The organism is Falsiroseomonas sp. E2-1-a4 (assembly GCF_051433165.1).
In the GTDB taxonomy this organism is placed as follows: domain Bacteria; phylum Pseudomonadota; class Alphaproteobacteria; order Acetobacterales; family Acetobacteraceae; genus Falsiroseomonas.
In genome coordinates this window covers 1-109,938 of record NZ_JBHMFS010000007.1, presented here as the reverse complement: position 1 = coordinate 109,938, position 109,938 = coordinate 1, and the positions used below count along the sequence as shown (strand labels likewise).

Here is a 109,938-nt window from a genome sequence, read left to right as displayed (position 1 = left end):
CAGCTGGTCTCCGTCGCCGCAGCGCTGATCCCCTTCCTCGAGAACGACGACGCGAACCGCGCGCTGATGGGCTCCAACATGATGCGCCAGGCGGTGCCGCTGATCCAGGCGGATGCACCGCTGGTCGGCACCGGCATGGAAGCGGCGGTGGCCCGCGACAGCGGCGCGACCATCGTGGCCAAGCGCGACGGCGTGGTGGACAGCATCGACGGTGCGCGCATCGTGGTGCGCGCGACGGGCGACGATGGCACGACGCGCGGCGTCGACATCTATCGGCTGCGCAAGTTCATGCGTTCCAACCAGTCCACATGCATTAACCAGCGTCCGCTGGTGAAGGTGGGCGACCGCTGCAACGCCGGCGACATCATCGCCGACGGCCCGTCGACGGAGTTCGGTGAGCTGGCGCTGGGCCGCAACGCTCTCGTCGCCTTCATGCCGTGGAATGGCTACAACTTCGAAGACAGCATCCTGATCAGCGAGCGCATCGCGCGCGATGACGTCTTCACCTCGATCCATATCGACGAGTTCGAGGTAAACGCCCGCGACACCAAGCTGGGCCAGGAGGAAATCACCCGCGACATTCCCAACGTCGGTGAGGAAGCGCTGCGCAACCTCGACGAGGCGGGCATCGTCTATATCGGGGCCGAAGTGCAGCCGGGCGACATCCTGGTCGGCAAGGTGACGCCGAAGGGCGAAAGCCCGATGACGCCGGAGGAGAAGCTGCTCCGCGCCATCTTCGGCGAGAAGGCCTCCGACGTGCGCGACACGTCGCTGCGGCTGCCGCCGGGCGTGGCCGGCACGATCGTTGATGTCCGCGTGTTCAGCCGCCGCGGCGTCGACAAGGACGAGCGCGCCATGGCGATCGAGCGTTCGGAGATCGAGCGCCTGGCCAAGGACCGTGACGACGAGAAGGCGATCCAGGAGCGCAGCTTCCATTCGCGCCTGCGCGAGCGCCTGATCGGCCGCAAGGCCTCCGGCGGTTTCCGCGGCGTGAAGGCGGGCACCGAGATCAATGACGAGGTGCTGGAGCAGTTCGCCAAGCAGACCTGGCGCCAGATCGGCGTCCAGGATGATGCGGCGATGGCCGAGATCGAGGGCATCAAGCGGGAATTCGACGCAGCCGTCGAGCGTCTGCAGAAACGCTTCGAGAGCAAGGTCGACAAGCTGCAGCGCGGCGATGAGCTGCCGCCCGGCGTGATGAAGATGGTCAAGGTCTTCGTCGCGGTGAAGCGCAAGCTGCAGCCGGGCGACAAGATGGCCGGCCGTCACGGCAACAAGGGCGTCGTCTCCCGCGTGGTTCCGATCGAGGACATGCCGTTCCTGGAAAGCGGCCAGCCGGTGGACCTCGTGCTGAATCCGCTGGGTGTGCCGTCGCGCATGAATGTCGGGCAGATCCTGGAGACCCATCTGGGCTGGGCCTGCGCCAATATCGGCCGCCAGATCGGCGAGCTGGTTGAGGAGTATCGCCGCGGCGGTGCGATGCGCGAGGAACTGATCACCAAGCTGCGCGAGGCCTATCCGGACGAGACGATCAAGGCCGAGATCGATCCGATGGATGACGACCAGCTGATCGAGCTTTGCGAGAACCTGAAGAAGGGCGTCGCCATCGCGACGCCGGTCTTCGACGGTGCGCGCATGGCCGACATCGAGGGCATGCTGACCAAGGCGGGCCTCGACAAGTCCGGCCAGTCCTGGCTGACGGATGGCCGCTCCGGTGAACGCTTCGAGCGCAAGGTCACGGTCGGCTACATCTACATGCTGAAGCTGCACCACCTGGTGGATGACAAGATCCACGCGCGCTCCATCGGCCCGTATTCGCTGGTCACCCAGCAGCCGTTGGGCGGCAAGGCGCAGTTCGGTGGACAGCGCTTCGGCGAAATGGAGGTCTGGGCCCTGGAGGCTTATGGCGCCGCCTATACGCTGCAGGAGATGCTGACGGTGAAGTCGGACGACGTGTCTGGCCGCACCAAGGTCTACGAGGCGATCGTGCGCGACCAGGACAATTTCGAGGCGGGCGTTCCGGAATCCTTCAACGTGCTGGTGAAGGAACTGAAGTCGCTCGGCCTGAATGTCGATCTCGAGAACCGCCCGACCTGATCGGCCGCGTTGACTTCCCCGCGCTGGTTCAGGCTGGCGCGGGTCTCTCCCTTTTCGTGGCGCGAGGCCTTGGGCTGACGCGCCGGACGGAGTGGACCGCATGAACGAACTGATGAAGATCCTCGGCCAGACCGGCCAGGCCATGACCTTCGATCAGATCCGCATCTCGATCGCCTCACCGGAGCAGATCCGCTCCTGGTCCTATGGCGAGATCAAGAAGCCGGAGACGATCAACTACCGTACCTTCAAGCCGGAGCGGGACGGGCTGTTCTGCGCCCGCATCTTCGGACCGATCAAGGACTACGAGTGCCTGTGCGGCAAGTACAAGCGCATGAAGTTCCGCGGCATCATCTGCGAGAAGTGTGGCGTGGAGGTGACGCTGGCCAAGGTGCGCCGTGAGCGCATGGGCCATATCGAGCTCGCCTCCCCGGTCGCGCATATCTGGTTCATGAAGTCTCTGCCTTCGCGCGTCGGCCTGATGGTCGACATGTCGCTGAAGGAGCTGGAGAAGGTCCTGTACTTCGAATCCTATGTGGTTCTGGAGCCGGGCCTGACCGACCTCAAGCTGCATCAGCTGCTGACTGAAGACCAGTTCCAGAACAAGCAGGACGAGTTTGGCGAGGACGCCTTCAGCGTCGGCATCGGCGCGGAAGCGGTGAAGCAGATGCTGGCCGCCATCGACCTGCAGAAGGAAGCCGCCCAGCTTCGCGCCGACCTCAAGGAGACCACCTCCGAGGCAAAGCGCAAGAAGCTGGTGAAGCGCCTGAAGATGCTGGAGAGCTTCGGGGAGGGCGGTGCCCGTCCGGAGTGGATGATCCTCGACGTCGTCCCGGTCATCCCGCCCGAGCTGCGCCCGCTGGTGCCGCTGGATGGTGGCCGCTTCGCGACGTCTGACCTGAACGACCTGTATCGCCGCGTCATCAACCGCAACAACCGCCTGAAGCGGCTGATCGAGCTGCGCGCGCCGGACATCATCGTGCGCAACGAAAAGCGCATGCTGCAGGAGGCTGTCGACGCGCTGTTCGACAATGGCCGCCGCGGCCGCGCCATCACGGGTGCCAACAAGCGCCCGCTGAAGTCGCTGTCCGACATGCTGAAGGGCAAGCAGGGCCGCTTCCGGCAGAACCTGCTCGGCAAGCGCGTCGACTATTCCGGCCGCTCGGTCATCGTGGTGGGCCCGGAGCTGAAGCTGCACCAGTGCGGCCTGCCTAAGAAGATGGCGCTCGAGCTGTTCAAGCCGTTCATCTACTCGAAGCTCGAGAAGTACGGCCACGCCACCACCATCAAGGCCGCGAAGCGGATGGTGGAAAAGGAGCGTCCGGAGGTCTGGGACATCCTCGAGGAGGTGATCCGCGAGCACCCGGTCCTGCTGAACCGCGCGCCGACGCTGCACCGCCTGGGCATCCAGGCCTTCGAGCCGACGCTGGTCGAGGGCAAGGCCATCCAGCTGCACCCGCTGGTCTGCACGGCTTTCAATGCCGACTTCGACGGCGACCAGATGGCGGTGCACGTGCCGCTCTCGCTGGAAGCGCAGCTCGAAGCGCGCGTGCTGATGATGTCCACCAACAACATCCTCAGCCCGGCGAACGGCAAGCCGATCATCGTGCCGTCGCAGGATATCGTGCTGGGCCTCTACTACCTCTCGCTTGAGACGCCCGAGTTCAAGGTGGCGGAGGAGCAGAAGGCCCCGGCCTATGCCTCGATCGGTGAGATCGAGCAGGCGCTGGCTGCCGGCGTGATCAACCTGCACAGCAAGATCCGCGCGCGCCGTAAGGCCGCCGATAAGGACGGCAACATCGTCACCGAGCGTGCGGTGACGACGGCTGGCCGCATGTTCATGGGCGCGCTGCTGCCGCTGCACCCGGCCGTGCCGTTCAGCCTGATCAACCGCCAGCTCACCAAGAAGTCGATCTCCGACGTCATGGACGCCGTGTATCGTCACTGCGGCCAGAAGGAATCGGTGATCTTCGCCGACCGCCTGATGGGCCTCGGCTTCAAGCACGCGGCGATGGCCGGCATCTCCTTCGGCAAGGATGACATGGTCATCCCCGACACGAAGGACGCGATGATCAACGGCACCAAGGATCAGGTGAAGGAGTTCGAGCAGCAGTACCTCGACGGCCTGATCACCGCCGGTGAGCGCTACAACAAGGTCGTCGACGCCTGGTCGCGATGCACCGAGGAAGTGGCGCAGGCGATGATGAAGGAGATCATGAAGCAGGAGATCGGCAAGCCCGCCAACTCCGTGTGGATGATGTCCCACTCCGGTGCGCGTGGCTCGCCGGCGCAGATGCGCCAGCTTGCCGGCATGCGCGGCCTGATGGCCAAGCCCTCGGGTGAGATCATCGAGCAGCCGATCATTTCCAACTTCAAGGAAGGTCTGACCGTGCTGGAGTACTTTAACTCCACCCACGGCGCCCGTAAGGGCCTGGCCGACACCGCCTTGAAGACGGCGAACTCCGGCTATCTAACCCGCCGCCTGGTCGACGTGGCGCAGGACTGCATCATCGTCGAGGATGACTGCGGCACCGAGCGCGGCATCACCGTGCGCGCCGTGATGGATGGTGGCGAGACCGTCTCCTCCCTGTCCGAGCGCATCCTGGGCCGGACGACGCAGGAGAATGTCATCGACCCGGCCGATGGCCAGGTGCTGGTGAAGATCGGCACGCTGGTGGAGGAGCCTGAGGCCGAGCTGATCGAGAAGGCCGGCGTCGAGGCGGTGAAGATCCGCTCCGTGCTGACCTGCGATGCCCGCGTCGGCGTCTGCGGCATGTGCTACGGGCGCGACCTCGCGCGCGGTACGCCGGTCAACACCGGCGAGGCCGTGGGCGTGATCGCGGCGCAGTCGATCGGTGAGCCGGGCACGCAGTTGACGATGCGTACCTTCCACATCGGTGGTGCGGCGCAGCGCGGTGCGGAAACCTCCGCGGTCGAGGCGATTGCCGACGGCACGGTGAAGTTCCTGAACCGCCAGGTCGTCATCAACAGCTCCAACGCCGCCATCGTCATGAGCCGCAACTGCGAAGCGGTGCTGTACGACGTGAACGGGCGCGAGCGCGGCCGCAACCGCGTGCCGTACGGCGCCCGCCTGTTGATGGAGGAGGGTGAGACCGTCACGCGCGGCCAGAAGATCGCCGAGTGGGACCCCTTCACCCTGCCGATCATTACCGAACGCCAGGGCAAGGTCGAGTTCGCCGACATGCTCGAAAACATCACCCTGATGGACCGCACCGACGAGGTGACGGGACTGAGCTTCAAGGAGGTGGTCGAGTATAAGTCCACCGGCCGTGGCGCCGATCTGCGCCCGCGCCTGATCCTGCGCGACGGCCGCGGTGAGGTGGTGAAGCGAGAGAACGGGTCGGAGGCGATTACCTTCCTGCCGCCGGGCTCGATTCTCTCGATCGAGAACGGCAAGGAAGTGGCCGCCGGTGACGTGATTGCCCGCATGCCGCGCGAATCGTCGAAGACCCGCGACATCACCGGCGGTCTGCCGCGGGTGGCGGAGCTGTTCGAGGCGCGTCGTCCGAAGGATGCGGCGATCATCGCCGATGTCGATGGGCGCGTGGAGTTCGGCAAGGACTACAAGGCCAAGCGACGCATCCTGGTGGTGCCGGAGCAGGTGGGCGACGAGCCCTCGACGCCCCGGGAGTACCTGGTGCCGAAGGGCAAGCATGTGTCCGTGCAGGAAGGCGACTACGTGAAGGCCGGCGACCCGTTGGTCGACGGCCCGCGCGTGCCGCACGACATCCTGCGGGTCCTGGGCGTCGAGGCGCTGGCGAACTACTTGGTCAACGAAGTGCAGGACGTGTATCGCCTGCAGGGCGTGAAGATCAACGACAAGCACATCGAAGTCATCGTCCGGCAGATGCTGCAGAAGGTCGAGATCCTGGATCCGGGTGACACGACCTACCTGGTGGGCGAGACGGTTGAGCGAATCGAGTTCGAGATCGAGAACGAGAAGCGCCTGGCTGCCAAGGAACGTCCTGCGCGCGCCGAGCCGGTGCTGCAGGGCATTACCAAGGCGTCGCTGCAGACCACCTCCTTCATCTCCGCCGCCTCCTTCCAGGAGACGACGCGGGTGCTGACGGAGGCGGCGACGGCGGGCAAGGTGGATAACCTGCTGGGCCTGAAGGAAAACGTGATCGTCGGGCGCCTGATCCCGGCCGGCACGGGCTCCGTCATGAACAAGCTGCGCGCCGTGGCGGCGCAGCGCGACCGGGGGCGCCTGCCGGTGGCCCCGACCCCGCTGGCCGGGCCTGCCCGGGCGGCGGAATAGCAGGCGGATGGTGCCCTCGGGCACCACTTCGCTTGACTCAACCAAGGGCGCCGGATATTAGGCGCGACCTTGGTCGGATATGGCGCAGCCTGCGCTGAAACGGCCGGGCTGAATTTTGGTCTTTAGCGACGCGCTTTCGGCACCGCTCCCTTAGGGAGCCTAGGCCGGGGGTCGGACAGGTGCCCGCAGGGAAGTGCCACTTGGCCTTTCACGCGGGTGGTTCTGTTTGCGGCGCAAGAGACAGACGAGACGAGCACGAAGGGGCGTCATGCCGACGATCAACCAGCTCATCGCCCAGGGGCGTGAGCCTATCGCGAAGCGGAACAAGGTTCCGGCCCTGCAGGGCAGCCCGCAGAAGCGGGGCGTCTGCACGCGCGTCTACACGACCACACCGAAGAAGCCGAACTCGGCGCTTCGTAAGGTCGCCAAGGTGCGTCTGACGAATGGCTACGAGGTGGTGAGCTACATCCCCGGCGAGGGCCACAACCTGCAGGAGCACTCCGTGGTGCTGATCCGCGGCGGGCGCGTGAAGGACCTTCCAGGCGTCCGCTACCACATCCTGCGCGGCGTGCTCGACACGCAGGGCATTGCGAAGCGTCGTCAGCGCCGGTCGCTGTACGGCGCCAAGCGTCCGAAGTGAGGAACTGAGAGATGTCGCGCCGCCATAGCGCCACCAAGCGCGAAGTCCTGCCGGACCCCAAGTTCGGTGACCTCGTGCTGTCCCGTTTCATGAACGTGCTGATGTACGACGGCAAGAAGAGCACCGCCGAGGGCATCGTCTATGCCGCGATGGACACGCTGCGTCGTCGTGGCGGCGCGAATGCCGACCCGCTGGGCGTGTTCCACCAGGCGATGGACAATGTGAAGCCGGCCGTTGAGGTCCGCTCGCGTCGTGTCGGTGGTGCGACCTACCAGGTGCCGGTCGAGGTTCGGCCGGAGCGCCGCCAGGCATTGGCGATCCGCTGGCTCATCGACAGCGCCCGCAAGCGCGGCGAGCACACGATGGAAGACCGCCTGTCCGCGGAGCTAATGGATGCCGCGAACAACCGTGGCTCTGCCGTCAAGAAGCGCGAAGACACGCACCGTATGGCCGAAGCCAACAAGGCTTTCAGCCACTATCGCTGGTAAATCTGCGCTTCACGGCGCACCGCTGGTAACGCGATCCGATCTGAGGATTTGACATCATGGCCAAGGCGAAATTTGAGCGGAACAAGCCGCACTGCAACATCGGCACGATCGGGCACGTGGACCACGGCAAGACGTCGCTGACGGCGGCGATCACGAAGATCCTGGCGAAGACGGGCGGCGCGACGTTCACGGCGTATGACCAGATCGACAAGGCGCCGGAGGAGCGGGCTCGTGGCATCACGATCTCGACCGCGCATGTGGAGTATGAGACGGCGAACCGCCACTACGCGCATGTGGATTGCCCGGGCCACGCCGACTACGTGAAGAACATGATCACCGGCGCGGCGCAGATGGACGGCGCGATCCTGGTGGTGTCCGCGGCGGATGGTCCTATGCCGCAGACCCGTGAGCACATCCTGCTGGCGCGCCAGGTTGGCGTGCCGGCGCTGGTGGTGTTCCTGAACAAGGTGGACATGGCCGACCCCGACCTGCTGGAGCTGGTCGAGATGGAAGTGCGGGAGCTGCTGAGCAGCTACCAGTTCCCGGGCGACGACATTCCGATCATCCACGGCTCGGCGCTGATGGCGCTGGAGGACAAGCGTCCGGAGATCGGCGAGCAGGCGGTGCTGAAGCTGATGGAGGCGGTGGACGCCTACATCCCGCAGCCGGTGCGTGCGCTGGACCGTCCGTTCCTGATGCCGGTGGAAGACGTATTCTCGATCTCGGGCCGCGGCACGGTGGTGACGGGTCGCGTGGAGCGGGGCGTGGTGAAGGTTGGCGAGGAAATCGAGATCATCGGCCTGAAGAACACGGTGAAGACCGTGGTGACGGGCGTCGAGATGTTCCGCAAGCTGCTGGATAGCGGGCAGGCGGGCGACAACATCGGCGCGCTGCTGCGCGGCGTGAAGCGTGAGGATGTGGAGCGTGGCCAGGTTCTGGCCGCACCGGGTTCGATCACGCCGCACACCGGCTTCTCGGCCGAGGCGTATATCCTGACGAAGGAGGAAGGCGGCCGCCACACGCCGTTCTTCACGAACTATCGTCCGCAGTTCTACTTCCGCACCACGGACGTGACGGGCATCGTGAAGCTTCCCGAGGGCGTCGAGATGGTGATGCCGGGCGACAACGTGACGATGGACGTGGAACTGATCGCGCCGATCGCGATGGATGAGGGGCTGCGCTTCGCGATCCGCGAAGGCGGCCGCACCGTCGGCGCCGGCGTCGTCGCCAAGATCGTCAAGTAAGCGACGACTGAAGGGATACGGGCCAAAGCGCCATGGACAGCCAGAACATCCGCATTCGCCTGAAGGCGTTCGATCACCGCGTGCTGGATGGCAGCACGCGGGAGATCGTCAACACGGCCAAGCGGACGGGTGCGCGGGTGCGCGGGCCCATCCCGCTGCCGACGCAGATCGAACGTTTCACCGTCAATCGCTCGCCGCACGTCGACAAGAAGTCGCGCGAGCAGTTTGAGATCCGTACGCACCGTCGCCTGCTCGATATCGTCGATCCCACCCCGCAGACCGTGGACGCGCTGATGAAGCTCGACCTCGCCTCCGGCGTGGACGTCGAGATCAAGCTCTGAGCGACGGATAAAGGACCGACATTATGTCCATCACAGGCCGTCAGGTTACGGGCCGTTCCGGGCTGATCGCCCGGAAGCTGGGGATGACCCGGCTTTTCAATGAGGACGGGTCCACCGTCCCTGTTACCGTTCTGCATGTCGACAACGTTCGCGTCATCGCGCAGCGCACGATGGAGAAGGACGGTTACGTCGCCGTTCAGGTCGGCATTGGCATCGCCAAGCCGAAGAACGTGACCAACCCGCAGAAGGGCCACTTCGCGAAGGCCGGCGTCGAAGCGCCGCGCAAGACCGTGGAGTTCCGCGTGGCGGAGGATGCGACGCTGGCGCCTGGTACGAAGCTCGACATCGGGCATTTCGTGACCGGCCAGAAGATCGACGTCACCGGCATCACGCAGGGCAAGGGCTTCGCCGGCGCCATGAAGCGCTGGAACTTCTCGGGCCTCGAGGCGTCGCACGGCGTGTCGGTCAGCCACCGTTCGCATGGTTCGACCGGCAACCGTCAGGATCCGGGCAAGACCTTCAAGAACAAGAAGATGGCCGGCCACATGGGCGTCGAGCGCGTGACCACGCAGAACCTGGTCATTGCCGGGCATGACGCGGAGCGCGGGCTTCTGCTGGTGAAGGGTGCCGTTCCGGGCTCGAAGGGTGGCTACGTGCTGGTGCGCGATGCGGTGAAGCGTGCGCGTCACGCCGATGCGCCGTATCCGGCCGGCGTGGTCGCAGAAGCTGGGGCGCAAGGGTAACAATCATGGCGATCCAGCTTCCTGTCATCAATCTCGACAACGCCTCCGTTGGCCAGGTCGACCTGCCGGAGTCGCTGTTCGGCGTCGCTCCGCGGGCCGACATCATGGCCCGCGTGGTGCATTGGCAGCTCGCCAAGCGCCGCGCCGGGACCCATAAGGTCAAGGGCATGGGCGAAGTGTCCGGCACCACCAAGAAGCCGTACCGGCAGAAGGGCACCGGCAATGCGCGCCAGGGCTCCCTTCGTGCGCCGCAGTACCGCAAGGGTGGCATCGTGCACGGGCCGGTGGTCCGCGACCACGGCTACAACCTGAACAAGAAGGTTCGCCGTCTCGGCCTGATCTGCGCCCTCTCTGCCAAGGTAGCGGCTGGCAAGCTGATCGTGCTGGACACGGCGACCGCCAATGACGAGGCCAAGACCTCGGCCATGGTGGCGCAGCTCAAGAATCTCGGCTGGGACAGCGCGCTAGTCATCGATGCGACGGTGGATGCAGGTTTTGCCCGCGTCACCCGCAACATCCCGAAGATCGATGTGCTGCCGACCGTGGGCGCGAATGTCTATGACATCCTGAACCACGACGTGCTCGCGGTGACGCGGGCCGGGCTCGAGGCTCTGGCCCAGCGGCTGAACGGTGCCGATCTGTCTGGCGCCGAGAAGGAGTCCGAGGCATGAGCGAGACGGCAACCAAGCCGCGCGGCAAGGTCCTGTCCGCGGAGCGCCTGTACCAGGTGATCCTGGCACCGGTGGTGACGGAAAAGGCGACCCGCCTGAACGAGAGCAGCCAGGTCACCTTCAAGGTGACACTGGATGCGACCAAGCCGGAGATACGGCAGGCGGTCGAGAAGCTGTTCAACGTCCAGGTCGAGGCGGTGAACACGCTGGTGATGAAGGGCAAGGCCAAGCGGTTCCGTGGGCGCAAGGGCCAGCGGTCCGATTGGAAGAAGGCGGTGGTCAAGCTGCAGGCCGGCCAGACCATCGACCTCACAACGGGGCTCGCGTAACGCCATGGCATTGAAGAATTTCAACCCGGTCACGGCGTCCCTTCGCGGGACGGTGCTGGTCGATCGTTCGGATCTGTGGAAGGGCAAGCCCGTCAAGGGTTTGACCGAGGGCAAGTCGCATTCCGGCGGCCGCAACAACCACGGCCGCACCACGGTTCGGTTCCGGGGCGGCGGACACAAGCAGTCCTACCGCATCGTCGATTTCAAGCGCCGCAAGTACGATGTTGCGGCGGTGGTCGAGCGGCTGGAGTACGACCCGAACCGCTCCGCCTGGATCGCGCTGCTGAAGTATGCGGATGGCGAACTGGCCTATATCATTGCGCCGCAGCGCCTGAAGGCGGGCGACAGCGTGATCTCGGGCGAGAAGGTCGACATCAAGCCGGGCAATGCAATGCCGCTGGCCAACATCCCGGTCGGCACGATCGTGCATTGCCTGGAGATGAAGCCCGGCGCCGGTGCGAAGATCGCCCGTTCGGCTGGTACGTTCTGCCAGCTGGTCGGCAAGGATGCCGGCTACGCGCAGGTGAAGCTGATGTCCGGTGAGGTTCGCCTGGTGCGAGCCGAGTGCATGGCCGCCATCGGCGCCGTGTCCAACCCGGACAACAGCAACCAGCAGATCGGCAAGGCCGGCCGTACCCGGTGGATGGGCTTCCGGCCGCATGTTCGCGGCGTCGTCATGAACCCGGTCGATCACCCACATGGTGGTGGTGAAGGCCGGACCTCGGGCGGTCGCCACCCGGTTACCCCGTGGGGCAAGCCCACGAAGGGTGCCAAGACCCGTAACAACAAGCGTACGGACCGGCTTATCGTCCGGCGCCGCAACGCGACGAAGGGCTGACGGCAATGTCGCGCAGCGTCTGGAAGGGGCCGTTCGTCGACGGCTACCTGCTCAACAAGGCAGAAGCCTCCCGTGCATCGGGCCGCAGCGAGATCATCAAGATCTGGTCGCGCCGCAGCACGATCCTGCCGCAATTCGTCGGCCTGACCTTCGGTGTCTACAATGGCAAGAAGTTCATCCCGGTGCAGGTGAACGAGAACATGGTGGGCCACAAGTTCGGCGAGTTCTCGCCGACGCGCACCTTCACCGGACACTCGTCCGACAAGAAGGCGAAGCGAGGCTGACATGAGCAAGCCGAAGCACGAGCGCGGGCTCGAAGAAACCGAAGCGCAGGCCGTCACGAAGAACATTCGTGTCAGCCCGCGCAAGCTGAACCTGGTGGCGGGGTTGATCCGCGGCCGCACGGCACAAGATGCCGTTGCGACGCTGACCTTCTCCAAGCGCCGCATCGCGCAGACGGTGAAGAAGACGCTCGAGAGCGCGATCGCCAACGCCGAGAACAACCACAGCCTGGACGTCGACCGCCTGGTCGTCACCAAGGCCGAGGTTGGGCGCGCGGTGGTGATGAAGCGCTTCCATGCGCGGGGCCGTGGCCGGTCCTCGCAGATCGAGAAGTGGTTCAGCCATCTGAAGATCGTTGTGGCGGAACAGACCGTTCCGGCGCCGGCGGCACAGCAGGAGGCCGCGTAACATGGGTCACAAAGTCAATCCGATCGGGCTCCGGCTCGGCATCAACCGCACGTGGGACAGCCGCTGGTACGCGGATAATGGCTACGCGCGGATGCTGCATGAGGATCTGAAGCTGCGGAAGACGCTGCGTGAGCGCCTGAAGGGCGCCGGCGTGTCCCGTGTGGTGATCGAGCGTCCGGCGAAGAAGCCGCGCGTGACCATTCATGCCGCACGCCCGGGCGTGGTGATCGGCAAGAAGGGCGCGGACATCGAGAACCTGCGCAAGGACCTGGCGAAGATGGCCGGGGCCGAGGTCTCGCTGAACATCGTCGAGATCCGCAAGCCGGAAATCGATAGCACGCTGGTGGCCGAGAGCATCGCGCAGCAGCTGGAGCGTCGCGTGGCCTTCCGCCGTGCGATGAAGCGCGCCGTGCAGTCCGCCATGCGCCTCGGCGCCGGCGGCATCCGCATCAACTGCTCCGGCCGTTTGGGCGGGGCGGAGATCGCGCGGATGGAGTGGTACCGGGAAGGCCGTGTGCCGTTGCACACGCTGCGTGCGGATATCGATTTCGGCGTCGCGACCGCGAAGACCACCTACGGCACCTGCGGTGTCAAGGTCTGGATCTTCAAGGGCGAAGTCATGGCACATGATCCGATGGCGCAGGACAAGCGCGCCGCGGAACAAGCGCCTCAGCGCTGAGAGTGATGTACGATGCTGCAGCCTAAGCGCACGACGTTTCGCAAGGCCCATAAGGGCCGCATAAAGGGTATCGCCCGTGGCGGCTTTACCCTGACCTTCGGCGGCTTCGGCCTGAAGGCGCTGGAGCCCGAGCGGGTGACTGCGCGGCAGATCGAGGCGGCGCGGCGCGCGATCACGCGCGCCATGAAGCGCCAGGGGCGGGTGTGGATTCGGATCTTCCCGGATGTCCCCGTCTCGACCAAGCCGGCCGAAGTCCGCATGGGCTCCGGCAAGGGCGCGCCGGAATACTGGGTGGCACGGGTGAAGCCGGGCCGGATCATGTTCGAGCTGGACGGCGTCTCCGGTGAGATTGCCCGCGAGGCGCTCGAGCTGGGTGCGGCGAAGCTGCCGATCAAGACGAAGATCGTGACGCGCCTCGGCGCCACGGCGGAGGCCTGAGATGGCGCAGACAAAGATCGCGGACGTGCGGGCCAAGACCCCGGACGAGCTGCAGGAGATGCTGGTGAACCTTCGGAAGGAGCAGTTCAACCTGCGCTTCCAGCGGGCCACCGGTCAGCTTGAGGCGACGGGTCGCATCAAGGAAGTTCGCCGTGATATCGCGCGGGCGAAGACGATCATGACCGAGCGCGTCCGCGGCTCGGCGCAACAAGCTTAAGGGGTTCGGGCGATGCCGAGGCGCGTCCTCACGGGCCGGGTGGTCAGCGACAAGACCGACAAGACGATTACCGTCTTGGTCGAGCGTCGCGTGATGCATCCGCTCTACAAGAAGTTCATTCGTCGTTCCAAGAAGTACGCAGCGCATGACGCGGCGAACCTCTGCAAGGAAGGCGACCTGGTGTCGATCGAGGAATGCCGCCCGATCAGCAAGAACAAGTCGTGGCTGGTGGTCGCGCGGAATGGTGATGCGGTTGAGCGTCCGGAGGGCTTCGATGCCCCGGTCGTCGTCGCGAAGCCTGCCGCCGATGCGCCTGCTTCGGCCAGCTGAGGCGGACAGGACATGATCCAGGTCGAATCCAACCTCGACGTCGCCGACAACTCCGGCGCGCGCCGCGTCCAGTGCATCAAGGTGCTGGGCGGGTCGAAGCGTCGCACGGCGTCCGTGGGCGACATCATCGTCGTTTCCGTCAAGGAAGCGATTCCCCGCGCCAAGGTGAAGAAGGGCGAGGTGCATCGCGCCGTCATCGTCCGCACGGCTTATCCCGTGCGGCGCATCGATGGCACCGCGATCCGCTTCGACGGCAACGCCGCGGTGTTGATCAACAAGCAGGGTGAGCCGATCGGGACCCGTATCTTCGGACCGGTTGTGCGTGAGCTGCGTGGGCGCAAGTTCATGAAGATCATCTCGCTGGCGCCGGAGGTCCTGTAAGGCCATGGCTGCGAAGATCAAGAAGGGCGACCGGGTCGAGGTTCTCGCCGGTCGCGACAAGGGCAAGAAGGGCGATGTCATTCGCGTCGTGCCCGAGGAAAATCGCGCCTTCGTGCAGGGCGTGAACATGGTGAAGCGCCACACCAAGCCGCAGGGCATGGGCAAGCCGGGTGGCATCGTCGAGAAGGAGGGGCCGATCAACCTCTCCAACCTGGCGCTGCTCGACCCGGTGTCCGGCAAGGCGACGCGGGTTGGCTTCAAGGTGCTCGAGGATGGCCGCAAGGTGCGCGTGGCCAAGCCCTCCGGCGAGGTGATTGACCAATGAGCGCGACCAAGAAGGGCGGCAAGGCTTCGGCCAAGTCCACGCCCCCGAAGAAGAGCAACGCCGCGCCTGCCGCCAAGGGTGGCGAGCAGCGCGTTGCGCCGGCATCCCCGGCCGCGGTTGCGAAGGCGGGTGCGGCGCAGGCCTCGCCGGCCGAGCTGCCGCGCATGCGGCGCCGCTACGAGGATGAGATCCGCAAGGCGCTCTCCGCTGAATTCGGCTACAAGAACCCAATGCAGGTTCCGAAGCTCGAAAAGATCGTGATCAACATGGGCGTCGGCGAAGCCGCCGGCGATTCCAAGAAGTTGGACGCGGCCGTGGCGGACCTGATGGCGATCTCCGGCCAGAAGCCGGTGAAGACCAAGGCGCGCAAGGCGATCGCGGGCTTCAAGATCCGTGAAGGCCAGGCGATCGGCTGTAAGGTCACGCTTCGCAAGGGCCGTATGTTCGAGTTTCTCGACCGTTTGGTGACCATCGCCCTGCCGCGTGTGCGTGACTTCCGTGGTATCCCCGGTAACCGTGGCTTCGACGGTCGTGGCAACTATGCCATGGGCCTGAAGGAGCAGATCGTGTTCCCCGAGATCAACTACGACAAGGTGGACGTGGTGCGCGGCATGGACATCCAGTTCGTGACGACCGCGAAGACCGACAAGGAAGCCAAGGCGCTGCTCAAGGCGTTCGACCTTCCTTTCGCCAACTGATTTGGAAAACCGCCTGGCAGCGCGCCAGGCAGGTTCCGGAGGATTTTAGACGGCATGGCCAAGACCTCGTCTGTCATGAAGAACAAGCGTCGTGAACGGCTCTCGAAGCTGCATGCGCCCAAGCGCGCCGCCCTCAAGGCGGTGGTGATGGATCGCGAAGTGCCGGTCGAGGAACGCTTCGAGGCGACGCTGAAACTGGCGCAGTTGCCCCGCAACGGCGCCAAGGTTCGCGTGCGCCTGCGCTGTGAGCTCACTGGCCGTCCCCGCGGTAACTACCGCAAGTTCAAGCTCAGCCGTAACCAGCTTCGTGATCTCGCCAATAATGGCCAGATTCCGGGGCTGGTTAAGGCCAGCTGGTAAGGAGGGCCGCGAATGTCGCTGTCCGATCCGTTGGGTGACATGCTCACCCGTATCCGTAATGCCCAGCGTGCACGGCAAAGCCGTTGCGTGGCGCCGGCCTCCCGCCTGCGGGAGAATGTGCTCGATGTGCTGAAGCGCGAGGGCTACATCCGCGCTTTCGCCACCGAGCAGCTGCGCCCGGGCATCAGCGTGATCAGCATCGAGCTGAAGTATTCCGAGGGCGAGCCCGCCATCAAGGAAATCGCGCGCGTGTCCAAGCCGGGCCGCCGGGTGTATTCCAAGATTGCGGAGCTGCCGAAGTTCTACTCCGGCCTCGGCATCTCCATCCTCTCCACGCCCAAGGGCGTGATGAGCGACAATGAGGCTCGCGCTGCCAATGTTGGCGGCGAAGTCCTTTGCCGCGTATTCTGACGGGAGGATAGACATGTCTCGCGTCGGTAAATATCCGGTCCCGGTTCCGGCAGGCGTCCAGGTGGCGCTCCAGGACCGCACGATCGTGGCCAAGGGCAAGAATGGCGAGCTTACGCTCGACCTGACGGACGAAGTGGACGTCACCATCGAGGGTGGCGAGGTCGCGGTGGCGCCTCGTGGTTCGGACCGCAAGGCCCGCACCATGTGGGGCACCACCCGCAGCCTGATCCAAAGCATGGTGACGGGCGTCTCCACCGGGTTCACTCGGAACATGGAGATCACTGGCACCGGCTATCGTGCGGCGGTGCAGGGGAAGGAGCTTGTGCTCAACCTCGGCTACAGCCACGACATCCGCTATCCGATCCCGGCGGGGATCAAGATCACCTGCGAGAAGCCGACCTCCATCAAGGTGGAAGGCGCTGACAAGCGCCAGGTTGGCCAGGTGGCCTCTGAGATCCGCGCGTATCGCGGCCCGGAGCCCTACAAGGGCAAGGGCGTGCGCTACGATAACGAGGTGATCCTCCGGAAGGAGGGTAAGAAGAAGTAATGGCCGACAAGAAGCTCGCATTGACCGAGCGCCGCCGCTCGCGGCTGCGCTACCAGCTCAAGATGAAGTCCGGCGGGCGCGTGCGCCTGTCCGTCTTCCGCTCGGGCAAGCACATCTACGCGCAGATCATCGACGACAAGGCCGGCCGCACCGTTGCGGCTGCCTCGTCCATCGAGAAGCCGATGCGCGAAGAGCTGAAGACCGGCGCGGACAAGGGCGCCGCGGCGGCCGTCGGCAAGCTGGTGGCGGAGCGTGCGCTGGCCGCCGGCGTGGTGGAAGTGGTGTTCGACCGTGGGCCGTATCTGTATCACGGCCGCGTCAAGGCACTCGCGGAGGCTGCCCGTGAGGGCGGCCTCTCCTTCTGAGGAGTTCGGGAATGGCACGGGAACCCAGGAGCGGCGAGGGCGGTGGTGGCGGTGGCGAGGGCGGTGATCGCCGTCGTGGTCGCGGTCGTGATCGCAATGAGAACCGGCAGGACCGGCAGGACGGCGATGAGCTGAAGGACAAGCTCGTCACCATCAACCGCGTCGCCAAGGTGGTGAAGGGCGGTCGTCGCTTCAGCTTCGCCGCGCTGGTCGTCGTTGGCGACCAGAAGGGCCGCGTGGGTTGGGGCGCCGGCAAGGCGCGTGAGGTGCCGGAGGCGATCCGCAAGGCGACGGAGCGTGCCAAGCGCACGATGATCCGCGTGCCGATGCGCGAGGGCCGTACGCTGCACCACGACCAGGTGGGCGAATTCGGTGCAGGCCGCGTCATCCTGCGTGCCGCACCGGCCGGTACCGGCATCATCGCCGGCGGCCCGATGCGTGCGGTGTTCGAGACGCTGGGCATGGGCGATGTCGTCGCCAAGTGCACCGGCACGACGAACCCGCATAACATGGTGAAGGCGACCTTCGCCGCGCTCGGCCGCTGCACTAGCCCGCGGGCTGTGGCGGCACGCCGTGGCAAGAAGGTCTCTGACCTGCTCGGTCCGCGCAAGGACGTCGCCGAGGGTGCGGCGCCGGAGGCTGCGAATGTCTGAGAGCAAGAAGACCGTGAAGCTGACCCAGACTGGGTCGCCGATCGGCCGTAAGCCTGGTCAGCGCGAAACGCTGATCGGGCTGGGCCTGAACAAGATCCGCCGGACCAGCGAGCTGGAGGATACCCCCTCCGTGCGCGGCATGATCCGGAAGGTCGCCCACCTGGTGAAGGTGGACGGGGAATAACATGAAGCTCAACGAAATCCGCGACAACGACGGCGCTCGGCCGAAGTTCAAGCGCATTGGCCGCGGTATCGGCTCCGGCAAGGGTAAGACCTCTGGCCGCGGCGTGAAGGGCCAGAAGGCCCGCACCGGCGTGACGCTGAATGGATTCGAGGGCGGTCAGCTCCCGATCTATCGGCGCTTCCCGAAGCGGGGCTTCGTGAACCCGTTCCGCAAGCTCTACGCACCGCTGAACCTTGGCGCGCTGGACAAGGCTATCGCTGACGGTCGTCTGCCGGCCGAGGGTGCGATCGACGAGGCCATGCTGCAGGCTTCCGGCGTGGTGCGTTCCGCGCCGCGCTATGCGGGCGTGCGGCTGCTCGCCACCGGTGAGATCACCCGCGCGGTGACGCTGACCGTGTCCGGCGCCTCCGGCGCCGCGGCTGCGGCGATCGCGGCTGCTGGCGGTACGCTGACCCTGCTGGTCGTGCCCGCCGAGGCCCCGGCCGAAGAAGCCTGAGGTTCGGAAAGCTGTTGTCTCCCTTGCACCGGTGGGTCCTGGGCGGCACTTTAGGATAGCTGCGACGCGGCGTCCCGGGCCTGCCTTCTCGGCGTGGCATGGGGGCGCCGCTTTCGCGAGGAGGGATCGCACATGGCGTCCGCCGCCGAACAGCTTGCGGCCAATCTGAATCTCGGTGTCCTGGCGAAGGCGACCGAGCTGAAGAACCGGCTTTGGTTCACTCTGGGCGCCCTGATCGTGTACCGGATCGGCTCCTACGTCCCGGTGCCGGGCGTTGATGCCAGCGTCATGGCCGAACTGCTTCAGCAGATGGGCGGCGGCATCATGGGCATGTTCGACATGTTCACCGGCGGCTCGCTGGGGCGCATGACGATCTTCGCGCTCAACATCATGCCCTATATTTCCGCCAGCATCATCGTGCAGCTCATGACGGCCGCCATTCCCTCCTGGGAAGCCTTAAAGAAGGAAGGCGAGTCGGGGCGGAAGAAGCTCAACCAGTACACGCGCTACCTTTGCCTGTTCATCGCGATCTTCCAGGCCTACGGCATTGCCATCGGGCTCGAGAGCCTGCGCGGCAGCTTCGGGGCGGCCGTGCTTGATCCGGGCTGGTTCTTCCGTATCTCCTGCGTCATCACGCTCGTCGGCGGCACCATGTTCCTGATGTGGCTGGGTGAGCAGATCACGGCGCGTGGTATCGGCAACGGCATCAGCCTGATCATCTTCGCCGGCATCGTGGCGAACCTGCCCTCGGCGCTTGCCAGCACGCTGGAGCTGGGCCGGACGGGTGCGCTGTCCACCTTCTTCATCATGGCCTTCCTGGTGATCGCGCTATTGGTGATCGCCCTTGTGGTCTTCGTGGAGCGGGCGCAGCGGCGCATTCCGGTGCAGTATCCGAAGCGCCAGGTCGGCAACCGGATGTTCGGCGGTGAGAACACCCACCTGCCTCTGAAGCTGAACACCGCCGGTGTCATGCCGCCGATCTTCGCCTCCTCCCTGCTGTTGCTGCCAGCTACCTTCGCGGCGTTCCGCACGGATCAGACGGAGCAGTCCTGGGTCACCGATGCCGCCAATCTGCTGGCGCATGGGCAGCCGCTTTACATGGCGCTGTACCTGACCCTGATCGTGTTCTTCGCCTTCTTCTACACGGCCGTGGTGTTCAACCCGCAGGATACGGCGGATAATCTGCGCAAGTACGGTGGCTTCGTGCCCGGTATTCGGCCTGGCCTACCGACGGCGCAATATTTCGACCGCGTGCTGACCAGGCTGACCGCGGTGGGCGCCATCTATCTGTCCGTGGTCTGTATCCTGCCGGAGATTCTGATCTCGAATTACGGCGTGCCCTTCTACTTCGGGGGTACCTCGCTGCTCATCATTGTCTCCGTGACCATGGATACGGTTGCGCAGGTGCAGTCCCATCTGTTCGCCCATCAGTATGAGGGGCTCATCAAGAAGGCTCGGCTCGGTGGCCGTGGCACGCAGCCGGGGGGACGTGGGCGATGAGGTTGATTCTGCTGGGGCCTCCGGGCGCCGGCAAAGGCACCCAGGCCAAGCGGCTGGAGGAGCGCTACGGCGTCGTCCAGATCGCGACTGGTGACATGCTGCGGTCTGAGGTGAAATCTGGCTCGGCGATCGGCCGGGAGGCCAAGGCCATCATGGAGCGCGGGGAACTCGTGCCGGACAGCATCCTGATCGGGATGCTGTCGGCCCGGGTGAAGGCGCCTGATGTGGCTCGCGGCTTTATACTGGATGGCTTTCCGCGCACCGTCCCGCAGGCACAGGCGCTGGACGGCATGCTGGCCGACCAGGCCCTGCCGTTGGACCAGGTGATCGAATTGAAGGTGGACGATGCCGCGCTGGTCGACCGGATCGCCGGCCGCTTAACCTGCGCCAAATGCGGCGAGGGCTTCCACGACCGGTTCAAGGCGCCGAAGGTGGCCGGTGTATGCGATGTCTGTGGCAGCACGGATTTCGTCCGGCGCGCCGATGACAGGGCGGAGACGGTAGCGGCGCGACTCGATGCCTATCACCGCCAGACCGCGCCGCTGCTGCCGCATTACGCCGCACAGGGTAAGCTGCAGCAGGTTGATGGCATGGCCGAGATGGACGAGGTGACCCGGCAATTGGCCGCGCTCCTCGACCGCAAGGCCGTATGACTTGACTCCCCCGGCGGGGTCGGTGTAGCACCCGGCCCCTGCGGTCCGAAGGTTCCTTCGGCCGCTCTTCGCCGTTTCATGCCTGATTCGGGCCGGTCAGCGAGATTCGCGGATCGGGTCTGGGGTCGGCGGGGCCCCTGCGGGCCTGGTTATTTGTCGGGCCGCAGGCCCAGTTTTTGGAGCGGGCCATAGGCCCGACGAGGAGAGAGGCACCGTGGCGCGTATCGCCGGCGTGAACATCCCAACCAACAAGCGGGTGCTCATCTCGCTTCGCTACATCTATGGCATCGGTCCGCAGAACGCGAAGGTGATCTGCGAGCAGCTCGGCATCCCCGAGGATCGCCGCGTGAACCAGATGACCGATGATGAGATCCTCCGCGTCCGTGAGCTGATCGACCGGGAATACCGCGTCGAGGGTGACCTGCGGCGTGAAGAGGCGATGAACAAGAAGCGGCTGATGGACATGGCCTGCTACCGCGGCCTGCGTCACCGCAAGGGCCTGCCGGTCCGTGGCCAGCGCACGCATACCAATGCGCGTACCCGCAAGGGCAAGGCGGTGGCGATCGCCGGCAAGAAGAAGGTGACGAAGTAAGATGGCTCGCGAACCCCGCGCCGGCAGCCGCCCCCGCAAGAAGGAACGGAAGAACATTTCTTCCGGCGTGGCGCACGTCCTCGCCTCCTTCAACAACACCGTGGTGACCATCACCGACGCGCAGGGCAATGCCATCGCCTGGTCGTCGGCCGGTAGCCAGGGCTTCAAGGGCAGCCGCAAGAGCACGCCCTACGCCGCCCAGGTTGCCGCCGAGGATGCTGGCAAGAAGGCGCGTGAGCACGGCATGGAGACCCTGGAGATCCAGGTTTCCGGTCCGGGTTCGGGCCGTGAGTCCGCGCTGCGCGCGTTGCAGGCTGTTGGGTTCTACGTCACCGCCATTCGTGACGTGACGCCCATCCCGCATAATGGCTGCCGCCCGCGCAAGCGGCGCCGCGTCTGATTTGGCGCGCGTTGCGGACCGGGGTTGGGCAGGGGAATAGACCGTGATCGAGAAGAATTGGCGTTCGCTGATCGAGACCAAGAAGGACGTCGAGCTCGGCGCTGACCCGACTCGGCTGGCTACCTTGGTGGCGGAGCCGCTGGAGCGCGGCTTCGGCATGACGCTTGGCAATGCTCTGCGCCGCATCCTGCTGTCCTCGCTCCAGGGCGCCGCCGTGACGGCGGTCCGCATTGACGGCGCGCTGCATGAATTCAGCAGCCTTCAGGGCGTGCGGGAAGACGTGACGGACATCGTCCTGAACGTGAAGCAGCTCGCCGTGCGAATGCAGGGCGATGGCCCGAAGCGCCTGCAGCTGACGGCAACGGGTCCGGGCGAGGTGACCGCCGGCCAGATCCAGACCAGTGGCGACATCGAGATCTCGAACCCCGACCTGGTGATCTGCTCGCTCGATGACGGCGCCAAGCTGTCCATGGAGCTGACGGTCGACACCGGCAAGGGCTACGTCCCGGCCAGCGAGAACCGCCCCGAGGATGCGCCGATCGGCCTGATCCCGATCGATGCCATCTACTCCCCGGTGCGCCGCGTGGCCTACCAGGTCCAGCCGACCCGCGTCGGCCAGAAGACCGACTACGACAAGCTGGTTCTGACGGTTGAGACCGATGGCACCGTGACGCCTGAGGATGCGGTGGGCATCGCCGCCCGCATCCTGCAGGAGCAGCTGCAGCTCTTCATCAACTTCGAGGAGCCGCGCCAGCGTGTGGTCGAGGAGATCCGCGACGATCTGCCCTTCAACCGCAACCTTCTGCGTAAGGTCGACGAGCTCGAACTCTCGGTCCGCTCGGCGAACTGCTTGAAAAACGATAACATCGTCTACATCGGCGACCTGGTTCAGAAGACCGAGCAGGAAATGCTCCGCACGCCGAATTTCGGCCGCAAGTCGCTGAACGAGATCAAGGAAGTCCTCGCCTCCATGGGCCTCGGCCTCGGCATCACTGTGCCGGGCTGGCCGCCGGAGAACATCGAAGACCTGGCGAAGAAGCTCGAAGAGCCCTTCTGAGGGCGAATTCGGGCGGGCGGAGGGGCAGTCACGCTCCCCGACTATGAGTGTGAAACTGCGCTGCACAAATACACTGGGCCCCCGCCGAGGCGGGGGTTCAGGTTCTCTAAGGAAACAGGACCATGCGTCACGGCGTATCCGGCCGTAAGCTCGGCGTTACCACCAGCCATCGGCTCGCGATGCTCCGCAGCATGGCGACCGCCCTGCTGAAGCACGAGCAGATTTCCACCACTCTGCCGAAGGCGAAGGAGCTGCGCCCCTATGTCGAGCGCATTATCACGCTCGGCAAGCGCGGCGACCTGCATGCGCGCCGTCAGGCCTATGCACAGATCCGGGACCCGAAGGTGGTGGACAAGCTGTTCTCAACCATCGCGGACCGCTACAAGGCCCGCGCCGGCGGCTACACCCGCGTGCTGAAGGCCGGCGTTCGCTACGGCGATGCGGCCGACATGGCGGTGATCGAGCTGATCGAGCGTGATGTCGCGGCCAAGGGCCTCGACAGCGGCCCGCGTCCTGAGACGGTGCCGAGCGAGGCGGACGAGGCGTAAAGCCTCCTCCTTCCACCGCACTACGAGACAGGGCGCCGCGAGGCGCCCTTTTTCATGTCCGGCGCGCGGCCTTCAATTCCAGACGCGTCAGCCAGAAGCCGGCGCCGATGATGATGGCAACGCCCGCCAGCATGGCCGGCTCCGGCACCTCATCGAAGACCAGCCAGCCGAGCAGGATGGCCCAGAGGATCATGGCGTATTGCCACGGCACCACCACCGGGGCCGGGGCCAGGGCGAGGGATCGTGTGACGGCCAGATGCGCCGCCACTCCAACGACCCCCAGCAGCATCAGCAGCCCGGCATCCAGCCAAGTCACCGGCACCCAGCCGAACGGTGCCAGCACCAGGCCGAGCATCAGCGCCGCACCCATCTGGTAGGTGGCCAGCACGGTGGCGGAGGTGCCGCGCAGCTCCCGCGTCGCCAGCAGATAGCCGGAATAGAGCACGGTGCCGCCGATAGCGACCAACGTCGGCAACAGGCCATTATCCAGCCCCGCGCCCAGCGCCACCACCACGCCGACAAAGCCGAGCACCACGGCGGCGAAGCGCTTCCGCTCCAGGCGTTCGCCCAGCAGCAGGGCGGCGCCGATCGCCACGAAGATCGGCGTGGCCATCCAGAAGGCCATGGTGTCGGCCAGCGGCATCATGGAAACGGCCCAGTAGAAGGCCGTCACCTCCAGCGTGCCGCAGGCCACTCGCACCATCTGCAAGCGGGGGCGGGGCTGGCGCAGCAGGGGTATCGCTCCCTCCCGCGCGATCAGTGGCGCCAGCACCAGCAGCGCTGCGATGCTGCGCAGCACCAGCACCTGTGCCACCGCATAGGTGGCAACCAGCCATTTGCCCAGCACGTCGTTCAACGAGAAGCCGAGCACCGCGACCGACATCAGCAGGATGCCGGCCAGGTTGCGGTTGGCGGTGTGGCTCACTCCGCGCGGATATTCGCGTCCCGCACCAGGGTGGCCATTGCGGCACGGCCCTCGGTGACGAAACGGGCGAAGTCGGCCGGGCGGGTGGCCAGTGGTACGCAGCCGATCTGGATCAGGCGCTGACGGATGGTGGGCACCGCCACTGCTTCGACCAGTGCATCGGACAGCGCCTGCACCACCTCGGGCGGCGTGCTGGCAGGGCCGAACAGCCCGGCCCATTCATTGGACTCGAAGCCCTCGAAGCCGCTTTCCGAAATGGTCGGTACATTCGGACGGCTTTCCACCCGCACCGTCGTCCCCACCGCCAGGAAGCGCGCGCGGTTGCCCTCCACCACCGGCCCGGCCGAGACCAGCGTGGTGAAGACAGCGTCGATGGCGCCGGCGGCCAGGTCCTGCGCCGCGGCCGCGCCGCCGCGGTACGGCACGTGGATCACCTCGATGCCCGCACGCCGGGCGAAGGCCACCAGACCGAGATGGCCGGCGGTGGCGTTGCCCTGGGTGCCGACCGTGATCACGCCCGGCCGCGCCTTAGCCGCCGCGACGAATTCCGCCAGCGTGGTCGCCGGAAAGTCGTTCTTCACCGCAATGGCGGAGGGGAAGGCGACGACCAGGCTGATCGGCGTGAAGGCGGTGGCGTAGTCGAAGGGCAGGCGCGGCAGCAGCGCCGGGTTCACGAGGTGGGAGGAGGCATCCCACAGGAAGCTGTGCCCGTCGGTGGCGCGGGCGATTTCGTTCCCACCGAGGCTGCCGCTGGCGCCGGTGCGGTTCTCCACCACGAAGTTCTGGCCGAGGCGCTGGCCCATATGCGGCGTGATGACCCGCGCCGCGCTGTCCGCCGCGCCGCCTGCGGAAAACGGCACGACAAGGCGGATCGAACGGCTCGGCCAGGCGGATTGCGCCAGGGCCGGCGCGGTCAGGGCCAGCGCGGGCGCGGCGGCGAGCAGGGCGCGGCGGGACAGGGCGGTGTGGGGCAGCATCGGGGCGTCTCCGGTTGTGGTCGGCGGCTCAGATGGATGGGGTGGCGGGGTGGTCAACCCACCTCGATCTTCGCGTCGCGGACGAGCTGGCCCATGATCTCCCGCTGCTGCGCCACATAGCGGGCGAAATCGGCTGGTGTGGTGCCGAGCGGCAGCGCGCCCAGCGTGTCCAGCCGCGCGCGCACGGTCGTATCCTCCAGCGCGTGCTTCGCCGCCTCATACAGCCGCTGCGTCGCGGCGGGCGGCAGGCCGGCGGGGGCATACAGGCCGTTCCACTCATTCAGCTCGTAGCCGGGGAAGCCCTGCTCGGCCACCGTCGGCACGTCGGGCAGCGCCGCGATGCGCTGCGCGGTGCTGACCGCCAGCGGCTTCAGGCGCCCGTCGCGCGCAAGCTGGAGGGAGGAGGACACCGTCCCGAAGACGAAGGTGATGGACCCGCCCAGCAAATCCTGCAGCGCCGGCGTGCCGCCGCGATAGGGCACATGCTGGATGTCCAGCCCCGCCCGGTTCAGGAACAGCGCGGCGGCCAGATGCGCCGCGGTGGCATTGCCGGAGGAGCCGTAGGAGAGGGTGCCCTGCCGCGCCTTCGCCCATTCCACGAATTCCGGCAGCGTGCTGACGGGAATGTCCCGGTTCACCGCCAGGATCTGCGGCAGCACCACCACCTGGCTGATCGGCGTGAAGGCGGTGGCGTAGTCGAAGGACAGGCCGCGCAGCAGGGACGGGTTCACCGTATGCGCCAGCGCATCGATCATGATGGTCTGGCCATCCGGCGCGCTGCGCGCCAGATCCGCCGCGGCGATGGACCCGCCGGCTCCGGCGCGGTTCTCCACGATTACCGGCTGGCCGAGGAAGCTGCCCATCGGCACGGCCAGAAGGCGAGAGGTGGTGTCCACGCCGCCACCGGGCGGGTAGGGGGCGATGAGGCGGATCGGCCGGCTCGGCGCCCATGGCGCGCTGCCCTGCGCGGCGGCAGCGCGGCCCAGGAAGGGGGCGGCGAGCAGGCCGGCGGCCAGGCTGCGGCGGCTGAGAATGGTCATGGCGGAACCTCCGATTGGTTTGGGCGCAACATGCCGTGCCCGCCCCGTTCCCGCCACCCCGCTTCGGGCTAGACTGCGCGCCATGACCGTACCGCCCGACCTGTTCGGCAGCCTTCCCGACTCCGAGGCGCCGGCGCCACCCCCCGGCCCGCGCCCCCTGGCCGATCGCCTGCGTCCGCGACGGCTGAAGGAGGTGGTCGGCCAGGATCACCTGGTGGGGCCAGAAGGCTCCGTGACCGGCATGCTGGCGCGCGGCAGTCTGTCCTCCATCATCCTGTGGGGGCCGCCGGGGGTGGGCAAGACCACCATCGCGCGGCTGCTGGCGGAGGCGGCGGGGCTGTCCTTCGTCGCGCTGTCGGCGGTGTTCTCGGGTGTCGCGGACCTCAAGCGGGCCTTCGACGAAGCCCGCATGCGCCGCCGCAACGGCCGCGGCACGCTGCTGTTCGTGGATGAGATCCACCGCTTCAACCGCGCGCAGCAGGATGGTTTCCTGCCGGTGGTCGAGGACGGCACCGTGACGCTGGTCGGCGCCACCACCGAAAACCCCTCCTTCGCCCTGAACGGCGCGCTGCTGTCGCGCTGCCAGGTGCTGGTGCTGAAGCGGCTGGATGAGGTGGCGCTGGACCATCTGATGGCCCGCGCCGAGGCCGAGGAAGCCCGCCCCTTGCCACTGATGCCCGACGGCCGCGCGGCGCTGGCCGGCATGGCCGATGGCGATGGCCGCTACCTGCTGAACATGGTGGAGCAGTTGTTGGCCCTGCCGCCGGGCGGCGACCTGCTGGATCCCGCCGGCCTGGCGGCACTGCTGGCGAAACGGGCGGCGCTGTACGACAAGGACCGGGAGGAGCACTACAACCTCATCTCCGCGCTGCACAAATCGCTGCGCGGATCGGATCCGGATGCGGCGCTCTACTGGTTCGCACGCATGCTCACGGGCGGCGAGGACCCACGCTTCATCGCCCGCCGCCTGCTGCGCTTCGCTTCCGAGGATGTCGGCATGGCCGATCCCCGGGCCTTGCAGATCGCACTGGCGGGGTGGGAGGCCTATGAACGGCTGGGCTCGCCGGAGGGAGAATTGGCGCTGGCACAGGTCGTGGTTCACCTCGGCACCGCGCCGAAATCCAACGCGCTGTATGCGGGCTTCGGCGCTGCGATGCGCGCGGCGAAGCAGACCGGCAGCCTGATGCCGCCACCCAACATCCTCAACGCGCCGACGAAGCTGATGAAGGAACTCGGCTACGGCGAGGGCTACGAATACGACCACGACGCGGAGGAAGGTTTCTCGGGCGCCGACTACTGGCCGCCGGGGATGCAGAAGCAGCGCTTCTACAGCCCAACCGATCGCGGCGCGGAGGCGGCGGTGGCGGCGCGGATGAAGGAATGGGATTCACTTCGCGCCAGGAAGCGCAAGCGATGATCAAAGCAAACCAACGGGGGGAGAGGGTTGGGTGAGGGGGGCTTCACCAGCCCAGGCGCCGCATCACCGCCCCCCGGGCGGGCGGGACCGCCTTTGACCAACATCCTCCTCGTCGCCCTTGGCGGCGCCATCGGCTCGGTGCTGCGCTACGCCATCGCGCTTCTCACGGTCGCCCAGTTCGGCGTCACCTTCCCCTGGGGCACGCTGGCGGTGAACGTCCTCGGCAGCGCCGCCATCGGCTTGGCCGCCGCGCTCGGCGTGCAGGGGGAGATGCGGCTGCTGCTGGTCACCGGCCTGCTCGGCGGATTCACCACCTTCTCCGCATTCAGCCTGGAGACGGGCTTTCTGTTCGAGCGCAACCCATGGATCGCCGCGGCGTATGTCGCGGCGTCACTGGTGCTGGGCCTCGCCGCCTTCGCGCTGACCTACGGCTTGTTCCGCCGGTAGCTCAGTCATCCGCATCCACCGCATTCGCCATGAAGCGGCGCCGGTGCAGTGCCGCGCTGCCGAACTGGTTCGCCAGCACCATCGCCTTCCGCAGATACAGGCCGACATCGTATTCGTCGGTGTAGCCGATGGCGCCATGCAACTGCACCGCCTCCCGCGTCACCAGCATCGCCGCCTCCGCCGCCCGCACCTTGGCGCGGGAGACGGCGGCGCGCCGTGCGGCGGGCGCCGCGCCGGCATCGAGCGTCGCCGCCGCGGCCTCCACGCTCGCGCGGGTCAGCGTCACCTGGATCTTGAGGTCCACCGCGCGGTGCTGCAGTGCCTGAAAACTGCCGATCGGCTTGCCGAATTGCTGGCGGGTGCGGAGGTAGTCCAGCGTCATGGCGAAGCTGCGCTCCATGACGCCCAGCAGCATCGCCGCAGTCGCCAGCGCGGCTTCGTCCAGCGCCTGTTCCAGCGCGTCGGTCGGCAGCGCGCCGATCCGCGCGCCGCGCGCGGTGACCGTGCCGTAGTGGCCGCCATCCTGCGTCTCGACGAACTCGGGCACGGCCTCCGCCGCATGCAACGCCAGCGCGCCATCCTCGCGCACCGGGAGCAGGAAGTGCGTGGCGCCCGCCGCCATCGGCACGAACAGCCGCACGGCCCCCGCCGTGCCGGGCGCCTCCAGCGTGTCGGCGCGTTCCTGCCAGGCGACCAGCGGAAGCGCCTCGCCGGCCAGCAGCGCGGCCAGCCCCGCGTCGTCGCCACACCCCGCCAGCAGCGCGGCGGAGAGCGCGCCCTGCACCAGCGGTTCCGGCACCAGGCCGCGGCCGAGTTCCTCCGCCAGCGCGCAATACTCCGCCATGCCGAGGCCGGTGCCGCCCTGGTCCTCCGCCACGCGCAGCCCGACCCAGCCCATCTCCGCCATCTGCCGCCACATGGCGGCGTCGAAGCCCGGCCGCGTGAAGCGCAGCGCGCGGATGCGGGTGAGGGCGCCGCCGCGCGGGGCCACGGCGCCGGCGCTGTCGCGGATCATCTCGACCATGCTCATGCGACGATGCCCGCCTGGGCCAGTCTTTCGGCCTCCGCGGCATCCGTGCCGAGCCATTCGCCCAGCACCTCCGCCGTATGCTGCCCGAGCGTCGGCGGCGCACGCGTATAGGCCACCGGCGTGTCGGAGAAGCGCACCGGATTGGCGATGGTCGGCGCGCCATCCGGCGTTGCGGCAAACACCTCCCGATGCCGGATCTGCGGGTCCTCGGCCACGGCCGCGAAGTCGTTGATCGGGCCGGAGGACACGCCGACTGCGTTCAACGCGTCCATCCAGTCCTGCGCCCGCCGCGTCAGGAACGCCTCCTGCAACAACGGCAGCAGCACATCGCGATGCGCCATGCGCTGCGGATTGGTGGCGAAGCGGGGATCAGCCGGCACGTCCAGCACCTGGCAGAGTTGAGAAAACTGCCGGTCATTCCCCACCGCCACCATCAACGGCCGGTCGGCGGTGGAAAACGCCTGCCAGGGCGTGTTGATTTGAGACGCCGTGCCCGCCCGCACCGGCATCCGGCCGGAGACCAGGTGGTTCATCGCGATATGCGAATGCGCCGCCACCTGCGCATCCAGCAGCGCCAGATCGATATGCTGGCCGGTGCCGCTCACCGTATCCCGGTGGTGCAGCGCGGCGAGGATGGCGACGGTCGCATACATCCCCGCATTGATGTCCGACACGCTGTAGCCGACCACGGCCGGCCCCGCGCCGGGTTCGCCATCGGCCACGCCGGTCACGCTCATCAGCCCCGACATTGCCTGGAAAATCGGGTCGTAGCCCGGCAGCGCCGCATAGGGGCCGGATTGGCCGAAACCCGTGATGGAGCAATAGACCAGCTTCGGATTGACCTCCGCCAGCGTGGCGTAATCCAGCCCGTATTTGCGCAGGCCCCCGGTCTTGAAGTTCTCGATGAAGACATCGGCCTTCGCCGCCATGGCGCGCAGCAGCGCCGCGCCCTCCGGCTTGGCGATATCCAGCGCGATGGATCGCTTGTTGCGGTTCATCGACAGGAAGGATGACGTTTCGCCCACCGGCTTGCCATCCGCGCCGGTCCTGCGAAACCCCATGCGCCGCACATCGTCGCCACCGCCCGGCTGCTCGATTTTCACCACCTCCGCGCCGAAATCGCCGAGCATCTGCGCCGCCCAGGGACCGGCGAAGACGCGCGTCATATCCAGCACGCGGATCTTTGGCAGGGCACTCATGCGGGCAACTCCAGCAATGCACGGGACAACACGTTGCGCAGGATTTCGGAGGAGCCGCCGAAGATCGTGGACGGCCGCGCCAGCAGGAACTGCCCCGCCGGATGCAGCGCCGGGCCGGGCATCGGGTGCAGCAGCCCGGCATGTTCGCCCGCCATTTCCAACTGCGCGTCGGTGATGCGCTGGAACAGCTCGGAGGCCACAATCTTCAGGATTGAAACCTCTGCCCCCAGCGTCTCCCCTCGCTTCAGCGCCGCCAGGAACCGCTCGTACAGCGCCTTCAAATCCGCCAGATCCAGCCGGAACCGCGCATATTGGTCGAGGAAGGCCGGGTCCTCCGCCCGCCCCATCGCCTCTGCCAGGCGTTTCAATGCGGCGAGGGCATTGGCGGACAGGCGCGGCGACCCGATGGCGATGCGCTCGAAGCCCAGCAGCGCCTTGGCGTAGGTCCAGCCCTTGTTGACCTCCCCAACCAGCATGTCCTTCGGCACGCGGACAGCGTCGAAGAAGACCTCGCAGAACTCGTCATGCAGGTCGAGGTTCAGGATCGGCCGCACGCTGATGCCCGGGCTATCCATCGGCAGCAGCAGGAAGCTGATTCCCTCCTGCTTCTTCGCCGCCTTGTCGGTGCGGGCGAGCACAAAAATCCAGTTGGCGTCGTTGGCGAAGGTGATCCAGGTCTTCTGGCCGTTCAGCACCCAATGGTCGCCCTGATCCAGCGCCTCCAACCGCAGCGCGGCCAGGTCCGACCCGGCATTGGGCTCGGAATAGCCCTGCGCCCAGATATCCTCGCCGGAGAGGATGCGTGGCAGGAAATGCGCTTTTTGAGCGTCCGAGCCATGCTTGATCAGCAGTGGCCCCAGCATCAGCACGCCCATGTCGCTGATCCGCGGCGCGCCGTGACGCTCCAGCTCCTCGATCAGGATGAGCTGCTTCGCGGCGTCCAGGCCCATGCCGCCATGCTCGACCGGCCAGGCTGGGGCGAGCCAGCCTTGCTCGGACAGCTTCAGGTACCAGGGCTTGTTGTCCCGCCAGTGCAGGCGGCGCTGCGGGTGACGCAGCTCGGGCGGGCAGTTGGCTTCGATCCAGCCGCGGACGTGCGCGCGGAAAGCGACCTCATCCAGCGCATCCAGGCTCTCGCCCATTGTTCCCCCGCTTAGGTCAGTTGAATGACCTTTATCCAGCGCCTGCGCGCCTGTCCATCCCGTGCTATGGCCCGTGCCATGACCGTGCAGTTGAAAAAAGTCGCCGCCGATGAGGGCGACACCCGTCTGGACCGCTGGCTGAAGCGCCATGTGCCGGCGCTCACCCAGGGTGCCGTGCAGAAGATGCTGCGGACCGGCCAGATCCGCGTCGACGGCAAGCGGGCGGAGGCCAACACCCGGCTCGAAGCCGGCCAGGAAATCCGCATCCCGCCCTTCACCGAGAACCCGAACGCCGCGCTGCCGCGCACGCCGAAGCCGGTGGATGAGCGGGATGCCAAGGCGCTGCTGCGCATGATCATCCACAAGGATGCGGAACTGCTGGTGCTGGACAAGCCGCATGGCCTGCCCGTGCAGGGCGGCCCCGGCATCACCAAGCACCTGGATGGCATGCTGGATGCGCTGCAACTGGGTGCCGCCGAACGCCCCCGCCTGGTGCATCGCCTGGACCGCGACACCTCCGGCGTGCTGGTGCTGGCGCGCACCGTGGGCGCGGCCTCCAAGCTCGCCGCCGCCTTCCGGTCCCGCGATGTGGAGAAAACCTATTGGGCCGTGGTCCTCGGCGAGCCCAGCCCGCCCGCCGGCCGCATCAACATGGCCCTGATCCGCCAGGGCGGCCCGCGGGGCGAACGCACCGCGCCGGCCGAACAGGGCGAGGATGGCGTGCACGCCATCACGGATTTCCGCACGCTGGATGCCGTGCGCCGCAAGGCTGCCTGGATCGAGATGAAGCCGCTGACCGGCCGCACCCATCAGCTTCGCGTCCATGCCGCGGAGGCCTTGGGCTGCCCGATCCTGGCCGATGGCAAGTATGGCGGCCAGGCCGCGCATATGGAGGGGCTGCCGGAGCAGCTTCATCTGCACGCCCGCGCGCTGCGCCTGCCGCACCCGACCGGCGGTTTCCTGGAAGTTGCCGCCCCCTTGCCGCAGCACATGAAGGAAACCTTTGCCTTCTTCGGCTTCGAGGTTCCCCGCACGCCAAAACCGCGCCGGGTGAGTTGAAGACCGGCGCTGCCTCTCACTGAGGGTTGGATGGTAGGGTAGGGCATGAGCACTTCCCTGCCCCCCCGTCGCCGGCGCCGCTGGCCCTGGATTCTTCTGGCTTTGGTCATCGGCCTGCCAGCCCTCGCATTCGGCGCCGCGCTGCTTCTGTTGGATGCCGAAGCGCTGCGCCCCCGCCTGGTGGCCGCGGTTGAGCGCGCCACCGGCCGGACCTTCACGGTGGGGGAGATGCGCCTCGCCATCTCCCTGGTGCCGACCGTCGAATTGCGCGACGTCGCCCTCGCCAACGCCGAGGGTGCCAGCCGCCCGAACATGCTGACGGCCAGCCGCGTGCAGGTGCAGGCCGCGCTGCTGCCGCTGCTTTCCCGCGAAATCCGCATCTCCCGCATCGAGCTGGAGGACCCCGATCTGCTGCTGGAGGTGGACGCCCAGGGCCGCGGCAACTGGCAGTTCACCCGCACCCCGAGCGCAGCCACCCCCGCCGCCCCCGCGCCGGAGGAAGCGGTGCGGGAGGCACTGGCACTCGGTATCGACGCGCTGCGCCTGGAGCGCGGCCGTATCGGCTGGCGCGATGCCCGCAGCGGCATGGCCGAGACGGCCGAGATCACCCAGCTCGATGCCACCGCCCCGCTCGGCGGCGGCATGACGGCGGAGGGTGAGGTGGTGCTGCGCGGCCAGGCCGTGGCGGTGCGCGCGGAAACCGGCGGCCTTGCTTCCTTTGGTGGCGCGGAACCCTGGCCGGTGACGGCGACGCTCGGCATCGCCGGCGCCGAGGCGCGGGTGGCTGGCACCCTCACCGGCCAGGCCTGGACCGGCACGGCGGAGGCGCAGGTGCCCGACCTGTCGCGCCTGTCCGCCTTGGTGCAGGGCGCCACGCTGCCGCCGCTGCGCGCCGTGGTCGCTTCCGCCGCCGCATCCGGCACCGGCGGCGCGGTCTCCGAAATTCGCGACCTGAAGCTGGCGGTGGGCGAGTCGGACCTCGCCACGCTGCGTCCGGGCCTGGTCCTGCGCCGCGCCGAATTGGCGGCGCCGGGGCTGGAGGCGCCGATCACCCTGGCGGGGGAAGTGGTGCTGGACGGCCAGGCGCTGCGGCTTTCCGGCACCGCCGGCACGCCCGCGCTGCTGCTGGCCGGCGCCAGCGGCCCGCTGCCGCTGGATCTGCGGGCGGAGGGTGCCGGCATCACCGCCACCGCGGCGGGCCGCATCGCGCAGCCGCGCGAGCTGCGCGGCATCGCCCTGGCCATCACGGCGCAGGCCGCGGACCTCGCGCCCTTCGGGCTGCGCGGGGAGGGTCGCTTTTCCGGGCAGGTCGCGATGCCGGGGCCGGGCATGGCAGGTGGTGTCCGCATTACCGGGCTGAACGCCGCGGTCCCGGCCGCGGAAGTCCGCGGCGACCTGGCGCTGGCCGCCGGCGCGCGGACCGCGCTCAGCGGCACGCTGGCCTTCCCGCGATTGGACCTGGATGCGCTGCTCGCCGCCACGCGCCCGGCCGCGGCGCCTTCCGCCGTGCCTTCCGCCGCGCCGGCTGCGCCCGCCGCACCGGCCGCGGCCCCTGCGGCCGCCGACAACCGGGTGATCCCGGCAACGCCGCTGCCCGTAGCGATGCTGCGCGGCTTCGATGCCGATCTGCGCCTCTCCGCGCCCAGCGTCACCTATGGCGGCCAGGCCTGGCGCCAGGTTTCGGCGCGGCTGGCGCTTGCCGGCGGCAATGCGCGGCTGGCGCCTGTCTCCGTCGAAACCCCGGCCGGGCCGCTGACTCTGGAACTGCAGGCGGATGCGCGGCAGGACCCGCCCCGGCTGCGCGTGGCGGCGCGCTCCCCGGGCCTCGATCTCGCGGCGCTGTCGCGCGCGGCGGGGCGGGACCCGCTGCTGCTAGGCCGGGCGCAGATCGATGCCGATCTCGCCGGCCGCGGCGCCGATCTGCGCGCGGTGGCGGCGACGGCGGCGGGGCATCTGGGCATTGCGCTCGTGGATGGCGCGGTGCCGCGCAGCCTGTTGCGCGCCCTGCCACAGCAGGTGCTGGGTGCGGTGATTCCGGGCGGCGATGGCGATATTCCGCTGCGCTGCTTCGCCCTGCGCGCGCCCGCCGCCGAGGGGCAGTTGCGGCTGGAGACGCTGTATGCGGAAGGCGCGCTCGGCCGGCTCGGCGGCTCCGGCGTCATCGACATGGGGGAGGAGACGCTGGCGGTGCGGCTGCTGACGGATCTGCGCACCGCCCGCATCGCGCTGCGCGCGCCGGTCAATATCGGCGGCCGCTGGAACGCGCCGCGGGTTGGCGTGGAACCGGCGGCGGCCGCCGCGGCCGGCCTCGGCGCCTTCCTCTCGCAGCAGAACACGCCGGACCGGTCCTTGCAGGCGCTGGCGGATATGCTGGGCGGCGCGGCCAATCGCGGCGGAGAGCCGGCGGCGCACGGCAGTTGCGAGCCGGCGCTGGCCGCGGCGCGTGGCGGCGTGGCGGGGCCTGCACCCACCGTGGCCGGCGCGCCGGCGGCACCGGCGCCGCAGGCAGCCCCCGCGGGCGGCGAGGCGCGGCCGAACCCGGCGGATCTGCTGCGCGGTTTGCTCGGGCGCTGACGCTTTGCAAGCCTCGGCTTCGGGCCTAATGCTGAGGCCGGGGAGTTGAAGCATGGACTGGAACCGCGTCCTGGGCGCGCTGCTGGGCGGCGCCGCCCGCCCGCCGCGCCGCCGCATCCGGCGCACCGGCCCGCCGATCGGCGGCGGCGGCAATGCGGCGCTGGCGCGCACCCTGGCGCGGCTGGCGACCGTGGCGATCGAGGCGATGTCGCGCCCCTCCCAGGGTCCGGCGCCGGCGCCGCGCGGCCGCACTGCACCGGCCGGCAAGGCGCCCGCCCGATCGGCGCGGCTGCCCGAATGGACCGCCGCTCCAGCCCCTGCGCCCAGCCCCTACACCTTGCCAGCCGAAGCGCCCGACATGCCCCTTATGGAGGAGGCGGAGGGCCTGTTGCTGATTCGCGCCATGATCGCTGCCGCCAAGGCGGATGGCACGGTGGATGCCGAGGAACGCCGCAGCATCGCGGAGCAGCTTGATTCCGCTGGTCTTTCGGTCACGGAACGGGACTTCATCCTGACCGATTTCGACAAGCCGCTGACCCCGGCGGCGCTGGCCGCGCAGGCCTCGGACCCGATGATGCGGGCGCGGCTTTATGCCGGTGCGGTGGCGGCAATGGGGGACATCTCGCCGCCGGAACGCGCCTGGCTGGATGAACTGGCGCAGGCGCTTGGCCTCGACAGGCAGGCGGCGGCAGCCATTGAAGAAAGGCTTTCGACATGACTGGCATGGATGGGCTGACCCGGGACCAGGTGGCGCTGCGCGACCGCGCGCGCGAGCTGGCGCAGGAAGCCGCCGCCCAGGCGGCGGAGACGGACCGCAGCGGCCAGTATCCCTGGCCGATGGTGCGGAAGATGGCCGAAGCGGGCTTCACCGGCCTGACCGTGCCGCGCGAATGGGGCGGCCCTGGCGGGTCCGTGCTGGATGCCGCGCTGGTGGTGGAGGAATTCTCGAAAGCCTGCGCCGTCTGCGGCCGCATCGCGGTGGAGGCCAATATGGGCGCGGTCGGCGCCATCATGGCCTATGGCACGGATGCCCAGAAGAAGCTGGCCGCCGGCCTAGTGCTGGCTGGCGACAAGCCCGCCATCTGCATCACCGAGCCTGATGCCGGCTCGGCAGCGACGGAAATGACCACCACGGCGGAAAAGCGCGGCGATCGCTGGGTGATCAATGGCCGCAAGACCTGGATCACCGGCGGCGGCGTTTCCCGACTTCACCTGATCTTCGCCCGGGTCATCGAGGATGGGGCCTTCAAGGGCATTGGCGGCTTCCTCGTCGTCAGGGACGAGGCAGGGCGCCCGGAAGGGCTGGTCGTGTCCCGCCGCATCCCCTCCCTCGGCCTGTGCGGCATGCCGGAGGCGGAGCTGGAATTTTCCGAGCTCGAGGTCGCCGATGATATGGTGCTGCGCGCTCCGGGCGGCTGGCAGCGCGGCTTCGGGCGGCTGATCGATGCCTATAACGGCCAGCGTGTCGGCGCCGCGACGGTGGCGCTCGGCCTGGCGGCCGGGGCCTATGAACATGCCGTGGGCCGCGCCAATGCCCGCACCCAGTTCGGCCGCCCGATCGCGGAATTCCAGGGCCTCGGCTGGATGCTGGCCGACATGTCGATCGAGGTGGAGGCCGCCCGCGCCCTGGTCCACCGCGCCGCCCGCAGCGCCGGCCCAGCCGGCTTCCCCGATCGCCTGGCCGCCGCCCAGGCCAAGGTCTTTGCGAGCGAGATGGCGATTCGCGTAACCAATAGCGCGCTGCAGGTCTGGGGCGCCGCCGGCTATTCGAAGGACAACCCGATGGAGCGCTATCTGCGCGATGCGCGGATGTTCGCCATCGCGGGCGGCACCGCGCAGGTGCTGCGGACCCAGGTGGCGGAACAGATCCTGGGCCGCAAGCTGCCGCAGACGCGCGACGGCTTCCTGCGGATAATCGCCGCCGAAGGCGCCGCCGGGAAGCTGGCAGCGGACTGAGGTTGACTCACCCGGCCTCGCCGCCTATCTCGCCCGCCTTCGCAGGACCATGACCATGAAGATCCGCAATAGCCTCAAGACCGCCAAGACGCGGGACAAGAACTGCATTGTGGTGCGGCGCCGTGGCCGTACCTACGTGCTGAACAAGAAGAATCCCCGGCTGAAGGCCCGCCAGGGCTGATTCCGCGGCCCCTGTTTGGGGCCGTACGGGATTTGTCGAGCCGCGCCCCGGGGAAACCCGGGCGCGGCTCGACGCATTTGTGGCGCAACGCTTCCGGTAACGCGCGGCCATCCGCTTGCCGCCCTCGCGCGCCGGGGCCATCTTGAAGGCAAGCAAAGGAAGCGCGCCCCATGATCCCCCTGCCGCCGCCCAAGCCGGAGATCCTGGCCCGCCGCGATGCGATCGTGGCCGAACTCCACGCGCTATTGCCCGCCGATGCGGTGATCCATGAGCCGATCCGCATGCGGCCCTATGAAACCGATGGCCTGACCGCCTACCGCCAGATGCCGCTGGCGGTCGTCCTGCCGGCCACGACGGAGCAGGTGGCCGCAGTGATGCGCTACTGCCACGAACAGGGCATCCGCGTGGTCCCGCGCGGCGCCGGCACCAGCCTCTCCGGTGGCGCGCTGCCGCTGGAGGATGCGGTGGTGATCGGCCTGATGCGGATGAACCGCATCCTGGAAATCGATTTCGACGACCGCCTGGCGGTGGTGGAAGCCGGCGTGACGAACCTCGGCATCACCAAGGCGGTGGAGCATGAGGGCTTCTTCTACGCGCCCGACCCCTCCAGCCAATTGGCCTGCATGATCGGCGGCAACGTCAACATGAACTCCGGCGGCGCGCATTGCCTGAAGTATGGCGTGACGGCGAACAACCTGCTCGGCCTGAAGCTGGTCACGCCGACCGGCGACATCGTGGAAGTCGGCGGCGACCATCTGGACACCGCGGGCTATGACTGGCTCGGCCTGATGACGGGCAGCGAAGGCATGCTCGGCATCGTCACGGAGGTCACCGTCCGCATCCTGCGCGGCCCGGAAGGCGCGCGCGCCATGCTCGCCGCCTTCAAGGAAACGGAAATCGCAGGCCAGGCGGTGGATGCCATCATCGGCTCCGGCATCATCCCCGTCGCGCTGGAATTCATGGACAAGCCCTGCATCCATGCCTGCGAGGCCTTCGCCCATGCCGGCTACCCGCTGGACGCGGAGGCGATGCTGATCATCGAGGTGGAGGGCAGCGTGGCGGAGCAGGACGATCTGCTCGGCCGCATCAAGGAAATCTGCAACCGCTTCGACCCGATCAGCCTGAAGGTCGCGACCTCGGCCGAGGAATCCATCGCCATCTGGAAGGGCCGCAAGGGTGCCTTCGGGGCGGTGGGGCGCATCTCCCCGGATTACCTCTGCATGGACGGCACCATCCCGACCGGGGAACTGCCCTTCGTGCTGAAGCACATCGGCGAGATGAGCGTGCAGTACGGGCTGCAGGTGGCGAATGTGTTCCACGCGGGCGACGGCAACCTCCACCCGCTCATCATGTTCGACGCCAACGACCCGGCCAGCTTCCACAAGGCCGAGGCCTTCGGCGGCGACATCCTGAAGCTGTGCGTCGAGGTCGGCGGCTGCCTGACCGGCGAACACGGCGTCGGCGTGGAAAAGCGCGACCTGATGCATGTGCAGTTCCACCCGCATGAGCTGGACCAGCAGCGCGCCATCAAGACCGCCTTCGACCCGGCCTGGCTGCTGAACCCGCACAAGGTCTTCCCGCTGACCGAACACGCATGCGCGATTTGATTGCACCAGCCGATGAGGCCGGCGTTGTCGCCGCCATCCAGGCCGCCATGGCGGCGCGGGAGCCGCTGTCCATCGAGGGAAATGGCAGCAAGCGCGGCCTGCTGCGACCGGTGCAGGCGGCGCGCGGCCTGACCACGCGGGGCCTGACGGGCATCACCCTCTACAAACCCACCGAACTCGTGCTGTCCGCCCGTGCCGGCACCCCGCTGCCGGAGATCGAGGCGACGCTGGCCGAACGCGGCCAGATGCTGGCGCCGGAGCCGCCTTATACGCGCGGCCTTTTCGGCGTCGCTGAACCCGCAACCATCGGCGGGCTGGTCGCCACCAACCTGTCCGGCCCGCGCCGGATCACGGTGGGATCGGTGCGCGACCATCTGCTGGGCATCCGCTTCGTCAACGGGGCAGGGGAGGTGGTTCGCAGTGGCGGCCGGGTGCTGAAGAACGTCACCGGGCTCGATCTCTGCAAGCTGCTGGCCGGCAGCCACGGCACGCTCGGCGTGCTGACCGAGGTGACGATGAAGGTGCTGCCCGCCGCCGAGGCCAGCGCAACCCTCGCCGTCGCGGTGCCGGACATTGCCGCGGGGGTGAAGGCGCTGTCGGCCGGGCTCACCAGCCCCTTCGGTGTGACCGGCGCGGCGCTGCGGCTTGATCCGCACGGCGCCACCGCCCTGCTGCGGCTGGAAGATTTTGCCCAGTCAGTCGTCTATCGCGGCGGGCGGCTGCGGGAGGATCTGGCGGCCTATGGCGACGTGTCGCTGATCCCGGATTCGACCGAGCTTTGGCGTGGCATCCGCGATGCCGAACCGCTCGGCGCCGACGCGGAAGATGCCATCTGGCGCCTGTCCATCCGCCCCAGCGCCGCCCCCGCCCTGGCCGCCGCGTTGCAGGCCGCCTTCGGGGCCAGGTTGCTGCTGGATTGGGGCGGCGGACTGGTCTGGGTCGCCGGCCCCGCGACCGAGGCGGCGCATGGGGCGGTGATGGCCGCCGCCGCCGCGGTGCGCGGCAGCTTCACCCTGTTCCGCGCCCCCGCCCCGCTGCGCGCTGCCGTTCCCGTCATTCCGCCCGAAGCCCCCGCGCTGGCCGTCATCGCCGCCCGCGTGCAGGCGGCGCTCGACCCCTTGGGCCTGTTCAACCCCGGTCGCATGAGGTCCAGCCCGTGAGTGCTCCGCGTATCGCCATCCTTGGCTTGCATCTGGAGGTCAACGCCTTCTCCCCCGCCACCACGCGGCGCGATTTCCAGCAGCAATCCTGGGCCGAGGGCGAGTCCATCACGCACCAGGCGCGCAGCAAGGTCAGCGGCCTGCCGGCCGAAATCCCTGGCTTCTATGCGCGGATGGATGCGACCGGCGATTGGGAACCGGTGCCGCTGATCATCATCACCGCCCCGCCCGGTGGCACCATGGCGCCCGGCATCTTCCCGGAATTCCTTCAGATCATCCAATCCCGCCTGGCCGAGGCCGGGCGGATCGACGCCGTCTATGTCGCCAGCCATGGCGCCAGCCGCGCGGCGGAGGAGGAAGATACGGACGGCGCCGTGCTGCAATTGCTGCGGGATGTGCTGGGGCCGGATGTGCCGATCGTTGGCACACTGGACCTCCACTGCAACGTCTCCGACCGCCAGATCGAATTGGCGGATCTTCTGATCGCCTATCGCACCAATCCGCATGTGGACATGCGTGATCGCGCCGCCGAGGCCGCCGTTGCGCTGCGCCGCATCCTGGAAACCGGGGAACGGCCAGAGACGCATTTCATCCGGCTGCCGCTGACGCCCCCCACCGTTACCTTGTTGACCGCGGAATCCTCCCCCTATGCGGACGCGATCCGCCAAGGCGTGTTGGCGCGGGAGGAGGACCCGAACCTGCTCGGCGTCTCCGTCACCGGCGGCTTCGTCTATACCGATATCGCCAAATGCGGCCTCTGCGTCTGGGCCTCCGCCCGGCCTGGCCATGTCGGCGCGGCGGTGGATCTGGTGGAGCGGTTGTCCAACGACATCTGGCAGAATCGCGCCAAGCTGTCCCGCACCCTCACGCCCATACCGGATGCGGTGGCGCAGGCCGTGGCGGTGGGGGCGGAGATGGGCGCGCCACGTCTGATCCTGGCCGATGTGGCGGATAATCCGGGCGGCGGTGGTGGCGGCAACACCACGACGCTGCTGGCGGCGCTGCACGAATCCGGTGCGAAGGGCGTGGTCTTCGGCATCCTGGTGGACCCTGTCCTGGCCCAGGCCGCCCACGCCGCCGGCCGCGGCGCGCGGATGGAGGCGGTGGCCAACGCCACCCCCGGCCCCTTTGCCGAGACCTTCCGCGCCATGGCGCATGTCCGCGCCTTGTCCGATGGCGCCGGCGTCGGCCGCCGCGGTGGGCTGGCCGGGCGCGCCTTTTCCATCGGCCCGGCGGCGCTGCTGGAGCTGGAGGGGAGCGGGCTGTTGCTGGCCGTGGGTTCGCTGCGCCGGCAATTGCTGGACCCGGCGATGCTGGAGATTCTCGGCGTGGAGGTGGCGGCGGCACGGACCATCGTGGTGAAGTCGCGCGGCCATTTCCGCGCTGGCTTCGACATCTACGCGACGCCCGATCGCATCCTGGAGGTGGATGCGCCCGGCCTGGTCAGCCCGGTGCAGTCCCGCTTCGACTTCAAGGGCCTGCCGCGCCCGGTCTACCCTCTGGACGCGGAGGCAAGCTGGCGCTGAGGCCCGGCGCACCCTTAATCTTCACGCCAGCCGGGGGACCCACATGCAGACCAGCTTCACCGAGGCGCAGCTCAAGGACCCGGATACGGCTGAAAGCAACCGTATCCTCCGCACCTGCGTCCATTGCGGCTTCTGCACCGCCACCTGCCCGACCTTCTTGCTGCTGGGCGATGAGCTGGATAGCCCGCGCGGCCGCATCTACCTCATCAAGGACATGTTGGAGAATGACCGGCCGGCGACGGAGGAAGTGGTCCGCCATGTGGATCGCTGCCTGTCCTGCCTGTCCTGCATGACCACCTGCCCCTCCGGCGTGCACTACATGCATCTGGTGGATCATGCCCGGCGGCATATCGAGGAAACCTACCAGCGCCCGCCGGCCGAACGCGCCCTGCGCAGGCTGCTCTCGGCGCTGCTGCCCTATCCCGGGCGGTTCCGCCTGGCGCTGATCGGCGCCTCGCTGGGCCGCCACTTCGCCCGCTTCGTGCCGGGGCGTTCCATGGCGTCGCAGCGGCTGCGCGCCATGCTGAAGCTGGCGCCCGCCCATGTGCCCGGGCCGAGCGCGCTGGACCGGCCGGGCGTGCATCGCGCCCAGGGGCCGCGCCGCGGCCGGGTGGCGCTGTTGACCGGCTGCGCACAGCGGGTACTCGCACCCTCCATCAACGACGCCACCATCCGGTTGCTGACCCGGATGGGGCTGGATGTGGTGGTGCGGAAGGACCAGGGCTGCTGCGGCGCGCTGGACCATCACATGGGCCACCACGACCCGGCCATGCGCCTCGCCCGCGCCAATATCGCCGCCTGGACGGCGGAACTGGAAGGGGAGGGGCTGGATGCGGTGGTCATCAACGCCTCCGGCTGCGGTACCACGGTGAAGGATTACGGCTTCATGTTCCGCACGGAGCCGGAGGCCGAAGCCGCCGCCCGCGTCTCGGAGCTGGCGATGGATATCTCCGAGCTGCTGGTGAAATTCGACTATGCGCCGAGCCGGGAAAAGCCGGGCCTGACGGTCGCCTACCATGCCGCCTGTTCGCTCCAGCACGGCCAGAAGATCACCGCCGCGCCGAAGGATCTGCTGAAGCGCGCCGGCTTCACGGTGAAGGAACCGGCGGAGGGGCATATCTGCTGCGGCAGCGCCGGCACCTACAATCTGATGCAGCCGGAAATCGCCGGGCAGTTGCGGGACCGCAAGCTGGCCAATCTGGACCGCACCCGCGCGGACCTGATCGCGGCCGGCAATATCGGCTGCCTGACCCAGCTTTCCGGCGGCGCCATGCCCACCATCCATACGGTCGAATTGCTGGATTGGATGGCGGGCGGGCCGGAACCAGCGGCGATCGGCCGGATCCGCGCGGCGCGCAAGGGGGCCGATTGATGGCACGGCGCCTCCTGCTCCTGCCGCTGGCGCTTCTCGCCTTCGCTGAACCTTCGCAGGCCCAGGCCACGCCCCAGGGCGCCGCGGCGCAGCGGCAGGCGGAGTTGGACCGGCTGTTCGAGGCGCTGCGAACCGCACCGGACCCGGGCGGCGGCCAGATCGTCGAATCGCGCATCCGCGCCCTCTGGGGCCAAGCAGTCTCCCCCGCCGCCGCGCTGCTGCTGCGCCGAGGCCAGCGCAACCTCCAGGCGCAGGAGACGGCGGAGGCGCTGGAGGATTTCGACGCCGCGCTCCTGCTGGAACCGGAATCGGCCGACGCCTGGATGCTGCGCGCCCGCGCCCATGCCAATCTCGGTGACCGCGTGGCCGCCGCGCGCGACCTGCAGCAGGCGCTGCGCCTGGAGCCGCGGCATTTCGGCGCCCTGCTGCAATTCGCCGCGTTGCAGGAGGAAGCCGGCGACCTGCGCGGCGCGCTGCGCAGCCTGGATGCGGCACTGGCGTTGCACCCGCGCCTGCCCGGCGGCGACGCGCGGCGCCGCGACCTGGTGCGGCGGGCGGAAGGCGAGGCGCTGTAGTCTGGCGCAACGGCCGGATGGCGCGGTAGGCCAGCAGCAGCGATCTTGCATGGGACGTTGAGAGACCACGCCAATGCCCGAAGCCCCGCTGCCGATCGATGATCTGCGCTGGCAGGCCGTTCTGGACCGACAGGCAGACCCCGGCTGCGGCGATTTTTGCTACGCCGTGACCACCCAGGGCGTGTTCTGCCGCCCCGGCTGCCCGGCCCGCCCACCGCTGCGCCGCAACACCCGCTTCTTCGCCGATGCCACCGCCGCCGAGGCCGCCGGTTTCCGCGCCTGCAAACGCTGCGACCCGAAGGGCGAACGCGCCCGGATGCAGGCCGAGGGCGTCGCCGCCGCCTGCGCGCTGATTGAGGCGGCGGAGGGCATCCCGAGCCTGGAAGTGCTGGCCGCGCGTGCCGGCTATGCGCGGCACCATTTCCTGCGGCTGTTCCGCGATATCACCGGCGTGACCCCGCGCAGCTACGCGGAAGGGGTGCGCGCCCGTCGCCTTCAGGCGTCCCTCGCGGCTGGGGACCGGGTGGCGGAAGCGGTGGCCGGTGCCGGCTTCGGCAGCGAGAGCCGGGTCTATGAAGACACTGCGCGCCACCTCGGCATGACCCCCGGCGCGGCAAGGCGCGGCGGCGCGGGGGAGGTGATCCGTATCGCCCATGCCGACAGCGCCATGGGCCCGCTTCTGGTCGGCGCCACGGCCGCCGGCATCTGCTTCATCGGCTTCGCCGAACCACCGGAGGCGCTGGAGGGCGACCTGCGCGCCCGATTCCCCAAGGCGCGCATCGAGCCGGCACCGGCGGATCTGGCCGACGCCGTGAGCCGGGTGGCCGGCTTCCTGGCCGAGCCTGCGGCCGTGCTGGCCCTGCCGCTGGACCTGCGCGGCACCGCCTTCCAGCGCCGGGTGTGGGAGGCGCTGACGCGGATACCGCTTGGTGAGACGCGCACCTATTCCGGCCTGGCCGCCGAGATGGGCATGCCGGCCGCGACCCGCGCGGTGGCGCGGGCCTGCGCGCGCAATCCGGTCTCGCTGGCCGTGCCATGCCACCGCGTGGTCGGCGCCAGCGGCGACCTCACCGGCTATCGCTGGGGCGTGCCGCGCAAGGCGGCGCTGCTGGCGGGGGAGAAGCGGGCGCGGGGGCGGTAGCCGCGTGTTACCTCGGGGCTTGGGGCGCCGGGGTGGGGGGTGTCTCGGTCGGGGCAGGCGGCGCCGGGGTGGGCGGGATGACGGCTGGCGGCGCGGCGGGGGTCGCCGCCTCAGGTGCGGCCGGCGCCGGTGCGGCGCCTGCGGCGGCCGGCGATGCCACCCGCGGCACCAGGCGTTCCCGCGCATTGGCCGGCGCGCCGACGATGGTCCATTCGCCATCCAGGCTGCCATCCGCGTTCAGCGTATAGATGCCGATGCCCGGCCGCTGGGTCAGCCCATAGGCCACCGCCACGGTGCGGCCCGAGGCGAAGCCCACCCCCTCCACCGTCTGGTTGCCGATCCGCCAGCGGATCGCGAAGGAGGCGAGCCCCACCGTCCGGATCTGCGCCAGGCCCGTATAGCCCGTGCCGTCCAGATTGGTGCCGGTCACGTCATACAGGCCTTCCTGCTGCGCCTGCGCCGCACAGGGCAGCAAGGCCAGCAGAGGTAGCGCGAGGGCGAGGCGGCGGAAGGTCATCGGGGCTGCTCCGTGGATGGGCGCACCAAAGGCGTCCCTGCATGAGCGCACCAAAGGCGTGACGCGGCCCGAGGTCAACTGCGCCGTTCGGCTACCTCACGATCGCGACGCGCAGCGCATTCGTGGTGCCCGGCGTGCCGAAGGGCACGCCCGCCGTCACCACGACCTCCTCGCCCGGGCTGGCGAAGCCTTCCTGGCTGGCGGCACGGATCGCCTTGGCGACCATATCCGTCATGGAATGCAGTTCCACCGTCAGCATCGGGTGCACGCCCCAGACCACCGACATGCGGCGTGCGGTCTGCAGGCTCGCGGTCAGCCCGATGATCGGGCAGCTCGGCCGTTCACGCGCCACGCGCAGCATGGTGGAGCCGGTGGAGGTGAAGGTGGCGATCGCCTCCGCCTCGATGGTCTGCGCCACCTGGCGGGCGGCGGCGGCAATGGCGCTGGCGGAGTTGCGCTCCGGCGCCGGGCGGTTGCCATCGGTCAGCTTGCGCCACTCCGGGTCCTGCTCCACCCGGGCGATGATGCGATCCATGATGTTCACCGCCTCGAACGGAAACTGCCCGGCGGCGGTCTCTGCCGAGAGCATCACGCAATCCGCGCCGTCGAACACGGCGGTCGCCACATCCTGCGCCTCGGCGCGGGTGGGGGAGGGGGCGGTGATCATGCTCTCCAGCATCTGGGTCGCCACCACCACGGGCTTGCCGAGCAGGCGGCAGGCGCGGACGATCTGCTTCTGGATCAGCGGCACTTCCTCGGGCGGGCATTCCACGCCGAGGTCGCCGCGCGCCACCATGACGCAATCGGCTTCCGCCAGGATCGCATCGAGATTTTCGACCGCCTGCGGCTTTTCCATCTTCACCATGATCCAGGCGCGACCGGCGGCGATGGCCTTGGCCTCGACCACGTCTTCCGCCCGCTGCACGAAGGACAGGCCGATGTATTCCACGCCCTGGGCGAGGACGAAATCGAGGTCGATCCGGTCCTTCGCGGTCAGCGCCGGGATCGGCAGCACCACATCCGGCACGTTGACGCCCTTGCGGTCGGACAGAGCGCCACCGACCAGCACCTGGGTTTCCAGGTGATCCTCCCGCTTATGGGTCACGCGCAGGCGCAGCTTGCCGTCATCCAGCAGCAGGGTGGTGCCGATGCCGGCGGCGGCGATGATCTCGGGGTGCGGCAACTGCACACGCCGGACGTCGCCCGGCGTCGGGGACAGGTCGAGCCGGAAGCTCTGGCCGGTCTGCAACTGCACCCGGCCGGCCTGGAACTGGCCGACCCGCAGCTTCGGACCCTGCACATCGGCCAGGATGCCGATCGGGCGGCCGACCTTTTCCTCCAGCGCGCGGATCGTCGCGATGCGTGCGGCGTGGTCCTCATGCGTGCCGTGGCTGAAATTCAGCCGGAACACATCGGCCCCGGCGCGGAACAGCCGCTCGATCACCTCGGCGGAGGAGGAGGCCGGGCCGAGGGTCGCGATGATCTTGGTGCGGCGGCGGCGGCGCAACGGGGGGCGGCTTGGCATGGGGCGGGCGTATCCTTCGCGGCGGGGCGCTTCCGGCGGTTCCGCCACATCCGGCCGGACCGAATTGGGCGGCACGCCGAGCGCGCGGGCGACTTCGACCACCCGGTCCTCCGGCACGCGGCGCCATTGCGACACGGCGGCGGTGGAGATGCCGAGGGCGGTCGCGATACGGGTGACGGCGCCGCGCTGGGTCAGCAGGGCTTCGAGAGTGGGGTCGCGCATGCAACTAACTTAGGGACAATAAGCCCCTGCTGCCAAGGGGGCGATTTGCCTTAATTAAGTTAAGCATTGAAGTGCCAAGTGGGGCGCGGATACCCCACTGCGGCATTTCCGCCACACCCCCCAGATGAATCTTTTGTCCATGCCACCTTTTCCAGGGAACTCGCGTTGATCCCGCAGGACGCTGCTGCCGGAACATCCACCCCCGGCGCGGATTGGCTCGTCCAGCCAGGAGAATAGGTTATGAATTTCCGGAATGCGCTGCTTGCGACCACCATGCTGCTGCTGCCGCTCGGTGCGGCGCAGGCCCAGCAGGTGAATGGCGTCTACATCGGTGCCGGCGCGGGCCTCAACTGGCTGCAGGATGCGAACATCAACGCAACCGGCGGTCTGGCCGACGAACTGCGCGCCCGCGGCAACACCACCGGCGGCGACGTGTCCTTCGATATGGGCTGGGTCGGTGTGGTCAGCCTGGGCTATGGCTTCGGCAACGGCCTGCGCGCCGAGATCGAGGGCAACTACCGCGAGAACGAGGTCGATACCATCAGCGGCTTCCGCGGTGCCGGCCCGATTCGCGCTTCGGGCACGGCCCGCAGCTACGGCGTGATGGCCAATGCGCTGTATGATTTCGACATCGGCGCCAATTTCGGTGGTGTGTCCTTCATGCCGTATGTCGGCGTCGGCGCCGGCTACATCTGGCGTGAGTTCGACGGCGTTCGCGCCCGCGTGCTGAACGGCGAAGTGAACAGCGATGGCACCGATGGCCGTTTCGCCTACCAGGCGATCGCGGGCGTTTCCATGCCGCTGACGCAGTTTGCTCCGGGCTTGGCGCTGACCGCGGAATACCGCTTCCTCGGCACCATGGAGCATGACATTTCCACCAGCAGCGGCGGCGGCAACTTCAATGTGGCGCGCACCGGCACGAAGTCGGAGAACTACAACCACTCCATCTTGCTCGGCCTGCGCTACGCCTTCGGCCAGACCACCCCGGCCCCGGTCGTGGCCCCGGCGCCCGCGCCGATGCCCGCCGCGGCCCCGGCCCCGGCGCGTACCTACCTCGTGTTCTTCGACTTCGACCGCGCCGACCTGACGGACCGTGCCCGCCAGATCATCGGTGAGGCCGCGACCAACGCGACCGGCCAGGGCGTGACGCGCATCGAAGTGGCCGGCCACGCCGACCGTTCGGGCTCGCCGCAGTACAACCAGCGCCTGTCCGAGCGCCGCGCCGGCGCCGTGGCTTCCGAGCTGGAGCGCCGTGGCATTCAGCGCAACAACATCAGCGTCCAGGCCTTCGGCGAGAGCCGCCCGCTGGTCCCGACCGCCGATGGCGTGCGCGAGCCGCAGAACCGCCGCGTGGAAATCGTCCTGCGCTGAGCAGGGCTTTAACCACGAAACCGGGCCGGGGGAGCAATCCCCCGGCCTTTTCCATGTTCAGGCAATCAGCACCGCGCGCAGATCGTTCACATTGGTCAGCGTCGGCCCGGTCACCAGCAGATCGTCCAGTGCCTGGAACAGCGTGTAGCTGTCATGCCGACCCAGTACCGCGCGCGGGTCCATTCCGGCGGTGCGGGCGCGGGACAGCGTGTCCGGCGCTGCGATGGCGCCGGCATTGTCCTCCGACCCGTCGATGCCGTCCGTATCCCCCATCAACGCCCAGATGCCGGGCGCTGCGGCCAGCGCCACGGCGCAGCCGAGCAGGGATTCGCAGTTGCGCCCGCCCCGCCCGCCACCCTCTGGCCCGATCGTCACCGTGGTCTCCCCGCCCGACAGCAGCAGGCACGGGCCGGGCAAAGGGTGGCCATGGGTGCGGGCGGAGAGTGCGATGCCGGCCAGCACCTTGCCGACTTCCCGCGCCTCGCCCTCCAGCGCATCGCCCAGGATCAGCGGCGTCAGGCCCAGCGTGCGGGCCCTGGCCGCGGCGGCTTCCAGCGCCAGGCGCGGGGTGGCGATGAAGCGGTAATCGATCTCCCCCAGCCGAGGGTCGCCGGGCTTCGGCGTTTCTTCCGCCGCCTTCGCCAGATGCTCCACCACGGCCTCCGGCAGCTTCATCCGATAATGCGCCACCAGCGCGCGCGCCTGTTCGAAGCTGGACGGGTCCGGGACGGTGGGGCCGGAGGCGATGGCCGCCGGGTCATCCCCCGGCACGTCGGAGATCGCCAGCGTCACCACCCGCGCCGGTGCCGCCGCCAGCGCCAGCCGCCCGCCGGAAAAGGCGGACAGGTGGCGACGGATGCAGTTCATCTCGTTGATCGTGGCGCCGGAGGCGAGCAGCGCCCGGTTCACCGCCATCAGATCCTCCAGCGACAGGCCGGGGGCGGGCAGGGTGGTCAGCGCCGAGCCGCCGCCTGAGACCAGGAACAGCACCAGATCCCCTGCCGTCAGCCCCGCCACCGCCTGCAACAGCCGTTGCGCGGCGGCCGCGCCGGCGGCGTCCGGCACTGGATGGGACGCCTCCAGCACCTCGATCCGCTGCGTCGGGTAGCCATGGCCGTAGCGGGTGACGACGAGGCCGGTCAGGGCCTGGTTTGGCCAGGCCGCTTCCACCGCCGCCGCCATCACCGCCGCCGATTTGCCCGCACCCACCACCACCACGCGGCCACCCTCCGGCGGCGCCGGCAGGTGCCGGGCGAGGACGATGCGCGGGTCGGCGCTGGCGACGGCGGCGGCGAAAACATCCTTCAGGGCCGCGCGGGCGGTGTCATCGGTCCAGGCCATCTCGGTCTCCCTCATCCCGCCACTATGGCGAAGCGGTGCGCGATGGGCCATCTAGCGGGCGGATTGCAGGAGAGCCCCCGATGCCCGAGATCGACGCAGCCACCCAGACCGAACTGGAAGCCGCCGCCTTCCGCCGCCTGGTGCAGCATCTGCGCGAACGCAGCGACGTGCAGAACATCGACATGATGAACCTGGCCGGTTTCTGCCGGAATTGCCTGTCCCGCTGGTACCGAGAGGAAGCCGCCACCAAGGGCGTGACCATCACGGACCCGGAGGCGCGGGAGACGATCTACGGCATGCCGCACAAGGATTGGCAGGCGCTGCACCAGAAGGAGGCTACGGCGGAGCAGAAGGCGAAGTTCGCCGAGGCCAATACGGGGCACTAGGGAAGAAGGTCGGGGAGGGAAGCATTCCCTCCCCGAACCCCTCCCTTGCATTTCGGCACTTTTTAGTTCGCGCACCGGCCCAAAATCCCAAAAATAGATGAGGGGCTCGGGGAGAATACTTTCTCCCCGACCTTGCCCGCCCCCGAATTGCGCCACCCCGGACCCGGCGCTATACGCCGCGCTCAACTCGTGCCCGGAGGCCTTCGATGAGTGATTTCGACGCGCAGGAGGCCCAGGCCAGCCGCGACCGCCAGGAGAAGGACCCGGATCCCGAGGTCGGCGGCATTGCCGTAGATCGCCTGCGCTCCATCATCGAGCGGGTGGAGCGGCTGGAGGAGGAGCGCAAGGCGCTCGCAGGCGACATCAAGGACATCTTCTCCGAGGCGAAGTCGGCTGGATTCGATGTGAAGGTGATCAAGCAGATCATCTCGCTGCGGAAGAAAGAACCGGCCGAGGTGGAGGAGCAGGAGACGCTGCTCGACCTTTACCGCCGGGCGCTGGGCATGTAGCCGAAGGCTATCCAGCGAAGGGGCGAGCGCGATGTTCTACGAACCGAAGCACGGCAAGCGAGGCCATGGCCTGCCCTTCGACCCGCTGAAGGCCATCATCGCGCCGCGCCCGATCGGCTGGATTTCCAGCGTGGATGCCAAGGGCCGGCCGAACCTGGCGCCCTACAGCTTCTTCAACCTGGTCAAGGGCGCCCCGCCCATCGTGGTGTTCGGCAGCGAGGGCTTGAAGCACTCCGCCGCCAATGCCTTCGAGACGCGGGAGTTCGTCTTCAACCTGGTGACCCGCCCGTTGTTCGACGCCATGAACGTCTCCTCCGCCGCGCTCGAGGCCGGGGAGAATGAGTTCGAGGCGGCGGGGCTGACCATGGCCGAGTGCCGCTTCGTGAAGGCGCCGCGCGTCGCCGAAAGCCCGGCGAGCTTCGAGTGCAAGGTGCTGCAGGCGATGGAACTGCACGACATCGACGGCAACCCGACCGATGGCTTCATGGTGGTCGGCCAGGTCGTCGGCATCCATCTCGATGAGCGCTACATCATCGATGGCCGCTTCGATGCGGTGGCAGCCCAGACCATCGCCCGCTGCGGCTACCGCGACTACGCCCAGGTGACGGAGATGTTCGAGGCGCTGCGCCCGACCGACGGCGGCGCCTTCACGCCCACCACCAGCGACCGCACGTGAAGACGGCCATCATCACCGCCGCCGGGCGGGGGATCGGCGCGGCCGTCGCCAGGCGGCTTGCGGCGGATGGCTTCCGAGTTGCGGTGATGTCCCCGTCCGGCAATGCGGAAAAGCTGGCCGCGGAGTTGCCGGATGCGCTGGGCGTCACGGGTTCTGTGACGGAGCCCGCCGATCTGGCGCGGCTGGTGGACGGCGCGCTGCAAAAATTCGGACGCATCGACGCGCTGGTGAACAATGCCGGCCACCCGCCCAAGGCGCCGCTGTTCGACCTGACCGATGTGCAGTGGCATGCCGGTTTCGACATGGTGATGCTGTCCGCCATCCGCGCGCTGCGGCTGGTGCTGCCGGGGATGAAGGCGCAGGGCGCGGGCGCGGTGGTGAACCTGTCCTCCTACGCCGCGCTGGAGCCGGAAGCGGATTTCCCGGCCACCACCTTGCGCGCCGCGCTTGGCGCCTGGACCAAGCTGGCGGCGGATGAGCTGGCGCCTTCCGGCATCCGTGTGAACGCCGTGCTGCCGGGCTTCGTGGACAGCCTGCCGGAGAAGGAGTCCCGCCGCGCCCGCATCCCGCTCGGTCGCTACGCGCGGGCCGAGGAGATCGCGGCGGCGGTGGCCTGGCTGGTCTCGGAGCAGGCGTCCTATGTCACCGGGCAGAGCCTGCGCGTGGATGGCGGGCTGACCCGGCACGTCTGACCCGGCGGGTCAGCCGCGCTTTGACAGCCCCTCCACCGCGCCGGCGTGGCGTTCCAGCACAAGGCGGCGCTTTACCTTCATGGTCGGTGTCAACAGGCCGTTCTCCACCGTGAAGGCGTCCACCAACGTGCTGCCGCGAATGCGCTCGATGTTGGAGAGCTTGCCGTTCACCCGCGCGATGGCGGCGGGCACCTGCTCCGCCGCGCCTTCCGTCGGGACCACCAGGGCCACGATGGCGGGGCGGCCTTCGCCGGCCACCACGGCCTGCGCGATCTCCGGCTCCGCCATCAGCAGGCCTTCCAGCTTGGCCGGGCTGACCATGTCGCCGCCGAGGGTCTTGATGAAATCCCGTTTGCGGTCGGTGATGCGGATGTAGCCGTCCGTGATTTCACCCACATCCCCGGTGTGCAGCCAGCCATCCACGACGGCGCGCGCGGTGCTCTCCGGGGCGTTCCAGTAGCCATCCATCACCAGGTCGCCGCGGACGCACAACTCACCATCCTCGGCGATGCGCGCTTCCACCCCCGGCAAGGGCGGGCCGACGGTGGCGCGGCGGTTTTCCCAGGGCGGGTTCACGCTGATGACGGGGCCGGCCTCGGTCTGGCCATAGCCCTGGATCACCGGCAGGCCGAAGGCCAGGAAGAAGCCCGAGAGGTCCGGATCCAGCCGCGCCCCGCCGGAGACCAGCGCCAGCAGCTTGCCGCCAAACCGGTCCCGGATCTTGGCCCCCACCAGCCGGTCCAGCACCGCATGCTGGGCGCGTTCGAACAGCGAAAGCCGGCCGTCCAACCGCTTCAGCCCGAGCGCCAGCGCCCGGCGGAACAGTTTTGCCTTAAGGCCACCATCCTTCTCCACCTGCGCCTCGATGCGGCCGCGCAGCACCTCGAACAGCCGGGGAACGGCGGTGATGACGGTGGGCTGCACCTCCTTCAACTCGGCCGCCAGCCGGTCCGCGCCGCGCGAATACACCACCTCCAACCCCAGCGAGGGCAGCAGGAAGCCGCCCACCGTGTGCTCGTAGCTGTGCGACAGCGGCAGGAAGGAGAGGTAGGGCGTGCCATCCAGGTGCAGGCGATTGGCGATGCGGGCGACGCCCTCGCGATTCGCCAGCATGGCGCGGTGCGGCAGCATCACGCCCTTGGGCAGGCCGCCGGTGCCGCTGGTATAGATCAGGCAGGCCAGCCGCCCGGGCGGAATCTGTTCGACTTCCGCCGCCAGCAGGTCCAGATCGGCCGGGGTGGCCAGCGCCGCGGACCAGTCGAGGCAGCCCGCTGCGCCATCCTCCAAGCAGATCACCCGTTCCAGCACCACGCCAGCCTGCGCCGCGGCCTCCGCCACGCGTTCCGCCAGCCTTGCGGTGGAGACGATGGCGAAGCTGGCGCCGCTGTCCCGCAGGATATGCGCGTGGTCGCCCACCGTGTTGGTGGTGTAGGTCGGCACCGTCACGGCGCCGATCGCCATGATGGCGGTATCGGCGATCGGGAATTCCGGGCGGTTCTCGGAAACCAGAAATACCCGGTCCCCCGGCGCGACGCCCTGGGCCCGCAGGAAGGCGGCGAGGGCGGCGACGCGGCGGCCGAATTCGCCCCAGCTCGTGCTCTGCCAGCCATCCTGCCAATGCCGCAGCATCGGCCTTTCGCGCCAGCCCCGGGCGAGGTCCAGCATCATGTGCGGCAGGCTGGTCCAGACCCGCGTTCCGGCGCTTTCCATTCCCGACGATCTCTTCCCTCGCTTTGCGCATATGGTGCCATGCGCGCGCCGTTCAGGCCAAACGACCTGAACGATACACCGCATTCACCTCACTGGCGCGGTTGGCGCCAGGTGGATCGCCAGCGTTGTCGCCCGTATTCGCCCGGCGCCCGTTGGCCTCGGCCCGGGCCGGGCTATATGCAGGGCGTGAATCAGAACCTCGCCCCCAGCCCCGCTCCCGATCCGGCCCCCAATCCGGCCCGGGCCGTCACCCAGGCCCTGCCGTCGTGGGACCTTTCCGACCTCTACGCATCGCCCACCGATCCGCGGCTCACCGCCGATCTGGACCGGGCGGAGGCGGAGGCGAAGGCCTTCAACGCCGCCCATGCCGGCCGCCTGGCGCAAGGCTCCGGCGACAATCTGGGGCGGGCCATCGCGACCTATGAACGGATCGAGGAAATCCTCGGCCGGGCCATGTCCTATGCCCAGCTCATCTTCTCCGGCGACGCGCAGTCGGCGGAGAATGGCCGCTTCTACCAGACCATCCAGGAACGGGTGACGGCGATCAGCAGCCACCTGCTGTTCCTGACGCTGGAGATCAACCGGCTGGAGGATGCGGCACTGGAGTCCAAGCTGCGGCAATCCGCCGCGCTGGAACGCTGGCGCCCCTGGCTGCGCGACCTGCGCGTGTTCCGCCCGCACCAACTTTCGGATGAGCTGGAAAAGCTGCTGCACGAAAAGGAAGTGACGGGCCGGTCCGCCTGGAACCGCCTGTTCGACGAGACCGTGGCCGGCATGCGTGTGGATGTGGCCGGGGAGGAACTGACTGTCTCCGCCGCGCTGAACAATCTGTCCTCCAGCGACCGCGCCGTTCGCGCCGCGGCCGCGCAGGGTGTGTCGGCGGCCTTCGGAGATCGGGTGCGGCTGTTCTCGCTGATCACCAACACCTTGGCCAAGGACAAGGAGATCATCGATGGCTGGCGCCAGTACCGGCGCCCGACCTCCGCCCGCAACCGCGCCAACATGGTGGAGGATGAGGTGGTGGACGCGCTGGTCTCCGCCGTCTGGTCCAGCCTGCCGCGGCTGTCGCACCGCTACTACGCGATGAAGGCGAAGTGGCTGGGGCTGGAGAAGCTGCAGCACTGGGACCGCAACGCGCCGCTGCCGGACGACACGGACAGCACCATCCCCTGGCCGGAGGCCGTGTCCCGCGTGCGCGCCGCCTATGGCGCCTTCAGCCCGGAACTGGAGCGCGTGGCGGCACCCTTCTTCGAGAAGCCCTGGATCGACGCGGCGCTGCGCCCCGGCAAGGCCAGCGGCGCCTTCGCCCACCCCACCGTGCCCAGCGCCCACCCCTACCTTCTGCTGAATTATCACGGCAAGGCGCGGGATGTGATGACGCTGGCGCATGAACTGGGCCATGGCGTGCATCAGGTGCTGGCCGCCGACCAGGGCTACCTGATGTCCTCCACGCCGCTGACGCTGGCCGAGACCGCCAGCGTGTTCGGGGAGATGCTGACGTTTCGGGCCGTGCTGGATGCCGAAACCGATCCCCGCAAGCGGCGCATGCTGCTGGCGGGCAAGGTGGAGGACATGCTCAACACCGTCGTCCGCCAGATCGCCTTCTACCGCTTCGAGACACTGCTGCATGAGGAGCGCCGCAAGGGCGAACTTTCGCACGAGCGGATCGGCGAGATCTGGATGCAGATCCAGACGGAAAGCCTGGGCCCGGCCTTCGACTTCACGCCCGACTACAGCGTGTACTGGGCCTATATCCCGCATTTCGTGCACACGCCCTTTTATGTGTACGCCTATGCCTTCGGGGATTGCCTGGTGAATGCGCTGTATGGCGTGTTCCGGGAGGGGCATCCGCGGTTCCAGGAAAAGTACCTGGAGATGCTGCGCGCCGGCGGCACCAAGCGGCACCAGGAATTGCTGGCGCCCTTCGGCCTCGACGCCTCCAACTCTGCCTTCTGGAACAAGGGTCTGGACGTGATTTCCGGCTTTATTGACGAACTCGAAAAGGCCTCCTGAACCCATGGCCGATGACCGCAGCGAATCCACCCTGTTTGGCGAGATGCGGCGCATGGTCCGCACCTCCGGCGCCGTCGGCGGCATCGCCGCGCGCGTCGCGGGGCAGCGCTTCCTCGGCATCAAGACCGACAAGGCGGCCCATGCGGAGGATCTGAAACAGATCCTCGGCGGCCTCAAAGGCCCGCTGATGAAGGTGGCGCAGTTCCTCTCCACGGTGCCGGAGGCGCTGCCGGAGGAATACGCGCAGGAACTGGCCACGCTGCAATCCAACGCGCCGCCGATGGGCTGGGCCTTCGTGCGCCGCCGCATGCAAGGCGAGTTGGGCCCCGCCTGGCAATCCCGCTTCACCAGCTTCACCCAGGAAGCCGTGGCCGCGGCCAGCCTCGGCCAGGTGCATCGCGGCACCCTGCCCGATGGGCGGGAGGTGGCCTGCAAGCTGCAATACCCGGACATGCCGAGCATCGTCGAAGCGGATCTGCGCCAGTTGAAGCTGGCGCTGAACCTGTATCGCCGCATGGACAGCACGCTGGACAATGCTGAGGCCTACCAGGAGCTCTCGGCCCGGCTGCGGGAGGAGTTGGATTACGAGCGCGAGGCCAGCCACATGCGGCTGTACGGCGCCATGCTGGCGAACACGCCCGGCGTCACCGTGCCCGTCGCGGTGCCGGAGCTGACCACCAAGCGCCTGCTGACGATGTCCTGGCTGGAAGGCCGCCCGATCCTGCGCCGGCTTGAGAAAGACCCGCCGGAGGAGGAGCGCAACGCCTATGCCCGCGCCCTGTTCCGCGCCTGGTACGTGCCCTTCTACCGCTACGGCGTGATCCACGGCGACCCGCACCTGGGCAACTACCAGGTGCGCGAGGATGCGGAGGTCGGCCACGGCGTGAACCTGCTCGACTTCGGAGTCATCCGCATCTTCCCCGCCAGCTTCGTCACCGGCGTGGTGATGCTGTACGAGGCGGTGCGCGACGATGACCGCGAGAAGGCCGCGCATGCCTATGGCGTGTGGGGTTTCCGCAACCTGTCCAAGGAGACGATGGAGGTCCTGAACCTCTGGGCGCGCTTCCTGTATGAGCCGCTGGTCGAGGACAAGGTGCGCTCCATCACGCCGAGCGACGACCCGAGCTACGGCCGCAAGATCGCCCAGACGGTGCATGAAGGGCTGAAGCGGACGGGTGGGGTGAAGATCCCGCGCGAATTCCCGCTGATGGACCGCGCCGCGATCGGCCTTGGCAGCGTGTTCTTCCGCCTGCGCGCCAAGGCCAATTGGCACCGGCTGTTCATGGAGCTGGTGCACGACCATTCGGAGGAAGCGGTGGCGCAGCGGCAGCGGGATGCGGTGCTTGCCGCCAAGGTGCCGCCCAGCCTGGTAGGCTGAAGCCCTCTCCCCCCGATGGGGGGAGAGGGTGGGTGGGGGGGCGTCGCCCCCCGTCACCTCAGTTCTTATAGACGTCGATGATGGCGGTCAGCAGCGCCACCGCATCCGCCTTGGAACGCTGGAAGGCGTTGCGGCCCATGATGGAGCCGTTGCCGCCCGCGGCATGAATGGCGCGGACTTCGTCCAGGATCGCCTCCGTGCCCTTGGCTTCGCCACCCGAAAACACCACCAGGCGACGGCCGCCGAAGCAGGCATTCACGATGTGCTTGAAGCGCGCGACTGCATCATCCTCGACCGGGTTGGTCTGGTAGGTCTTCTTCGCCGCATCCAGGCTGATGGCGGACGTCGGCGGCTTGACCTTGATGATGTGCGCGCCGGTCAGCGCGGCCATGTGCGCAGCATAGGCGCAGATGTCGAGCGCCGTCTCACCCACCTTGTCCAGCATCGGGCCGCGCGGATAGCTCCACACCACCACGGCGAGGCCGACGGACTTGGCCTCTTCGGCCAGCTCGCGCAGCTCCTCGATCATCTCGAACTGGTATTCGGAGCCGGGGTAGATGGTGAAGCCGATGGCCGAGCAGCCCAGCCGCAGCGCATCGCCGACGCTGGCCGTCACACCCTGGTCCTTGGTCGTGGACAGGCTGTTGCTGCTGTTCATCTTCAGGATGGTCGGGATCGAGCCGGCATAGGTGGACGCACCCACCTCGATCATGCCGAGCGGCGCGGCATAGGCGTTCAGTCCGGCCTCGAGCGCCAGCTCGAACAGGTAGCGCGGGTCATAGGCGGCGGGGTTCGGCGCGAAGCTGCGGGCCGGGCCGTGCTCGAAGCCCTGGTCGACCGGCAGGATCACCATGCGGCCGGTGCCGCCCAGCTTGCCGGCCATCAGGATGCGGGCGAGGTTCGCCTTGGTCCCGGGGTTGTCGCTTTCGTACCAGGACAGGATTTCTTGAACCTTGGGGGTCAGGCGCATGGTGATCTCGTCCTCTTTGGATTGCCGGCGGCGGTAAGGCGCGGTTTACCGCAGGGGCGGCGCGGTGTCATGCTGTCCTGCCAGCCAATCCGCCAGACGCGAACGCCCGGCGGGGCGCCGCAGGTCGATCACATCCAGCTCCAGCGCCGCTGGCCGCGCCGGCAGCAGAACGGCGCCCACCTCCGCCGCCGCGCCGGCCACGGCGGCGAAGGCGGGGCAGGCGTCCTCCAGCACCAGCACCCGGCAGCCGGCACGAAGCGCGGCCAGCGCGTCACCCGCGGCATCCCCGCAGCACAGTGCATCCGGGTAGCCGGGCGCCAGCGCGACCAGCGCCCGCCAGGCGCCGGGGCCGAGGAAGCCGGCGGCGCCAGGCGCCGAGAGCAGCAGCGCGGCACCTGCCGGCACCCATTCCATCACGGCGCGCAACGTCCCGGCTGATCGGATCGTGATGGCCGGCGGCAGGGCCGCCAGCGGCATCGCCACGGCTCCGTGCCGAACCTCGCTCACCGTTGACCCGCCGCGCCGTGCATGCAAAGCGTTGCAGCATGCCGGAACCGGTGGCGACAAGGCGCATGTGGCGCACGCGCTGCCGCTGGGCTGCCAAATGGTTGGGGGTTTCGGGTGTCAGGCACGCAGACGGGGGACCAGATGCGGGACCAGCCGGGGGACCCGACCAGCCGCGCGCTGGCGCGGCTGGAGGAAGCGGTGGACCGCCTGGCCGAGGCTGCGGCACAACCGCGCGAGCCGGCCGTTGCCGGCGACGGTGTGCCCCGCGCCGCGGTGGCGGCCATTGCGGACCGTCTGGACGAGACGATTGCGCGGCTGCGCGCGGCGCTCGGAGAGGATCAGTAGAATGGGTCAGGTCACGGTCCGCGTCGGCGGCTACAGCCACCCGGTGTCCTGCGAGGACGGCCAGGAAGCGCATCTGGTCTCCCTGGCGGCGGAGGTCGATAAGCGGGTGAACTCCATCAAGGCGATGGGCGGCCAGTTCGGCGAAAGCCGCCTGCTGCTGCTCGGCGCCCTGCTGCTGGCGGATGAGGTGCATGACCTCAAGGTCGCCCTCTCCCAGGCCCGCGCCGGCCAGAACATGGCCGTCCCCCAGCCCGACCCGAAGCTGGCGGAGCGCCTGGCGCGCATCGCCGACCGGATCGAGGGCATTGCCCAGACCCTCGACCGACCCTAAGTGGGTGCTGCGGGGCTGCCAGGTTGGTGAGGCACTTAAACCCCCGGGGCCAATGAGCAACCTCCGGGGACTGGCGCTGCTCGGGCCGTGGTCCGAGTACCTGGTTCCCACCTGCACCGCAGGTCTCAGGAGGGTTTTCAAGCCCACGGCCATGGTGGCTCCGCGCTTATTCAGACCCTCAGACGGCGGGCGCGCGCTCCGCGCGCTTGCCTTCGCGCCGTGCACGCGGGCGCCGACCCTGCACTCCCGCTGGCCGCGGGCCGCATCCGCGGCCTCGGCGCGCCGGGCGCGCCGCAGGTTGTTCCCATTCTTGGTGCTTGGCACCCCCGGCACTGTGCGCCGCGCTTCCCCCTCCCCCCTACCTGGGGGGGAGGGTCGGGGTGGTGGGGGGGTGTGCGCCCTTTGGGTAGCCCGCTCCCGATGATGCTCTGCCCCGAACTTCTCGCCGGCCTGAAGGCCGAAGCCCGCAAGCTGGCCCTGGCCCGCCGCGCATCCTGCGAGCCCGCCCTCGGCACCGCGCTCACCGCCCACCTCCTGCGCGACGCCCCACCCCCGCCCGGCGCCATCGTCGCCGGCTTCTGGCCGATGGGCGCCGAGATCGACATCCGCCCGGCGCTGCACGCCCTGCACGCGCGCGGCCACCGCATCGCGCTGCCGGTCACGCCGAAACGCGGCAACCCTCTGCAGTTCCGGCAATGGCAACCCGGCGACACGCTCGCCCGCGGCCCGCTCGGCACCAGCCAGCCGGGGCCGGATTCGCCGCCGCTGACGCCCGACTGGCTGCTGGTGCCGCTGCTGGCTTTCGACCGCGCGGGCCATCGCCTCGGCTATGGCGGCGGCTATTACGACCGGACGCTCGCCAGCCTGCCCGACGCCACCGCCATCGGCGTCGCCTATGCGGCCCAGGAGGTTGACGAAGTGCCCGTGGGCGTGGACGACGCCCCCCTGGCCGCCATCGCTACCGAAGGCGGCGTGATCTTCTGCGGAGCCCCGAAGGTTTGAGAATCCTGTTCCTCGGCGACCTGGTCGGCCGCTCCGGCCGCGATGCCGCCGGCGCTGCCATTCCCATCCTCCGCGAACGCCTGGCGCTCGATCTGGTCGTGGTGAATGCGGAAAACGCCAGCCATGGCTTCGGCCTGGCGCCCGAAATGGCGCGCGCCCTGTTCACCGCCGGCGCGGATGTGCTGACGCTGGGCAACCACGCCTGGGACCGCAAGGAAATATTCTCGTACATCGAGACCGAGCCACGGCTGATCCGGCCACTCAATTACCCGCCTGGCACACCGGGGAAGGGCGCCTTCGTGGCCGTGCTGGCTGATGGGCGGAAGGCGCTGGTGGTGCAGGCCATGGGGCGGTTGTTCATGGATGCGCTGGACGACCCGTTCCGCGGCGTGCAATCCGCCATCGCCTCCCACCGCATGGGTCCGGGCGGCACCGTCCAGGCGATCCTGGTGGATTTCCACGCCGAGGCGTCTTCGGAAAAACTGGCGATGGGCCACAGCTTCGACGGCAGGGTTTCGCTGGTCGTCGGCACCCACACCCACACCCCAACCGCGGACCACCAGATCCTGGTGGGCGGCACCGGCTACATGACGGACGCCGGCATGTGCGGCGACTATGACAGCGTCATCGGCATGCAGAAGGGCGGCGCCGCGCTGCGTTTCTGGAAGAAGGTGCCGGGCGAGAAGCTGGCGCCTGCCGAGGGCGAGGCGACGGTCTGCGGCGTGTTCCTGCAGACCGACGACGCCACCGGGCTCGCCACGCGAATCGAGCCGGTGCGGATGGGTGGCCGGCTCAGCCAGGTGATGCCGGCGGCCTGAGGCCGCCCCCCACCCAACTCTCCCCCACAAGTGGGGGAGGGCTTTGGGGTCACGCCGCCTGGCGGAATCGCGCCAGGCCGCCGGAGCGGAGCATGGTGCTGGGCAGCGTGCGGCCCACCACCTCCTCCGCCAGCCGCCCTGCCTCGACCAGCGCGTCGAGGTCCACGCCGGTGGCGATGCCCGTCTCCTCGCACAGCAGCACCAGCTCCTCCGTCGCGATGTTGCCCGGTGCGCCGGGCTGGCCGGCGAAGGGACAGCCGCCGAGGCCGCCCACCGTGGTGTCGAAGCGCGAGACGCCCAGCCGCAGCCCGGCATGGGCATTGGCGATGCCGAGGCCGCGCGTGTCGTGCAGATGCAGGATGAGGGACAGGTCCGGCCAGCGCGCGCGGACTTCGCCCACCACCCGCTCGATCCGCGCCGGCGTTGCCCAGCCCATGGTGTCCGCCAGTGTCGCCTCGCGCAGCTCCAGCCCGTGCTCGGCGCCGATGGCGAAGGCATCCGCCAGCGCCTCGATCACCTTCGCCGGGGGCACGTCGCCCGAGTAGTTGCAGCCGAAGGCGGCCTGCACGCTGATGCGCGGCACTGCCACGCCCGCTTCCAGATGCGCCGCGACATTCGCGCGCTGCGCCGCCAGGTTCTTCGCCCGGTCGCGGTTGAGGTTCTTCAGGCTGAAGGCTTCGCTGGCGACCACGGTGACCGCGCCCTCCACCTTCAGCCGGTCCTTGAACGCCAGCGCGCGGTTCAGCCCCGCCGCGTTGAACCACAACGCCGTGTAGGTCACGCCCGGCTTCGGCGCGAAGCCGGCCACCACCGCCTCCGCATCCGCCCAGCCCGGCACCAGCTTGGGCGAGACGAAGGAACAGACCTGGATGTGGTGCAGCCCGGTGGCCGAGAGCGCATCCACGAGCGCCACCTTGCGATCGGTCGGGATAGGTCCCGGCTCGATCTGGAAGCCCTCACGCGGGCCTTCCTCGCGGATTTCGACGGTGGTGGGCAGGTCGGTCATGGCGCGTTCTCCCGGTGGCCCAGGATAGACCCCCGCGCGCCCAATGCGGAACCCGCGCAGCCCAGCTTGGGCGGCGCGTAGCGCCGAGCCCAGACCAACCGTGCGGCCGGGACGAGCCCGTGCAGGGCGCGCAGCCAAGCCCCCGGACAGGGCGCCCGGCGCTTGAGGGCCCCAAAAAACAACCTTCCTGGGCCTTTCAGGCCCAGGAAGGCAGGTCGATCCAGGCCAGGTGTCCGCCCTTGCCGGCGCCGCAGTCGAGGAACACGCAGCGCCCGCCGAGCGCCCCATCCACCACGAAGGGCCGACCATCCATGCTGCGCCGGTCATGGCCGCAGACCACGGTGACATCGGCCGGGATCTTGTCCACCCAGTCATGCACCCGGTCCGGAAAGCCATCCTGCCGCATCCGCCCGGTTACCTGGCCGAACAGCGCCCGCGTCACCAGCCCCTGCGCCTTCTGGCTTCCCGCCTCCGGCGGCGGTGCGGAATGCAGCATGCCGGGGTGGTAGCCGCCATGGACGAAGATGCGGCCGCCATCGCGGATCCAGGCCGGCGCGCGGCCGATCTCCTCCACCGCGCGCGCCTTCAGCACATCCCCATCCGGCGCGGCATCGAGCTGCGTCAGGGTGCGCCCCAGCCCTTCCGCCTGGATGCGAAGCTGGGTGCCGGTCAGCGCACGGCGCAGCTTGTGGTCATGGTTGCCGAGCAGGAACAGGCCCTGGCCCCGATCGATCAGCGCGAAGATGCGGCGCAGCACCTCCGGGCTGTCCGGCCCGTGATCGGTCAGGTCGCCGAGCTGGAGCACGAACATGTCCGCCGCCAGCGCGCCCTCGATCGCGTGGATGAAGGCCTCCGCATCGCCATGCACATCGGCCACCACGCGCAGGCCGGCGAAGCCGCGCCACAGATGTTCGGGGCGGGCCATCAGGCGCGCAGCTTCACGAATCCGGCCAAGGCGCGCGCGCGCCCCTCCGCATGGTCGATCACCGGGCGGGGATAGTCGCGGCCGAGCGCCACGCCCGCGGCCGCCAGCACCTCCCGCGGGGCCTCCCAGGGCTGGTGCAGGAAGGCGTTCGGCAGCTTCGCCAGTTCGGGCACGAAGCGGCGCACATAGCGGCCCTCTGGGTCGAATTTCTCGCCCTGCAGGATGGGGTTGAAGACGCGAAAATAAGGCGCCGCATCCGTGCCGCAGCCGGCCACCCATTGCCAGGACGCGCTGTTGGAGGCGAGGTCCGCATCCACCAGCGTGTCCCAGAAGAAGGCCGCGCCATCCTGCCAGGGTTGCAGCAGGTGCTTTACCAGCAGGCTCGCCGTGATCATGCGGACACGGTTGTGCATCCAGCCTGTCTGCCAGAGCTGCCGCATGCCGGCATCCACCACCGGATAGCCGGTGCGCCCCTGCTGCCAGGCGGCCAGCAGCTTCGCATCCGGCTGCCAGGGAAAGGCCGCGAATTCGGACCGCAGTGGCGCCTCCGGCATTTCCGGCCGGTGCCACAGCAGGTGGTAGGCGAATTCGCGCCAGAGGATTTCCTTCAGGAAAGTCTCCGTCCCCGCCGCATCCGCCTTGGCCCCGCGCGCCGCATGCCAGACCTGCCCGGGCGAAACTTCCCCCCAGCGCAGATGCGGTGACAGGCCGGAGGAGCCATCGCGCCCCGGCAGGTTGCGCTGCCGGTCATAGGCGCCGAGGGCCTGCGCGGTGAAGCGGGCGAGCCGCGCCTGGGCGCCGGCCTCGCCGGGCTGCCAGGTCTCGCCGAAGCGCACGGCCCAGTCGGGCTCGCCCGGCACAGGGTAAAGGCCCAACGCCTCCAGCGCCTCGCCCCCCGCTGGATGCGGCACGCCCTGGATCTGGGCGGGCGCTGGGCGCGGGGTCGGTGGGTCGCCAGCCGCCAGCATGGTTTTGGCGAATGGCGTATAGACGGCATAGGGCTTGCCGCTGGCGGCGCCGAAGCCGTGCGGCTCGCGCAGCACCGCGGTGGTGTGCAGGGCCAGGCGGCGGCCCGCATCGGTCAGCGCCTCATGCACCCGCTGGCTTTGCGCCCGCGCCCAGGGTTCGTAGCCGCGGCCGGCATGGATGGTGCGGGCGCCGACGGCGGCCGCCAGCGCCGGCAGCACCATCTCCGCCCGTCCGCGCGCCAGCATCAGGGGCGCGCCACGCGCCGCCAGATCGGCGGCGAGCGCCGCCAGGCTGTGGCGCAGCCACCAGCGAGCGGCACCGCCGGGGCGGTGCGCCCCGGCGGCATCGTCATCCAGCACGAAGACCGGCAGCACCGGGCGGCCACCTTCGGTGGCGGCGATCAGGGCAGGGTGGTCGGCGAGGCGAAGGTCGTGGCGGAACCACAGCAGCGAAGGCTCAGTCATTCCCCCCATGTAGGGCGATTCCGTCGCGAAGGGAGCGGAAAAGGTCGCGGGCGTGGCTGGCGAACCATTGCGCGGCTGCGGCGTTCCAGATGCGACCGCAATGCCCAGGGCTACGCCCCCGATGAGGCCGGGGCTGTGCGGGCCACAGTTGAAGGAATCCCCCATGATCCAGTCCCATATGCCGCGCCGCGGCTTGATGATGATCGGTGGCCTGGCTGCCGCCGGATCGCTCGCCGCGCCTGGCATCCTACGTGCCCAATCCGTGCCGCCGACCGCGACCCTGGCCGACACCATGGCCGGCGATAGCCGCTTCTCGCGCTTCCTGGATCTGATCACCCGCGCCGGGATGGTCGAGGATTTCCGCGCCGCACAGCCGCTGACCGTCTTCGCGCCGACCGATGCCGCCTTCTCCGGCGCCCCGGCCAATTTGCTGAACCAGCTCACCGGCGCCACCACGTCCGGCGGCAGCCAGGAGAGTGTGGACCGCCAGCGCCTGGGCGCGCTGATCAACTACCACATCGTGCCGGGCGCCTTCCGCGCTTCGGAGCTGATGGGCAATGATCGCCGCCTGCGCACGCGCAACGGCGCCGACATCTCCATCACCGGAACGGCCGAATCGGTGCAGATCAGCAACCCGGCACCGGGGCAGCAGATGGCGGGCTTCGGCTCCGCGGGCCTCAATGTGAATGCGAGACCGGCACGTGTGGTCTCGCCGAACATCGTGGCCAGCAACGGCGTGATCCATGCCGTTGACCAGTTGATGTGGCCGTGAACGCCGCAGCCTGATTTGCGGATGTGAAGGCAGCGCGTCGCCCCTCAGGGCGGCGCGTTTGCCGTTTCAAGGGTCGGCGCGGCGCCACGCAGGGGCCCGGTGGGAAAGCTGAACAACCGCTCCGCCCCCAGCAGGAAGGCGCGGCCGCCGCGCGGAAACAGGGCGGCGATGGCGGGGTCGCGCACCTCCAGCCCGCCGGTATAGGCGCCGAAGGCGGGCAGCAGCAGGCGGCGGCCATCGGTCAGGAAGCAGGGGCGCGTCACCGCGCTGCCGCGCACCGGCATGGTGGCCTTGGGGTGGTAGTGGCCCGAGAGCTCGCCTGGCGGCACGCTGCGGCCAGGCTGCGCGATGTGGCGGAAGACGAAGGGGCCGCGACGATATTCTGCGGTCGCGATACCAGGCAGGCCGACCGGCGGTTCCGGGTCGTGGTTGCCGAGCACCCACACCACCTCGACCAGCGCGTTCAGCATTCGCTGCAAGGCGGCGCAGTCCGAGGCGTGCAGCCGGGCGCAGCCATGGCGATCGTGGAAACTGTCGCCGAGCAGCACCAGCCGTTCCGGCCGCCAGCGGCGCAGCACCAGCGCCAGGCGTTCCAGCGTCTCCCGCGTGTCGTAGGGCGGCACGAAGCTGCCCCGTGCGGCGAAGCTGCTGCCCTTCTCCAGATGCAGGTCGGAGACCACCAGAAGCTTTTCCGCGGGCCAGATGGCGACGCCGGCCGGGTCGAGCATCAGGCGCTCGCCCGCGATATGCAGCGGCGCGGCGTTCAACGCGGTGCGCCCAGGTTCTTCGGCGCGGTGCGGATGAAGCGGGCGTTGCGGCGCTTCGGGTCGCGCGGGCGACGCACCCGGTCGCGATCGCCGCGGGCCGGGATGGATTCGGTCACATTGGCCAGGATCTCGTTGAACAAATCGGCGCCGTCCGTCGCTTCCGCCACCAGATCCGCGGCCTCCGCCAGCAGCGCATCCTGCGCCCCGCCGGCGACCCATTCGCGGCCTTCCTCGATCAGCGCCGGCACCGAGAGCGGCGAGGCGCGGTCCAGCACCATGTGCCGGATGCCGCCCACCCGCGCCCGCGCCAGCAGCAGGGAGATGCGGCCGACATCGGTGAGGCCCGCCGAGGCCTCGCGCCGCGTCGCGCGCAGCAGGATGTGGTCCGGCTCGTGCCGGCGCAGCACGTCGTAGATCAGGTCTGCATTCATGGTCATCGCGCGGCCCGACTTCTCCTGCCCCGGGTGGTTCTTCTCGATCAGCCCGGCAATGGTGGCGATGTTGCGGAAGGTGCGACGGAGCATGCTGCTCTCGGCCATCCAGGCTTCCAATTCCTCGCCCAATATGTCCTCCTCGAACAGCCGCTCGATACCCGTCGGCGCGAAGGCGGACCAGCAGGCCAGCACGTAGTCGGTGGCGAGGTAGCCGAGCGGCGCCATGCCGAGGCGTTCCATGCGCTTGGTCACCAGCATGCCGAGCGTCTGGTGCGCCAGCCGCCCCTCGAAGCAATAGGCGACGAGGAACCAGCGATCGCCGCGTGGAAAGGTCTCGACCAGCAGCCCGTCGCGCGGCGGCATGATGGAGCTGTGCTGCTGCAGCCGCAGCCATTCGCGCACCGACTCCGGCAGCGCCGGCCAGGATTTCGGATCATGCAGGATGCCGCGCACGCGGGCGGCGAGATGCGTGGTCAGCGGCATGCGGCTGCCGGCATAGGCGGGCACGCGCGGATCGCCCTCTCCACCGCGGGACACGACGCAGGCCAGCGCATCCAGCCCCTCGAAGCGCAGCATCTGGCCGGCGAAGATGAAGCTGTCGCCAACCGTGAGGGTGGAGACGAACCACTCCTCCACCTCGCCCAGCACCGGCCCGCCGCGAATCCGCACTTTGATCAATGGCGTCTCGACGATGGTGCCGAGGTTCATGCGCAGCTGGCGCGCGGCGGCGGGGCCGCGGATATGGACCAGGCCTTCGGAATCGCGGAACAGGCGGCGAAAGCGGTCGTAGGATTGCAGGGCGTAGCCGCCATCCTCGACGAAGCGCAGCGCATCGTCGAAATCCCGGCGCGTCAGCGTGGCGTAGGGGGAGGCGCGCAGGATTTCGGCGTAGAGATCATCCGGGTGGAAGGGACCGGCTACGGCACATGCCAGGATGTGCTGGCACAGCACGTCGAGGCCGCCATCCCGCGGCGGGTCGCCATCCAGTTCCTCCGCCGCGATGGCCTGGCGGGCGGCGACGCATTCGATGACCTCGAAGCGGTTGGCCGGCACCAGCACGGCCTGGCTCGCCTCGTCCATCCGGTGATTGGCGCGACCGATGCGTTGCAGCAGCCGCGACACACCCTTGGGCGCGCCGACCTGCACCACCTGGTCCACCGCACCCCAGTCGATGCCGAGGTCGAGCGAGGCGGTGGCCACCACCGCGCGCAGCCGCCCCTCCGCCATCGCGGCTTCCACCTTGCGGCGCTGCTCCACCGTCAGCGAGCCGTGATGCAGGCCGATCGGCAGATTGTCGTCGTTCAGCCGCCACAGCGCCTGGAAGCAGAGCTCGGATTGCGCGCGGGTGTTGACGAAGACGATGGTGACGCCGGCGCCGCGGATGCGGCGATAGACCTCCGGCATCGAGGCCAGGCCCATATGCCCGCCCCAGGGCAGCCGGCCTTCCGGCAGCAATATGTCGAGGCTCGGCGCCGCACCGGGCGCGCCCTGCACCAGCGCGACGTCCTCCGCGATGCCGGTGGGGGAGAGGAAGGCGCGCAGCGGCGTGGGGTGCGCGACGGTGGCGGACAGACCGATGCGCCGCACGCTCGGCGCCAGAGTCGCCAGCCGCGCCAGGCCGAGCGAAAGCTGGTCGCCGCGCTTGCTGCCGGCCAGCGCATGGATTTCGTCCACAATGATGGCGTGCAATTCGGAAAACATCTCCGCCGCATCCGGGAGGGTCAGCAGCAGCGCCAGGCTTTCGGGCGTGGTCAGCAGGAAATTGGGCGGGTCGGCGCGCTGACGGGCGCGACGATTGGCGGGGGTGTCGCCGGTGCGGGTCTCGATGCGGATCGGCAGGCCCATCGCCTCGACCGGGGCGGTCAGGTTGCGGGCGATATCCACCGCCAGCGCCTTCAGCGGCGAGATGTAGAGCGTGTGCAGCGACCCCTTACCCGCGGGGCGCGGGTTCTGGTGCAATTCGACCAAGGAGGGCAGGAAGCCCGCCAGCGTCTTGCCGCCGCCGGTCGGCGCCACCAGCAACGCGCTGACCCCGCCTTGCACGGCGCCCAGAAGCGCAAGCTGGTGCGGCCGCGGCGCCCAGCCGCGCGCGGCAAACCAGGCCTGAAAAAGTTCCGGCAATGTTCCCATTCGGCGGGGAATATGCTGGCGGTTCGGCGAAAGGGGAAGGGGGCTTCAGCCCAGCGCCGCGCGCAGTTCCGCCAGCGAGGCGTCGAGGCTGCGCCCGGCGGTATCGATCACCAGCCGCGGCCGGTCCCAGCCTTCATACTCGCGCCGCTGCACCGCATCCCAGTCCGGCGGTACCAGGCCGGGGATATCGATGGCGCGGGTTTCGACGCGGCGGCGATGCTCATCCGCGTCGGAGCAGACCACCTCCACCTCGATAAAGGCCGCGCCCGCCGCATGCGCCGCATCTCGCCAGGCGTTGCGGGTGATCCGCAGCGGGTTGACGCTGTCCGCCACCACCGACAGGCCGAGCGAGAGGTTGGCCCGCGCCACGGCATAGCCCGCCAGGTAGCCGGCCGGACCGTCATCGGCGATGCCGGCATCCCGCAGCGCCTGTTCGATATGGTCGATCCGGATCCAGGTGGCGCCGAGCGCCTGCGCCAGCGCGCGGGAGAGCGTGGATTTGCCGGTGCCCGGCAGGCCGGCAAAGGCGATCAGCCGGCTCACACCTTCTCCAGCGCCTGGTGCGGTTCCGCCGGCAGTTCCACCCGCACCGCATCGCCCGGTGCAAGATCGCCGCCGTCGACCACCACCGCCCTGATCCCCGCCCGCAGCAGCAGCGCCCCGTCCGGCGCGCGCTCCAGCGTCGCCTTCATCAGCCCCTTTTGGAAATCATCGAGCTGGTAACAAGGGTTTCGCAGGCCGGTCACCTCCGCCACCGCGGTCGCGCCCAGATGCAGCCGGGTGCCGCGTGGCAGGGCGAACAGGTCGATCCCCTCCGTCGTCACATTCTCCCCCGTCTCGCCGGGCGTCACGTCGAAACCCTGGGCGCGGAGCAGGTCCAGCCGCTCGGCCGGGATCAGATGAAGCTGGCGCAGATTGGGCTGGTTCGGGTTCGCCCTGACGCGTGAGCGGTGCTTCACCGTGACCCCGCAATGCGCGTCGCCCTGCACGCCGAGGCCGGCCAGCAGCGTGATCCGGCCCTGCACCGGCTTGGAAAATTCATGGCCGGACGCCGCCGCCACCGCCAACACCCGACCCGTCATTCCCGCTCTCCGCCTGATGGGCCGGTTATTGCAGGAATCCGATCCAGCGTCCCGCCAGCAGCGCCCCGAGCCAGGTGGCCAGCGAAAGCGCCGCGGCAATCCGCACGCGTGCCACCACCACCCCGCCCGCCAGCGCCGCGCGCCAGGGCCGCCCGGCGTGCAGCAGCGCCAGGTTGACCAGCGCCAGCGCCAGCAGCCCGAGCTTCACCAGAAAGGCCGGATTCTCCAGATAGGTGGCCGGCCGTGTGCTGAACAAGGCGAGCCCGGTCAGCGCCGCCAGCCCCAGCCCCGTGGCCGCCACCCGCACCAGCGGCGGCGCCAGATGTTCCAGCGCCGCGGTCCGAAAGGCGCCGAGCAGCCGCAGATCCAGCGTCACGATGGCGCCGACCAGCAGCCCAAGCCCCAGCACATGCGCGGCATTGACCAGCAGATACAGCGTGACCGAGCCGCGCAGCGCCACCGCGGGCGCCGACGCCGCAATCAGCTCCAGCACGCGGGGATCAGCCGCCCTGGATGCGCTCCGGGTAGAAGTCGAAGCGCTGGTTGCCGACCGTGACGCGCACCGCCTTCATCCGGCGCTCCGCGCTGTCGCGGGACCGGTTGCCCAGCGCCACGATTTCCTGCCCCGGCCGCACCGAATCCTGCGTGAAGCCGGCGCGCGCGGTTTGGCGCGGGTTGCCGAGTTCCACCGTCCAGCTCTGGCCATTCGCCTCGACGCGGATCGTCGGATGCGGCGGGCCGACATAGACTTCCCGCACCGTGCCGGTCAGCGTGCCCTGGTCACCCTCCGCCCAGGACCAGCCGTGATGCGCCAGCGCGCTGCCGGTGGCGGCAAAACTGCCCAGCAGGCCAAGCGCACCGCGCCGGCCGAGTTTCATGGATGCCACGTCATCCTCCTTGCCAAGACTTGCGGTGAGGTTGGGGCGGACCGGGCGAATTTCGAGCGGCCGCATGATGACATGCGGTTCAACCCGGCAGGCGTGCCGCAACGAAGGCCACCAGGTCGCCGAAATTTGGGCATTGCGCCAATTGCTGCGCATCCACCGCGGCACCGGTCAGGCTCTCGATCTCCACGCTGATCAGCGTGTGGTTCAAGCTGTCCCAGCCCGGCACATCGGCGGCCTCCATTTCCGGTGCCAGCTCGATTTCGCGGTCGCCGATGACCTCGCGCGCGATGGCCTGCAGATCGGCCAGGGTGAAGGCGGGCATGGGGGTCACTCCGGATTGCGGAAGGTTTCGAGATAGCGGCGGCGGTTGGCCTCCCGGCTGATCTTGCCGCTGGTGCTTTTCACCAGCCAGCGATCGGCGACGATCCGCACGTCGCGCGGCTTCACCAGGAAGGTCTCGGTCACCAGGCGGCTGATCGCGGCGCGGCATTCGGCGGCGGGGATGCCGGAGGTTTCGTCGTGCTCGGCGACCACCACCAGTTCCTCGCTGCCGGTCTGGTCGCTTTCCACGCCGAACGCCACCGCGCGGCCCGGGCGCAGGCCGGGGATACCGGCAAGCGCCGCCTCCACATCGCCGGCGAACAGGTTCTTGCCGTTGACGATGATGATTTCCTTCAGCCGCCCGAAGACGAAGACCTGGCCGCGCAGCACCACGCCGAGGTCGCCGGTGCGGAAGACGCCCTCCACCGCCGCCTGGCCCCGATAGCCGGCGAACAGGAAGGGCGCGCGCAGGCCGATTTCGCCATAGCACCCTTCCGGCAGCGCGCGGTCGCCATCGAACACCGCGAGCATCACGCCCGGCAGCACGCGACCGGAAGACAGCACCAGTTTCCGGCCGGGCGGCGCCGTATCGGCCACCCATTCCTCCGGCACCTTTTGGCCCGGTGCCAGGTCGGGCGGCACGGCGAGGCCGATGCGCGCCGCCGGGCTTCCCTGGCTGACGGCGAAGACCGTCTCCGCCATGGCGTAGCAGCCGACGACGGAGCCCGGCCGCACGCCCATATCCGCAAACGCGCCTTCAAAACCCTGCGCATCCACCAGGCGGCAGGGTTCGGAACAGTCGATCCACAGCTTCATGCTGGCGAGCCGCGCCGGCTTCAGCGCGCGCCGCAGCCGGGTGAAGTGGCGGAAGGCGAAGTTGGGCATCCAGGCGATGTCGCAGCCATCCGCCTCGATCATCTCCAGGAACCGCCCCGGCGCGCCGATCCATTCGAAGGGGTCGAGGATGGAGACCGTATCACCGCCCAGCATCGGCAGCAGGAAGCCGGCGATCAGCCCCATGTCGTGATACAGCGGCAGCCAGGAGGCGACGGAAAGCCGCGCCACGCCCACCTCCGCCCGCAGCCCCGGCCAATAGGCGGCGAACTGCCCCGCCAGCATCCGCCCGCTGATCTCGACCGCCTTCTTGATGCCGGTGGTGCCGGATGAGTGCTGCACGAACAGCGGCGCGTCGGTAGCGAGCCGCGCCCGCAGCGCATCCAGCGCCGCCACGGAGTCCCCCGTCGCGGTGGCCGGCGCCAGCCGCACGGCCTGGGCCAGCACCGGGTCGATGCGCCGCACCGTTTCCGCCGTCGCGGCCTCCAGCACGCAGATCGCGTCCGGCGCGATGGCGGCCAGGGCGGCGCGCTGCTGGTCGAAGAAATGCCGCTGGTCCTGCAAGGGGGAGGCCGGCGGGAAGAAGGCGCCGAGCCGGCCCGCGGCGGCGATGCCGAGGAACAGCGCCATCGCCTCCGCCCCCGTCGCGCCGATCACCAGCACCAGCCCGCCGGGCGGGGTATGCGCCTCCACCCAGGCGGCGCGGGCGGTGACGCGCTGCCAGAAGTCGCGGCCGGTCAGTTCCTCGCAGCGCCCCTGGCGCCAATGGCGCAGCACCACCCGATCCAGCAGGTCCGGCGCCAGCACGCCCTTCATGCGGTCAGGCCCCAGCGGGTGAGGCAGGCCAGCAGCGCCTCGGCATAGCCCTGTTCGAAATCGAGCCCGGCTTCGCTGTCGGCCTCATCGTCATTGGCCCAGATGTAGCGCGGATGCGGGTAGGGGGCGGCGACCAGCGCCGTGGCCTCATCGAGCCATTCCAGCCCGGCGGGCCCGCCGCGACGCGGCTGGCTGGTCAGGATCAGGCGGCTGCCCGGCTGGCCGGTGGCCTGGGCCAAGGCCGCCCGCAGCGGGGCGAGGAAGGCGGGCGGGGCCTGCAGCGGCAGGTCGATACGGCTGTCGCCCATCAGGAAGACCAGCCCTGGCAGCCGGCAGGACTCCCGAAATGCGGCGGCACGCAGCGCCAGCGAACGGCGCAGCCCTTCATAGTCCGGGTCCAGCCAGGCCGGGCCTCGATGGTGGTTCCACACCGCGCCGCCATCCTGGCGCATGGCGATGCGCTGGCCCTGCGGCGTGGTGCTTTCGCGCATCAAGGCCGGCTCGGCGTAGCCCGCGAAATCCTGCGCGATGGCGTCCGCCACCGTCGCCGCCTTGTGCAGCGCCAGGCAGAACGGGTTCTGCAGGGCGATGAATTGCGGCGCATCCCGGAAGCCCCAGCGATTCACCAGGGTCCAGGGCAGGCAGTGCAGCCCGAGCGAGACCAGCGTCAACGAACCCTGCCGCCGCGCCCGCAGCCGCAGCCGGAATTCCTGCCGCCGTGCCACCGCCTGCCAGACTGGACGCAACCCCGCATCCGCCGTCGCCCGCCCCCGCAGCCCATCGAGCAACGATTGCAGTAGCGCGGGTTCCAGGCAGGCGCGTTCGCCGAAACGCAGCAGGAACTGCAGATATGGCAGGGACGGGTTCGGGATCGCGCCCAGCTGCAGGATCGCCTGGCGCAGCAGAGCCTGGAAGGCGGCGTGCTCCTCGTCATGGAACAGCCTTCGCAGCCGGCCGCCAAGTGGCGCCTCCCGGGCCGGATCGAAATCCAGCGATGCGGCCTCCGCCGTCATGCCTGCGCTGGGACCGAGAGGCGGTGCAGCACGCCCCAGCGCAGCAGGCTGCGGATCAGGGTCAGCATGTAGCCGTGCTCGAAGGCCTGCCCGGCCGGGCTGTCTGCGGCTTCATCGTCATGCCAGACGTAATCGGTGCCGGGAAACGGGCAGTAGGCGAAGGTTGTGGTGGCATCGACCTGGTGGCTGGCGGCTTCGCGGCGACGCGCGGTCTGGTTGGTGATCAGGATGCGGTTGCCGGCATGGCCCGTGAAACGGGCCAGCGCCGCATCCAGCCGCGGCAGGAAATCCAGCGATTCCTCCGGGTATTCCGCCTGGCAGCCGGCCAGCAGGAACACCGCATCCGGCCGGCGGCAGGCGGCGCGGAACAGATCCGCCTTGGCGGCCAGGTTGGCGCGCAGCGGGGCGGCGTCCTGGCCCAGCCAATAGGGGCCGCGATTATGATTCCAATGCGCGCTGCGATCCTTCCGGACCGCCATGGTGTGGCCACGCGGCGTGGTGACGATCCGGGTGCCCTCCAGCGCGCAATAGCCGGCGAAATCATCCTCCAGCGCCGCGATCATGCCCGGAATGCTGTGGCCGGCAAGCGAGAAGGGGCCGAACAGCGCGGTGAAATCCGCCATCCGCCGCAGGCCCCAACGGCCCGGCAGATGCCAGGGCAGGCAGTTGGTGCCGAGCGAGATCAGGGAAACGCCGCCGCCGAAGCGCGTGGGCAGCGCCTCGCGGTAGGTCTGGCGGCGGCGCGCGGCGCGCCAGGCCAGCATCAGATCCGGCTGCGCCAGGGCCGCGAGGCGGGTGCAATCCAGCGCCGCGGCAATCTCGGCCGGCGGCAGGCAGCAGCGTTCCGCGAAGCGCAGCAGGGTGGCGAGCCATTGCGTGGCATCCGGCGGCGCCCCGGCCCGGCTCAACGCCGCAAGTTGCCGGCGTGTCGCCTGCTGCAGCCCGACGTAATCCTGCAGCTCGAACAGATAGCGCAGTTGCGCGAAGCCGGCCTGCGGGTCCGCCGCGGCATCGATGCCGTCCAGCGCCTGCACGGCGGCGGGCAGGTCGCCCGCTTCGCGAAGCCGCGCCGCCAGGCGGAGGGGGGAGGCGTCCGGAGTTGTCATGCCTGCCGTATGTTCGGGCGAGCGTATCGGCCTCGCCGCCTGGTTCACGCCCCTTTTGGCAGCACCGCTGCGGGGCCGGCCGGGGTCCCGGGGGATCGGATGGCGGATTTGTGCAGCGTAATGCCCATCTCGGCAAGGTCGCGCAGGACGAGCTGGCCTATCCGCTGGACGTCGCGCCGGTTCTCCACCCAGCCATCACGGCCCGGAAGATCATGCAGCCGCATCTGGCGCCACAGGGCCTGGCCGAGCGCGTGGGCCATTTCCACGCTGTCATCCGCCAGGGGCTCCAGAAAATCCGGCACGCCGGGCGCCGCAGTCGCCTCATCCTCCGGCCCACCGAAGCGGGGGGCGGCAAGGCCGGTGGAGAGGTGGCCGCGCAAGGTCTCCGCCGCCTCCGGCCGGACCAGCTGCGCCACTACGTGCAGGTCGCGCCCGCCAAGATCGGCCGCGCTGCCATGGCCGGCATAGGTCACCTCGAAGCCGAAGCGTTCGAGCAGCGGGCGGATCAGGCCGAAGCTGAGATATTCCAGCCGGTCGCTGGCCTGGCCCGGATTGGCATAGGCCGCCGGCAGCTCCGCCATCAGCCGGGCGAAGCCGGCCTCCGTCGTCGCATCCGCCACGCCGAACACCAGCCAGCCGCCCGGCCGCAGCAGCAGCGCGGCATTCAGCCAATAGGCGACCAGGTATTGCAGATCGACATGGATCAGCGCGTCGAGGCTGAACACGGCATCGACCTCCCGCGCCAGATGCTCCCGCTCGAAGGCCACCAGCATGCCGTCCGGGTGCAACGGGTCGATCGGCAGGAAGCCGAGCCGGCCTTCGGCCACCGCCTCCGGCAGCCTTGTCGCCGCGGCCTGCATGATCCGGTCGCTGACATCGAAGACGGTCAGCTTCACGGCCGGGTTGGCGCGCAGCACCTCCGCCGTATAGCGCGCATCGCCCGGGCCGATCTCGATGGCGCGCCGCCAGCTCTCCACCTCCGCCGGCCGCAGCAGCCGGTCGAGTACGGCGCCGGCGGGCGGGCGGCCGGGCCGGGCGGCGATGGCGCGGGGGGCATGGGCATCCCACCACTCGGCGTAGCACCGCGCCGGTTCAGACGGTGCGCCGGCCTGCAGGGCGGGCCGCAGTGCCTCCGCCCGGTCCGGGTCGTGCAGCAGCGCGGACAGGTACAGGTCGCGCGGCGGCCGGCCTTCGTGGTTCGACCACGGCTCCAGCACCTCCACCACGAAGCCGAGGCGGCCGAGCACGGAGCGCACGATCTCGGCCGAGCTCCAGGCAAATCTGTCGCAGGGCCGGCCCTGGAAGCGATGCGTGCGGCGGATGTCGCGCAGGATCTTTTGGAAACCGGCGGGGGTGGTGGGGTCGGCCAGCGTCATCAGCAGCCGCCCGCCGGGGCGCAGCACCAGCGCCGCGTTCAGCCAATGGGTGACCAGCGTGGGCAGCCCGGCCTGCTGCAGGGACTCGATGCCAAACACCGCATCCACCCGCCGGGCCTGGCCAGCCTCGGTGAGGGTGGCGAGCATGGCATCGGGCCGGGCCGGGTCCAGGACCCGCGGCAGCAGGCGCCCCGCGGCGGTCATTTCCGGCAGCCCTGCGGCCGTGGCATCGCGCGCGGCCTCGCTTGGCTCGAAGGCCCAGCAGCGGGAGCCGGGGCTGGCCTGCAGCACGCGCGCGCCGAACCGGCCACCGCCTGCAACCTCGATCACATCGCGCCAGGCGGTGACCCCGGCCGGGGCGAACAGCCGGTCGAAGACGCGCTGGGCATTCGCATCCTGGACCCGATCCGGCATGGCGGGCCGGGTGGGTGGGCGGGCCGGGCTAGCTGTCGTCATCGCGCCTCGCTCAAGCGGGTCCCTCCGGCAGTCCGGCGGTATCGAAAGGGTTGCTTCCCGAATATCCGGCAAAGCCCGACGCTATCAGCGACCTGCCTTCAATGGAAAGGGTTGCGGAGGCGGGCCAATCGGGCGCGCGAGCCGCGAAACCCTTGATTCCCAGGCCCCTGTGCCGAAATCCCGGGAATGCCCCACCCGGAAAGCTGGATGCGCGTGACCCCGCAGGGCCTGTACTGCGTGCCCGGCGATTTCTTCATCGACCCCGGCCGGGGCGTGCCGCGCGCGATCATCACCCATGGCCATGCCGACCACGCCCGCCCGGATCACGACCATGTGCTGGGAAGTGCGGCGACGCTGGCCATCATGCAGGCGCGGATGGGGGAAGGCCGCGCCGGGCGGCAGCGCCAGGTGGCAGCGCCGGGGGAGGTGGTGCGGCACAACGGCGTGGATATCCGGCTGGTCCCAGCTGGCCATGTGCTGGGGTCCTGCCAGGTGGTGCTGGATTGGCAGGGCAGCCGCATCGTCGTCTCCGGCGACTACAAGCGTCGTCGCGACCCGACCTGCGCGCCCTTCGAGCCGGTGCGCTGCGATGTCTTCGTCACCGAGGCGACCTTCGGCCTGCCGGTATTCCGCCACCCGGATGCGGCGGCCGAAGTGGCGCGGCTGCTGGAAAGCCTGCGCCTGTTCCCGGACCGCGCGCATCTCGTCGGCGTCTATGCGCTGGGCAAGGCGCAACGGCTGATCGCGCTGCTGCGGGAGGGCGGCTGGGGCCGCACCATCTATCTGCACGGCGCGCTGCTGAAGCTGTGCGAATTGTATGAGGAGTTCGGCGTGCAACTCGGCCCGCTCGCGCCGGTGCCTGCGCCGGCCAAACGCGGTGGCGGCGGGCTGCTGGCCGGCGAAGTGGTGCTGGCGCCGCCCAGTGCCGAGGCCACCGCCTGGGTGCGCCGCCTGGCGGAGCCGCTGATCTGCGCGGCATCAGGCTGGATGCGGGTGCGCCAGCGGGCCAAGGCGCGGGGCGTCGAACTGCCGCTGATCATCTCCGACCACGCCGATTGGGACGAGTTGCTGGCGACGATCGAGGAGGTGCAGGCGCCGGAGGTCTGGGTCACCCATGGTCGCAACGATGCGCTGGTGCACGCCATGGCGCTGCGCGGCGTGCGCGGCCGCGCGCTGCATCTGCTTGGCCGCGGCGAGGAGGATGAGGACCCGGCGCCGGCCGAGGCGGCGGAGCAGCCGGCGTGACAACTCGCACAAGCTGCGGCGGCCTTCGGCCGCCGAGGCGCCGAACGGCGCCCACCGCATATGCGGCGAGCCGAGGGCGCGGAGCGCCCGCCCGGCGCTTGAGGGGTGAAAAGTGAGCCTGCCCGCTTTTGCTTATCTGCTGGAACGCCTGGCCTTCACGCCCGGCCGCCTGGCGAAGCTGGCCCTGCTGCGGCAGTGGTTCGCGACGCAGCCGGACCCCGATCGCGGCATCGGCCTCGCGGCGCTGACCGGTGACTTGGTGTTTCGCGCCGCCAAGCCCGGCATGGTGCGGGAATTGGTGGCAGGGCGCACGGACCCGGTGCTGTTCGGCCTGTCCTACGATTATGTCGGTGACCTGGCGGAGACGGTGGCGCTGATCTGGCCGCCGCGCCCCGGCGTCAACACGCCGCCGCCTGGCCTGGCCGAGGTGGTGGAGGCGATGGACTCCACGCCGAAATCCGCGCTGCCGGATCTGCTGGCCGGCTGGCTGGATGCGCTGGACGCGAATGGCCGGCTGGCGCTGATCAAGCTGGTCACCGGCGGCTTGCGCGTCGGTGTCTCCGCGCGCTTGGCCAAGACGGCGCTGGCCGAATGGGCGGGGCAGGATGTGGCGGAGGTGGAGGAGGTCTGGCACGGCCTGGCGCCGCCCTATCTCGACCTGTTCGCCTGGCTCACCGGGCAGGGGCCGCGGCCCTCGTCGGAGGATCGCCCGGTGTTCCGCCCGCTGATGCTGGCGCACCCGCTGGAGGAGCCGGATTTCCCCTCCATCGGGCCTGGGACGCATCGCGCCGAGTGGAAGTGGGACGGCATCCGCGTGCAGCTTTCCGCCACCCCCGGTGGCCGCGCGGTCTGGTCGCGCGGGGCGGAGGAGATTTCGGGTGGCTTCCCTGAAATCCTCGCCGCGATGGATTTCCACGCCGTGCTGGACGGCGAATTGCTGGTGATGCGCGAAGGCGAGATCGCACCCTTCGCCGACCTCCAGCAGCGGCTGAATCGCAAGATGGTCAGCCCGAAGATGCAGGCGTCGCATCCCGTCGGCGTGCGGCTGTATGACATGCTGTTCGACGGCGCCGAGGACCTCCGCGCGCTGCCCTTCGATGCCCGCCGCGCCCGGCTGGAAGCCTGGTTCGCCCGCACCCGCCCCGCCCGCATGGACCTGTCCGAGCTGATCCCCTTCGCCAGCATGGCGGAGCTGGAGGCGATCCGCGCCGGCGCCCGCGACGCGGCGATCGAGGGGCTGATGCTGAAGCGCGCGGACAGTGAATACGCCGCCGGGCGCCAGAAGGGGAAATGGTGGAAGTGGAAGCGCGCGCCGCTCGGGGTGGATGCGGTGCTGATGTACGCCCAGCGCGGCCACGGCAAGCGCAGCAGCTTCTATTCCGACTTCACCTTCGGCCTGTGGCGCCCGGATGGGGCCGGGGGGCAGGAGCTGGTGCCGGTGGGCAAGGCCTATTCCGGCTATACCGACCAGGAACTGCTCTGGATCGACCGCTGGATTCGCAACAACACCACCGGCCGCTTCGGCCCGGTGCGGGAGGTGGAGAAGGCGCTGGTGATCGAGGTGATCTTCGACGCGGCCCAGCGGTCCGGCCGGCACAAATCCGGCGTCGCGCTGCGCTTCCCCCGTATCTCCCGGCTGCGGACCGACAAGCCGGCGGTGGAGGCGGACCAGTTGGCGACGCTGGAGGCGATGATCGTGGGGGAGGAAGCGGCGGAGTAGCCGGCGCTACGGCGCAGCGGCGACCGCGGCCAGCCGCGCCAGAGTCTCCGCATCCGCCAAGCCATCAATGCGCGCTGGGCGCCAGCGGCGTTGGAAGGCGCGCAGCAGGACGGGCAGGGACAGGTCAGTGCGGTAGCCGATGCGCCCGAGCAGGGTCAGCGCCTCCGCATCCGGCGCGGCCTCACCCTCCGGCCACAGGCCGACGCCATTGGCGGCGAGGCCTTGCCAGTCGAACAACTCGCCCGGATCTTCCTTCCGATCCGGCGCGATATCCGAATGCGCCACCACATCGCGCGGCGCGATGGCGTGGCGGCCAAGGATGTCCAGGCACAGGTCGCAGACCGCGGCCATCTGCAGGGCAGGGAAGGGGCGGTAGCCGAATTCGTGGCCGGGATTGACGATCTCGATGCCGATGCTGCGGCCGTTCAACAAGTTCCGGCCGCGCCAGTGGGAAACCCCCGCATGCCAGGCGCGCCGATCCTCCGGCACCAGCCGGAACACTGTTCCGTCTTCCTCCACCACATAATGGCTGGAGACGCGGGCGATGGGGTCGCGCAGCCGGGCGATGGCCTCGGCGCCGCTGCGCATCCCGGTGTAGTGCAGCACAAGCGTGTCCACGGGCTCGGGGCGCGCGTCGTGGTTCGGACTGGGCAGGTCGCGGATTCGGATCAAAGCCCGCGCTGCCGCTTGATCCTATCCCAGGCCGCATTGATATCGGCCACCTTGCGGGTCGCGCGGTCCACGAATTCCGCAGGCACGCCGCGGGCGGCCAGGCCGTCCGGGTGGTTTTCCCGCATCAGCTTGCGCCAGGCGAGCCGCACTTCCTCATCCGTCGCACTGGCCGGCAGGCCGAGCACGGCATAGGCATCGATTTCCTCCACCCGGCGCTGCGCTGCGCCGCCCTGGCCGGCCTGGCCGCCCTTGGCGCGGTCCCAGGCCGTGGCATCCAGGCCGAAGCGCTGATGCACGCCCTGCAACACCCGCAGCTCGCCCTTGGTCATCGGGCCATCGGCGCGGGCGATGTAGAACAGCGCGGCCAGCACATCCTCCAGCATCGCGCGGTTGTCGGCGAAGGCCTCGCCCAGCCTTTCGGCGAAAGGCTCCCAGCCGCCGGTGTCGCGGCGGGCCTCGTCGAACATCTGCGCCACTTCGCGCATGTTCTGCGGCGGGATGCGGAACATCGCCTTGAAGGCGTCGATTTCCGCCCGCTGCACCGGCCCATCCGCCTTGGCCAGCTTGGCCGAGAGTACGATGACGGAGATCGCGAATAGCGTTTCTCTGTTGCCCAGCAGGGCCGCGAGGTCCGCCGCCCCGGGGGCCACGCGCCCGCCCGGCCCCTGGTCCGCCGCATGGCCGAGCGCCGCGCCCATCACTGCGCCAAGCGGCCCGCCGGTGACGAAGCCGGCGACCCCGCCCAGCAATTTGCCCCAAATGCTCAAGCGTGCCTCACCCCCGGTCGCGGCTGTCCTAGCATGGGCGGGCGCCGGGCTACAGGGTGCGTGCCGGGTGGAGTTAATCATGCCGCATCGCATTAGGCGGCCTTGCGCGCCGCTTGCCGGGATGTGATCAGCGGTTGAGCGAAGGAGCGTGGCATGAGCGGCTGGCAGTTCTGGATCGATCGCGGCGGCACCTTTACCGATATCGTGGCGCGCGACCCCGCGGGGCAGCTTTCCACCCGCAAGCTGCTGTCGGAGAATCCGGGCCGCTACCGGGATGCGGCGGTGGCCGGCATCCGCGCCTGCCTCGGCCTCGCTGTGGACGCGCCGATCCCGCCCGGCACGATCGAGGCTGTGAAGATGGGCACCACGGTCGCCACCAACGCGCTGCTGGAGCGCAAGGGGGAGCGGGTGCTGCTGCTGGTCAATCGCGGCTTCGCCGATATGACCCGCATCGGCAACCAGGCCCGCCCGCGCCTGTTCGACCTGCATGTGAAACTGCCCGAATTGCTGCAGGAGCATGTCGCCGAGATCGGCGGCCGCATGACCGTGGACGGCACCGAGATCGAGGCGCTGGACGAGGCCGCTGCCCGCGCCGCGCTGGCCGAGGCGCACGCCGCCGGCATCTGCGCGGCGGCCATCGCCTTCATGCATGCCTGGGCCTATCCGGCGCATGAACTGCGCGTCGGCGAATTGGCGCGGGAGGCGGGGTTCACCCAGATCAGCCTGAGCCATGAGGCGAGCCCGCTGCCGCGCATCGTGCCGCGCACGGATACAACGGTGGTGGACGCCTACCTCTCGCCGATCCTGCGCCGGTATGTGGAACAGGTGGCGGGGGAACTGCCGGGCGTGAAGCTGTATTTCATGCAGTCCTCCGGCGGGCTGGCGGAGGCGCGCAGCTTCCAGGGCAAGGATGCCATTCTCTCCGGCCCTGCCGGCGGCATCGTCGGCGCGGCACGCACCGCTTCCATGGCGGGCTTCGAGAAGATCATCGGCTTCGACATGGGCGGCACCAGCACCGATGTCGCGCTCTATGCCGGTGAATTCGAGCGCGCCTTCGAGACGCAGGTGGCCGGCGTGCGGATGCGCGCGCCGATGATGGCGATCAACACGGTCGCCGCCGGTGGTGGCTCGATCCTGAAATTCGATGGCGCTCGCTTTCGCGTCGGCCCGGAAAGCGCGGGCGCGGTGCCCGGCCCGGCCTGCTACCGCCGCGGCGGTCCGCTGACCGTGACGGATGCGAATGTCATGGTCGGCAAGATCCAGCCGGACCAGTTCCCGGCGATCTTCGGGCCGGAGGGCAACCAGAAGCTGGACGCCGCGGTGGTGCGCGAGAAGTTCGCGGCGCTGGCCGCGGAGATCGAGGCTGCCACCGGCCAGACGCAGGACCCGCATGCGGTGGCGGAGGGTTTTCTCCGTGTCGCCGTTGCGAACATGGCCAACGCCATCAAGCAGGTCTCGATCCAGAAGGGCCACGACGTCACTCGCTACGCGCTACAATGTTTTGGCGGTGCAGGTGGGCAGCATGCCTGCCTCGTGGCGGATGAACTCGGCATGGAGACGGTGTTCATCCATCCCTTCGCCGGCGTGCTGTCCGCCTATGGCATGGGCCTCGCCGACCAGAGCGCGATTCGCGAGGCGGCAGTCGAGGCACCGTTGAGCGCCGATACCATGGACGACCTGGCCCAGCGCCTGGATGCGCTGGACCAGGCGGGGCGGGAGGAACTGGTGCGCCAGGGTGCCGCCGCCGCTGCTTTACGCGCCGCCCGCCGCCTGCATCTGCGCTATGCCGGCACCGACAGTTTCCTGCCCGTCCCCTTCGGCACGCATGACCAGGTGCTGGAGGCCTTTACCAACGCGCATCGCCAGCGCTTCGGCTTTGCCACGCCCGAACGGCAGGTGGTGGTGGAAGCCTGCGTCGTTGAAGTGACCTCCCCCGGCGAACAGGTAGAGGAAGCGGCGCTGGCCGAGCGTGCCATGGGCGAATCCCCCCAGCCACTGACCAGCGCGACAGTTTTCGCCGCCGGCGCGGCGCATCAGGCCCCGGTGCTGGACCGCGATTCGCTGCGTGCCGGGGACCGCATCGCCGGCCCCGCGCTGATCCGCGAAGCCATCGCCACCACCGTGATCGAGCCAGGCTGGACCGCGGAAGTCACCGCGCGCAATCACATGATCCTGCGCCGCACCGAACAGCGTGAGGCCGCGCGTGTGGCCGACGCCAGCCGCGTCGATCCGGTGATGCTGGAGCTGTTCAACAACCTGTTCATGTCGATCGCCGAGCAGACCGGCGCGGTACTGCAAAACACCTCCCTCTCCGTGAACATCAAGGAACGTCTCGACTTCTCCTGCGCCATCTTCGACGAGACGGGGCGGCTTGTGGCCAATGCGCCGCATGTGCCGGTGCATCTCGGCGCCATGGGCGAAAGCGTCCGCACCGTCATCCGGTCCCGCGCCGCAACCCTGCGGCCGGGCGATGTCGTGGCGTTGAACAACCCGTTCAACGGCGGCACGCATCTGCCGGATGTCACCGTCATCACGCCGGTCTTCGATGAAGCGGGAAGCGAGATTCTGTTCTTCGTCGGCTCCCGCGGCCATCACGCCGATATCGGCGGCCTCACCCCCGGCTCCACGCCGCCTGGCTCCGCCACGCTGGAGGAAGAAGGCGTTGTCATCGACGACTTCCTGCTGGTGGCCGAGGGGCGGATGCGGGAGGCGGAATTTCGCCAATTGCTGGCTTCCGCAAAATACCCGGCGCGCAGCCCGGATGTGAACGTCGCCGACATCACCGCGCAGGTCGCGGCCAACGAAAAGGGGGTGCAGGAACTGCGCCGCGCCGTGGCCGATTTCGGGCTGGAAACGGTGCGCGCTTATATGCGCCACGTGATGAACAACGCGGAGGAAGCGGTCCGCCGCGTGCTCGACCGCCTGGCCGATGGCGAATTCGAGACCACCATCGATGACGGCACGCCCCTGAAGGTCGCCGTCCGCGTCGACCGCGCCAGCCGCAGCGCCAGCATCGACTTCACCGGTACCGGCCCGCAGCGGCCGGACAATTTCAACGCCCCCGCCGCGGTCTGCCGCGCCGTGGTGCTGTACTGCTTCCGCAGTCTGGTGGGCGAGGAAATCCCGCTGAATGATGGCTGCCTGGTGCCGCTGGAGATCATCGTGCCGGAGGGCAGTTTCCTCTCGCCGCGGCCCGGTGCGGCGGTGGTCGCCGGCAATACGGAGGTCAGCCAGATGACCTGCAACGCCCTGCTCGCCGCGCTCGATGCCTGCGCCTCGGCGCAGGCCACCATGAACAACGTGCTGTTCGGTGATGCGGTTTACCAATACTACGAGACGGTCTGCGGCGGCACTGGCGCCGGCCCGGGCTTCGACGGAACCTCCGCCGTGCAGACGCATATGACCAACACGCGCATGACGGACCCCGAAGTGCTGGAACTGCGCTACCCCGTGCGGCTGGAGGAATTCGCCATCCGTCGCGGCTCGGGCGGCGCCGGGCAATGGGCGGGTGGCGATGGCAGCCGCCGGCGCATCCGCTTCCTGCGGCCGATGGAGGCCGTGATCGTCTCCTCCCGCCGCCGCGTCCCGCCGCATGGTCTGCATGGCGGCGCGTCCGGTGCGCCGGGGCGGCAATGGGTGGAACGCGCCGATGGCTCGCGGGAAGAGATGGCCGGCTGCGACCGCGCCAGCCTGAACCCCGGCGATGTGCTGGGGCTGGAAACACCGGGCGGCGGCGGCTGGGGCAAACCGGCCGCCTGATGACCAGCGGACCGGCCTTGTCATGAAGCGCTTTCTCGCCGCGCTGCTGCTGCTGTTCGGGCTGGTGGTGCTCGGCCTGTGGATCGGGCCGCGCTTCGTGGATTGGGAGCCGTGGCGCGCGCGGCTGGCCGAACTCGCCTCCGCCCAGCTCGGCCGTCCGGTCACGCTGGAAGGCCCGGTGGAACTCACGCTGCTGCCGCAGCCGGTGGTGCGCGCGGGCGGCGTCGCGGTGGGCGAGGCGGGGGAGGAATACAGCTTCACCGCGCGGCTGCTGCGGGTGCGGCTTGATCTCGGCGCGCTGATCGGCGGCCGCCTGTCGCCGCGGGAGATCGCGCTGATCGGCGCGGACCTGACCCTGCCCTGGCCGCCCGGCCCGCTGCTGGCGCTGCGCCCGCCCAGCTGGATCACCCAGCTCGATGCCAATCTGGAGGATGGCCGCGTCCGCGTCGGCGATGCGGTGCTGGAGGGGGTATCCGCCCGGCTGAGCTCCGGCGGCCTCGCGCAGACGCTGGAAATGGCCGGCGCCTTCAGCTGGAATGGCCGCGCCACGCGCTTCAACGCCTCCCTCGGCCGGCCCGGCTGGGACGGCATCGCCACCTTCGAGATGGCGGTGGTGCTGCCGGAAATCCTTGGCAATGCGCGCGGCGTGCTGATCCCCGGCACCGGCTTCGAGGGCCAGGTGGAGGTCAGCGGCCCCGATCTGGCGACCATCCTGCCCAGCCCGCCCGGTGCCTTCCGCGCCGCCGGCCGGCTATCGGCCTCCGCCGAACTGATCGCGGCCGATGAATTGGCGATCGAGATCGCCGGCAATCCGGCGCGCGGCGCGGTGGCGCTGCGGCTGCTGCCGGCGCCGCGGCTGGATATCGCGCTGGTCGCCAGCCGGCTCGACCTGGATGGCTGGGTCGGCGCGCTGCGCGCCGACGTCTCGCGGCCCTGGCCGATCTCCATCGACCTGTCGGCGGAAGCCGGGCTGTATCGCGGCCTGACGCTGCGCCGGCTGCGCGGCGCCGCCTTCCTGGAGGAAGGCCGCCTGACGCTGTCCGACATTTCCCTGTTGCTGCCGGGGGAGACGCAGCTCGACCTGGCCGGCGCCACGGCCGGGCAGCGGCTGGAACTGGTGGCGCGCTTTGCCGGGCCGGATCTGCGCGCCAGCCTGGCCGCGATGGGCCTGCCGGTGACGGAGCTGGACCCGACCCTGCTGCGCCGGGGCGAGGGCCGCATGCGGCTGGTGCTGGAAGACGCCCAGGCCGCCATGCCGGAATTCACCGCCAATTTCGGCGATCTCCAGATCTCCGGCGCCGGGGTGCTGCGCCGTGGCGCCCGCCCGGCGTTGGGGCTGGGGCTGTCGATCGATACGCTGGACCTGGCGCGCTGGCTGCCGCAGGGCTTCGACCCGGTGCGCGCCGGCCGCGGCCTGGGCGCCGTCGACCTCAACCTGCGGCTGGCGGCGGACCGGGTGATCCGGGGTGAGGCGGTGCTGGAACGCGCCGCGCTGGATGCGGCCCTGGAAGGCGGGCGGCTGACGCTGCGGCGCCTTTCCGGGCGGCTCGCCGGGGTGGATATCGCCGCCTCCGGCATGTTGGCGCTGGCGCCGCAGATGCGCCTGCAGGACCTGAACTTCGAGGCCACCGGCTCCTCCGCCCGCGACCTGGCGCTGCTGCTGCCGGGGGACTGGCCGGACCGCACGCCGCTGGCCGAGCAATCCGTGGCGGTGCGGCTTTCCGGCGGCGGCACGATGGAGGCGCTGGCGCTGCGCGGCACGGCGGAGCTGGGCGAGCTGCGGCTGGAGGCATCCGGCACGCTGGATGTGCCGCAGCGGCGCGGCAATCTCGGCATCACGCTGCGTCATCCCGGCGCGCCACGGCTGCTGTCCGAGGCCTTCGGCCTGAGCGCCGGGGAATGGCTGGGGGAGGGGTCCTTTTCCCTGATCGCCTCTCTGGTCGCCGGGCCGCAGGGCGTCAGCGCGGAGAGCTTCGAGCTGGTGGCCGCGGCGCTGCGCGCCCGTGGCGCGCTGGCGCTGGATATGGCGCAGCCGCGACCGCGCCTGAGTGGGCGCGTCACGGCGGAAAGCCTGCCGCTGCCCTTCCCAGGCTGGCGCGCGCTGGATCCGCTGGGGGTGCAGGCGCTGCGCGGGCTGGATGCGGAACTGGCGCTGGAGGCCGGACGGGTCTCCATCGGCGGCACCACGGCGGAGGAGGCGACCGCCATCCTGCTGCTGTCCGAGGGCGGCTTCCGGCTGGACGGCCTGCGCACCCGCCTGGCCGGCGGCCGGCTGGAGGCGACGCTGACGGGCGAAACCCCGCCCGGCCTGCCGCCGCGTCTGGCCCTGACCGGCCGGCTGGCCGGGGCCACGCTGGGGGAGAAGCTGTTCGGCCTGCCGGTGGACCTGGCCGCCGCGCGCGGCGATGTGGGCTTCACGCTGGAGGCGGTGGGGCATTCCCCGGCCGCGCTGGTTTCCACCCTGTCCGGCCGGCTGCAGCTCGACCTGCGGGACGGCGTGCTGGCCGGCTTCGATCTGGTCGCGGCCTCCGGCGCCAGCGCGGGCCCGGATGCGCTGGCGGCCGAGGCCGCGATCCGGGAGGCCCTGCTCTCCGGCGCGACCGCCTTCGAGCGGCTGGAGTTGGAGGCGGCGTTGACGGCGGGGCGCCTGCGGCTGGAGGCCGGCCGCCTGGTCGCCGAAGGCGGCGCCACCGCAAGTCTCGGCGGCGAGATCGACCTGCCGCGGGCGACTCTGGATCTGCGCCTGCTGACCCGGCCGGCGGTGCCGGAGGCGCCCGACATCGGCCTGCGCCTGACCGGCCCGGCGGAGGCACCGCGGGCGCTGCCGGAGACCTCCGGCTGGGCTCGCTGGCGCGCCGAGCGCGGCTGAAGCAGGGATGTGATGCGCGGCTGCCGGCCTGACCGTCAGCCCGCTTTTTGCTCACCGGCATGGGCCAGCGCATGCACCCGCAGCGCGCTGGCCAGCGGGAGGTCCGGCATGGGCCTGGCCGCATCCACCCCGGCTACCAGCGCCGCCAGGCTTTGGCCGCGCTGCGCCGCCAGTTCCTCCAGCACCACCCAGAACTCGGCTTCCAGCGCGACCGAGGTGCGGTGCCCGGCCAGGCGGAAGGACCGCTTCCGCAGATGCCTCACCCGCCGCCGGCCAGCGTGCCGCCGGGGCTCAGCATATCTTCCGGCCGCACCCAGCGGTCGAAATCGGCCTCGCTGACATGGCCGAGGCGCGCGGCGGCGGCCTTCAGGGTGATGTCCTCCGCCAGGGCCAGCTTCGCGATCGCCACCGCCTTGTCGTAGCCGATGCGCGGGTTCAATGCGGTGACCAGCATCAGCGACTTGCCGAGATTGTCGGCCAGCTTCGCGTGGTTCGGCTCCAACTTGTCCATCATGTTGGCGGCGAAGCTTTCGGCCACATCGGCCAGCAGCCCGGCCGATTGCAGCACGGCCTGGATGATGACGGGCTTGAAGACGTTGAGTTCGAGATGCCCCTGGGCGCCGCCGATGGTGACGGTGACGTGGTTGCCCATGACCTGCGCGCAGACCATGGTCAGCGCCTCCGACTGCGTCGGGTTGGTCTTGCCCGGCATGATGCTGCTGGACAGGCCGTCGGCCGGGATCACGAGTTCCGCCAGGCCGGCGCGTGGACCACTGCCGAGCAGGCGCACATCGTTGCCGATCTTGTTCAGCGACACGGCGAGGGTGTTCAGCACACCCGACAGCTCCACCAGCGCATCATGCGCGCCCATCCCCTCGAAGGGGTTCGGGTGGGCGGTGAAGGGTAGGCCGGTGAGGTTGGCGACGATTGCCGCGAAGGTCTTGGCGAAATCCGGGTGGGTGTTCAGCCCGGTGCCGGCGGCGGTGCCGCCCTGGGCCAGCGGCATCAGCCGCGGCAGCGCATCCCGCAGCCTGGCGATGCCGAGCTCCACCTGGCTGGCCCAGGCCGCGGCTTCCTGGCCGAGGGTGACCGGCACCGCATCCATCATGTGGGTGCGGCCGATCTTCACCAGCCCAGCCCATTCCTTCGCACGGCGGTCCAGGCTGGCATGCAGCGTGCCCAGCGCCGGGATCAGACGCCCCGCCACCGCCTCCGCCGCCGCGATGTGCATGATGGTCGGGAAGCTGTCGTTGGAGGACTGCCCGCGATTCACATGGTCGTTCGGATGCACGGGCTTGCGACTGCCGAGCGGCTGGCCGAGCGTCCGGTTGGCGAGATTCGAGATGACCTCATTGGCGTTCATGTTGGTCTGGGTGCCGGAACCGGTCTGCCAGACCGGCAGCGGGAATTCGGCATCATGCTGGCCCGCCGCCACCTCCGCCGCCGCCGCCGCGATCGGCTGCGCGAGGTCCGCTGGCAATTCGCCGAGCTTTTCATTGGCCTGCGCCGCCGCCTGCTTCTGCAGCCCCACGGCGCGGATCAGCCCGGGCGGAAACCGCTCCGTGCCGATGCGGAACAGCAGACGCGCCCGTTCGGTCTGCGGGCCCCAGAGGCGGTCGGCCGGAATCTCAATGGTGCCGAGGCTGTCGGTCTCGGTGCGGGTCTGGGTCATGCGGGTCTCCTTTGCCCAGGAGATGGGGCGTGCCGCGCCCCGCATGGATGGCTATTCCGTGAAGCGGTCGCCATAGGTGGCGATCTCGATCAAATTACCGTCCGGGTCGCGGCAATAGACCGAGGTGATCGGCCCGAGCGCACCCTGCTTGGCGACGGGCCCCACTTCCACCGTCACGCCGCAGCTTCGCAGATGCTCCGCGATATCCTCCGCCGCCACGGTGACGACGAAGCATAGATCCTGCGTGCCGGGCTCCGCGACGACGGAGGAGAACCACTCCGCCTGGGTGGCGCCGCGCGGCCGCAAATTGATCTTCTGGCCGCCGAATTTCAGCGCGATTCGCGGCGGCTCGCCGAAACTGTCGCGCTCCATGCCCAGCACGCGCTGGTACCAGTTGGCGGAAATCTCCACCTCGGCGCAGGTGATGACGATGTGGTCGAGGCGGTCGACGGAGAAACGCATTGGCCTATTTGTCCCCGTCGCGGCGGCGTAGCCGGGCCGTCACCTCGATCTCGATCCGCATCTCCGGCGTCTGCAGCCCGGCCACCATCATGGTCGAGGCCGGGCGGGCGCGGCCGAGCCATTTCTTCACCACGGGCCAGCACAGCGGCCAATCGGCCCGGTCCGGCACCAGGAAGACGACGCGCACCACATCCTCCATCCGCCCATTGGCCTGGCGCAGCGCCGCATCGATGTTGCGGAAGGTCTGCTCGCACTGGTCCACCACGCCGGGGGCGATGGTCATGGTGGCGTAGTCGTAGCCGGTGGTGCCGGAGACGAAGATCCAGTCCCCATCGACGACGGCGCGCGAATAGCCGATTTCTTCTTCGAAGCGGCTGCCAGAGGAGATGCGGCTACGGGCCATGTCAGGGCGGGTTCCCGGATGTGTGGCTTAACGGTGCGGAAAGCCATATCCCAGTGTCGCCGCGGCAGGAAGGCCCGCTTTGGCGACAGGGCGCAGGACTATTCCAGCCCCTCATAGAAGTCGTTGCCCTTGTCATCGACCACGATGAAGGCCGGGAAATCCTCGACCTCGATCCGCCAGACCGCCTCCATGCCGAGTTCCGGGTATTCCAGCACCTCGACCTTGCGGATGCAGTCCTGCGCCAGCCGGGCGGCGGGGCCGCCGACGGAGCCGAGGTAGAAGCCGCCGTAGCTCTGGCAGGCCTTGAGCACCGCCTTGCTGCGGTTGCCCTTGGCCAGCATCACCAGCGAACCGCCGGCCTTCTGGAAAGCCTCGACATAGCTGTCCATGCGCCCCGCCGTGGTCGGGCCGAAGCTGCCGGTGGCGTAGCCCTCGGGGGTCTTGGCCGGGCCGGCGTAATAGACAGGGTGGTTCTTCAGGTAGTCCGGCAGACCCTCGCCGCGGTCCAGCCGTTCCTGCAGCTTGGCGTGCGCGATGTCGCGCGCCACCACCACCGTGCCGCTCAGCGAGACGCGGGTCTTCACCGGGTGCTTCGACAGCTCCGCCCGGATCGCTGCCATGGGCTGGTTCAGGTCGATCCGCACCACGTCGCCGCCCAAAATATGATCGGTGGCTTCCGGCAGGTATTTCGCGGGCTCGTGCTCCAGATCCTCCAGGAACACGCCTGCCGGCGTGATCTTTGCCTTGATCTGGCGGTCGGCGGAGCAGGACACGCCGATGCCGATCGGCAGGGACGCGCCATGCCGCGGCAGCCGCACCACCCGCACATCATGACAAAAGTACTTGCCGCCGAACTGCGCGCCGATGCCGAGGTTCTGCGTCAGCTTGTGCACCTCCGCCTCGAACGCGACATCACGAAAAGCGTGGCCGGCCTTGCTGCCCTCGGTCGGCAGCGCGTCCAGCCATTTGGTGGAGGCCAGCTTCACGGTCTTGAGGTTCGCCTCCGCACTGGTGCCGCCGATGACGATGGCCAGGTGATAGGGCGGGCAGGCGCTGGTGCCGAGCGTCTTGATCTTGTCTTCCAGGAAGGCCAGCAGCTTCGGCTTGTTCAGAACCGCCCGGGTCTGCTGGTAAAGGAAGGTCTTGTTGGCCGATCCGCCGCCCTTCAGGACGAACATCAGCTTCATCTCAGTGGCGTGGTGATCGCCTGGCTCCGCCATGATGGAGAACTCGACCGGCAGATTGTTGCCGGTGTTCACCTCGTCCCACATGGTCAGCGGCGCCATCTGCGAATAGCGCAGGTTGGTCTCGGTATAGGTGCGGTGGACGCCGTAGCTCAGCGCCTCCTCCTCATCGCCCTCGACCCAGACGCGCTGGCCCTTCTTGCCGAAGACGATGGCGGTGCCGGTGTCCTGGCACATGGGCAGCACGCCGCCGGCGGCGATGTTGGCGTTCTTCAGCAGGTCGAGCGCCACGAAGCGGTCATTCGGGCTGGCCTCCGGATCCTGCAGAATTTTCGCGAGCTGGGCCAGATGCGCGGGGCGCAGCAGGTGGGAGACGTCCTTGCAGGCGGCGAAGGCGAGTTCTTCCAAGGCCTGCGGCTTGATCTTCAACACCGTCTGGCCATCGCAGGTGGCGGTGCTGATGCCGGCGATGTCGAGCTTGCGATAGGGCGTGGCATCGGCGCCCAGCGGGTACATCGGGCTGTAGCGGAACCCCTCCGGCCGGGTCGGCGCGATGACGGGCGAATCGATATCGAGCGGTGCGGTCATAGCCATTCTCCACGGGAGTCCGGCGCCTGGACAACCGAACCAAGAATTCTTGCGGGGTTCCGCGGTCAGTCGCGGGCGGGGCGGCGCCGGAAGGCGTCGAGGCTGACCACCTGAGCCGGGGCCTCCGGCACGGCCGCGGCGGCGGCGGGCTGCTCCGGCTCGGCCTCCGCCGGTTCCTCCGGCACCGCATCCAGCGTGGGCTGGAAGCGCAGGCCGAAGCGCACGGCGGGGTCGGCGAAACCGGTCAGCGCGACGAAGGGCACCACCAGCGTGGCGGGCACGCCGCCGAAATGCAGGCGCACGGTGAAGCTGCCGCCGTCGCGGTCCACCGCCAGGCCTTCGTACTGGTGCTGCAGCACCACCGTCATTTCCTGCGGGTAGCGCGCCTTCAGATGGCCCGGCACGCGGGTGCCCGGGTAATCCGTGCGGAAGGTGATGTAGTAGTGGTGTTCGCCTGGCAGGCCGCTGCTGGCCGCCAGCTCGATGGCGCGGATGACGACTTCGCGCAGGGCGTCGTCGGTCCACCGCTCATACGGAATCAGGCTTTCGGCCGTCTGGGCGTCGTCGCTCATGCATGCATCCCCTTGCGCGGGACCATAAGCCGGCGGGCAGGCGCGCGAAAGGGGCGCGGGGAGTTAAGTAGGGGGCTTCTGTTGCCCGGTGCCCCCCGAACCGCGCTTACCTTATTCAGGCAGCGAGTGCGTAAGCCTCGCGGCTATTGTCGTTCGCACTTAGAGATTAGCCCGATAACGGCGGTACAATGCCGGGCAAAAACGACCTCTTTACCACGCGCGTCGAAGCTGTTTCGCCCCCAGATTCTCCCGAGGGAGATTGGTGGAGGCGCCGGGCACTGCCCCCGGGTCCGCAACGATTATTCCAGGTCGCGTTTATCACCATAGTCGCCGAAGCGACGGGACAGATGTAGGCGCTCCCGCTCCCGAAATCCAGGGGTGTCGTGAGGGCGGGGCTGGGCTAGTACAGCCAACCTTTGACCTACAGGACTCCGGGCATGGCCCTGACGCCAGAACAGCAGCTCGAAATCGACGCCGCGCGCAGCGCCGCGCATGCCACCCGGCGGCCTACCGTGCCGGCATTGGAAGATATGCTGTTCACCGCAACCCCGGTGCTGGACCACGGCTTCGTCCGCGTCGTGGACTATATGGGCGACGACGCCGCCATCGTGCAGGCCGCCCGCGTCTCCTACGGCCGCGGCACCCGCGCGGTGACGGAAGACCGGGGCCTGATTCGGTATTTGATGCGCCACCGCCACTCGACCCCCTTCGAGATGTGCGAGATCAAGTATCATGTGAAGTTGCCGATCTTCGTCGCCCGGCAATGGATTCGCCATCGCACGGCAAATGTGAACGAATATTCTGCGCGCTACTCCATCCTCGACCGCGAATTCTATATTCCGGCGCCCGAGCATTTGGCCGCGCAATCCGCCGTCAACCGCCAGGGCCGCGGCGAGGTGCTGGAAGGCGACCAGGCCGCCCGCGTGCTGGACCTGCTGCGGGAGGATGCGACCCGCAACTACGACCACTACCTCGACATGCTGAACGAGGATGACCAGGGCCAACCGATCGACCCCGGCCGCGCCGGCCTGGCGCGCGAACTGGCGCGGATGAACCTGACGCTGAACGCCTATACCCAATGGTACTGGAAGACCGACCTCCACAACCTGTTCCACTTCCTGTCGCTGCGCGCCGATGCCCACGCCCAGTACGAAATCCGCGTCTATGCCGAGGCGATGATGCAAAGCGCCGAGGCCTGGGTGCCGATCGCCACCGGGGCGTTCCGCGACTACCGGCTCGGCGCCGTCACCTTCTCCGCCCAGATGCTCGGCATCCTGCGCCGCATGCTGGCCGGCGAGCCGGTGACGCAGCCGGATTCGGGTCTGTCGAAGCGGGAATGGCGGGAGCTGATGGAAACCCTCGGCCGTGGCGACTAGCCCCACCGCCAAACGCGCGCCGCGCGCCCGCCCGGCCACCTCGCGGTCCAAAGGCAAGGCGCCGGCCCGGCCGGAATGGCTGGCCCGCTGGTGGAAGGTGGCGCTGCTGGTGGTGCTCATCACCCTCGGCCTGCCGCTGGCGCACGCCATGTTTGGCGAGATCTTCGCGCTGCTGGGCGGGGCGGTGCTGTTCGGCTTCCTGCTCGGTCGCTGGACGGCCGGACTGTAAGGATCAGGATGACTGCCGCACGCACCTCCGCGCTGATCGATTTCCTGGCACTCGCCGACCGCCTGAAGCACATCGAACGGCGCGGCGAGACCATCAATCACAGCGGCAACCCCCATGGCACCGCCCGCCGCGAGAATTCGGCGGAGCATTGCTGGAACGTGGCGCTGGTCGCCGTGCTGCTGCATGGCGACATGCCGGAGCCACGCCCCGACCTGGGCCATACCCTGGCGATGATCGCCGCGCATGACCTGGTGGAGATCGAGGCCGGCGACACCTTCGCCTATGACGAGGCGCATCTGCTGACCCATGCGGCGCGGGAGAAAGCCGCGGCCGACATCGTCTTCGGCCGCCTGCCGCCCGACCTCGGTGCCCGGCTGCGCGGCTTGTGGGAGGAATTCGAGGACAACGCCACGCCGGAGGCCCGCTTCGCCATGGCCTGCGACCGCGCCCAGGGCTTCCTCCAGGGTGTCATCGGCACCGGTCATTGGCGCGATGCCGGAATCGCGGAGGCCGCGACCCATGGGCGGATGAATCTGGCCCGCCAGGTCGCCCCGGTGTTCGAAACGCTTATCGCGACACTCTATGACCGTGCCCGCGCCGGGCGCATGTTCCGCGAATGAGCATCATCGTCTTCGGTTCGGCCAATACCGACCTCGTCTTCACCGTCCCCACCCTGCCGGCACCCGGGGAGACCGTGCTGGGCGACGGCTTCCAGCAATCCTCCGGCGGCAAGGGCGCCAACCAGGCGGTGGCCGCGGCGCGGGATGGCGCGCAGGTGGCTTTCGCCGGCTGCGTCGGCGGCGATGGCCTGGCCGTGGTCGCCACCGGCGCGATGCGCGATGCCGGGGTGGATCTCAGCCGACTGATCGTGGTGGATGCGCCGACCGGCTGCGCCAGCATCTGCGTGGATCGGGACGGCCGCAACCAGATCGCCGTCGCCCCGGGCGCCAACATGATGGCCCGCGCCGCGCAGGTGGAGGATGCGGCGCTGCGACCCGGCGTCATCGTGCTGCTGCAGATGGAAGTGCCGGCCGAGGAAGTGGCGGCGATGGTGCTGCGTGCGGCCGAACTTGGCGCGCAATGCATCCTGAACCTGGCCCCGCCCGGCGAATTGCCGCTGGAGGTGCTGCGCGCCCTGCATCTGCTGGTGCTGAACGAGCATGAGGCGACGGTGCTGGCCGCCCGCCTCGGCACGGAGGCCAGCGCGGCCGCGCTGCACCTGGCGCTCGGCACCGCCGTGGCGATCACACGCGGGGAGGCGGGGGCGGAGGCGGCGACGGAGTCCGGCCTCGCCACCATCCCCTGCTTTCCCGTCGAGGTCGTGGACACCACCGGCGCGGGCGATACCTGGTGCGGCGTGCTGGCCGCGGGGCTGGACCGTGGCCTGCCGCTGATCCAGGCGATGCGCCGCGCCGCCGCGGCCGCCGCGCTGGCCTGCACCCGCCCCGGCGCCGCCCCGGCCATGCCGGTGGCGGCGGAGACGGATGCGATGCTGGCCACGCGATAGCGATCGCGATGCTGGCCACGCGATAGCGATCGCGATGTTGGCCACGCGATAGCGATCGCGATGCTGGCTACGCGATGACGATCTTCGGCCCGCTGGCCGCCGCGGCATTCTCGGCCAGTTTTTCACGGAGCCTGGTCGCGATGGCCTGGTAGGCCTGCGCTTCCGGCGTCTCCGGCCTTGCCGCGACAATCGGCGTGCCGGCATCGGCCAATTCGCGGATCGCCAGCTTCAGCGGCAGCTCGCCGAGGAACTCCACCCCGAGCCGCGCCGCCTCCGCCTTCGCGCCACCATGGCCAAAGATATCGGTCTGGTGGCCGCAATTCGGGCAGCAGAAGAAGGCCATGTTCTCGATCAGGCCGAGCACCTTCACGCCCACCCGCTCGAACATCTTCACCCCGCGCCGCGCATCCAGCAGCGCCACATCCTGGGGGGTGGAGACGATCACGGCACCCGCCAGCGGCACGCGCTGGCTCATGGTGAGCTGCGCGTCGCCGGTGCCGGGGGGCATGTCCACGATCATGATGTCCAGCGCGCCCCACTCCACCTGGCCCATCAACTGTTCCAGCGCGCCCATCACCATCGGGCCGCGCCAGATCATCGGCGTCTCCTCCTCCACCAGGAAGCCGATGGACATCGCCTTCAGCCCCCAGCGGGACAGCGGGATGATGCGCTGGCCCTCGGTGCGCGGGCGTTCGCGGGTGCCCAACATCTGCGGCAGGGAAGGGCCGTAGATGTCGGCATCCAGCAGCCCGACCTTCAGCCCCTGCAAGGCGAGCGCCACGGCCAGGTTGACCGCGGTGGTGGATTTTCCGACGCCGCCCTTGCCGGAGGCCACCGCGACGATGGCCGTCACATCCGGCAGCAGCATCTGCCCCTTGCCCGGCGTGCCGCCGGGTGGCGCCTTGCGAGAGGGTGCGGCTGGCGGTGGCGGCTCGGCCCGGTGCGCGGTCAGCACCACGGTGGCGGAGAGCACGCCGGGCACGCCGGCGGCGGCGCGTTCCGCGGCGGCGCGCAGCGGCTCACTCTCCCGCGCCTTTTCGCGCGGCACCTGAAGCGCGAACTGCACCATGCCGGCCTTCACCGCCAGGCCATCGACCATGCCGGCGCTGACCACATCCTGGCCGCTCACCGGGTCGCGCACGCCACGCAATGCGGCGCGCACCGCCTGTTCCAGCCCTTCGCTCATCGCTTGAATTGCCCTCTCTTCCGTACGATATCGCGCCCAATCGGCCCGGTGCGTAGCACGCTATCCGCCCGCCGGCTGGCCCCATGTGGTTCTGGTTAGGCCGGACCGGGACGCGCCGAGCCGGGTATTCCTCCGGACGGACTTCACGGACGGTTCAACTGGGCCAGGCGCGCACCATATGGACCGTTGGTAACGTCGCCACACCCCTCCCTTTCACGGAATGGGCGTGGCAATAGTCTTGGTATGTTTGCAGGAGGCCTAAAGCCCTATGGCGTGGAACAGCAGCGGCGGACCGAGCCCCTGGGGCAATCCCAGGCCCGGCGGCGGCGGCGGCCCCTGGGGGCAGCCGCAGCCGCCTTCGGGCGGCGGCCAGGGCGGCGGTGGCGGCCGCGGACCCGACATCGATGATATGATCCGACAGGCGCAGGATGCCGCCCGCCGCCTGTTGCCGCGCGGCATGGGTGGCGCCGGTATCGGCCTGCTGGCGCTGCTGCTGGTGGGCGCCTGGCTCGCCTCCGGCATCTACCGGGTGCAGGCGGATGAGCAGGGTATTGTGCTGCGCTTCGGCGCCTATACCCAGACCACGCAGCCGGGCCTGAACTACCATCTGCCCTGGCCGGTCGAGAGCGTGACCACGCCGCGCGTCACCCGCATCAACCGCATCGATGTCGGCTTCCGCGCCGCCGCCGATGCCGGCAACGTCGTCCGCCCGGTTCCGGCGCGGGACGTGCTGGAAGAAAGCCTGATGCTGACGGGCGATGAGAACATCATCGACATCGACTTCGCCGTGTTCTGGCGCATTCGCGATGCAGGATCGTTCCTGTTCAACACCCGCAACCCCGAGGCGACGGTGAAATCCGCCGCCGAGAGCGTGATGCGCGAAGTCATCGGCCGCACCCCGATCCAGCCCGCCCTGACCGAGGCGCGCGCGCAGATCGAACAGGCGGTGCGGACCGGCACCCAGGCGATCATGGACGAATACAACGCCGGCGTCGAAATCACCCAGGTGCAGTTGCAGAACGCGCAGCCGCCCGCCCGGGTGGTGGACGCCTTCATCGACGTGCAGCGCGCCGGCGCGGACCGCGAACGTGCGCGGAACGAGGCGGAATCCTACCGCAACGGCATCATCCCCGCCGCCCGTGGTGAATCGCAGCGCCTGGTGCAGGAAGCCGAGGGCTTCCGTGAAAGCCAGATCTCCCGCGCCCGCGGTGAATCGCAGCGCTTCCTTTCCGTGCTGTCGGCCTATCAGGTCGCGCAGGACGTGACGGTGCGCCGCCTGTACATCGAGACGATGGAGGAGGTGCTGCGCCGCAACCCGACCATCCTGATCGATAGCAACCTGCAGGGCATGGTGCCCTTCCTGAACCTGGACAGCGGCCGGGCAGGGCCGCTTCAGCCGCAGCGCCAGGGTGGCCAGCCGGTGCCGCAGGTCAATTCGGCACAGCCTGGCGCAGCCCGCCCGGCGGGAGCGATTCGATGAACAAGCTCGTCGCCCTCGCGGTCGTCGTCGTCGTGGCCCTGGTGGTCACGGCTTCCACCCTGTTCACTGTGCACCAGACCCAGCAGGTGCTCGTCACCCAGTTCGGCGAGCCGATCCGCGTGATCCGCGAGCCGGGGCTGCACGCCAAGATCCCCTTCGTGCAGTCCGTCATCTCCTTCGACCGTCGCCTGCTGGACTTCGACGCGCCGGCCGAGGAAATCATCCTGGGCGACCAGCGCCGCCTGAGCGTGGACAGCTTCACCCGCTATTCCATCACCGACCCGCTGCGCTTCTACCAGACGGTTGGCCCGCTGGAGGCCGGCATCCGCGCCCGCATCAACTCCGTCGTCACCTCCGCCGTCCGGCGGGTGCTGGGCAACGAGCCGCTGCTGTCCGTTCTGTCGAACGACCGGCCGCGCATCATGGGCGAGATCCGCCGCCTGGTGAACGAGGAGATGCAGGCCTTCGGCATCGAGGTGGTGGATGTCCGCATCCGTCGCGCCGACCTGCCGGAACAGAACACGGACGCCATCCTGTCCCGCATGCAGTCCGAGCGGCAGCGTGTGGCTGCCGAGGAACGCGCCCGCGGCCAGGAGGAAGCCACCCGCATCCGCGCCGGCGCGGACCGTGAACGCACCGTGCTGCTGGCTGAAGCCCAGGCGCAGGCCGACATCCTTCGCGGTCAGGGCGAGCAGGACGCGATCCGCATCTTCGCGGAAGCCTTCCAGCAGGATCCGGAATTCTTCCAGTTCTACCGGAGCATGCAGGCCTATCGGGAGGCCTTCTCCTCGGGTGAGACGCGCCTGCTGATGTCGCCGGACAGCGAGTTCTTCCGCTTCTTCCGCGAAAGCATGCCGGCCAGCCTGCTGCCGCAGGGCAGTGCCCGCCCGGCAGCGGCGGCAAGCGCGGCACCTGCCGCACCCGCCAGCCCGGCGGCGGCGCCCGCGCCGGCAGTGCCTGCGCCTGCACCGGCCCCGCCTTCGGCACCGCCGATCGTGGTGGCGCCGACGCCCGCGCCGCAATAGGCGCGTGCTTGATTTCGGCCACGTCCTTGCGGGCGTGGCCGTCGTATTGGCGGTGGAGGGGCTGTGCTACGCGGCCTTCCCCGGCGTCATGAAGGCCATGCTGGCCCGCCTTTCCACCCTGCCGGAACAACGGCTTCGGCAGGGTGGACTGGTCGCGGCAGCCATCGGGGTGGCCGCGGCCTGGATCATCGTCTCTTTCTGATCCGCCCAGCGATGCGGGGTGATAGGCTCGTCATGCCGCGATGGGCTTCCGATTCATCCGTGCCATGCCAATCTGACACCCAATGCCGCGCGGGGCTCCAAGCCCGGTGCCTATCCCATCCGAAAGAAGGTTGCCGCAATTGCGCTTTGCCCCCCTGCTGATGGTCGCGGCGCTGGCCGCGCCGCTGGCCGCCCTGCCAGCCCCGCCCGCCATGGCGCAGATCCCCCCGCCCGGTGCGCCGATGACCTTCGCGCCGCTGGCGCAGCGCCTGTTGCCGGCCGTGGTCAACATCCAGACCAGCCAGGCCGCCGCCCAGCGCCAGCAGCAGCGCCCCGGCGCGCCCCCCGGTGGGCCGGAGGTGCCGCAGGCGCCGCCTGGCAGCCCCTTCGAGGAATTCTTCCGCGACTTCCTGGAGCGCAACCGGCCGCCCGGCGGCCAGCAGCCGAACCGGCCGCAGCCGCCGACCCGCCGCGGCCAGTCTCTGGGCTCCGGCTTCATCATCGATGCCTCCGGCATCATCGTGACCAACAACCACGTCATCGACGGTGCGGATGAGATCAATGTGGTGCTGTCCGACAACTCCACCCTGCGGGCGGAACTGGTCGGCACGGATGCCCGGACCGACATTGCCGTGCTGCGCGTGCAGTCGGACCGCCCGCTGCCCTTCGTGAGCTTCGCCGACAGCGACACGGCGTTGGTCGGCGACTGGGTGCTGGCCATCGGCAACCCCTTCGGCCTCGGCGGTTCCGTCACTGCCGGCATCGTCTCCGCCCGCGGCCGGGACATCCGCCAGGGGCCGTATGACGACTTCATCCAGACCGATGCCGCCATCAACCGCGGCAATTCCGGTGGCCCGCTGTTCAACCTGGCGGGTGAGGTGGTGGGCATCAACACGGCCATCTACTCGCCCTCCGGCGGGTCGATCGGCATCGGCTTCTCCATCCCCGCCAACCTGGCGCGTAACATCGCGGCGCAGTTGCGTGATGTGGGCCGGGTGCGGCGCGGCTGGCTGGGCGTGAACATCCAGCAGGTGACGGAGGAAATCGCCGAGAGCCTGTCGCTGCCGAACGGCGCGCGTGGCGCCCTGGTGGCTCGGGCGCAGGAGGATGGCCCCGCGGCCGCCGCCGGCATCCAGGCCGGCGACGTGATCCTGCGCTTCAACGGCCAGGAGGTGCGGGAGATGCGCAGCCTGCCGCGCATCGTCGCCGACACGCCGGTGGGTCAGGAATCCCCCGTCGTGGTCTGGCGCGAGGGGCGGGAGCAGACGCTGAACGTGACGGTGCGCGAACTGCCCACCGAGGCGGCGCAGGCCGGCACGCCCAGCCCAACCCCGGATGCGCGCCCGCAGACCGTGGAATTGGCGGGCCTTGGCCTGACGATCGGCCCGATCACGTCGGAGACGCGGGAGCGTTTCAGCCTGCGCCCGGAAAGCCGCGGCGTGGTGATCACCGAAGTCTCGCCCGGCAGCCCGGCGGCGGAGCGTGAACTGCGCCCCGGCGACGTGATCGTGGAAGTGCAGCAGGAACGGGTGAACAGCCCGGCCGAGGTGCAGGCCCGGCTGGAGGCGCTGCGCCGCCAGAACCGCGCCACCGCGCTGCTGCTGATCGAAAGCGCCCAGGGCCAGCGTTGGGTCCCGCTGCGCCTGGCGGCGCCGCGTGGCAGCCCGGGCTGAGGGTGGTTGGCTGACCCTTTGAGGAACCCTCTCCCCAGTCGGGGAGAGGGTTTTTTCTTGGGCGCTCAGCCCGCCCGGAACTCCGCCCGCCGGTACCCCTGCGCGTACAGCAGCGCCAGCAGGTCCGTATGATCCACCCGCGCCCGCGCTGCGGCCGCCACGATCGGCTTGGCGCGATAGGCAACCCCCAGCCCGGCCGCGCCGATCATGTCGAGGTCGTTGGCGCCATCCCCCACCGCCAGCGTCGCCGCCATGGGCAGGCCGTTTTCCGTGGCCAGGCGTGTCAGCGTGGCGAGCTTGGCGTTGCGGTCGAAGACCGGCTCGGCCACCTTGCCCGTCAATTTGCCGTCCTCGACCAGCAGGATGTTGGAGACGTGGTGATCGAAGCCGAGCTTTTGCGCCACGCGCCCCGTGAAGAAGGTGAAGCCGCCGGAGGCCAGGCAGCAGACCGCGCCATCGGCCCGCATGGTCGCGACCAGCGTGGCGGCGCCCGGCATCATCTCCGTCGCCTGCCAGGTGGCCTCCAGCGCCGCGACGTCCAGGCCGGCCAGCATGCCGACGCGGCCATGCAGAGCCTGGGCGAAGTCCAGCTCCCCATTCATGGAACGCGCCGTGATGGCGGCGATCTGGTCCTTCAGCCCGGCATAGGCGGCCAGCTCGTCCAGCGTCTCCGACGTCACGATGGTGCTGTCCATGTCGGCGACCAGCAGGCGCTTGCGGCGGCCCTCGGCCGGCATGGCGATGGCATCCACCGGCGCATCTTCCAGCGCCGTGCGGGCGGCGGCGGCGGCGAGTTCGGCCGGGGCGTTGACGAAGGGGATATCCACCGCCTCGCCCTCCGCCAGCCAGTCCGGCGCGCCGGGATTGGCGCCGAGCGCCGACAGCGCCGCGCGGCAGCGGGAGACGAGGGCGGATTCGAGGGCGCCGGGGGCGGCGACCAGGGTCAGGATATGGGGCATGGCCCGCGCCCTGTGCCATTGGCATGAGCGCAGCACAACCGCCCGCGATCCTGGTCGCGGGTCCCACCACCAGCGGCAAGAGCGCGCTGGCACTCGCCCTGGCGGAGCGGGTCGGCGGCACGGTCATCAACGCCGATTCCATGCAGGTCTATGCCGAGCTGCGAATCATCACCGCACGCCCGACAGCGGAGGAGGAGGCGCGTGTGCCGCACCTTCTCTATGGCGTGCGCCCGGCGGCAGAGGCCGGCACCGTCGCCTGGTGGCGCGACGCTGCCTTGGCGGCGATGGAGCAGGCACGCCAGGCGGGGCGCGTGCCGATCCTGTGCGGCGGCACGGGGCTGTATTTCCTGTCCCTCACCGAGGGCCTGTCCGCGATTCCGCAGATCCCCGTGGAGGCTCGGGCGGAGGCGCGCCGGCTTGCCGCCACGATCGGCCCTGCCGCGCTGCATGCGCGGCTGGCGGCGATCGACCCGGAAACGGCCGCCGGCCTGCGCCCCTCCGACGCCCAGCGGGTGACCCGCGCGTGGGAGGTGGTGACCGGCACCGGCCGCGGCCTGCGGGACTGGCAGTCCGCCAGCGGTACCGGCCCCGCCCCCTGGCGCTTCGCCGCCCTGCTGCTGGACCCGGCGCGGGATGCGCTGCGTACCGCTATCGCCACGCGCTGGCACGCCATGCTGGGGCAGGGGGCGCTGGAGGAGGTGGCGGCGCTGGCGGCCCAAGGGCTGGACCCGGCCCTGCCGGCCATGCGCGCCCATGGCGTGCCGGAGCTGATCGCGCATCTGGCGGGGCGGATGACGCTGCAGGCAGCCTCCGAACGGGCGATCCTCAACACCGGGCAGTACACCAAGCGGCAGGCGACCTGGTTCCGGCATCACCGCCTCGCGGAGCTCACGCATAGCATCCATGCGCGCAGCGACGGTCTCTCGCAACTTTCGGAAAGAGTTTTGGCTGAATTTATGATGTTTATTGATCGCGGCGTTGACGCGGCGCAGCACGGCGCGTAAGTAGCGGCGTCAGCGGGCCTCTCACAGGCCCATCGCCAGCCCATAGGAAAGCAACCCGCCCCATGTCCGCCACCCTCCCGCACGCCGCGACGCAGCCCCTGACGATGTCGGGCGCCGAAGTCGTACTTCGCGCGCTGAAGGACCAGGGGGTCGAGGTCATCTTCGGCTATCCGGGCGGCGCGGTGCTGCCGATCTACGACGCGATCTTCCAGCAGAACGCCATCCGCCACATCCTGGTGCGTCACGAACAGGCCGCGGTGCATGCGGCGGAGGGTTATGCGCGTTCCACCGGCAAGGTGGGCTGCGTGCTGGTCACCTCCGGCCCCGGCGCCACCAATGCGGTGACTGGGCTGCTGGATGCGCTGATGGACAGCATCCCGCTGGTCTGCCTGACCGGGCAGGTGCCGACCCACCTGATCGGCAACGACGCCTTTCAGGAAGCCGACACCACCGGCATCACCCGCCCCGCCACCAAGCACAACTACCTGGTGAAGCGGTCGGAAGACGTGGCACGCGTGGTGCATGAGGCCTTCCACGTCGCCCGCAGCGGCCGGCCCGGCCCGGTGGTGATCGACCTGCCGAAGGACATCCTGATCAACAAGGCGCCCTATGTGGAGGCGCCGCCCGCGACCCAGCCGCATCGGTCCTACCGCCCGGTGACGGCGCCCGACATGGCGCAGGTGCGCAAGGCCGTGGCGCTGCTGAAGCAGGCGGAGCGGCCGGTGATCTATGCCGGCGGCGGCGTGATCAATTCGGGGCCGGAGGCGTCCCGCCTGCTGTCCGAATTCGCGCATCTCACCGGCTTCCCGGTGACGAACACGTTGATGGGCCTCGGCGCCTTCCCGTCGCAGGACCCGCAGTTCCTCGGCATGCTGGGCATGCACGGGACCTACGAAGCCAATCTGGTCATGCATGGCTGCGACGTCATGCTGAACATGGGCGCGCGCTTCGATGACCGGGTGACCGGCAAGCTCTCCCACTTCGCGCCGACCGCGAAGAAGATCCACGCGGATATCGACCCGTCCTCGATCAACAAGAACGTCAAGGTGGATGTGCCGGTGATCGGCGACGCCGGGCAGATCCTGGCGGCGATGATCAAGGTCTGGAAGGAAGACAGCCAGCCGCCGATGCGGGAGGCCCTGGCCGCCTGGTGGCGCCAGATCGACATCTGGCGCGGCAAGGACTGCCTGCGTTATGTCCAGCAGGGCAAGATCATCAAGCCGCAGCATGCGGTCAAGCGGCTGTACGAGATCACGCGCGACAGCGGGCGGGAGACCTTCATCACCACGGAGGTCGGCCAGCACCAGATGTGGGCGGCGCAGTATTTTGGCTTCGAGAAGCCGAATCGCTGGATGACCTCGGGCGGCCTCGGCACCATGGGCTATGGCCTGCCGGCGGCGATGGGCGTGCAGATCGCGCACCCGGATGCGCTGGTCATCGACATCGCCGGCGAGGCGTCCATCCTGATGAACATCCAGGAAATGGCGACGCTGGCGCAGTACCGCCTGCCCGTGAAAGTGTTCATCCTGAACAACGAATACATGGGCATGGTGCGGCAGTGGCAGGAGCTGCTGCATGGCGGCCGCTATTCCGAGAGCTATTCCGCCGCGCTGCCGGACTTCGTGAAGCTGGCCGAGAGTTTCCACGGTGTGGGCCTGCGCGCGACGGAGGAAAGCCAGCTCGACGACGTCATTCGGGAAATGCTGGCGACGGATCGTCCCGTCATCGCGGATATCTGCGTGGCGAAGGACGAGAACTGCTTCCCGATGATCCCCTCGGGCGCTGCGCATAACGAGATGATCCTGGGCCCGGGCCAGGAGGGTGGCGTCGCCGGCGTGACGGATGAGGGCAAGGTCCTCGTCTGAGCCCACGCCCGCCCCCGTCCTTACCCTCCTGCGTGAAGTGCTGAACAACCATGGCTGATGATTCGGGACAATTCCGCTCCGCGACGATCGCGGTGCTGGTGGAGAATGAGGCCGGCGTGCTGGCGCGCGTCATCGGCCTGTTCTCCGGCCGCGGCTACAATATCGAGAGCCTGACGGTGGCCCCGGTGGATGAGGATCGGCGCCTGTCGCGGATCACCGTCGTCACCTCCGGCACGGAAATGGTGATCGAGCAGATCAAGGCGCAGCTCGACCGGCTGGTGCCGGTGCACAAGGTCTCCGACCTCACCCTGGCCGGGCCTCATCTGGTGCGGGAGTTGGCGCTGGTGAAGGTGGTGGGCAGCGGCGACCACCGGGTGGAGGCGCTGCGCCTGGCGGACGCTTTTCGCGCCCGGGTGGTGGATGCGACGACCGAGAGCTTCGTCTTCGAGATGACCGGCAATGCCGAGAAGATCGATGCCTTCTGCGCGCTGATGCGCCCGATTGGCCTGGCGGAAGTCAGCCGCACCGGCGCGGTGGCGATCGTGCGGGGCAGTTCCGCACTCACGGTCTGAAACTTTGCTGGCTTCCCCGCCGTTCGCAGGGCGAACCGTTACCGGAGCCCGAGCCATGCGCCTTTTCGCCTGCCAGAGTTGCAGCAACCTGCTGCATTTCGAGAACACCGTTTGCGAGAAGTGCGGCCTGTCGCTCGGTTTCCTGCCGGAGGCCGGGCGGCTCTCCGCCTTCGATGCCGAAGGCCTTGCCATGCTGGACGGCGCTCGGAAGAAGCCCTGCGCGAATGTCGCGCATGGCGCCTGCAACTGGTTTCTGCCGGACGACGATACGGAAGATTACTGCCCGGCCTGCCGGCTGAATGAGATGGTGCCGGATTTGTCGATGCCGGAGAATCTGCCGCTCTGGCGTCGCATGGAGATGGCCAAGCGCCGGCTGATCTACACGCTGGACCGGCTGCGCCTGCCGCATGAGGGGCCGGAGCTGCGCTTTTCTTTCCTGGCCGACCTGGATGGCGAGCCGCCGACCATGACGGGCCATGACGACGGCCACATCACCATCGCCCTCGCCGAGGCCGATGATGCGGAGCGGGAGGCGCGGCGCACCCGGCTGAACGAGCCGTTCCGCACCCTGCTCGGCCATATGCGGCACGAGATCGGCCATTGGTACTTCCTGGTGCTGGTCGAGCGCGCCGGCCGGACCGAGGATTTCCGCACCCTGTTCGGCGACGAAAGCACGGACTACGCCGCGGCGCTCCAGGCGCATTACGCCAATCCACCCAACAATGACTGGCGCGGCGACTTCATCTCGGCCTATGCCGCGGCGCATCCGCATGAGGATTGGGCGGAGTGCTTCGCCCATTACCTGCACATGGTGGATAGCCTGGAGATGGCGACCAGCTTCGGCATGAAGATCAGCCCGGTGCTGGACAAGCAGGGCGTGCTGGAGACGGAGCTGGATTTCAGCCCCTACCGCGCCGGCATGGAGGAAATCCTCAATGCCTGGACGCCACTGACCATTGCCATGAATGCGATGAACCGCTGCATGGGCACGCCGGACCTCTACCCCTTCGTGCTCAGCGCGCCGGTGGCGCGGAAGCTTGGTTTCATCCACGAAGTGGTGCATCACCGCCCCGCGATGGGGCAATAGCGCCCCCAACCGGGGCAACCGAAGGAAGTTCTGACGATGCGTGTGTATTATGACCGCGATGCGGATGTGAATCTGATCAAGGCCAAGAAGGTCGCGGTCATCGGCTTCGGCAGCCAGGGCCATGCCCATGCCCAGAACATGCGCGACAGCGGCGTCGCCGACGTCGTCATCGGCCTGCGGCCCGGCGGGTCCTGGAAGAAGGCGGAAGCCGCCGGCTTCAAGGTGATGTCCCCGGCCGATGCGGCGAAGTGGGCCGATGTGGTCATGGTGCTGACGCCGGATGAACTGCAGGGCGACCTGTACCGCGACCATCTGCATGAAAACATGAAGCCCGGCGCGGCGCTGGCCTTCGCGCATGGCCTGAACGTGCATTTCAACCTGCTCGACCCGCGCGCCGATATCGACGTGTTCATGATCGCGCCGAAGGGCCCCGGCCACACCGTGCGCGGCGAATACCAGAAGGGCGGCGGCGTGCCCTGCCTGGTGGCGGTGCACCAGAACCCCTCGGGCAATGCGCTGGAAATCGCGCTGTCCTATGCCTCCGCCATCGGTGGCGGCCGTTCGGGCGTGATCGAGACGACCTTCAAGGAGGAATGCGAGACCGACCTGTTCGGCGAGCAGGTTGTGCTCTGCGGCGGCCTGGTCGAGCTGATCAAGGCGGGCTTCGAGACCCTGTGCGAGGCCGGCTACGCCCCCGAGATGGCGTATTTCGAATGCCTGCACGAGGTGAAGCTGATCGTCGACCTGATCTATGAGGGCGGCATCGCCAACATGAACTACTCGATCAGCAACACGGCCGAATACGGCGAATACGTCACCGGCCCGCGCATCATCACGCCCGCCACCAAGGAAGAGATGAAGCGCGTGCTGAACGACATCCAGTCCGGCAAGTTCGCTCGCGACTGGATGCTGGAGAACAAGGTGAACCAGGCGTCCTTCAAGGCCACCCGCCGCCGCCTGGCCGAACACCCCATCGAGGAAGTCGGCGAGAAGCTGCGCGGCATGATGCCGTGGATCAAGACCAACCAGCTGGTCGACAAGGCCAAGAACTAAGCCGCACTCTCCCTCCCCCGCCTTTGCGGGGGAGGGTCGTTTGGGGGCCCGAACCGCCATGCGCCACATCGCCTGCCTCCATACCGCCGCCTCCAACGCCCCGCTTTTCGACGCCGCCTGCCCACCGGGCCTCACGCTGCACCACACCCTCCGCCCCGACCTGCTGGCAGAGGCCGAGGCCGCCGGCGGCCTGACCCTCGCCATCGCCGCCCGCACCGCCGCAGCCATCGAGGCGCTGGCCACCCCCGGCACCCACGCCGTCCTCCTCACCTGCTCCACCCTCGGCCCGGCCCTGGCCCAGGCCCGCGCCGCCATCCCCCTGCTGCGCTCTGATGCTGCGCTGGCCGAGGCCGCGTTGCGCGGCGGCGGCCGCCTCATCGCGCTCTGCGCCGTCGAGACCACGCTCGCCCCGACCACGGCGCTGTTCGGCCCATCCTGCGAAACCCGCCTGGTGCCCGGCGCCTGGGCCGCCTTCCGCGCCGGGGACGCGCAAACCTACGCTCGGATCATCGCTGCCGCGGCCGACGCCGCCTTTGCCGAGGGCGCGCGCTGCGTGGCCCTCGCCCAGGCCAGCATGGCCCCCGCCGCCGCGCTGTGCCGAAACGGCACGCCGCTGGCCAGCCCTTCCGCCAGCCTGGCGGCGCTTGCGTGAGGCGCACGCCGCGCCACATCCGAAGGCCAGCCTGGAGCATCCCATGCGCAACCGCCTCGCCGCCGGCGCCACCGCCCTGTTGCTCGGCGCCTGTTCGGTGGTGGGCGTGAGGTCCGGCACCGAGGAACCGCGCTTCGAATTGCTGGAACAGCCCAACGGCCTCGAAATCCGCCGCTACGCCCCGCGCCTGGCGGCGGAGACGGAGGTGGTGGCGGATGAGGCGGCCAGCCGCAGCGAAGGCTTCTCCCGCCTCGCCGGCTACATCTTCGGCGGCAATCGCGGCAGCGCGCGCATCGCCATGACGGCGCCCGTGGCGCAGCAGCCGGTGCGGATCGCGATGACGGCGCCGGTCGCGCAATCCACCACGGCCAGCGGCCACCGCATCCGCTTCTTCCTGCCCGCCGAGCTGCGCGACCCGCCCGTACCGAACGATGCCCGCGTGCGGGTGGTGGAGGTGCCGGCGGAGACCTATGCCGTGCTGCGCTTCACCGGCAGCATCAGCCCGCAATCGGTGGCCGATGCCCAGGCGCGGCTGCGCGCGGCGCTCGGCGATACCGGGTGGCAGGCTTCAGGCCCGCCCACCGCCTGGTTCTACGACCCACCCTGGACCATCCCGGCGCTACGACGGAACGAGGTGGCGGTGCCCGTGACCCGGCGCGTCACCACAACCCCTTGACCATGGTGCGCTGCACAGCGGATTCTGTGCCGATGACCAAGCTCGCCGCCGAGACCGACTACCCCCGCGACTTCGCCGGCTACGGCGCCACCCCGCCCGACCCGCGCTGGCCGGGCGGTGCGAAGCTCGCGCTGTCCTTCGTGCTGAACTACGAGGAGGGCGGCGAGAACACTGTCCTCAATGGCGATGCGGGCAGCGAGTTGTATCTGCACGAAGTCCCCGGCGGCACGCCCATCCTCGGCGAGCGCAACCGCACGGTGGAAAGCCAATTCGACTATGGCGCGCGGGCCGGCGTGTGGCGGGTGCTGCGGCTGTTCGCCGAACAGGGCTTCCCGCTGACCATCTACGGCGTCGGCCGCGCACTGGAGCTGAACCCGGAGGCCGCCCGCGCCTTCGCCGAAGCGGGGCATGAGGTCGCCAGCCATGCCTGGCGCTGGATCGACTACCACAACATGGACGAAGCGACCGAAGCCGCCGAGATCGCCCGCTGCGTCGAGACGATCACCCGCCTGACCGGCACGGCTCCTGTCGGCTGGTACACGGGGCGAATTTCGCCGCGCACCCGCACCCTCGTCGCCCGCCATGGCGGCTTCCTGTATGACAGCGACGCCTATGACGACGACCTGCCGCATTACGTGACGGCGGAGGGGCGGCCGCACCTCGTCATCCCCTATACCCTCGACAACAACGACATGAAGTTCGCCGTCCCGCCGGGTTTTGCCGGGCCGGATGGGTTCGAGCGGCATCTGACGGACGCCTTCGACCTGCTGCTGGCGGAAGGCCGGGCAGGGCAGCCCAAGATGATGTCGGTGGGGCTGCATTGCCGCATCGTTGGCCGCCCGGGCCGCGCCGCCGCGCTGCGTCGCTTTCTGGCGCATGTGGCACGGCACAAGGACGAGGTCTGGGTAACGCGCCGCGCCGATATCGCGCGGCATTGGTGGAAGGAACACGCCCCGGCATGAGGCGCCTCGCTTTGCTCTCGGTTCTGCTGGCCGCCGGCTGCGCCAGTGAGCCGACAACCGGCGCCCTGCCGCGCACCGACCGCGCCCTGCCGCCGCCGACCCTGTCCGAAGGCCCGGCCGGCGCGCGCTGCGCCGACCATGCGGCGGCGCTGCCGATGCTGGTGGGCCGGCCGGAGTCTCAGGTACGCAGCGCACTGGCCGCGATGCCCGGCATTCGCAGCATCCGCCTGCTGGCCCCCAACCAGCCGGCGACGCGGGATTTCCGGGTCGATCGGGTGGGCGGGGTGGTGCGGGATGGGGTGGTGGAGAGCCTGGCCTGCGGCTGAGC

The 109,938-nt window shown here is 69.3% G+C and carries 114 protein-coding genes and 2 other RNA genes (1 of these 116 only partly in view); 79 read left to right on the top strand and 37 right to left on the bottom strand.

Features of this window, described 5'->3' with window-relative positions; all coding sequences use genetic code 11:
* The 32 genes from rpoB to rplQ form a co-directional block, all read left to right on the top strand.
* Positions 1-2,097, top strand: the 3' portion of a protein-coding gene (rpoB, locus tag ACFHNC_RS09815) for a DNA-directed RNA polymerase subunit beta (protein WP_437169035.1). It extends 2,091 nt beyond the left edge of the window; only the last 2,097 of its 4,188 coding nucleotides appear in the window; its start codon lies beyond the left edge, outside the window; it ends in the stop codon at positions 2,095-2,097.
* Between the two features lie 100 nt (positions 2,098-2,197).
* A complete protein-coding gene (rpoC, locus tag ACFHNC_RS09810; protein WP_437169034.1) occupies positions 2,198-6,373 on the top strand; it encodes a DNA-directed RNA polymerase subunit beta' in 4,176 nt (1,391 codons plus the stop codon).
* Positions 6,374-6,641: 268 nt separating this feature from the next.
* Positions 6,642-7,013, top strand: a complete 372-nt coding sequence (rpsL, locus tag ACFHNC_RS09805; RefSeq protein WP_168034994.1) for a 30S ribosomal protein S12 — start codon at positions 6,642-6,644, stop codon at positions 7,011-7,013.
* 11 nt (positions 7,014-7,024) lie between these two features.
* Entirely contained in the window at positions 7,025-7,501 is a 477-nt protein-coding gene (rpsG, locus tag ACFHNC_RS09800) for a 30S ribosomal protein S7 (protein WP_168050567.1), read from the top strand.
* Positions 7,502-7,557: 56 nt separating this feature from the next.
* Positions 7,558-8,745, top strand: coding sequence for an elongation factor Tu (gene tuf / locus ACFHNC_RS09795; RefSeq protein ID WP_437169033.1), 1,188 nt, complete (start codon positions 7,558-7,560; stop codon positions 8,743-8,745).
* A 32-nt stretch (positions 8,746-8,777) separates the two neighbouring features.
* Positions 8,778-9,086, top strand: coding sequence for a 30S ribosomal protein S10 (gene rpsJ, locus ACFHNC_RS09790; protein WP_092961082.1), 309 nt, complete (start codon positions 8,778-8,780; stop codon positions 9,084-9,086).
* A 23-nt stretch (positions 9,087-9,109) separates the two neighbouring features.
* Complete coding sequence (gene rplC, locus ACFHNC_RS09785; protein ID WP_437169032.1) at positions 9,110-9,829, top strand: 50S ribosomal protein L3; 720 nt, start codon at positions 9,110-9,112, stop codon at positions 9,827-9,829.
* Between the two features lie 11 nt (positions 9,830-9,840).
* The gene (gene rplD / locus ACFHNC_RS09780; RefSeq protein WP_437169151.1) at positions 9,841-10,500 is read left to right on the top strand and encodes a 50S ribosomal protein L4; all 660 of its coding nucleotides are present in this window, start codon (positions 9,841-9,843) and stop codon (positions 10,498-10,500) included.
* Between the two features lie 32 nt (positions 10,501-10,532).
* Entirely contained in the window at positions 10,533-10,829 is a 297-nt protein-coding gene (locus ACFHNC_RS09775; protein ID WP_437169150.1) for a 50S ribosomal protein L23, read from the top strand.
* A gap of 4 nt (positions 10,830-10,833) precedes the next feature.
* On the top strand, positions 10,834-11,667 hold the full coding sequence (rplB, locus tag ACFHNC_RS09770; protein ID WP_437169031.1) for a 50S ribosomal protein L2: 834 nt from the start codon (positions 10,834-10,836) through the stop codon (positions 11,665-11,667).
* Positions 11,668-11,672: 5 nt separating this feature from the next.
* Complete coding sequence (rpsS, locus tag ACFHNC_RS09765) at positions 11,673-11,951, top strand: 30S ribosomal protein S19 (RefSeq protein WP_304811688.1); 279 nt, start codon at positions 11,673-11,675, stop codon at positions 11,949-11,951.
* A 1-nt stretch (position 11,952) separates the two neighbouring features.
* Positions 11,953-12,357, top strand: coding sequence for a 50S ribosomal protein L22 (gene rplV / locus ACFHNC_RS09760; RefSeq protein ID WP_437169030.1), 405 nt, complete (start codon positions 11,953-11,955; stop codon positions 12,355-12,357).
* A gap of 1 nt (position 12,358) precedes the next feature.
* Entirely contained in the window at positions 12,359-13,036 is a 678-nt protein-coding gene (gene rpsC / locus ACFHNC_RS09755) for a 30S ribosomal protein S3 (RefSeq protein ID WP_437169029.1), read from the top strand.
* 12 nt (positions 13,037-13,048) lie between these two features.
* Positions 13,049-13,474 (top strand): 50S ribosomal protein L16, encoded by a 426-nt coding sequence (gene rplP, locus ACFHNC_RS09750; protein WP_216837909.1) that lies wholly within the window; start codon positions 13,049-13,051, stop codon positions 13,472-13,474.
* 1 nt (position 13,475) lies between these two features.
* Positions 13,476-13,691 carry a 50S ribosomal protein L29 gene (gene rpmC / locus ACFHNC_RS09745; protein WP_437169028.1) on the top strand — a complete coding sequence of 72 codons (216 nt, stop codon included), beginning with the start codon at positions 13,476-13,478 and terminating at the stop codon, positions 13,689-13,691.
* Positions 13,692-13,703: 12 nt separating this feature from the next.
* Complete coding sequence (rpsQ, locus tag ACFHNC_RS09740) at positions 13,704-14,021, top strand: 30S ribosomal protein S17 (RefSeq protein ID WP_437169027.1); 318 nt, start codon at positions 13,704-13,706, stop codon at positions 14,019-14,021.
* Between the two features lie 12 nt (positions 14,022-14,033).
* Positions 14,034-14,402, top strand: coding sequence for a 50S ribosomal protein L14 (rplN, locus tag ACFHNC_RS09735; RefSeq protein WP_216872787.1), 369 nt, complete (start codon positions 14,034-14,036; stop codon positions 14,400-14,402).
* Between the two features lie 4 nt (positions 14,403-14,406).
* Positions 14,407-14,727 (top strand): 50S ribosomal protein L24, encoded by a 321-nt coding sequence (gene rplX, locus ACFHNC_RS09730; RefSeq protein WP_437169026.1) that lies wholly within the window; start codon positions 14,407-14,409, stop codon positions 14,725-14,727.
* 164 nt (positions 14,728-14,891) lie between these two features.
* A complete protein-coding gene (gene rplE / locus ACFHNC_RS09725) occupies positions 14,892-15,425 on the top strand; it encodes a 50S ribosomal protein L5 (protein WP_437169149.1) in 534 nt (177 codons plus the stop codon).
* A gap of 54 nt (positions 15,426-15,479) precedes the next feature.
* Positions 15,480-15,785, top strand: a complete 306-nt coding sequence (gene rpsN / locus ACFHNC_RS09720; protein ID WP_437169025.1) for a 30S ribosomal protein S14 — start codon at positions 15,480-15,482, stop codon at positions 15,783-15,785.
* Positions 15,786-15,797: 12 nt separating this feature from the next.
* Entirely contained in the window at positions 15,798-16,196 is a 399-nt protein-coding gene (rpsH, locus tag ACFHNC_RS09715; RefSeq protein ID WP_304811673.1) for a 30S ribosomal protein S8, read from the top strand.
* Positions 16,197-16,209: 13 nt separating this feature from the next.
* The gene (gene rplF / locus ACFHNC_RS09710) at positions 16,210-16,743 is read left to right on the top strand and encodes a 50S ribosomal protein L6 (protein ID WP_437169024.1); all 534 of its coding nucleotides are present in this window, start codon (positions 16,210-16,212) and stop codon (positions 16,741-16,743) included.
* Entirely contained in the window at positions 16,743-17,108 is a 366-nt protein-coding gene (gene rplR, locus ACFHNC_RS09705; protein WP_437169023.1) for a 50S ribosomal protein L18, read from the top strand. Before rplF ends, rplR begins: the two co-directional genes overlap by 1 nt.
* 11 nt (positions 17,109-17,119) lie before the next feature.
* Positions 17,120-17,761 (top strand): 30S ribosomal protein S5, encoded by a 642-nt coding sequence (rpsE, locus tag ACFHNC_RS09700; RefSeq protein WP_304811667.1) that lies wholly within the window; start codon positions 17,120-17,122, stop codon positions 17,759-17,761.
* On the top strand, positions 17,754-17,945 hold the full coding sequence (gene rpmD, locus ACFHNC_RS09695; protein ID WP_304811665.1) for a 50S ribosomal protein L30: 192 nt from the start codon (positions 17,754-17,756) through the stop codon (positions 17,943-17,945). Before rpsE ends, rpmD begins: the two co-directional genes overlap by 8 nt.
* Before the next feature lies 1 nt (position 17,946).
* On the top strand, positions 17,947-18,441 hold the full coding sequence (rplO, locus tag ACFHNC_RS09690) for a 50S ribosomal protein L15 (protein WP_437169022.1): 495 nt from the start codon (positions 17,947-17,949) through the stop codon (positions 18,439-18,441).
* A 132-nt stretch (positions 18,442-18,573) separates the two neighbouring features.
* Positions 18,574-19,941: a preprotein translocase subunit SecY gene (gene secY, locus ACFHNC_RS09685; protein ID WP_437169021.1), complete on the top strand. Its 1,368-nt coding sequence runs from the start codon at positions 18,574-18,576 to the stop codon at positions 19,939-19,941.
* Positions 19,938-20,594, top strand: coding sequence for an adenylate kinase (locus ACFHNC_RS09680; RefSeq protein WP_437169020.1), 657 nt, complete (start codon positions 19,938-19,940; stop codon positions 20,592-20,594). The genes secY and ACFHNC_RS09680 overlap by 4 nt, the downstream gene beginning before the upstream one ends.
* A 214-nt stretch (positions 20,595-20,808) precedes the next feature.
* Complete coding sequence (gene rpsM / locus ACFHNC_RS09675) at positions 20,809-21,186, top strand: 30S ribosomal protein S13 (RefSeq protein ID WP_168034741.1); 378 nt, start codon at positions 20,809-20,811, stop codon at positions 21,184-21,186.
* Position 21,187: 1 nt separating this feature from the next.
* Positions 21,188-21,586 (top strand): 30S ribosomal protein S11, encoded by a 399-nt coding sequence (rpsK, locus tag ACFHNC_RS09670; RefSeq protein ID WP_168050545.1) that lies wholly within the window; start codon positions 21,188-21,190, stop codon positions 21,584-21,586.
* Positions 21,587-21,629: 43 nt separating this feature from the next.
* The gene (locus ACFHNC_RS09665) at positions 21,630-22,643 is read left to right on the top strand and encodes a DNA-directed RNA polymerase subunit alpha (protein ID WP_168050544.1); all 1,014 of its coding nucleotides are present in this window, start codon (positions 21,630-21,632) and stop codon (positions 22,641-22,643) included.
* A 122-nt stretch (positions 22,644-22,765) separates the two neighbouring features.
* Positions 22,766-23,191 carry a 50S ribosomal protein L17 gene (rplQ, locus tag ACFHNC_RS09660; protein ID WP_437169019.1) on the top strand — a complete coding sequence of 142 codons (426 nt, stop codon included), beginning with the start codon at positions 22,766-22,768 and terminating at the stop codon, positions 23,189-23,191.
* 52 nt (positions 23,192-23,243) lie between these two features.
* On the opposite strand, the gene ACFHNC_RS09655 is transcribed toward rplQ, so the two are convergent.
* From ACFHNC_RS09655 to ACFHNC_RS09645, 3 genes are read right to left on the bottom strand one after another with little or no spacing between them, the layout of a single operon-like run.
* Entirely contained in the window at positions 23,244-24,116 is an 873-nt protein-coding gene (locus ACFHNC_RS09655) for a DMT family transporter (RefSeq protein WP_437169018.1), read from the bottom strand.
* A complete protein-coding gene (locus tag ACFHNC_RS09650; RefSeq protein WP_437169017.1) occupies positions 24,113-25,093 on the bottom strand; it encodes a Bug family tripartite tricarboxylate transporter substrate binding protein in 981 nt (326 codons plus the stop codon). The genes ACFHNC_RS09655 and ACFHNC_RS09650 overlap by 4 nt, the downstream gene beginning before the upstream one ends.
* Before the next feature lie 53 nt (positions 25,094-25,146).
* Positions 25,147-26,133 (bottom strand): Bug family tripartite tricarboxylate transporter substrate binding protein, encoded by a 987-nt coding sequence (locus ACFHNC_RS09645; RefSeq protein WP_437169016.1) that lies wholly within the window; start codon positions 26,131-26,133, stop codon positions 25,147-25,149.
* A gap of 82 nt (positions 26,134-26,215) precedes the next feature.
* Between ACFHNC_RS09645 and ACFHNC_RS09640 the strand changes: the two genes are divergently transcribed.
* Both ACFHNC_RS09640 and ACFHNC_RS09635 read left to right on the top strand, forming a co-directional pair.
* Positions 26,216-27,550 (top strand): replication-associated recombination protein A, encoded by a 1,335-nt coding sequence (locus tag ACFHNC_RS09640; protein ID WP_437169015.1) that lies wholly within the window; start codon positions 26,216-26,218, stop codon positions 27,548-27,550.
* A 93-nt stretch (positions 27,551-27,643) separates the two neighbouring features.
* Entirely contained in the window at positions 27,644-27,997 is a 354-nt protein-coding gene (locus ACFHNC_RS09635; protein WP_437169014.1) for a fluoride efflux transporter FluC, read from the top strand.
* 1 nt (position 27,998) lies between these two features.
* On the opposite strand, the gene ACFHNC_RS09630 is transcribed toward ACFHNC_RS09635, so the two are convergent.
* From ACFHNC_RS09630 to ACFHNC_RS09620, 3 genes are read right to left on the bottom strand one after another with little or no spacing between them, the layout of a single operon-like run.
* On the bottom strand, positions 27,999-29,027 hold the full coding sequence (locus ACFHNC_RS09630; protein WP_437169013.1) for an acyl-CoA dehydrogenase family protein: 1,029 nt from the start codon (positions 29,025-29,027) through the stop codon (positions 27,999-28,001).
* The gene (locus tag ACFHNC_RS09625) at positions 29,024-30,226 is read right to left on the bottom strand and encodes a CaiB/BaiF CoA transferase family protein (RefSeq protein WP_437169012.1); all 1,203 of its coding nucleotides are present in this window, start codon (positions 30,224-30,226) and stop codon (positions 29,024-29,026) included. Before ACFHNC_RS09625 ends, ACFHNC_RS09630 begins: the two co-directional genes overlap by 4 nt.
* Positions 30,223-31,368, bottom strand: a complete 1,146-nt coding sequence (locus ACFHNC_RS09620) for an acyl-CoA dehydrogenase family protein (protein ID WP_437169011.1) — start codon at positions 31,366-31,368, stop codon at positions 30,223-30,225. Before ACFHNC_RS09620 ends, ACFHNC_RS09625 begins: the two co-directional genes overlap by 4 nt.
* A 78-nt stretch (positions 31,369-31,446) precedes the next feature.
* On the opposite strand from ACFHNC_RS09620, the gene ACFHNC_RS09615 reads away from it, so the two are divergent.
* The 11 genes from ACFHNC_RS09615 to ada all read left to right on the top strand — a co-directional run bounded on the left by ACFHNC_RS09615 (position 31,447) and on the right by ada (position 44,519).
* A complete protein-coding gene (locus tag ACFHNC_RS09615; RefSeq protein ID WP_437169010.1) occupies positions 31,447-32,427 on the top strand; it encodes an RluA family pseudouridine synthase in 981 nt (326 codons plus the stop codon).
* Between the two features lie 45 nt (positions 32,428-32,472).
* Entirely contained in the window at positions 32,473-35,001 is a 2,529-nt protein-coding gene (locus ACFHNC_RS09610; RefSeq protein WP_437169009.1) for an AsmA family protein, read from the top strand.
* A gap of 52 nt (positions 35,002-35,053) precedes the next feature.
* On the top strand, positions 35,054-35,719 hold the full coding sequence (locus ACFHNC_RS09605; protein ID WP_437169008.1) for a DUF533 domain-containing protein: 666 nt from the start codon (positions 35,054-35,056) through the stop codon (positions 35,717-35,719).
* Positions 35,716-36,957 carry a 3-sulfinopropanoyl-CoA desulfinase gene (acdA, locus tag ACFHNC_RS09600; protein ID WP_437169007.1) on the top strand — a complete coding sequence of 414 codons (1,242 nt, stop codon included), beginning with the start codon at positions 35,716-35,718 and terminating at the stop codon, positions 36,955-36,957. Before ACFHNC_RS09605 ends, acdA begins: the two co-directional genes overlap by 4 nt.
* 55 nt (positions 36,958-37,012) lie before the next feature.
* Positions 37,013-37,138, top strand: a complete 126-nt coding sequence (gene ykgO / locus ACFHNC_RS09595) for a type B 50S ribosomal protein L36 (RefSeq protein WP_168050529.1) — start codon at positions 37,013-37,015, stop codon at positions 37,136-37,138.
* 170 nt (positions 37,139-37,308) lie between these two features.
* Complete coding sequence (locus tag ACFHNC_RS09590; protein WP_437169006.1) at positions 37,309-38,745, top strand: FAD-linked oxidase C-terminal domain-containing protein; 1,437 nt, start codon at positions 37,309-37,311, stop codon at positions 38,743-38,745.
* Positions 38,733-39,905 carry an FAD-binding protein gene (locus ACFHNC_RS09585; RefSeq protein WP_437169005.1) on the top strand — a complete coding sequence of 391 codons (1,173 nt, stop codon included), beginning with the start codon at positions 38,733-38,735 and terminating at the stop codon, positions 39,903-39,905. Before ACFHNC_RS09590 ends, ACFHNC_RS09585 begins: the two co-directional genes overlap by 13 nt.
* Positions 39,902-41,431 carry a M81 family metallopeptidase gene (locus ACFHNC_RS09580; protein ID WP_437169004.1) on the top strand — a complete coding sequence of 510 codons (1,530 nt, stop codon included), beginning with the start codon at positions 39,902-39,904 and terminating at the stop codon, positions 41,429-41,431. Before ACFHNC_RS09585 ends, ACFHNC_RS09580 begins: the two co-directional genes overlap by 4 nt.
* A 43-nt stretch (positions 41,432-41,474) precedes the next feature.
* Positions 41,475-42,803: a glycolate oxidase subunit GlcF gene (glcF, locus tag ACFHNC_RS09575; protein ID WP_437169003.1), complete on the top strand. Its 1,329-nt coding sequence runs from the start codon at positions 41,475-41,477 to the stop codon at positions 42,801-42,803.
* Positions 42,803-43,378 carry a tetratricopeptide repeat protein gene (locus tag ACFHNC_RS09570; RefSeq protein ID WP_437169002.1) on the top strand — a complete coding sequence of 192 codons (576 nt, stop codon included), beginning with the start codon at positions 42,803-42,805 and terminating at the stop codon, positions 43,376-43,378. The genes glcF and ACFHNC_RS09570 overlap by 1 nt, the downstream gene beginning before the upstream one ends.
* A 73-nt stretch (positions 43,379-43,451) precedes the next feature.
* Positions 43,452-44,519: a bifunctional DNA-binding transcriptional regulator/O6-methylguanine-DNA methyltransferase Ada gene (ada, locus tag ACFHNC_RS09565; protein WP_437169001.1), complete on the top strand. Its 1,068-nt coding sequence runs from the start codon at positions 43,452-43,454 to the stop codon at positions 44,517-44,519.
* Positions 44,520-44,526: 7 nt separating this feature from the next.
* Here ada and ACFHNC_RS09560 read toward each other — a convergent pair whose 3' ends face one another.
* Positions 44,527-45,036, bottom strand: a complete 510-nt coding sequence (locus ACFHNC_RS09560) for a hypothetical protein (protein ID WP_437169000.1) — start codon at positions 45,034-45,036, stop codon at positions 44,527-44,529.
* Positions 45,037-45,127: 91 nt separating this feature from the next.
* The gene (gene pyk / locus ACFHNC_RS09555) at positions 45,128-46,783 is read right to left on the bottom strand and encodes a pyruvate kinase (RefSeq protein WP_437168999.1); all 1,656 of its coding nucleotides are present in this window, start codon (positions 46,781-46,783) and stop codon (positions 45,128-45,130) included.
* A gap of 240 nt (positions 46,784-47,023) precedes the next feature.
* On the opposite strand from pyk, the gene ACFHNC_RS09550 reads away from it, so the two are divergent.
* The gene (locus ACFHNC_RS09550) at positions 47,024-48,154 is read left to right on the top strand and encodes an OmpA family protein (protein WP_437168998.1); all 1,131 of its coding nucleotides are present in this window, start codon (positions 47,024-47,026) and stop codon (positions 48,152-48,154) included.
* Positions 48,155-48,211: 57 nt separating this feature from the next.
* On the opposite strand, the gene ACFHNC_RS09545 is transcribed toward ACFHNC_RS09550, so the two are convergent.
* Positions 48,212-49,495 (bottom strand): glycerate kinase type-2 family protein, encoded by a 1,284-nt coding sequence (locus ACFHNC_RS09545; protein WP_437168997.1) that lies wholly within the window; start codon positions 49,493-49,495, stop codon positions 48,212-48,214.
* Between the two features lie 80 nt (positions 49,496-49,575).
* Here ACFHNC_RS09545 and ACFHNC_RS09540 point away from each other — a divergent pair, with 80 nt between their 5' ends.
* From ACFHNC_RS09540 to ACFHNC_RS09525, 4 genes are all read left to right on the top strand, one after another.
* Complete coding sequence (locus ACFHNC_RS09540) at positions 49,576-49,881, top strand: DUF1244 domain-containing protein (protein ID WP_437168996.1); 306 nt, start codon at positions 49,576-49,578, stop codon at positions 49,879-49,881.
* 206 nt (positions 49,882-50,087) lie between these two features.
* Entirely contained in the window at positions 50,088-50,390 is a 303-nt protein-coding gene (locus ACFHNC_RS09535; protein ID WP_209443290.1) for a DUF2312 domain-containing protein, read from the top strand.
* A 31-nt stretch (positions 50,391-50,421) separates the two neighbouring features.
* On the top strand, positions 50,422-51,066 hold the full coding sequence (locus ACFHNC_RS09530; protein WP_437168995.1) for a flavin reductase family protein: 645 nt from the start codon (positions 50,422-50,424) through the stop codon (positions 51,064-51,066).
* Complete coding sequence (locus ACFHNC_RS09525; RefSeq protein ID WP_437168994.1) at positions 51,063-51,758, top strand: SDR family oxidoreductase; 696 nt, start codon at positions 51,063-51,065, stop codon at positions 51,756-51,758. Before ACFHNC_RS09530 ends, ACFHNC_RS09525 begins: the two co-directional genes overlap by 4 nt.
* 9 nt (positions 51,759-51,767) lie before the next feature.
* On the opposite strand, the gene ACFHNC_RS09520 is transcribed toward ACFHNC_RS09525, so the two are convergent.
* The gene (locus ACFHNC_RS09520; protein WP_437168993.1) at positions 51,768-53,468 is read right to left on the bottom strand and encodes an AMP-dependent synthetase/ligase; all 1,701 of its coding nucleotides are present in this window, start codon (positions 53,466-53,468) and stop codon (positions 51,768-51,770) included.
* A 258-nt stretch (positions 53,469-53,726) separates the two neighbouring features.
* Here ACFHNC_RS09520 and ACFHNC_RS09515 point away from each other — a divergent pair, with 258 nt between their 5' ends.
* Both ACFHNC_RS09515 and ACFHNC_RS09510 read left to right on the top strand, forming a co-directional pair.
* Positions 53,727-55,481, top strand: a complete 1,755-nt coding sequence (locus tag ACFHNC_RS09515) for a M3 family oligoendopeptidase (protein ID WP_437169148.1) — start codon at positions 53,727-53,729, stop codon at positions 55,479-55,481.
* A 4-nt stretch (positions 55,482-55,485) separates the two neighbouring features.
* On the top strand, positions 55,486-56,859 hold the full coding sequence (locus ACFHNC_RS09510; RefSeq protein WP_437168992.1) for an ABC1 kinase family protein: 1,374 nt from the start codon (positions 55,486-55,488) through the stop codon (positions 56,857-56,859).
* A gap of 58 nt (positions 56,860-56,917) precedes the next feature.
* Here ACFHNC_RS09510 and ACFHNC_RS09505 read toward each other — a convergent pair whose 3' ends face one another.
* Together ACFHNC_RS09505 and ACFHNC_RS09500 are read right to left on the bottom strand one after the other, a co-directional pair.
* Positions 56,918-57,829 (bottom strand): class I fructose-bisphosphate aldolase, encoded by a 912-nt coding sequence (locus ACFHNC_RS09505; protein ID WP_437168991.1) that lies wholly within the window; start codon positions 57,827-57,829, stop codon positions 56,918-56,920.
* 45 nt (positions 57,830-57,874) lie between these two features.
* Complete coding sequence (locus ACFHNC_RS09500) at positions 57,875-58,306, bottom strand: hypothetical protein (protein ID WP_437168990.1); 432 nt, start codon at positions 58,304-58,306, stop codon at positions 57,875-57,877.
* 144 nt (positions 58,307-58,450) lie between these two features.
* Between ACFHNC_RS09500 and ACFHNC_RS09495 the strand changes: the two genes are divergently transcribed.
* From ACFHNC_RS09495 to ACFHNC_RS09475, 5 genes are all read left to right on the top strand, one after another.
* Positions 58,451-58,681, top strand: a complete 231-nt coding sequence (locus tag ACFHNC_RS09495; RefSeq protein WP_437168989.1) for a hypothetical protein — start codon at positions 58,451-58,453, stop codon at positions 58,679-58,681.
* 1 nt (position 58,682) lies between these two features.
* Positions 58,683-59,012 carry a cell division protein ZapA gene (locus tag ACFHNC_RS09490; RefSeq protein WP_437168988.1) on the top strand — a complete coding sequence of 110 codons (330 nt, stop codon included), beginning with the start codon at positions 58,683-58,685 and terminating at the stop codon, positions 59,010-59,012.
* 9 nt (positions 59,013-59,021) lie between these two features.
* A non-coding RNA gene (gene ssrS, locus ACFHNC_RS09485) (6S RNA) lies at positions 59,022-59,177 on the top strand.
* 255 nt (positions 59,178-59,432) lie between these two features.
* Positions 59,433-60,014: a 5-formyltetrahydrofolate cyclo-ligase gene (locus tag ACFHNC_RS09480; protein WP_437168987.1), complete on the top strand. Its 582-nt coding sequence runs from the start codon at positions 59,433-59,435 to the stop codon at positions 60,012-60,014.
* Complete coding sequence (locus ACFHNC_RS09475) at positions 60,011-60,832, top strand: TIGR00282 family metallophosphoesterase (protein ID WP_437168986.1); 822 nt, start codon at positions 60,011-60,013, stop codon at positions 60,830-60,832. Before ACFHNC_RS09480 ends, ACFHNC_RS09475 begins: the two co-directional genes overlap by 4 nt.
* 49 nt (positions 60,833-60,881) lie before the next feature.
* On the opposite strand, the gene ACFHNC_RS09470 is transcribed toward ACFHNC_RS09475, so the two are convergent.
* The 3 genes from ACFHNC_RS09470 to ACFHNC_RS09460 form a co-directional block, all read right to left on the bottom strand.
* A complete protein-coding gene (locus ACFHNC_RS09470) occupies positions 60,882-61,838 on the bottom strand; it encodes a hydroxymethylglutaryl-CoA lyase (RefSeq protein WP_437168985.1) in 957 nt (318 codons plus the stop codon).
* Between the two features lie 196 nt (positions 61,839-62,034).
* Positions 62,035-62,763, bottom strand: a complete 729-nt coding sequence (locus ACFHNC_RS09465) for a metallophosphoesterase (RefSeq protein WP_437168984.1) — start codon at positions 62,761-62,763, stop codon at positions 62,035-62,037.
* Complete coding sequence (locus tag ACFHNC_RS09460; RefSeq protein ID WP_437168983.1) at positions 62,763-64,205, bottom strand: cryptochrome/photolyase family protein; 1,443 nt, start codon at positions 64,203-64,205, stop codon at positions 62,763-62,765. The genes ACFHNC_RS09465 and ACFHNC_RS09460 overlap by 1 nt, the downstream gene beginning before the upstream one ends.
* Before the next feature lie 154 nt (positions 64,206-64,359).
* On the opposite strand from ACFHNC_RS09460, the gene ACFHNC_RS09455 reads away from it, so the two are divergent.
* Positions 64,360-64,968 (top strand): fasciclin domain-containing protein, encoded by a 609-nt coding sequence (locus ACFHNC_RS09455; protein ID WP_437168982.1) that lies wholly within the window; start codon positions 64,360-64,362, stop codon positions 64,966-64,968.
* A 44-nt stretch (positions 64,969-65,012) separates the two neighbouring features.
* Here the strand turns inward: ACFHNC_RS09455 and pdeM are convergent, their stop codons facing one another.
* From pdeM to ACFHNC_RS09400, 11 genes are all read right to left on the bottom strand, one after another.
* Entirely contained in the window at positions 65,013-65,735 is a 723-nt protein-coding gene (gene pdeM / locus ACFHNC_RS09450; RefSeq protein ID WP_437168981.1) for a ligase-associated DNA damage response endonuclease PdeM, read from the bottom strand.
* Positions 65,732-68,299 carry a ligase-associated DNA damage response DEXH box helicase gene (locus tag ACFHNC_RS09445; protein WP_437168980.1) on the bottom strand — a complete coding sequence of 856 codons (2,568 nt, stop codon included), beginning with the start codon at positions 68,297-68,299 and terminating at the stop codon, positions 65,732-65,734. Before ACFHNC_RS09445 ends, pdeM begins: the two co-directional genes overlap by 4 nt.
* Positions 68,300-68,344: 45 nt before the next feature.
* Positions 68,345-68,842, bottom strand: a complete 498-nt coding sequence (locus tag ACFHNC_RS09440) for an AAA family ATPase (RefSeq protein WP_437168979.1) — start codon at positions 68,840-68,842, stop codon at positions 68,345-68,347.
* Positions 68,839-69,381, bottom strand: a complete 543-nt coding sequence (locus ACFHNC_RS09435) for an MOSC domain-containing protein (protein ID WP_437168978.1) — start codon at positions 69,379-69,381, stop codon at positions 68,839-68,841. Before ACFHNC_RS09435 ends, ACFHNC_RS09440 begins: the two co-directional genes overlap by 4 nt.
* Positions 69,382-69,406: 25 nt before the next feature.
* A complete protein-coding gene (locus ACFHNC_RS09430) occupies positions 69,407-69,874 on the bottom strand; it encodes a DUF2214 domain-containing protein (protein WP_437168977.1) in 468 nt (155 codons plus the stop codon).
* Positions 69,875-69,881: 7 nt separating this feature from the next.
* Positions 69,882-70,259, bottom strand: coding sequence for a DUF6152 family protein (locus tag ACFHNC_RS09425; RefSeq protein ID WP_437169147.1), 378 nt, complete (start codon positions 70,257-70,259; stop codon positions 69,882-69,884).
* Positions 70,260-70,347: 88 nt separating this feature from the next.
* Positions 70,348-70,590 (bottom strand): acyl carrier protein, encoded by a 243-nt coding sequence (locus ACFHNC_RS09420; protein WP_437168976.1) that lies wholly within the window; start codon positions 70,588-70,590, stop codon positions 70,348-70,350.
* Between the two features lie 5 nt (positions 70,591-70,595).
* Positions 70,596-72,239, bottom strand: coding sequence for an AMP-binding protein (locus tag ACFHNC_RS09415; RefSeq protein WP_437168975.1), 1,644 nt, complete (start codon positions 72,237-72,239; stop codon positions 70,596-70,598).
* Positions 72,236-73,252, bottom strand: coding sequence for a hypothetical protein (locus ACFHNC_RS09410; protein ID WP_437168974.1), 1,017 nt, complete (start codon positions 73,250-73,252; stop codon positions 72,236-72,238). The genes ACFHNC_RS09415 and ACFHNC_RS09410 overlap by 4 nt, the downstream gene beginning before the upstream one ends.
* Positions 73,249-74,358: a hypothetical protein gene (locus ACFHNC_RS09405; protein WP_437168973.1), complete on the bottom strand. Its 1,110-nt coding sequence runs from the start codon at positions 74,356-74,358 to the stop codon at positions 73,249-73,251. Before ACFHNC_RS09405 ends, ACFHNC_RS09410 begins: the two co-directional genes overlap by 4 nt.
* Before the next feature lie 44 nt (positions 74,359-74,402).
* Positions 74,403-76,190 carry a class I SAM-dependent methyltransferase gene (locus ACFHNC_RS09400; protein WP_437168972.1) on the bottom strand — a complete coding sequence of 596 codons (1,788 nt, stop codon included), beginning with the start codon at positions 76,188-76,190 and terminating at the stop codon, positions 74,403-74,405.
* A gap of 207 nt (positions 76,191-76,397) precedes the next feature.
* Here ACFHNC_RS09400 and ACFHNC_RS09395 point away from each other — a divergent pair, with 207 nt between their 5' ends.
* Positions 76,398-77,435: a ligase-associated DNA damage response exonuclease gene (locus tag ACFHNC_RS09395; RefSeq protein ID WP_437168971.1), complete on the top strand. Its 1,038-nt coding sequence runs from the start codon at positions 76,398-76,400 to the stop codon at positions 77,433-77,435.
* A gap of 118 nt (positions 77,436-77,553) precedes the next feature.
* Complete coding sequence (locus ACFHNC_RS09390; RefSeq protein WP_437169146.1) at positions 77,554-79,155, top strand: cisplatin damage response ATP-dependent DNA ligase; 1,602 nt, start codon at positions 77,554-77,556, stop codon at positions 79,153-79,155.
* Between the two features lie 6 nt (positions 79,156-79,161).
* On the opposite strand, the gene ACFHNC_RS09385 is transcribed toward ACFHNC_RS09390, so the two are convergent.
* Complete coding sequence (locus ACFHNC_RS09385; protein WP_437168970.1) at positions 79,162-79,827, bottom strand: N-acetylmuramoyl-L-alanine amidase; 666 nt, start codon at positions 79,825-79,827, stop codon at positions 79,162-79,164.
* Positions 79,824-80,594, bottom strand: a complete 771-nt coding sequence (locus tag ACFHNC_RS09380) for a TerB family tellurite resistance protein (RefSeq protein ID WP_437168969.1) — start codon at positions 80,592-80,594, stop codon at positions 79,824-79,826. The genes ACFHNC_RS09385 and ACFHNC_RS09380 overlap by 4 nt, the downstream gene beginning before the upstream one ends.
* A gap of 153 nt (positions 80,595-80,747) precedes the next feature.
* Here ACFHNC_RS09380 and ACFHNC_RS09375 point away from each other — a divergent pair, with 153 nt between their 5' ends.
* Both ACFHNC_RS09375 and ACFHNC_RS09370 read left to right on the top strand, forming a co-directional pair.
* Positions 80,748-84,353 carry a hydantoinase B/oxoprolinase family protein gene (locus tag ACFHNC_RS09375; protein ID WP_437168968.1) on the top strand — a complete coding sequence of 1,202 codons (3,606 nt, stop codon included), beginning with the start codon at positions 80,748-80,750 and terminating at the stop codon, positions 84,351-84,353.
* A gap of 22 nt (positions 84,354-84,375) precedes the next feature.
* Positions 84,376-87,222, top strand: a complete 2,847-nt coding sequence (locus ACFHNC_RS09370; protein ID WP_437168967.1) for an AsmA family protein — start codon at positions 84,376-84,378, stop codon at positions 87,220-87,222.
* Positions 87,223-87,257: 35 nt separating this feature from the next.
* On the opposite strand, the gene ACFHNC_RS09365 is transcribed toward ACFHNC_RS09370, so the two are convergent.
* The 7 genes from ACFHNC_RS09365 to ssrA form a co-directional block, all read right to left on the bottom strand.
* Positions 87,258-87,485, bottom strand: a complete 228-nt coding sequence (locus tag ACFHNC_RS09365) for a ribbon-helix-helix domain-containing protein (protein WP_437168966.1) — start codon at positions 87,483-87,485, stop codon at positions 87,258-87,260.
* Complete coding sequence (locus ACFHNC_RS09360) at positions 87,482-88,894, bottom strand: class II fumarate hydratase (RefSeq protein WP_437168965.1); 1,413 nt, start codon at positions 88,892-88,894, stop codon at positions 87,482-87,484. The genes ACFHNC_RS09365 and ACFHNC_RS09360 overlap by 4 nt, the downstream gene beginning before the upstream one ends.
* 51 nt (positions 88,895-88,945) lie before the next feature.
* Positions 88,946-89,356 (bottom strand): VOC family protein, encoded by a 411-nt coding sequence (locus ACFHNC_RS09355; protein WP_437168964.1) that lies wholly within the window; start codon positions 89,354-89,356, stop codon positions 88,946-88,948.
* 4 nt (positions 89,357-89,360) lie between these two features.
* Positions 89,361-89,759 carry a RidA family protein gene (locus ACFHNC_RS09350; RefSeq protein WP_437168963.1) on the bottom strand — a complete coding sequence of 133 codons (399 nt, stop codon included), beginning with the start codon at positions 89,757-89,759 and terminating at the stop codon, positions 89,361-89,363.
* 98 nt (positions 89,760-89,857) lie between these two features.
* Positions 89,858-91,531: a fumarate hydratase gene (locus ACFHNC_RS09345; protein WP_437168962.1), complete on the bottom strand. Its 1,674-nt coding sequence runs from the start codon at positions 91,529-91,531 to the stop codon at positions 89,858-89,860.
* 65 nt (positions 91,532-91,596) lie between these two features.
* A complete protein-coding gene (locus tag ACFHNC_RS09340; protein WP_437168961.1) occupies positions 91,597-92,103 on the bottom strand; it encodes an SspB family protein in 507 nt (168 codons plus the stop codon).
* Between the two features lie 66 nt (positions 92,104-92,169).
* Positions 92,170-92,482, bottom strand: a transfer-messenger RNA (tmRNA) gene (gene ssrA / locus ACFHNC_RS09335).
* Between the two features lie 58 nt (positions 92,483-92,540).
* On the opposite strand from ssrA, the gene thyX reads away from it, so the two are divergent.
* Genes thyX through ACFHNC_RS09315 form a run of 4 tightly spaced genes read left to right on the top strand, consistent with a single transcriptional unit; the run spans position 92,541 to position 95,215 of the window.
* The gene (gene thyX, locus ACFHNC_RS09330) at positions 92,541-93,479 is read left to right on the top strand and encodes an FAD-dependent thymidylate synthase (protein ID WP_437168960.1); all 939 of its coding nucleotides are present in this window, start codon (positions 92,541-92,543) and stop codon (positions 93,477-93,479) included.
* Positions 93,469-93,708, top strand: a complete 240-nt coding sequence (locus ACFHNC_RS09325) for a hypothetical protein (RefSeq protein ID WP_437168959.1) — start codon at positions 93,469-93,471, stop codon at positions 93,706-93,708. Before thyX ends, ACFHNC_RS09325 begins: the two co-directional genes overlap by 11 nt.
* Before the next feature lie 8 nt (positions 93,709-93,716).
* Entirely contained in the window at positions 93,717-94,328 is a 612-nt protein-coding gene (locus tag ACFHNC_RS09320) for an HD domain-containing protein (protein ID WP_437168958.1), read from the top strand.
* Entirely contained in the window at positions 94,325-95,215 is an 891-nt protein-coding gene (locus ACFHNC_RS09315) for a ribokinase (RefSeq protein WP_437168957.1), read from the top strand. Before ACFHNC_RS09320 ends, ACFHNC_RS09315 begins: the two co-directional genes overlap by 4 nt.
* A 67-nt stretch (positions 95,216-95,282) precedes the next feature.
* Here ACFHNC_RS09315 and ACFHNC_RS09310 read toward each other — a convergent pair whose 3' ends face one another.
* Positions 95,283-96,401, bottom strand: a complete 1,119-nt coding sequence (locus ACFHNC_RS09310; RefSeq protein ID WP_437168956.1) for a P-loop NTPase — start codon at positions 96,399-96,401, stop codon at positions 95,283-95,285.
* A 268-nt stretch (positions 96,402-96,669) separates the two neighbouring features.
* Between ACFHNC_RS09310 and hflK the strand changes: the two genes are divergently transcribed.
* From hflK to ACFHNC_RS09290, 4 genes are all read left to right on the top strand, one after another.
* On the top strand, positions 96,670-97,881 hold the full coding sequence (gene hflK / locus ACFHNC_RS09305; protein ID WP_437168955.1) for an FtsH protease activity modulator HflK: 1,212 nt from the start codon (positions 96,670-96,672) through the stop codon (positions 97,879-97,881).
* Positions 97,878-98,906: a protease modulator HflC gene (gene hflC, locus ACFHNC_RS09300; RefSeq protein ID WP_437168954.1), complete on the top strand. Its 1,029-nt coding sequence runs from the start codon at positions 97,878-97,880 to the stop codon at positions 98,904-98,906. Before hflK ends, hflC begins: the two co-directional genes overlap by 4 nt.
* 4 nt (positions 98,907-98,910) lie before the next feature.
* A complete protein-coding gene (locus ACFHNC_RS09295; RefSeq protein ID WP_437168953.1) occupies positions 98,911-99,108 on the top strand; it encodes a DUF2065 domain-containing protein in 198 nt (65 codons plus the stop codon).
* 139 nt (positions 99,109-99,247) lie between these two features.
* Positions 99,248-100,780, top strand: coding sequence for a DegQ family serine endoprotease (locus tag ACFHNC_RS09290; RefSeq protein ID WP_437168952.1), 1,533 nt, complete (start codon positions 99,248-99,250; stop codon positions 100,778-100,780).
* Between the two features lie 65 nt (positions 100,781-100,845).
* On the opposite strand, the gene serB is transcribed toward ACFHNC_RS09290, so the two are convergent.
* A complete protein-coding gene (gene serB / locus ACFHNC_RS09285) occupies positions 100,846-101,739 on the bottom strand; it encodes a phosphoserine phosphatase SerB (RefSeq protein ID WP_437168951.1) in 894 nt (297 codons plus the stop codon).
* A gap of 23 nt (positions 101,740-101,762) precedes the next feature.
* Between serB and miaA the strand changes: the two genes are divergently transcribed.
* The 9 genes from miaA to ACFHNC_RS09240 all read left to right on the top strand — a co-directional run bounded on the left by miaA (position 101,763) and on the right by ACFHNC_RS09240 (position 109,936).
* Positions 101,763-102,743 (top strand): tRNA (adenosine(37)-N6)-dimethylallyltransferase MiaA, encoded by a 981-nt coding sequence (gene miaA / locus ACFHNC_RS09280; RefSeq protein WP_437168950.1) that lies wholly within the window; start codon positions 101,763-101,765, stop codon positions 102,741-102,743.
* Between the two features lie 62 nt (positions 102,744-102,805).
* Complete coding sequence (locus ACFHNC_RS09275; RefSeq protein WP_437168949.1) at positions 102,806-104,608, top strand: acetolactate synthase 3 large subunit; 1,803 nt, start codon at positions 102,806-102,808, stop codon at positions 104,606-104,608.
* A 50-nt stretch (positions 104,609-104,658) separates the two neighbouring features.
* Positions 104,659-105,180: an acetolactate synthase small subunit gene (gene ilvN, locus ACFHNC_RS09270; protein ID WP_437168948.1), complete on the top strand. Its 522-nt coding sequence runs from the start codon at positions 104,659-104,661 to the stop codon at positions 105,178-105,180.
* A 55-nt stretch (positions 105,181-105,235) separates the two neighbouring features.
* Positions 105,236-106,267 carry a zinc-binding metallopeptidase family protein gene (locus ACFHNC_RS09265; RefSeq protein WP_437168947.1) on the top strand — a complete coding sequence of 344 codons (1,032 nt, stop codon included), beginning with the start codon at positions 105,236-105,238 and terminating at the stop codon, positions 106,265-106,267.
* 36 nt (positions 106,268-106,303) lie between these two features.
* Entirely contained in the window at positions 106,304-107,320 is a 1,017-nt protein-coding gene (ilvC, locus tag ACFHNC_RS09260; RefSeq protein ID WP_437168946.1) for a ketol-acid reductoisomerase, read from the top strand.
* 40 nt (positions 107,321-107,360) lie between these two features.
* The gene (locus tag ACFHNC_RS09255) at positions 107,361-107,972 is read left to right on the top strand and encodes a hypothetical protein (protein WP_437168945.1); all 612 of its coding nucleotides are present in this window, start codon (positions 107,361-107,363) and stop codon (positions 107,970-107,972) included.
* A 43-nt stretch (positions 107,973-108,015) separates the two neighbouring features.
* Positions 108,016-108,648 (top strand): SOUL family heme-binding protein, encoded by a 633-nt coding sequence (locus ACFHNC_RS09250; RefSeq protein WP_437168944.1) that lies wholly within the window; start codon positions 108,016-108,018, stop codon positions 108,646-108,648.
* 32 nt (positions 108,649-108,680) lie between these two features.
* The gene (puuE, locus tag ACFHNC_RS09245; RefSeq protein ID WP_437168943.1) at positions 108,681-109,610 is read left to right on the top strand and encodes an allantoinase PuuE; all 930 of its coding nucleotides are present in this window, start codon (positions 108,681-108,683) and stop codon (positions 109,608-109,610) included.
* Positions 109,607-109,936: a hypothetical protein gene (locus ACFHNC_RS09240; protein ID WP_437168942.1), complete on the top strand. Its 330-nt coding sequence runs from the start codon at positions 109,607-109,609 to the stop codon at positions 109,934-109,936. Before puuE ends, ACFHNC_RS09240 begins: the two co-directional genes overlap by 4 nt.
* Positions 109,937-109,938: the final 2 nt, after the last annotated feature.

Excerpts from the sequence above, each read along its gene's own strand:
- rplF (WP_437169024.1), top strand. The coding sequence starts at position 16,210 with ATGTCTCGCGTCGGTAAATATCCGGTCCCGGTTCCGGCAGGCGTCCAG.
- ilvN (WP_437168948.1), top strand. The coding sequence starts at position 104,659 with ATGGCTGATGATTCGGGACAATTCCGCTCCGCGACGATCGCGGTGCTG.
- ACFHNC_RS09310 (WP_437168956.1), bottom strand. The coding sequence starts at position 96,401 with ATGAGCGAAGGGCTGGAACAGGCGGTGCGCGCCGCATTGCGTGGCGTG.
- ACFHNC_RS09500 (WP_437168990.1), bottom strand. The coding sequence starts at position 58,306 with ATGCCGCTGGCGGCCCTGCCGCCGGCCATCACGATCCGATCAGCCGGG.
- tuf (WP_437169033.1), top strand. The coding sequence starts at position 7,558 with ATGGCCAAGGCGAAATTTGAGCGGAACAAGCCGCACTGCAACATCGGC.
- ACFHNC_RS09405 (WP_437168973.1), bottom strand. The coding sequence starts at position 74,358 with ATGACAACTCCGGACGCCTCCCCCCTCCGCCTGGCGGCGCGGCTTCGC.
- rplB (WP_437169031.1), top strand. The coding sequence starts at position 10,834 with ATGGCATTGAAGAATTTCAACCCGGTCACGGCGTCCCTTCGCGGGACG.
- ACFHNC_RS09520 (WP_437168993.1), bottom strand. The coding sequence starts at position 53,468 with ATGGAAAGCGCCGGAACGCGGGTCTGGACCAGCCTGCCGCACATGATG.
- rpsC (WP_437169029.1), top strand. The coding sequence starts at position 12,359 with ATGGGTCACAAAGTCAATCCGATCGGGCTCCGGCTCGGCATCAACCGC.
- ACFHNC_RS09320 (WP_437168958.1), top strand. The coding sequence starts at position 93,717 with ATGACTGCCGCACGCACCTCCGCGCTGATCGATTTCCTGGCACTCGCC.
- rpsQ (WP_437169027.1), top strand. The coding sequence starts at position 13,704 with ATGCCGAGGCGCGTCCTCACGGGCCGGGTGGTCAGCGACAAGACCGAC.
- ACFHNC_RS09545 (WP_437168997.1), bottom strand. The coding sequence starts at position 49,495 with ATGGCCTGGACCGATGACACCGCCCGCGCGGCCCTGAAGGATGTTTTC.
- serB (WP_437168951.1), bottom strand. The coding sequence starts at position 101,739 with ATGCCCCATATCCTGACCCTGGTCGCCGCCCCCGGCGCCCTCGAATCC.
- ACFHNC_RS09640 (WP_437169015.1), top strand. The coding sequence starts at position 26,216 with ATGACCGTACCGCCCGACCTGTTCGGCAGCCTTCCCGACTCCGAGGCG.
- pyk (WP_437168999.1), bottom strand. The coding sequence starts at position 46,783 with ATGCGCGACCCCACTCTCGAAGCCCTGCTGACCCAGCGCGGCGCCGTC.
- rpsK (WP_168050545.1), top strand. The coding sequence starts at position 21,188 with ATGGCTCGCGAACCCCGCGCCGGCAGCCGCCCCCGCAAGAAGGAACGG.
- rpsG (WP_168050567.1), top strand. The coding sequence starts at position 7,025 with ATGTCGCGCCGCCATAGCGCCACCAAGCGCGAAGTCCTGCCGGACCCC.
- rpmD (WP_304811665.1), top strand. The coding sequence starts at position 17,754 with ATGTCTGAGAGCAAGAAGACCGTGAAGCTGACCCAGACTGGGTCGCCG.
- ACFHNC_RS09275 (WP_437168949.1), top strand. The coding sequence starts at position 102,806 with ATGTCCGCCACCCTCCCGCACGCCGCGACGCAGCCCCTGACGATGTCG.
- rpsN (WP_437169025.1), top strand. The coding sequence starts at position 15,480 with ATGGCCAAGACCTCGTCTGTCATGAAGAACAAGCGTCGTGAACGGCTC.
- ACFHNC_RS09615 (WP_437169010.1), top strand. The coding sequence starts at position 31,447 with ATGACCGTGCAGTTGAAAAAAGTCGCCGCCGATGAGGGCGACACCCGT.
- ACFHNC_RS09530 (WP_437168995.1), top strand. The coding sequence starts at position 50,422 with ATGTTCTACGAACCGAAGCACGGCAAGCGAGGCCATGGCCTGCCCTTC.
- ACFHNC_RS09680 (WP_437169020.1), top strand. The coding sequence starts at position 19,938 with ATGAGGTTGATTCTGCTGGGGCCTCCGGGCGCCGGCAAAGGCACCCAG.
- ACFHNC_RS09505 (WP_437168991.1), bottom strand. The coding sequence starts at position 57,829 with ATGCGCCTGACCCCCAAGGTTCAAGAAATCCTGTCCTGGTACGAAAGC.
- rplP (WP_216837909.1), top strand. The coding sequence starts at position 13,049 with ATGCTGCAGCCTAAGCGCACGACGTTTCGCAAGGCCCATAAGGGCCGC.
- thyX (WP_437168960.1), top strand. The coding sequence starts at position 92,541 with ATGGCCCTGACGCCAGAACAGCAGCTCGAAATCGACGCCGCGCGCAGC.
- ACFHNC_RS09455 (WP_437168982.1), top strand. The coding sequence starts at position 64,360 with ATGATCCAGTCCCATATGCCGCGCCGCGGCTTGATGATGATCGGTGGC.
- ACFHNC_RS09480 (WP_437168987.1), top strand. The coding sequence starts at position 59,433 with ATGATGCTCTGCCCCGAACTTCTCGCCGGCCTGAAGGCCGAAGCCCGC.
- ACFHNC_RS09395 (WP_437168971.1), top strand. The coding sequence starts at position 76,398 with ATGCGCGTGACCCCGCAGGGCCTGTACTGCGTGCCCGGCGATTTCTTC.
- glcF (WP_437169003.1), top strand. The coding sequence starts at position 41,475 with ATGCAGACCAGCTTCACCGAGGCGCAGCTCAAGGACCCGGATACGGCT.
- ACFHNC_RS09250 (WP_437168944.1), top strand. The coding sequence starts at position 108,016 with ATGCGCAACCGCCTCGCCGCCGGCGCCACCGCCCTGTTGCTCGGCGCC.
- secY (WP_437169021.1), top strand. The coding sequence starts at position 18,574 with ATGGCGTCCGCCGCCGAACAGCTTGCGGCCAATCTGAATCTCGGTGTC.
- ACFHNC_RS09560 (WP_437169000.1), bottom strand. The coding sequence starts at position 45,036 with ATGACCTTCCGCCGCCTCGCCCTCGCGCTACCTCTGCTGGCCTTGCTG.
- ACFHNC_RS09610 (WP_437169009.1), top strand. The coding sequence starts at position 32,473 with ATGAGCACTTCCCTGCCCCCCCGTCGCCGGCGCCGCTGGCCCTGGATT.
- rplN (WP_216872787.1), top strand. The coding sequence starts at position 14,034 with ATGATCCAGGTCGAATCCAACCTCGACGTCGCCGACAACTCCGGCGCG.
- rpsH (WP_304811673.1), top strand. The coding sequence starts at position 15,798 with ATGTCGCTGTCCGATCCGTTGGGTGACATGCTCACCCGTATCCGTAAT.
- rpmC (WP_437169028.1), top strand. The coding sequence starts at position 13,476 with ATGGCGCAGACAAAGATCGCGGACGTGCGGGCCAAGACCCCGGACGAG.
- rplO (WP_437169022.1), top strand. The coding sequence starts at position 17,947 with ATGAAGCTCAACGAAATCCGCGACAACGACGGCGCTCGGCCGAAGTTC.
- hflC (WP_437168954.1), top strand. The coding sequence starts at position 97,878 with ATGAACAAGCTCGTCGCCCTCGCGGTCGTCGTCGTCGTGGCCCTGGTG.
- ACFHNC_RS09650 (WP_437169017.1), bottom strand. The coding sequence starts at position 25,093 with ATGCTGCCCCACACCGCCCTGTCCCGCCGCGCCCTGCTCGCCGCCGCG.
- ACFHNC_RS09265 (WP_437168947.1), top strand. The coding sequence starts at position 105,236 with ATGCGCCTTTTCGCCTGCCAGAGTTGCAGCAACCTGCTGCATTTCGAG.
- ACFHNC_RS09315 (WP_437168957.1), top strand. The coding sequence starts at position 94,325 with ATGAGCATCATCGTCTTCGGTTCGGCCAATACCGACCTCGTCTTCACC.
- rpsE (WP_304811667.1), top strand. The coding sequence starts at position 17,120 with ATGGCACGGGAACCCAGGAGCGGCGAGGGCGGTGGTGGCGGTGGCGAG.
- ACFHNC_RS09415 (WP_437168975.1), bottom strand. The coding sequence starts at position 72,239 with ATGAAGGGCGTGCTGGCGCCGGACCTGCTGGATCGGGTGGTGCTGCGC.
- ada (WP_437169001.1), top strand. The coding sequence starts at position 43,452 with ATGCCCGAAGCCCCGCTGCCGATCGATGATCTGCGCTGGCAGGCCGTT.
- ACFHNC_RS09645 (WP_437169016.1), bottom strand. The coding sequence starts at position 26,133 with ATGACCATTCTCAGCCGCCGCAGCCTGGCCGCCGGCCTGCTCGCCGCC.
- ACFHNC_RS09420 (WP_437168976.1), bottom strand. The coding sequence starts at position 70,590 with ATGCCCGCCTTCACCCTGGCCGATCTGCAGGCCATCGCGCGCGAGGTC.
- ACFHNC_RS09470 (WP_437168985.1), bottom strand. The coding sequence starts at position 61,838 with ATGACCGACCTGCCCACCACCGTCGAAATCCGCGAGGAAGGCCCGCGT.
- ACFHNC_RS09345 (WP_437168962.1), bottom strand. The coding sequence starts at position 91,531 with ATGACCGCACCGCTCGATATCGATTCGCCCGTCATCGCGCCGACCCGG.
- ACFHNC_RS09625 (WP_437169012.1), bottom strand. The coding sequence starts at position 30,226 with ATGAGTGCCCTGCCAAAGATCCGCGTGCTGGATATGACGCGCGTCTTC.
- rpsS (WP_304811688.1), top strand. The coding sequence starts at position 11,673 with ATGTCGCGCAGCGTCTGGAAGGGGCCGTTCGTCGACGGCTACCTGCTC.
- miaA (WP_437168950.1), top strand. The coding sequence starts at position 101,763 with ATGAGCGCAGCACAACCGCCCGCGATCCTGGTCGCGGGTCCCACCACC.
- ACFHNC_RS09460 (WP_437168983.1), bottom strand. The coding sequence starts at position 64,205 with ATGGGGGGAATGACTGAGCCTTCGCTGCTGTGGTTCCGCCACGACCTT.
- ACFHNC_RS09535 (WP_209443290.1), top strand. The coding sequence starts at position 50,088 with ATGAGTGATTTCGACGCGCAGGAGGCCCAGGCCAGCCGCGACCGCCAG.
- ACFHNC_RS09340 (WP_437168961.1), bottom strand. The coding sequence starts at position 92,103 with ATGAGCGACGACGCCCAGACGGCCGAAAGCCTGATTCCGTATGAGCGG.
- ACFHNC_RS09550 (WP_437168998.1), top strand. The coding sequence starts at position 47,024 with ATGAATTTCCGGAATGCGCTGCTTGCGACCACCATGCTGCTGCTGCCG.
- rplE (WP_437169149.1), top strand. The coding sequence starts at position 14,892 with ATGCGGCGCCGCTACGAGGATGAGATCCGCAAGGCGCTCTCCGCTGAA.
- ACFHNC_RS09630 (WP_437169013.1), bottom strand. The coding sequence starts at position 29,027 with ATGAGCATGGTCGAGATGATCCGCGACAGCGCCGGCGCCGTGGCCCCG.
- ACFHNC_RS09400 (WP_437168972.1), bottom strand. The coding sequence starts at position 76,190 with ATGACGACAGCTAGCCCGGCCCGCCCACCCACCCGGCCCGCCATGCCG.
- ACFHNC_RS09360 (WP_437168965.1), bottom strand. The coding sequence starts at position 88,894 with ATGACCCAGACCCGCACCGAGACCGACAGCCTCGGCACCATTGAGATT.
- ACFHNC_RS09570 (WP_437169002.1), top strand. The coding sequence starts at position 42,803 with ATGGCACGGCGCCTCCTGCTCCTGCCGCTGGCGCTTCTCGCCTTCGCT.
- ACFHNC_RS09240 (WP_437168942.1), top strand. The coding sequence starts at position 109,607 with ATGAGGCGCCTCGCTTTGCTCTCGGTTCTGCTGGCCGCCGGCTGCGCC.
- rpsL (WP_168034994.1), top strand. The coding sequence starts at position 6,642 with ATGCCGACGATCAACCAGCTCATCGCCCAGGGGCGTGAGCCTATCGCG.
- puuE (WP_437168943.1), top strand. The coding sequence starts at position 108,681 with ATGACCAAGCTCGCCGCCGAGACCGACTACCCCCGCGACTTCGCCGGC.
- ACFHNC_RS09540 (WP_437168996.1), top strand. The coding sequence starts at position 49,576 with ATGCCCGAGATCGACGCAGCCACCCAGACCGAACTGGAAGCCGCCGCC.
- rplX (WP_437169026.1), top strand. The coding sequence starts at position 14,407 with ATGGCTGCGAAGATCAAGAAGGGCGACCGGGTCGAGGTTCTCGCCGGT.
- hflK (WP_437168955.1), top strand. The coding sequence starts at position 96,670 with ATGGCGTGGAACAGCAGCGGCGGACCGAGCCCCTGGGGCAATCCCAGG.
- acdA (WP_437169007.1), top strand. The coding sequence starts at position 35,716 with ATGACTGGCATGGATGGGCTGACCCGGGACCAGGTGGCGCTGCGCGAC.
- rplC (WP_437169032.1), top strand. The coding sequence starts at position 9,110 with ATGTCCATCACAGGCCGTCAGGTTACGGGCCGTTCCGGGCTGATCGCC.
- ACFHNC_RS09590 (WP_437169006.1), top strand. The coding sequence starts at position 37,309 with ATGATCCCCCTGCCGCCGCCCAAGCCGGAGATCCTGGCCCGCCGCGAT.
- ACFHNC_RS09355 (WP_437168964.1), bottom strand. The coding sequence starts at position 89,356 with ATGCGTTTCTCCGTCGACCGCCTCGACCACATCGTCATCACCTGCGCC.
- ACFHNC_RS09410 (WP_437168974.1), bottom strand. The coding sequence starts at position 73,252 with ATGACGGCGGAGGCCGCATCGCTGGATTTCGATCCGGCCCGGGAGGCG.
- ACFHNC_RS09465 (WP_437168984.1), bottom strand. The coding sequence starts at position 62,763 with ATGGCCCGCCCCGAACATCTGTGGCGCGGCTTCGCCGGCCTGCGCGTG.
- ACFHNC_RS09510 (WP_437168992.1), top strand. The coding sequence starts at position 55,486 with ATGGCCGATGACCGCAGCGAATCCACCCTGTTTGGCGAGATGCGGCGC.
- ACFHNC_RS09445 (WP_437168980.1), bottom strand. The coding sequence starts at position 68,299 with ATGGGAACATTGCCGGAACTTTTTCAGGCCTGGTTTGCCGCGCGCGGC.
- ilvC (WP_437168946.1), top strand. The coding sequence starts at position 106,304 with ATGCGTGTGTATTATGACCGCGATGCGGATGTGAATCTGATCAAGGCC.
- rplV (WP_437169030.1), top strand. The coding sequence starts at position 11,953 with ATGAGCAAGCCGAAGCACGAGCGCGGGCTCGAAGAAACCGAAGCGCAG.
- rplQ (WP_437169019.1), top strand. The coding sequence starts at position 22,766 with ATGCGTCACGGCGTATCCGGCCGTAAGCTCGGCGTTACCACCAGCCAT.
- ACFHNC_RS09435 (WP_437168978.1), bottom strand. The coding sequence starts at position 69,381 with ATGACGGGTCGGGTGTTGGCGGTGGCGGCGGCGTCCGGCCATGAATTT.
- ACFHNC_RS09620 (WP_437169011.1), bottom strand. The coding sequence starts at position 31,368 with ATGGGCGAGAGCCTGGATGCGCTGGATGAGGTCGCTTTCCGCGCGCAC.
- rpsJ (WP_092961082.1), top strand. The coding sequence starts at position 8,778 with ATGGACAGCCAGAACATCCGCATTCGCCTGAAGGCGTTCGATCACCGC.
- ACFHNC_RS09585 (WP_437169005.1), top strand. The coding sequence starts at position 38,733 with ATGCGCGATTTGATTGCACCAGCCGATGAGGCCGGCGTTGTCGCCGCC.
- ACFHNC_RS09370 (WP_437168967.1), top strand. The coding sequence starts at position 84,376 with ATGAAGCGCTTTCTCGCCGCGCTGCTGCTGCTGTTCGGGCTGGTGGTG.
- ACFHNC_RS09605 (WP_437169008.1), top strand. The coding sequence starts at position 35,054 with ATGGACTGGAACCGCGTCCTGGGCGCGCTGCTGGGCGGCGCCGCCCGC.
- ACFHNC_RS09350 (WP_437168963.1), bottom strand. The coding sequence starts at position 89,759 with ATGGCCCGTAGCCGCATCTCCTCTGGCAGCCGCTTCGAAGAAGAAATC.
- ACFHNC_RS09490 (WP_437168988.1), top strand. The coding sequence starts at position 58,683 with ATGGGTCAGGTCACGGTCCGCGTCGGCGGCTACAGCCACCCGGTGTCC.
- rplR (WP_437169023.1), top strand. The coding sequence starts at position 16,743 with ATGGCCGACAAGAAGCTCGCATTGACCGAGCGCCGCCGCTCGCGGCTG.
- ykgO (WP_168050529.1), top strand. The coding sequence starts at position 37,013 with ATGAAGATCCGCAATAGCCTCAAGACCGCCAAGACGCGGGACAAGAAC.
- ACFHNC_RS09375 (WP_437168968.1), top strand. The coding sequence starts at position 80,748 with ATGAGCGGCTGGCAGTTCTGGATCGATCGCGGCGGCACCTTTACCGAT.
- rpoC (WP_437169034.1), top strand. The coding sequence starts at position 2,198 with ATGAACGAACTGATGAAGATCCTCGGCCAGACCGGCCAGGCCATGACC.
- ACFHNC_RS09425 (WP_437169147.1), bottom strand. The coding sequence starts at position 70,259 with ATGAAACTCGGCCGGCGCGGTGCGCTTGGCCTGCTGGGCAGTTTTGCC.